This is a genomic window from Rothia endophytica (genome assembly GCF_928381505.1).
GTDB classification, from domain to species: domain Bacteria; phylum Actinomycetota; class Actinomycetes; order Actinomycetales; family Micrococcaceae; genus Rothia; species Rothia endophytica_A.
In genome coordinates this window covers 172566-286572 of the sequence record NZ_CAKMSJ010000001.1, presented here as the reverse complement: position 1 = coordinate 286572, position 114007 = coordinate 172566, and the positions used below count along the sequence as shown (strand labels likewise).

At 57.6% G+C, this 114007-nt stretch carries 113 protein-coding genes (2 of these 113 only partly in view); 76 read left to right on the top strand and 37 right to left on the bottom strand.

Annotation, left to right across the window (positions count from 1 at the left end):
• The 28 genes from rpmC to L6990_RS01180 all read left to right on the top strand — a co-directional run.
• Positions 1-190 carry the 3' portion of a 50S ribosomal protein L29 gene (rpmC, locus tag L6990_RS01315; RefSeq protein WP_272879252.1) on the top strand. It extends 44 nt beyond the left edge of the window, so 190 of the gene's 234 nt are visible here — the last part of the coding sequence; the start codon falls outside the window, past its left edge; it ends in the stop codon at positions 188-190.
• 5 nt (positions 191-195) lie between these two features.
• The gene (rpsQ, locus tag L6990_RS01310) at positions 196-468 is read left to right on the top strand and encodes a 30S ribosomal protein S17 (RefSeq protein ID WP_237202271.1); all 273 of its coding nucleotides are present in this window, start codon (positions 196-198) and stop codon (positions 466-468) included.
• Positions 469-912: 444 nt separating this feature from the next.
• Positions 913-1284 (top strand): 50S ribosomal protein L14, encoded by a 372-nt coding sequence (gene rplN / locus L6990_RS01305; protein ID WP_237202270.1) that lies wholly within the window; start codon positions 913-915, stop codon positions 1282-1284.
• A gap of 3 nt (positions 1285-1287) precedes the next feature.
• Positions 1288-1623, top strand: a complete 336-nt coding sequence (gene rplX, locus L6990_RS01300) for a 50S ribosomal protein L24 (RefSeq protein ID WP_237202269.1) — start codon at positions 1288-1290, stop codon at positions 1621-1623.
• Positions 1623-2183: a 50S ribosomal protein L5 gene (gene rplE, locus L6990_RS01295; RefSeq protein WP_237202268.1), complete on the top strand. Its 561-nt coding sequence runs from the start codon at positions 1623-1625 to the stop codon at positions 2181-2183. Before rplX ends, rplE begins: the two co-directional genes overlap by 1 nt.
• Positions 2184-2251: 68 nt before the next feature.
• Entirely contained in the window at positions 2252-2650 is a 399-nt protein-coding gene (rpsH, locus tag L6990_RS01290) for a 30S ribosomal protein S8 (RefSeq protein ID WP_237202267.1), read from the top strand.
• A 25-nt stretch (positions 2651-2675) separates the two neighbouring features.
• Positions 2676-3212 carry a 50S ribosomal protein L6 gene (gene rplF / locus L6990_RS01285; RefSeq protein WP_237202266.1) on the top strand — a complete coding sequence of 179 codons (537 nt, stop codon included), beginning with the start codon at positions 2676-2678 and terminating at the stop codon, positions 3210-3212.
• 2 nt (positions 3213-3214) lie between these two features.
• A complete protein-coding gene (rplR, locus tag L6990_RS01280; protein ID WP_237202265.1) occupies positions 3215-3574 on the top strand; it encodes a 50S ribosomal protein L18 in 360 nt (119 codons plus the stop codon).
• Positions 3574-4266 carry a 30S ribosomal protein S5 gene (gene rpsE, locus L6990_RS01275; RefSeq protein ID WP_272879251.1) on the top strand — a complete coding sequence of 231 codons (693 nt, stop codon included), beginning with the start codon at positions 3574-3576 and terminating at the stop codon, positions 4264-4266. The genes rplR and rpsE overlap by 1 nt, the downstream gene beginning before the upstream one ends.
• Positions 4266-4475: a 50S ribosomal protein L30 gene (gene rpmD, locus L6990_RS01270; RefSeq protein WP_237202264.1), complete on the top strand. Its 210-nt coding sequence runs from the start codon at positions 4266-4268 to the stop codon at positions 4473-4475. Before rpsE ends, rpmD begins: the two co-directional genes overlap by 1 nt.
• A gap of 2 nt (positions 4476-4477) precedes the next feature.
• Positions 4478-4936: a 50S ribosomal protein L15 gene (gene rplO, locus L6990_RS01265; protein WP_237202263.1), complete on the top strand. Its 459-nt coding sequence runs from the start codon at positions 4478-4480 to the stop codon at positions 4934-4936.
• Positions 4937-5201: 265 nt separating this feature from the next.
• Entirely contained in the window at positions 5202-6512 is a 1311-nt protein-coding gene (secY, locus tag L6990_RS01260) for a preprotein translocase subunit SecY (protein ID WP_237202262.1), read from the top strand.
• Positions 6509-7072, top strand: coding sequence for an adenylate kinase (locus L6990_RS01255; protein ID WP_237202261.1), 564 nt, complete (start codon positions 6509-6511; stop codon positions 7070-7072). The genes secY and L6990_RS01255 overlap by 4 nt, the downstream gene beginning before the upstream one ends.
• 108 nt (positions 7073-7180) lie before the next feature.
• Positions 7181-8014: a type I methionyl aminopeptidase gene (map, locus tag L6990_RS01250; protein WP_237202260.1), complete on the top strand. Its 834-nt coding sequence runs from the start codon at positions 7181-7183 to the stop codon at positions 8012-8014.
• Between the two features lie 54 nt (positions 8015-8068).
• Positions 8069-9253 carry a 23S rRNA (adenine(2503)-C(2))-methyltransferase RlmN gene (gene rlmN / locus L6990_RS01245; RefSeq protein ID WP_237202259.1) on the top strand — a complete coding sequence of 395 codons (1185 nt, stop codon included), beginning with the start codon at positions 8069-8071 and terminating at the stop codon, positions 9251-9253.
• Between the two features lie 211 nt (positions 9254-9464).
• Entirely contained in the window at positions 9465-9686 is a 222-nt protein-coding gene (infA, locus tag L6990_RS01240; RefSeq protein ID WP_083090737.1) for a translation initiation factor IF-1, read from the top strand.
• Between the two features lie 139 nt (positions 9687-9825).
• Positions 9826-9939, top strand: coding sequence for a 50S ribosomal protein L36 (gene rpmJ / locus L6990_RS01235; protein ID WP_004005257.1), 114 nt, complete (start codon positions 9826-9828; stop codon positions 9937-9939).
• A gap of 163 nt (positions 9940-10102) precedes the next feature.
• Positions 10103-10471: a 30S ribosomal protein S13 gene (gene rpsM / locus L6990_RS01230; protein ID WP_237202258.1), complete on the top strand. Its 369-nt coding sequence runs from the start codon at positions 10103-10105 to the stop codon at positions 10469-10471.
• A gap of 71 nt (positions 10472-10542) precedes the next feature.
• A complete protein-coding gene (gene rpsK / locus L6990_RS01225) occupies positions 10543-10947 on the top strand; it encodes a 30S ribosomal protein S11 (protein ID WP_237202257.1) in 405 nt (134 codons plus the stop codon).
• Between the two features lie 149 nt (positions 10948-11096).
• Positions 11097-12092, top strand: coding sequence for a DNA-directed RNA polymerase subunit alpha (locus L6990_RS01220; protein WP_237202256.1), 996 nt, complete (start codon positions 11097-11099; stop codon positions 12090-12092).
• Positions 12093-12191: 99 nt separating this feature from the next.
• The gene (rplQ, locus tag L6990_RS01215) at positions 12192-12890 is read left to right on the top strand and encodes a 50S ribosomal protein L17, sunset domain variant (protein ID WP_237202255.1); all 699 of its coding nucleotides are present in this window, start codon (positions 12192-12194) and stop codon (positions 12888-12890) included.
• A 135-nt stretch (positions 12891-13025) separates the two neighbouring features.
• A complete protein-coding gene (truA, locus tag L6990_RS01210; protein ID WP_237202254.1) occupies positions 13026-13982 on the top strand; it encodes a tRNA pseudouridine(38-40) synthase TruA in 957 nt (318 codons plus the stop codon).
• Between the two features lie 295 nt (positions 13983-14277).
• Positions 14278-14721, top strand: coding sequence for a 50S ribosomal protein L13 (rplM, locus tag L6990_RS01205; RefSeq protein ID WP_237202253.1), 444 nt, complete (start codon positions 14278-14280; stop codon positions 14719-14721).
• Between the two features lie 35 nt (positions 14722-14756).
• The gene (rpsI, locus tag L6990_RS01200) at positions 14757-15245 is read left to right on the top strand and encodes a 30S ribosomal protein S9 (protein ID WP_237202252.1); all 489 of its coding nucleotides are present in this window, start codon (positions 14757-14759) and stop codon (positions 15243-15245) included.
• A gap of 198 nt (positions 15246-15443) precedes the next feature.
• Entirely contained in the window at positions 15444-16520 is a 1077-nt protein-coding gene (gene ppk2 / locus L6990_RS01195) for a polyphosphate kinase 2 (protein WP_237202251.1), read from the top strand.
• Positions 16521-16545: 25 nt separating this feature from the next.
• On the top strand, positions 16546-17904 hold the full coding sequence (gene glmM / locus L6990_RS01190; RefSeq protein ID WP_237202250.1) for a phosphoglucosamine mutase: 1359 nt from the start codon (positions 16546-16548) through the stop codon (positions 17902-17904).
• 245 nt (positions 17905-18149) lie between these two features.
• Positions 18150-20138, top strand: a complete 1989-nt coding sequence (locus L6990_RS01185; protein ID WP_237202249.1) for a PTS mannitol transporter subunit IICBA — start codon at positions 18150-18152, stop codon at positions 20136-20138.
• Entirely contained in the window at positions 20138-21292 is a 1155-nt protein-coding gene (locus L6990_RS01180; protein ID WP_237202248.1) for a mannitol-1-phosphate 5-dehydrogenase, read from the top strand. Before L6990_RS01185 ends, L6990_RS01180 begins: the two co-directional genes overlap by 1 nt.
• 345 nt (positions 21293-21637) lie before the next feature.
• Here L6990_RS01180 and mscL read toward each other — a convergent pair whose 3' ends face one another.
• From mscL to coaA, 3 genes are all read right to left on the bottom strand, one after another.
• Positions 21638-22012 carry a large conductance mechanosensitive channel protein MscL gene (gene mscL, locus L6990_RS01175; RefSeq protein ID WP_237202247.1) on the bottom strand — a complete coding sequence of 125 codons (375 nt, stop codon included), beginning with the start codon at positions 22010-22012 and terminating at the stop codon, positions 21638-21640.
• 158 nt (positions 22013-22170) lie between these two features.
• Complete coding sequence (locus tag L6990_RS01170; protein ID WP_237202246.1) at positions 22171-22965, bottom strand: M15 family metallopeptidase; 795 nt, start codon at positions 22963-22965, stop codon at positions 22171-22173.
• Between the two features lies 1 nt (position 22966).
• Positions 22967-23923 (bottom strand): type I pantothenate kinase, encoded by a 957-nt coding sequence (gene coaA / locus L6990_RS01165; RefSeq protein WP_237202245.1) that lies wholly within the window; start codon positions 23921-23923, stop codon positions 22967-22969.
• Between the two features lie 185 nt (positions 23924-24108).
• On the opposite strand from coaA, the gene glmS reads away from it, so the two are divergent.
• The 3 genes from glmS to L6990_RS01150 all read left to right on the top strand — a co-directional run bounded on the left by glmS (position 24109) and on the right by L6990_RS01150 (position 27478).
• Positions 24109-25992, top strand: a complete 1884-nt coding sequence (gene glmS, locus L6990_RS01160; protein WP_237202244.1) for a glutamine--fructose-6-phosphate transaminase (isomerizing) — start codon at positions 24109-24111, stop codon at positions 25990-25992.
• A gap of 131 nt (positions 25993-26123) precedes the next feature.
• Entirely contained in the window at positions 26124-26561 is a 438-nt protein-coding gene (locus L6990_RS01155) for a holo-ACP synthase (RefSeq protein ID WP_237202243.1), read from the top strand.
• Positions 26558-27478: an ADP-dependent NAD(P)H-hydrate dehydratase gene (locus L6990_RS01150; RefSeq protein WP_237202242.1), complete on the top strand. Its 921-nt coding sequence runs from the start codon at positions 26558-26560 to the stop codon at positions 27476-27478. The genes L6990_RS01155 and L6990_RS01150 overlap by 4 nt, the downstream gene beginning before the upstream one ends.
• Positions 27479-27535: 57 nt before the next feature.
• Here the strand turns inward: L6990_RS01150 and L6990_RS01145 are convergent, their stop codons facing one another.
• From L6990_RS01145 to L6990_RS01135, 3 genes are all read right to left on the bottom strand, one after another.
• Positions 27536-29008 (bottom strand): sugar transferase, encoded by a 1473-nt coding sequence (locus L6990_RS01145; protein ID WP_237202241.1) that lies wholly within the window; start codon positions 29006-29008, stop codon positions 27536-27538.
• Between the two features lie 163 nt (positions 29009-29171).
• On the bottom strand, positions 29172-29954 hold the full coding sequence (locus L6990_RS01140; RefSeq protein ID WP_237202240.1) for a phosphatase: 783 nt from the start codon (positions 29952-29954) through the stop codon (positions 29172-29174).
• A gap of 28 nt (positions 29955-29982) precedes the next feature.
• On the bottom strand, positions 29983-31209 hold the full coding sequence (locus tag L6990_RS01135) for a glycosyltransferase (protein WP_237202239.1): 1227 nt from the start codon (positions 31207-31209) through the stop codon (positions 29983-29985).
• A gap of 22 nt (positions 31210-31231) precedes the next feature.
• Here L6990_RS01135 and L6990_RS01130 point away from each other — a divergent pair, with 22 nt between their 5' ends.
• From L6990_RS01130 to L6990_RS01095, 9 genes are all read left to right on the top strand, one after another.
• Positions 31232-31441 (top strand): hypothetical protein, encoded by a 210-nt coding sequence (locus tag L6990_RS01130; protein ID WP_237202238.1) that lies wholly within the window; start codon positions 31232-31234, stop codon positions 31439-31441.
• Between the two features lie 65 nt (positions 31442-31506).
• Positions 31507-32760, top strand: coding sequence for an alanine racemase (gene alr / locus L6990_RS01125; protein ID WP_237202237.1), 1254 nt, complete (start codon positions 31507-31509; stop codon positions 32758-32760).
• Positions 32761-32762: 2 nt separating this feature from the next.
• A complete protein-coding gene (gene tsaE, locus L6990_RS01120; RefSeq protein ID WP_237202236.1) occupies positions 32763-33380 on the top strand; it encodes a tRNA (adenosine(37)-N6)-threonylcarbamoyltransferase complex ATPase subunit type 1 TsaE in 618 nt (205 codons plus the stop codon).
• A gap of 9 nt (positions 33381-33389) precedes the next feature.
• Entirely contained in the window at positions 33390-34067 is a 678-nt protein-coding gene (gene tsaB, locus L6990_RS01115; protein ID WP_237202235.1) for a tRNA (adenosine(37)-N6)-threonylcarbamoyltransferase complex dimerization subunit type 1 TsaB, read from the top strand.
• On the top strand, positions 34067-34630 hold the full coding sequence (gene rimI / locus L6990_RS01110) for a ribosomal protein S18-alanine N-acetyltransferase (protein ID WP_237202234.1): 564 nt from the start codon (positions 34067-34069) through the stop codon (positions 34628-34630). The genes tsaB and rimI overlap by 1 nt, the downstream gene beginning before the upstream one ends.
• A complete protein-coding gene (gene tsaD, locus L6990_RS01105) occupies positions 34623-35732 on the top strand; it encodes a tRNA (adenosine(37)-N6)-threonylcarbamoyltransferase complex transferase subunit TsaD (RefSeq protein ID WP_237202233.1) in 1110 nt (369 codons plus the stop codon). Before rimI ends, tsaD begins: the two co-directional genes overlap by 8 nt.
• A gap of 206 nt (positions 35733-35938) precedes the next feature.
• Positions 35939-36721 (top strand): transposase family protein, encoded by a 783-nt coding sequence (locus L6990_RS11975; protein WP_369127817.1) that lies wholly within the window; start codon positions 35939-35941, stop codon positions 36719-36721.
• 274 nt (positions 36722-36995) lie between these two features.
• A complete protein-coding gene (locus L6990_RS01100) occupies positions 36996-37646 on the top strand; it encodes a hypothetical protein (RefSeq protein ID WP_237202232.1) in 651 nt (216 codons plus the stop codon).
• A complete protein-coding gene (locus L6990_RS01095) occupies positions 37646-37972 on the top strand; it encodes a hypothetical protein (RefSeq protein WP_237202231.1) in 327 nt (108 codons plus the stop codon). Before L6990_RS01100 ends, L6990_RS01095 begins: the two co-directional genes overlap by 1 nt.
• Before the next feature lie 171 nt (positions 37973-38143).
• Here the strand turns inward: L6990_RS01095 and L6990_RS01090 are convergent, their stop codons facing one another.
• The 3 genes from L6990_RS01090 to L6990_RS01080 all read right to left on the bottom strand — a co-directional run bounded on the left by L6990_RS01090 (position 38144) and on the right by L6990_RS01080 (position 41940).
• Entirely contained in the window at positions 38144-39286 is a 1143-nt protein-coding gene (locus tag L6990_RS01090) for a glutamate--cysteine ligase (protein ID WP_237202230.1), read from the bottom strand.
• Positions 39287-39408: 122 nt separating this feature from the next.
• Positions 39409-40710: a class I SAM-dependent methyltransferase gene (locus L6990_RS01085; protein WP_237202229.1), complete on the bottom strand. Its 1302-nt coding sequence runs from the start codon at positions 40708-40710 to the stop codon at positions 39409-39411.
• 24 nt (positions 40711-40734) lie between these two features.
• Complete coding sequence (locus L6990_RS01080) at positions 40735-41940, bottom strand: MFS transporter (RefSeq protein ID WP_237202228.1); 1206 nt, start codon at positions 41938-41940, stop codon at positions 40735-40737.
• Between the two features lie 242 nt (positions 41941-42182).
• Here L6990_RS01080 and groES point away from each other — a divergent pair, with 242 nt between their 5' ends.
• From groES to guaA, 8 genes are all read left to right on the top strand, one after another.
• A complete protein-coding gene (groES, locus tag L6990_RS01075; RefSeq protein ID WP_237202227.1) occupies positions 42183-42473 on the top strand; it encodes a co-chaperone GroES in 291 nt (96 codons plus the stop codon).
• Between the two features lie 54 nt (positions 42474-42527).
• Entirely contained in the window at positions 42528-44120 is a 1593-nt protein-coding gene (gene groL, locus L6990_RS01070) for a chaperonin GroEL (protein ID WP_237202226.1), read from the top strand.
• 109 nt (positions 44121-44229) lie between these two features.
• Positions 44230-46440 (top strand): acyltransferase family protein, encoded by a 2211-nt coding sequence (locus tag L6990_RS01065; RefSeq protein WP_237202225.1) that lies wholly within the window; start codon positions 44230-44232, stop codon positions 46438-46440.
• A gap of 59 nt (positions 46441-46499) precedes the next feature.
• Positions 46500-48017: an IMP dehydrogenase gene (gene guaB, locus L6990_RS01060; RefSeq protein ID WP_237202224.1), complete on the top strand. Its 1518-nt coding sequence runs from the start codon at positions 46500-46502 to the stop codon at positions 48015-48017.
• A gap of 60 nt (positions 48018-48077) precedes the next feature.
• Positions 48078-49205, top strand: coding sequence for a GuaB3 family IMP dehydrogenase-related protein (locus L6990_RS01055; protein ID WP_237202223.1), 1128 nt, complete (start codon positions 48078-48080; stop codon positions 49203-49205).
• A 101-nt stretch (positions 49206-49306) separates the two neighbouring features.
• Positions 49307-50257: an SURF1 family protein gene (locus L6990_RS01050; RefSeq protein WP_237202222.1), complete on the top strand. Its 951-nt coding sequence runs from the start codon at positions 49307-49309 to the stop codon at positions 50255-50257.
• A 55-nt stretch (positions 50258-50312) separates the two neighbouring features.
• Positions 50313-50864: a DUF3817 domain-containing protein gene (locus L6990_RS01045; protein WP_237202221.1), complete on the top strand. Its 552-nt coding sequence runs from the start codon at positions 50313-50315 to the stop codon at positions 50862-50864.
• Positions 50865-50938: 74 nt separating this feature from the next.
• Complete coding sequence (gene guaA / locus L6990_RS01040) at positions 50939-52531, top strand: glutamine-hydrolyzing GMP synthase (RefSeq protein ID WP_237202220.1); 1593 nt, start codon at positions 50939-50941, stop codon at positions 52529-52531.
• 225 nt (positions 52532-52756) lie between these two features.
• Here the strand turns inward: guaA and L6990_RS01035 are convergent, their stop codons facing one another.
• Entirely contained in the window at positions 52757-53236 is a 480-nt protein-coding gene (locus tag L6990_RS01035) for a hypothetical protein (RefSeq protein WP_237202219.1), read from the bottom strand.
• Positions 53237-54551: 1315 nt separating this feature from the next.
• Between L6990_RS01035 and L6990_RS01030 the strand changes: the two genes are divergently transcribed.
• Positions 54552-56045, top strand: a complete 1494-nt coding sequence (locus tag L6990_RS01030; RefSeq protein ID WP_237202218.1) for a GH25 family lysozyme — start codon at positions 54552-54554, stop codon at positions 56043-56045.
• 128 nt (positions 56046-56173) lie between these two features.
• Here the strand turns inward: L6990_RS01030 and L6990_RS01025 are convergent, their stop codons facing one another.
• Genes L6990_RS01025 through L6990_RS01015 form a run of 3 tightly spaced genes read right to left on the bottom strand, consistent with a single transcriptional unit; the run spans position 56174 to position 60506 of the window.
• Entirely contained in the window at positions 56174-57889 is a 1716-nt protein-coding gene (locus L6990_RS01025) for a glycoside hydrolase family 13 protein (RefSeq protein WP_237202217.1), read from the bottom strand.
• Positions 57889-59634, bottom strand: a complete 1746-nt coding sequence (locus L6990_RS01020; protein WP_237202216.1) for a glycoside hydrolase family 13 protein — start codon at positions 59632-59634, stop codon at positions 57889-57891. Before L6990_RS01020 ends, L6990_RS01025 begins: the two co-directional genes overlap by 1 nt.
• Positions 59635-59666: 32 nt before the next feature.
• A complete protein-coding gene (locus L6990_RS01015) occupies positions 59667-60506 on the bottom strand; it encodes an endonuclease/exonuclease/phosphatase family protein (protein ID WP_237202215.1) in 840 nt (279 codons plus the stop codon).
• A gap of 281 nt (positions 60507-60787) precedes the next feature.
• Between L6990_RS01015 and L6990_RS01010 the strand changes: the two genes are divergently transcribed.
• The 4 genes from L6990_RS01010 (at position 60788) to L6990_RS00995 (ending at position 67784) form a co-directional block, all read left to right on the top strand.
• On the top strand, positions 60788-62437 hold the full coding sequence (locus L6990_RS01010; RefSeq protein ID WP_237202214.1) for an alpha-glucoside-specific PTS transporter subunit IIBC: 1650 nt from the start codon (positions 60788-60790) through the stop codon (positions 62435-62437).
• Positions 62438-62540: 103 nt separating this feature from the next.
• A complete protein-coding gene (locus tag L6990_RS01005) occupies positions 62541-63296 on the top strand; it encodes a MurR/RpiR family transcriptional regulator (RefSeq protein WP_237202213.1) in 756 nt (251 codons plus the stop codon).
• A 4-nt stretch (positions 63297-63300) separates the two neighbouring features.
• On the top strand, positions 63301-63759 hold the full coding sequence (locus tag L6990_RS01000; RefSeq protein WP_237202212.1) for a cell shape determination protein CcmA: 459 nt from the start codon (positions 63301-63303) through the stop codon (positions 63757-63759).
• Positions 63760-63854: 95 nt separating this feature from the next.
• Positions 63855-67784, top strand: a complete 3930-nt coding sequence (locus L6990_RS00995) for a DEAD/DEAH box helicase (RefSeq protein WP_237202211.1) — start codon at positions 63855-63857, stop codon at positions 67782-67784.
• Positions 67785-68046: 262 nt separating this feature from the next.
• Here L6990_RS00995 and L6990_RS00990 read toward each other — a convergent pair whose 3' ends face one another.
• Both L6990_RS00990 and L6990_RS00985 read right to left on the bottom strand, forming a co-directional pair.
• Positions 68047-68229, bottom strand: coding sequence for an FmdB family zinc ribbon protein (locus L6990_RS00990; protein ID WP_237202210.1), 183 nt, complete (start codon positions 68227-68229; stop codon positions 68047-68049).
• A gap of 41 nt (positions 68230-68270) precedes the next feature.
• Entirely contained in the window at positions 68271-68912 is a 642-nt protein-coding gene (locus L6990_RS00985; RefSeq protein WP_272879250.1) for a 5-formyltetrahydrofolate cyclo-ligase, read from the bottom strand.
• Between the two features lie 106 nt (positions 68913-69018).
• Between L6990_RS00985 and galU the strand changes: the two genes are divergently transcribed.
• The 5 genes from galU to L6990_RS00960 all read left to right on the top strand — a co-directional run bounded on the left by galU (position 69019) and on the right by L6990_RS00960 (position 74368).
• Entirely contained in the window at positions 69019-69924 is a 906-nt protein-coding gene (gene galU / locus L6990_RS00980; protein ID WP_237202208.1) for a UTP--glucose-1-phosphate uridylyltransferase GalU, read from the top strand.
• Positions 69925-70072: 148 nt separating this feature from the next.
• Positions 70073-70942, top strand: a complete 870-nt coding sequence (locus tag L6990_RS00975; protein WP_237202207.1) for a hypothetical protein — start codon at positions 70073-70075, stop codon at positions 70940-70942.
• Between the two features lie 131 nt (positions 70943-71073).
• The gene (locus tag L6990_RS00970) at positions 71074-72678 is read left to right on the top strand and encodes a CYTH and CHAD domain-containing protein (protein WP_237202206.1); all 1605 of its coding nucleotides are present in this window, start codon (positions 71074-71076) and stop codon (positions 72676-72678) included.
• A 308-nt stretch (positions 72679-72986) separates the two neighbouring features.
• Complete coding sequence (locus L6990_RS00965; RefSeq protein WP_237202205.1) at positions 72987-73472, top strand: DedA family protein; 486 nt, start codon at positions 72987-72989, stop codon at positions 73470-73472.
• On the top strand, positions 73469-74368 hold the full coding sequence (locus L6990_RS00960) for a LysR substrate-binding domain-containing protein (protein WP_237202204.1): 900 nt from the start codon (positions 73469-73471) through the stop codon (positions 74366-74368). Before L6990_RS00965 ends, L6990_RS00960 begins: the two co-directional genes overlap by 4 nt.
• Before the next feature lie 184 nt (positions 74369-74552).
• Here the strand turns inward: L6990_RS00960 and L6990_RS00955 are convergent, their stop codons facing one another.
• Entirely contained in the window at positions 74553-75566 is a 1014-nt protein-coding gene (locus L6990_RS00955; RefSeq protein ID WP_237202203.1) for a mechanosensitive ion channel family protein, read from the bottom strand.
• A gap of 92 nt (positions 75567-75658) precedes the next feature.
• Between L6990_RS00955 and L6990_RS00950 the strand changes: the two genes are divergently transcribed.
• From L6990_RS00950 to L6990_RS00940, 3 genes are read left to right on the top strand one after another with little or no spacing between them, the layout of a single operon-like run.
• Complete coding sequence (locus L6990_RS00950; RefSeq protein WP_237202202.1) at positions 75659-76135, top strand: NUDIX hydrolase; 477 nt, start codon at positions 75659-75661, stop codon at positions 76133-76135.
• Positions 76136-76160: 25 nt separating this feature from the next.
• Positions 76161-77306 carry a glycine betaine ABC transporter substrate-binding protein gene (locus L6990_RS00945; protein ID WP_237202201.1) on the top strand — a complete coding sequence of 382 codons (1146 nt, stop codon included), beginning with the start codon at positions 76161-76163 and terminating at the stop codon, positions 77304-77306.
• Between the two features lie 10 nt (positions 77307-77316).
• Complete coding sequence (locus tag L6990_RS00940) at positions 77317-78534, top strand: pyridoxal phosphate-dependent aminotransferase (RefSeq protein WP_237202200.1); 1218 nt, start codon at positions 77317-77319, stop codon at positions 78532-78534.
• A gap of 171 nt (positions 78535-78705) precedes the next feature.
• Here the strand turns inward: L6990_RS00940 and L6990_RS00935 are convergent, their stop codons facing one another.
• On the bottom strand, positions 78706-78945 hold the full coding sequence (locus L6990_RS00935) for an exodeoxyribonuclease VII small subunit (protein WP_237202199.1): 240 nt from the start codon (positions 78943-78945) through the stop codon (positions 78706-78708).
• A 27-nt stretch (positions 78946-78972) separates the two neighbouring features.
• Positions 78973-80274, bottom strand: a complete 1302-nt coding sequence (gene xseA / locus L6990_RS00930) for an exodeoxyribonuclease VII large subunit (protein WP_237202198.1) — start codon at positions 80272-80274, stop codon at positions 78973-78975.
• Positions 80275-80401: 127 nt separating this feature from the next.
• On the opposite strand from xseA, the gene L6990_RS00925 reads away from it, so the two are divergent.
• Together L6990_RS00925 and L6990_RS00920 are read left to right on the top strand one after the other, a co-directional pair.
• Positions 80402-81616 carry a hypothetical protein gene (locus L6990_RS00925; RefSeq protein WP_237202197.1) on the top strand — a complete coding sequence of 405 codons (1215 nt, stop codon included), beginning with the start codon at positions 80402-80404 and terminating at the stop codon, positions 81614-81616.
• 20 nt (positions 81617-81636) lie between these two features.
• Positions 81637-82728: a 4-hydroxy-3-methylbut-2-enyl diphosphate reductase gene (locus L6990_RS00920; RefSeq protein ID WP_237202196.1), complete on the top strand. Its 1092-nt coding sequence runs from the start codon at positions 81637-81639 to the stop codon at positions 82726-82728.
• Positions 82729-82783: 55 nt separating this feature from the next.
• Here the strand turns inward: L6990_RS00920 and L6990_RS00915 are convergent, their stop codons facing one another.
• Entirely contained in the window at positions 82784-84151 is a 1368-nt protein-coding gene (locus L6990_RS00915) for a DNA recombination protein RmuC (RefSeq protein ID WP_237202195.1), read from the bottom strand.
• A 104-nt stretch (positions 84152-84255) separates the two neighbouring features.
• On the opposite strand from L6990_RS00915, the gene L6990_RS00910 reads away from it, so the two are divergent.
• Positions 84256-84582, top strand: a complete 327-nt coding sequence (locus L6990_RS00910; RefSeq protein ID WP_237202194.1) for a DMT family transporter — start codon at positions 84256-84258, stop codon at positions 84580-84582.
• 18 nt (positions 84583-84600) lie between these two features.
• On the opposite strand, the gene L6990_RS00905 is transcribed toward L6990_RS00910, so the two are convergent.
• From L6990_RS00905 to L6990_RS00890, 4 genes are read right to left on the bottom strand one after another with little or no spacing between them, the layout of a single operon-like run.
• The gene (locus L6990_RS00905) at positions 84601-85212 is read right to left on the bottom strand and encodes a response regulator transcription factor (protein WP_237202193.1); all 612 of its coding nucleotides are present in this window, start codon (positions 85210-85212) and stop codon (positions 84601-84603) included.
• Positions 85213-85215: 3 nt separating this feature from the next.
• A complete protein-coding gene (locus tag L6990_RS00900; protein ID WP_237202192.1) occupies positions 85216-86328 on the bottom strand; it encodes a sensor histidine kinase in 1113 nt (370 codons plus the stop codon).
• A gap of 42 nt (positions 86329-86370) precedes the next feature.
• Positions 86371-87135, bottom strand: a complete 765-nt coding sequence (locus L6990_RS00895; protein WP_237202191.1) for an ABC transporter permease — start codon at positions 87133-87135, stop codon at positions 86371-86373.
• A 2-nt stretch (positions 87136-87137) separates the two neighbouring features.
• Entirely contained in the window at positions 87138-88055 is a 918-nt protein-coding gene (locus L6990_RS00890; RefSeq protein WP_237202190.1) for an ABC transporter ATP-binding protein, read from the bottom strand.
• Between the two features lie 212 nt (positions 88056-88267).
• Between L6990_RS00890 and ychF the strand changes: the two genes are divergently transcribed.
• Genes ychF through L6990_RS00875 form a run of 3 tightly spaced genes read left to right on the top strand, consistent with a single transcriptional unit; the run spans position 88268 to position 90573 of the window.
• On the top strand, positions 88268-89371 hold the full coding sequence (gene ychF, locus L6990_RS00885) for a redox-regulated ATPase YchF (RefSeq protein ID WP_237202189.1): 1104 nt from the start codon (positions 88268-88270) through the stop codon (positions 89369-89371).
• Complete coding sequence (locus L6990_RS00880; RefSeq protein WP_237202188.1) at positions 89371-90189, top strand: hypothetical protein; 819 nt, start codon at positions 89371-89373, stop codon at positions 90187-90189. Before ychF ends, L6990_RS00880 begins: the two co-directional genes overlap by 1 nt.
• A 9-nt stretch (positions 90190-90198) precedes the next feature.
• Positions 90199-90573: a recombinase family protein gene (locus tag L6990_RS00875; RefSeq protein ID WP_237202187.1), complete on the top strand. Its 375-nt coding sequence runs from the start codon at positions 90199-90201 to the stop codon at positions 90571-90573.
• A gap of 12 nt (positions 90574-90585) precedes the next feature.
• On the opposite strand, the gene L6990_RS00865 is transcribed toward L6990_RS00875, so the two are convergent.
• The 6 genes from L6990_RS00865 to L6990_RS00840 form a co-directional block, all read right to left on the bottom strand.
• A complete protein-coding gene (locus tag L6990_RS00865) occupies positions 90586-91173 on the bottom strand; it encodes a recombinase family protein (RefSeq protein ID WP_440480467.1) in 588 nt (195 codons plus the stop codon).
• Between the two features lie 278 nt (positions 91174-91451).
• Positions 91452-91790, bottom strand: coding sequence for a hypothetical protein (locus tag L6990_RS00860; protein ID WP_237202186.1), 339 nt, complete (start codon positions 91788-91790; stop codon positions 91452-91454).
• A gap of 175 nt (positions 91791-91965) precedes the next feature.
• A complete protein-coding gene (locus L6990_RS00855) occupies positions 91966-92895 on the bottom strand; it encodes a hypothetical protein (protein WP_237202185.1) in 930 nt (309 codons plus the stop codon).
• A 105-nt stretch (positions 92896-93000) separates the two neighbouring features.
• Entirely contained in the window at positions 93001-96135 is a 3135-nt protein-coding gene (locus L6990_RS00850) for a type I restriction endonuclease subunit R (protein ID WP_237202184.1), read from the bottom strand.
• Complete coding sequence (locus L6990_RS00845) at positions 96135-97268, bottom strand: restriction endonuclease subunit S (RefSeq protein WP_237202183.1); 1134 nt, start codon at positions 97266-97268, stop codon at positions 96135-96137. The genes L6990_RS00850 and L6990_RS00845 overlap by 1 nt, the downstream gene beginning before the upstream one ends.
• The gene (locus L6990_RS00840) at positions 97265-98836 is read right to left on the bottom strand and encodes a type I restriction-modification system subunit M (RefSeq protein WP_237202182.1); all 1572 of its coding nucleotides are present in this window, start codon (positions 98834-98836) and stop codon (positions 97265-97267) included. Before L6990_RS00840 ends, L6990_RS00845 begins: the two co-directional genes overlap by 4 nt.
• A 281-nt stretch (positions 98837-99117) precedes the next feature.
• Here L6990_RS00840 and L6990_RS00835 point away from each other — a divergent pair, with 281 nt between their 5' ends.
• On the top strand, positions 99118-99663 hold the full coding sequence (locus L6990_RS00835; protein ID WP_237202181.1) for an antirestriction protein ArdA: 546 nt from the start codon (positions 99118-99120) through the stop codon (positions 99661-99663).
• 57 nt (positions 99664-99720) lie between these two features.
• On the opposite strand, the gene L6990_RS00830 is transcribed toward L6990_RS00835, so the two are convergent.
• Complete coding sequence (locus tag L6990_RS00830; protein WP_237202180.1) at positions 99721-99915, bottom strand: hypothetical protein; 195 nt, start codon at positions 99913-99915, stop codon at positions 99721-99723.
• 434 nt (positions 99916-100349) lie between these two features.
• Here L6990_RS00830 and L6990_RS00825 point away from each other — a divergent pair, with 434 nt between their 5' ends.
• Both L6990_RS00825 and L6990_RS00820 read left to right on the top strand, forming a co-directional pair.
• Positions 100350-100856 (top strand): GNAT family N-acetyltransferase, encoded by a 507-nt coding sequence (locus L6990_RS00825; RefSeq protein WP_237202179.1) that lies wholly within the window; start codon positions 100350-100352, stop codon positions 100854-100856.
• A 16-nt stretch (positions 100857-100872) separates the two neighbouring features.
• The gene (locus L6990_RS00820) at positions 100873-101634 is read left to right on the top strand and encodes a class I SAM-dependent methyltransferase (RefSeq protein WP_237202178.1); all 762 of its coding nucleotides are present in this window, start codon (positions 100873-100875) and stop codon (positions 101632-101634) included.
• Here L6990_RS00820 and L6990_RS00815 read toward each other — a convergent pair.
• From L6990_RS00815 to L6990_RS00790, 6 genes are all read right to left on the bottom strand, one after another.
• Positions 101571-102143: a plasmid mobilization protein gene (locus L6990_RS00815; protein ID WP_046649527.1), complete on the bottom strand. Its 573-nt coding sequence runs from the start codon at positions 102141-102143 to the stop codon at positions 101571-101573. The genes L6990_RS00820 and L6990_RS00815 overlap by 64 nt on opposite strands.
• Before the next feature lie 95 nt (positions 102144-102238).
• On the bottom strand, positions 102239-102562 hold the full coding sequence (locus tag L6990_RS00810) for a hypothetical protein (RefSeq protein ID WP_009374910.1): 324 nt from the start codon (positions 102560-102562) through the stop codon (positions 102239-102241).
• A 17-nt stretch (positions 102563-102579) separates the two neighbouring features.
• Entirely contained in the window at positions 102580-102885 is a 306-nt protein-coding gene (locus L6990_RS00805; protein WP_237202177.1) for a DCL family protein, read from the bottom strand.
• A gap of 10 nt (positions 102886-102895) precedes the next feature.
• The gene (locus L6990_RS00800) at positions 102896-105979 is read right to left on the bottom strand and encodes a DNA-directed DNA polymerase (RefSeq protein WP_237202176.1); all 3084 of its coding nucleotides are present in this window, start codon (positions 105977-105979) and stop codon (positions 102896-102898) included.
• Complete coding sequence (locus L6990_RS00795) at positions 105976-106281, bottom strand: helix-turn-helix domain-containing protein (RefSeq protein ID WP_009374917.1); 306 nt, start codon at positions 106279-106281, stop codon at positions 105976-105978. The genes L6990_RS00800 and L6990_RS00795 overlap by 4 nt, the downstream gene beginning before the upstream one ends.
• A gap of 392 nt (positions 106282-106673) precedes the next feature.
• Positions 106674-106886, bottom strand: a complete 213-nt coding sequence (locus tag L6990_RS00790) for a VOC family protein (protein WP_175294435.1) — start codon at positions 106884-106886, stop codon at positions 106674-106676.
• A 405-nt stretch (positions 106887-107291) separates the two neighbouring features.
• Between L6990_RS00790 and L6990_RS00785 the strand changes: the two genes are divergently transcribed.
• From L6990_RS00785 to L6990_RS00765, 5 genes are all read left to right on the top strand, one after another.
• Positions 107292-107543, top strand: coding sequence for a hypothetical protein (locus L6990_RS00785; RefSeq protein WP_237202175.1), 252 nt, complete (start codon positions 107292-107294; stop codon positions 107541-107543).
• On the top strand, positions 107540-108088 hold the full coding sequence (locus L6990_RS00780) for a hypothetical protein (protein ID WP_217497266.1): 549 nt from the start codon (positions 107540-107542) through the stop codon (positions 108086-108088). The genes L6990_RS00785 and L6990_RS00780 overlap by 4 nt, the downstream gene beginning before the upstream one ends.
• Positions 108089-108248: 160 nt before the next feature.
• On the top strand, positions 108249-109076 hold the full coding sequence (locus L6990_RS00775) for a TIGR02391 family protein (RefSeq protein ID WP_237202174.1): 828 nt from the start codon (positions 108249-108251) through the stop codon (positions 109074-109076).
• On the top strand, positions 109073-110185 hold the full coding sequence (locus tag L6990_RS00770; RefSeq protein ID WP_237202173.1) for a hypothetical protein: 1113 nt from the start codon (positions 109073-109075) through the stop codon (positions 110183-110185). Before L6990_RS00775 ends, L6990_RS00770 begins: the two co-directional genes overlap by 4 nt.
• Before the next feature lie 54 nt (positions 110186-110239).
• Positions 110240-110677, top strand: coding sequence for a hypothetical protein (locus L6990_RS00765; RefSeq protein WP_237202172.1), 438 nt, complete (start codon positions 110240-110242; stop codon positions 110675-110677).
• A 98-nt stretch (positions 110678-110775) separates the two neighbouring features.
• Here L6990_RS00765 and L6990_RS00760 read toward each other — a convergent pair whose 3' ends face one another.
• Positions 110776-112392 carry a PucR family transcriptional regulator gene (locus tag L6990_RS00760; RefSeq protein ID WP_237202171.1) on the bottom strand — a complete coding sequence of 539 codons (1617 nt, stop codon included), beginning with the start codon at positions 112390-112392 and terminating at the stop codon, positions 110776-110778.
• Positions 112393-112652: 260 nt separating this feature from the next.
• Here L6990_RS00760 and L6990_RS00755 point away from each other — a divergent pair, with 260 nt between their 5' ends.
• Positions 112653-114007: the 5' portion of a CoA-acylating methylmalonate-semialdehyde dehydrogenase gene (locus L6990_RS00755; RefSeq protein WP_237202170.1), read on the top strand. 136 nt of this gene lie beyond the right edge of the window; the window shows 1355 of its 1491 coding nt (coding positions 1-1355); it begins with the start codon at positions 112653-112655; its stop codon lies beyond the right edge, outside the window.

Below are 114007 nucleotides of genomic sequence, written 5' to 3'. Positions count from 1 at the left end.
GCTCTCCGACGAGAATCTGGTAGAGAAGCTGCGTGAGTCGAAGGAGGAACTGTTCAACCTCCGTTTCCAGGCAGCCACCGGTCAGCTTGAAAACCCCGGTCGAATCCGTTCGGTCAAGCGTGACATCGCACGTATCTACACTGTGCTTCGCGAACGCGAGCTCGGTATTCGTCCCGCAACCGAAGGTTAAATCACATGAGTGAAGTAAAGACTGAAGAGCGCGGCTACCGCAAGACTCGCCGCGGCTACGTTGTGTCCGACAAAATGGACAAGACTGTAGTCGTTGAGGTTGAGGATCGCGTGAAGCACGCACTGTACGGCAAGGTTATGCGCCGTAGCTCGAAGATCAAGGCACACGACGAGCAGAACACTGCTGGTATCGGTGACCTCGTTCTTCTGGCAGAGACTCGCCCGCTATCTGCTTCTAAGCACTGGCGCGTTGTAGAGATCATCGAGAAGGCTAAGTAAATCTTAGTCGTACGAGTTCTCACTCTGTAAGAGCTGAGATGGCCCCCACCTACTTTCGTAGGTGGGGGCCATCTGCGTCTGCTGCTGAGTTATTCTATGTGCAGTGTGATGGGGGAGTACAGCGTAAATCACGCTCTCCTTTCCTCTCTGGCCCCCTGTTCAGCCTAAAAATGCTGTGCTAAAGTTGAAGTTCTGTGTGGGTACACAAGCACCTGCACAACCACGGATTTTTCGTGCCACAACATAATGCCGCTTTTCAGCGGGGTTCGCCCGCTCATAAGGCGGGTCCAAATGTTCGGGGCATGACCAGATCCCAGGCGTGTCCGCCAACTCTTCCCCTGAATTTTAGGCTTAGAGACCGGCGCGTCAACATCCCGTACAAATGTTCCGCAAGGCTGGCTCACAAGATACGTGTGTCGGAACCGGCGAGACGACAGGAGAAATATGATTCAGCAGGAGTCACGACTCAAGGTTGCTGACAACACCGGTGCGAAGGAAATCCTGACCATCCGTGTTCTCGGCGGCTCAAAGCGTCGTTACGCAGGCATTGGCGACATCATCGTCGCAACCGTCAAGGATGCAATCCCCGGCGGTACCGTAAAGAAGGGCGACGTCGTAAAGGCTGTTGTCGTTCGCACCAAGAAGGAAGTTCGTCGTGCAGACGGCTCCTACATCAAGTTCGACGAGAATTCAGCAGTAATTCTCAAGAACACCGATGGTGACCCCCGTGGCACCCGTATCTTCGGACCTGTTGGCCGCGAATTGCGCGACAAGAAGTTCATGAAGATCATTTCACTTGCTCCGGAGGTGCTCTAACTCATGGCTAAGATCAAGTCTGGCGACCTAGTACAGGTCATTTCAGGTGCAGATAAGGGTAAGCAGGGCAAGGTTCTTAAGGTATTCCCTAAGACCCAGCGCGTGCTGGTTGAAGGCGTAAAAATCGTCACCAAGCACAATAAGGCTAACCCCATGACCGGCGAAGCCGGCGGCATCGAAAAGGTTGAAGCTTCGATCCACGTATCAAACGTTGCGATTGTTGATGCCGAGACCAAGAAGCCGACCCGCGTTGGTTACCGCCTCGAGACCGTAGAGCGCAATGGCAAGACCCGCACCAACCGCGTGCGCGTCGCCAAGAGCTCGGGTAAGGACATCTAATGACCGAAGCAAAGATTACCCCTCGTTTTAAGACTAAGTTCAACGACGTAGTCACCCCGGCACTGCAGGAGGAGTTCAACTACTCCAACACCATGCAGGCCCCGAAGATCGTTAAGGTCGTCGTGAACATGGGTGTCGGTGAAGCTGCCAAGGACGCGAAGCTCATGGATGGTGCTATCCGCGACCTCACCGCAATCACTGGTCAGAAGCCGCTAGTTACCCGCGCGAAGAAGTCCATCGCACAGTTCAAGCTGCGCGAAGGTATGCCCATCGGTGCACACGTCACCCTCCGTGGCGACCGCATGTGGGAATTCCTCGACCGCCTGGTCACCCTGGCACTTCCCCGTATCCGCGACTTCCGCGGCCTCTCGGACCGCCAGTTCGACGGCAACGGTAACTACACCTTCGGTCTCACCGAACAGTCAATGTTCCACGAAATCGACCAGGATTCCATCGACCGTGTTCGCGGTATGGACATCACCGTGGTTACCACCGCAAAGACCGACGAAGAAGGCCGTGCGCTGCTAAAGGCACTCGGTTTCCCCTTCAAGACTAAGTAACGACTACGTTGTAGGTCCGCACCCTATACAGGGTGAGGAAACCATAACGAGGAAGGGCTCAGCCCACCATGACTATGACAGATCCTGTCGCAGATATGCTGACCCGTTTGCGCAACGCAAACTCAGCTCATCACGACACCGTGTCAATGCCTTACTCAAAGCTCAAGGCTCGCATCGCCGAGATCCTCAAGGCTGAAGGCTACATCGCTGATTTCAAGGAAGAGGAAGCAAAGTTCGGTAAGACCCTCACCCTCGAACTGAAGTTCGGCCCCTCACGCGAACGCTCCATCGTAGGTGTTCGTCGTATTTCCAAGCCGGGTCTGCGTGTATACGCAAAGTCCACCAACCTGCCCCAGGTACACGGTGGCCTCGGTATCGCAATTCTGTCCACCTCTTCAGGTCTGCTCACTGACAAGCAGGCTTCGAAGAAGGGTGTGGGCGGCGAAGTCGTCGCTTACATCTGGTAGTCGGTAAGAAGAGAAAGGAAGAAGAATGTCACGTATTGGACGTCTCCCCATCTCGGTTCCTGCCGGCGTTGAGGTAAAGATTGATGGCAACCTTGTTGCTGTTAAGGGTGCAAAGGGCGAGCTGACCCATGAGGTTGCTGCTCCCATCACCGTTGCACTTGAAGACGGTGTTCTCACCGTTTCCCGCCCGAACGATGAGCGTGATTCACGCTCACTGCACGGCCTGACCCGAACCCTGATCCAGAACATGATCGTAGGTGTTACCGAAGGCTACTCGAAGAAGCTCGAAATCGTCGGTACCGGTTACCGTGTAATGGCGAAGGGCTCAGATCTCGAGTTCGCACTCGGCTACTCACACCCCATCAGCATCAAGGCACCCGAGGGTATCACCTTCGCTGTTGAGGGTAACAACAAGCTGACCGTTACCGGTATCAGCAAGCAGCAGGTTGGCCAGGTTGCAGCTAACATTCGCGGTCTGCGCAAGCCCGATCCCTACAAGGGTAAGGGTGTTCGCTACGAAGGCGAGCAGATCCGTCGCAAGGTCGGAAAGGCTGGTAAGTAACAATGGCTGTAAAGACTAAGTCAGCACAGCGCGCACGCCGTCACGCACGCGTTCGCAAGTACGTTTCAGGCACCGCTACACGCCCCCGCCTGTCCGTAACCCGTTCAGCTCGTCACATGTTCGTCCAGGTGATTGACGATGTTCAGGGCCACACCCTGGCATACGCCTCCACCATGGAAGCAGAACTCCGTGGCTCAGACATGGACAAGACCGCTAAGGCTAAGCGCGTTGGTGAGCTCGTAGCAGAGCGTGCCAAGGCTGCTGGCGTAGAAGCAGTTGTCTTCGACCGCGGTGGTAACAAGTACCACGGCCGTGTCGCAGCAGTTGCAGAAGGCGCACGCGAAGGGGGTCTTGCACTCTAATGAGCGAGCAGACTGTAAACGAAAAGGAAACTCAGGTGACTGAAGCTACCGCAGAAGCTACCGCTGAAACTTCCGAGAAGCGCGAAGAGCGCCGCAACGACCGTGGCGATCGCCGCGGCAACCGCGGTGAGCGCGGTGACCGTCGTGGTAACCGTGGTCGCGAAGAAGAGAAGGACAAGTTCATCGAGCGCGTTGTCACCATCAACCGCGTCTCCAAGGTCGTCAAGGGTGGTCGTCGCTTCAGCTTCACCGCACTCGTCGTTGTTGGTGACGGTAACGGTATGGTTGGCGTTGGCTACGGCAAGGCGAAGGAAGTTCCCGCAGCTATCTCTAAGGGCGTTGAAGAAGCAAAGAAGAACTTCTTCCGCGTTCCCCGTATTGAAGGCCGCACCATTCCTCACCGCGTTCAGGGTGAAGCAGCAGCAGGCGTAGTTATGCTCCGCCCCGCTACCGCTGGTACCGGTGTTATCGCCGGTGGTCCCGTTCGCGCAGTACTTGAGGCAGCAGGCATCCACGATGTTCTGTCCAAGTCACTGGGTTCATCAAACCAGATCAACATTGTTCACGCAGCAATTGAAGCACTTCGCCAGCTCGAAGAGCCCGCAGCTGTTGCAGCACGCCGTGGTCTGCCCCAGGATGAGGTTATCCCCGGCTACCTGCTGAACACCAAGTCTGAAAAGGCAGGTGCGTAATGACCGGTAAGCGTATTAAGCCCAGCGACGCACAGCTGGAAATCACCCAGATCAAGTCATACGTTGGTGAAAAGCAGAACATGCGTGACACCCTCCGTTCCTTGGGCCTCAAGCGCCCCGGTAACAAGGTTGTTCGCACTGCTGACGCTGTAACCTGCGGCATGATCAACACCGTTGCTCACCTGGTTCAGGTTGAGGAGGTCAAGTAAAGATGGCAGTAGAAAATAACGACGCTATCAAAATTCACGATCTGCGCCCCGCACCGGGTGCCCACAAGGCAAAGACCCGCGTTGGCCGCGGTGAAGGCTCAAAGGGTAAGACCGCAGGTCGCGGTACCAAGGGTACCAAGGCTCGTTACCAGGTTCGCGCCGGCTTCGAAGGTGGTCAGCTTCCGCTGCACATGCGCCTTCCCAAGCTCCGCGGCTTCAAGAACCCCTTCCGCACCGAGTACCAGGTTGTTAACCTGGACCGTATCGCGGAACTGTTCCCCGAGGGCGGCGACATCACCGTTGACGCTCTGGTAGCAGCAGGCGCAGTTCGCAAGAACGAACTGGTCAAGGTTCTTGGCACCGGCGAAATCTCAGCAGCTTACACCGTAACTGTTGACAAGGTTTCAGAGTCAGCTAAGGCTAAGATCGAGGCAGCTGGCGGTTCAGTAACCGTCAAGTAGTCTTGATGACCGATTGACTTCGGTAGGGGTGTCCCGCGCTTCGGCGAGGGGCACCCCTTTTTTTATTCTTGGCGCCCGGAGACTGTGGCTTACTCAATACTTAACTTAACGGTAAATGTGTCCTATGCACCGAGCGTAACTGCCCCGTTTCCGGCTAATTAGGAGATATAAGCGTTACACTTGAAAAGATTGTGTAACTGCAGGTGCTCTATAGGTCATCTTTGGAGTACACACTGGCAGACTAAAAATTTTTTCAGGAGGACATGTGCTTAGCGCTTTTGGGCGGGCTTTTACGATCCCCGACTTGCGTAACAAGCTGCTGTTTACCCTGGGCATTATTATCATTTACCGGGTGGGCGTTTTCATCCCTGCACCCGGTGTTTCCTACGGGAACGTGCAACAGTGTCTATCGAATATCACCGCTACCAGCGGCGTCTACGGTATGATCAACCTCTTCAGCGGTGGCGCTCTGTTGCAACTTTCGATTTTTGCCCTGGGCGTGATGCCGTACATTACCGCGAGCATCATTGTTCAGCTTCTACGCGTTGTAATTCCCAGGTTTCAGCAATTGCATGAGGAGGGGGCGCAGGGGCAGACTAAGCTGACCCAGTACACCCGCTACCTCACTATTGCCCTGGCTGTTCTCAACGCAACGACCATCGTTACACTGGCTCAGAACGGTACTTTGCTGCAGGGGTGCACCCTGCCCATTATTCCGGATGACGGTATTTTGAATATCTTGCTCATTATTGCGGCTCTGACCGCAGGTACCGGTGTTGTGATGTGGCTGGGCGAGCAGATCACTGAAAAGGGTGTGGGCAACGGTATGTCTCTGCTCATTTTCACCTCCATCGCAGCGTCCTTCCCCACAGCTTTCGGTTCTATTCTTCAGACCCAGGGCTGGGGTATCTTCGCTGCTGTGATGGGCGTGGGGCTTCTGGTTATTGTGGCTGTTGTCTTCGTTGAGCAGTCCCAGCGCCGCATCCCCGTGCAGTACGCTAAGCGCATGGTTGGCCGCCGCACCATCGGCGGTACCTCAACCTATATTCCGCTGAAGGTCAATATGGCTGGTGTTATCCCGCTGATCTTCGCCTCATCCATGCTGATGTTGCCAGGCTTGATTGCCCAGTTCAATACACCGTCTGACGGGCGTCAGCCTCCGGAATGGGTCAACTGGATTAACACCTACCTGGTCACGGGGGACCACCCCCTCTACATGATCATGTACTTCTTGATGATTCTTGGGTTCGCATACTTCTACGTTTCCATCACCTTCAATACAGAAGAGGTGGCCGGTAACATGAAGAAGTACGGCGGTTTCATCCCGGGCGTGCGCGCAGGTCGCCCCACCCAGGAATACCTCACCTATGTGCTGAACCGCATCACCCTGCCCGGTGCAACCTACCTAGCGGTCCTCGCTTTGATTCCGCTCATTGCACTGGTGCTCTTTGATGCTAACCAGAATTTCCCGCTCGGCGGTGCTTCACTGCTGATCGTTATCGGCGTCGGTCTTGATACCATCAAGCAGATTGACGCTCAACTCCAACAACGCAACTACGAAGGATTGCTCCGATGAATCGTTTGCTCATCATTGGCCCTCCCGGTGCAGGTAAAGGCACCCAGGCTGTAAAGATCGCTGAAAAGCTGAACATCCCTGCCATCTCAACCGGCGACATCTTCCGCAAGAACATCAAGGAAGAAACTGAGCTGGGCAAGGAAGCCAAGGGTTACATTGACGAGGGTAACCTGGTACCGGACTCGGTGACCAACCGTATGGTTCGTGCTCGCCTGGCAGAAGAAGACTGCGCCGATGGCTTCCTGCTGGACGGCTACCCCCGCAACGTAGCTCAGGTTTCTGAACTTGATGACATCCTGACCGATATGGGCCAGGAGATTGGCCAGGTTCTCTTGTTGGTTGCCGATAATGAAGAGCTGGTTGGTCGTCTTCTGGGCCGCGCCGCAGAACAGGGCCGCTCGGATGACAACGAAGAGGTTATCCGCCACCGCCTCAAGGTTTACGAGGAAGAAACTGCGCCGCTGGTAGCTATTTACACCGAGCGCGGGCTAGTCACCTCCATTGACGGTCTCGGCGAGATCGATGAGGTCACCACCCGTATCATGGATGCTCTGAAGTAAGGCCTCCTGCTAGTACCTGTGCCCCCGGTCATTGCGGGGGCACAGGTGTTTAAACCACAATGGAACAGCTTGGCTTTTGACCCGAGTAGAAAGAGAAGTGAGATAACTATGCGCCGTATCGAGTACAAAACCGACACCCAGCTAGCCCACATGGCACGAGCAGGCGTTATTACCTCCCGTGCCCTGGACGCCGCTGTAACCGCTGCCGCACCCGGCGTCAGCACCGCTGAACTCGACCGTGTGTTCCGGGGGGTGCTTGCAGAACACGGCGCGGGCTCGAACTTCTTGGGTTACTACGAATACCCAGCGACCGTTTGCACCTCAGTCAATGATGAGGTGGTGCATGGTATCCCTGGGGAGCGCACCCTGGCTGATGGAGACATGATTTCCATCGACGGTGGAGCGACCGTTCAGGACGCCCAGGGTAAAACCTGGCATGGTGACTCTGCGCGAACTGCCCTCATCGGCAACGTATCAGCAGCCCGCCGTGAGCTTTCAGAGATTACACGGGCCGCCCTCTGGCACGGTATCGCCGCTGCTGCTACCGCTAAAAAGGTGGGCGAAATCGGCTTTGCCATTGAAAACTTCGTACGCCAGGAAACCGGCGACAAATACGGCATCATTGAAGATTTCGTTGGCCACGGCATCGGTACCTCCATGCACATGGCACCTGATGTACTCAACTATGCTGCCCGCGACCTCGGTCCCCGCCTCAAAAAGGGGATGGCGCTAGCTATCGAACCCATGCTCACCACCGGCGGTATTGAAACCGTTACCCTGGAGGATGACTGGACCATCAAAACTGTAGATGGGGGAGACGCCTGCCAATGGGAACACTCCATCGCTATTCACTCCGAAGGTATCTGGGTGCTCACCGCAGAGGACGGTGGGGCTTCTGAACTCTCTAAACTCGGCGTCACCGTTAAGCCCATCCCCGCCTAAAGACTTTTCCATCACTGACCGGTACTCATTCGGTTGCACCTCACAGGACACTCCATGACTGATACTTCCACCAAAACCCCGGTTGAAATCTCAACCGCCCGGCCCGCACCAGGGCAGATCATTTTGCAGGCTCCCCGCCGCGGAAAGCCCCCACGCCACATCGCTGACTTCGACATGGCAGGGCGCCGAGAATTTTTGGCAGAGCTTGGTTACAAGCCTTTCCGCGCTGCACAGCTCTCCAAGCATTACTTTGAGCGTCTGGTCAACGATCCCGCGCAGATGACCGATCTACCAGCTGCAGAGCGTGAGCAGATGGTAGCTGACGCTATGCCTCAGCTGCTCACCACCGTCCGCACCCTTGAAGCTGATGGGGGAGACACCCTCAAGGTGGTTCACCGTCTCTTCGACGGCGCCTTGGTTGAATCTGTCATCATGCGCTATGAGAACCGCGTGACAATGTGTATCTCATCCCAGGCTGGCTGCGGTATGAACTGCCCCTTCTGCGCTACCGGCCAGCAGGGCCTGACCCGTAACCTGTCCACCGCTGAAATCGTGGAACAGGTTGTAGCCGGTGCGCGCTACCTCAAAGAGATGAAGGGTCTAGAGCAGGCCGCAGACGGAGCTGAAGACACCCGCCCCCTGCGCGTCTCTAACATCGTGTTTATGGGTATGGGCGAGGCACTCGCCAACTACAAGCAGACGATGGGTGCTGTACACCGTCTCATCGACTCCTCACCCGAAGGCTTGGGTATCAGCGCACGAGGCCTTACGATGTCCACCGTGGGCCTGGTTCCCGGCATCCGCAAGTTCGAGATGGAAAAGCTACCCATCACTCTTGCCCTCTCCCTCCATGCCCCGGACGATGAGCTGCGCGATGAGCTGATCCCCATCAACCAGCGCTGGAAGGTCGATGAGACCCTGGATGCTGCCTACGACTACTACCGCACCACAGGCCGCCGCATCTCCATTGAGTACGCTCTGATTCGCGACATCAATGACCAGGGCTGGCGAGCTGATCTGCTGGGCAAAAAACTTGCCTCACGTGGTCGTGGCTGGGTTCATGTTAACCCCATCCCCCTCAACCCCACTCCTGGCTCCAAATGGACCGCCTCCCGCAAGGGCGTCGAACAGAACTTCGTAGAACGTCTGCGCGCCCACGGCATCCCCGTCACTGTTCGCGATACCCGCGGCAGTGATATCGACGGTGCCTGTGGTCAGCTTGCTGCCAAGGAAGACTAAGCCACATAAGTGTGAGGTCAAGCAACTTTGCCTCAAAGCGTTAACATTTAATGTTTTTTCGCGTATATTTGTGTGTTGGTCGTCTGTGCCCAAAAGGCTTCTGCCTTAAAGCGCCCGGCCCCCGCACTTACACGGGATAACGGTTGCAACAGAAAAAACACTACAAACTGCCCGCAGTGAAAGCTGTGAGCACGAACGTAAAGCGGAGGATATGGCCAAGAAAGACGGCGTCATCGAGATTGAAGGTACCGTGGTCGAAGCACTGCCCAACGCATCATTCCGCGTTGAGCTAGACAACGGACACAAAGTACTTGCACACATCTCAGGCAAGATGCGTCAGCACTACATTCGAATCCTGCCTGAGGACCGAGTAGTAGTCGAGCTGAGCCCCTACGACCTCTCACGCGGTCGTATCGTCTACCGCTACAAATAAACACCAACCAAACACCACTAGCGCGTGGTGTTTGCGCCGTGTAAAAGGGGTAAACAGTTCTACCACCCGCATGCGGGACGCAGAACCTCTTACCCCGCCCGTCCAAAGCAATAGCTGAAAATCAACGCAAAGGAATGCGATGAAGGTCAAGCCGAGCGTTAAGCCGATCTGCGATAAGTGCAAAGTGATCCGCCGTCACGGTGTGGTCATGGTGATCTGCGAAAACCCGCGCCACAAGCAGCGTCAGGGCTAAACCCCTAGAACGCTGAACACCGCACCGAAAGGTGCGGAACTAACTGAAAAATGGCACCGCTCCTAGAACAACCTAGGATACCCTCGGGCACAGAGGCCGGGGACCGCAGAAAATTGCGGGCAGTGATGTCACAGACCTCTGCGAAAACAAGGAGAAGCCAACTATGGCACGTCTCGCTGGAGTCGATATTCCCCGCGAAAAGCGCGTGGAGATTGCTCTCACTTACATCTACGGCGTGGGTAAAACCCGTGCAAAAGAAGCTCTCGCTGCAACCGGTGTTGATCCCAACACCCGCGTCAAGGATCTTGACGATTCGCAGCTCGTAGCACTTCGTGACTTCATCGAAGGTAACTACAAGGTTGAAGGTGACCTTCGCCGCGAGGTTGCTGCAGATATCCGCCGCAAGGTTGAAATCGGTAGCTACCAGGGTCTGCGTCACCGCCGTGGCCTTCCCGTACACGGCCAGCGCACCAAGACCAACGCACGTACCCGCAAGGGTCCGAAGCGTACCGTCGCAGGTAAGAAGAAGTAAACAGTGTTGCCTCAGTCTTGCCCGTTCAGTAAGACCAACACTTCAACCAAAACTTTGTAGGAGAATCAAAAATGCCTCCCAAGACTCGCGCAGCGGCCCGCAAGACCGGCCGCCGCAAGGTATCTAAGAACATTGTCGCCGGTCAGGCGCACATCAAATCAACCTTTAACAACACCATCGTATCGATCACCGATCCTTCAGGTGCTGTTATCTCCTGGTCATCAGCAGGTGAAATGGGCTTCAAGGGTTCACGTAAGTCAACCCCCTACGCTGCTCAGATGGCTGCCGAAACCGCTGCAAAGCGCGCTCAGGAGCACGGTGTACGCAAGGTAGACGTATTCGTCAAGGGCCCCGGCCCCGGTCGCGAAACCGCTATCCGCTCACTGCAGGCTACCGGCCTCGAAGTTGGCTCAATTCAGGATGTCACCCCCGTTGCACACAACGGCTGCCGCCCCCCGAAGCGCCGCCACGTCTAAGCCGCTCGTCCACAGGACGCGTCCCGATTTATCGGGAGACCTCAAGCCACACGGTTTGAAGTCAATGAACAGACTGCTTCGTCTGCTTCCTCACACGTTTTTCCCAACCTGTGAGCTCATATAGCGGATGCTCACCGAAAGGAAACAAAGTGCTCATTGCACAGCGCCCCATCCTGCGTGAAGAATACGTATCGGAAAACCGTTCACGCTTCACCATCGAGCCCCTCGAGCCCGGCTTCGGCTACACCCTGGGCAACTCACTCCGTCGCACCCTTCTATCCTCCATCCCCGGCGCTGCTGTTACCAGCATCCGCATCGATGGTGTGCTGCACGAATTCAGCACCGTAGAAGGCGTCACCGAGGACGTCACCGAGATCATCTTGAATATCAAGAAGCTCTCAGTCTCCTCAGAGAATGACGAGCCCGTCATCGCTTACCTGCGCAAGCAGGGCGAAGGTGCACTTACCGCAGCCGATATTGAGGTGCCCGCAGGCGTAGAGATCCACAACCCGGATCTCCACATCGCAACCCTCAACAACCGCGCTAACTTCAACGCGGAACTGACCATCGAACGCGGCCGCGGCTACGTTTCGGCAGCTCAGAACAAGTCAGGCGATGCTGAGATCGGCCGTATCCCGGTTGACTCCATCTACTCACCCGTTCTGAAGGTCACCTTCCGTGTTAGCGCAACCCGTGTTGAGCAGCGCACCGACTTCGACTCCCTGACTTTGGACGTCGAAACTAAGGAAGCAATCGCTCCCCGCGACGCAGTAGCATCAGCAGGTAACACCCTGGTTGAGCTCTTCGGCCTAGCCCGTGAACTGAACACCGCAGCAGAAGGTATCGAAGTTGGCCCGTCACCCGCTGACGAGTCAATGGCAGCAGATCTCGCTCTGCCCATCGAAGACCTGGACATGACCGTCCGCTCCTACAACTGCCTCAAGCGCGAAGGCATCCACACCGTGGGTGAACTCGTGACCCGCAGCGAAGCAGACCTCATGGACATCCGCAACTTCGGTGCCAAGTCCATCGACGAAGTCAAGGCAAAGCTCACCGAGCTTGGTCTTTCCCTCAAGGATTCACCCGCGGGAATGGACCTGGCATCACGCCTGCAGGACGACGACAGCTACGGCAGCGACTACTAAGACACCGGCAGTCAACGCGTAAGCGTTACACCCGTCAAACATCTTTGGTTCCCGCACTACCTGGTACGGGTGCAGGAACGGCAAACAGGAGAATAAATTATGCCTACTCCCACTAAGGGTCCCCGCCTTGGCGGATCACCGACCCATGAGCGCATCATGCTGAACAACCTGTCTCAGCAGCTCTTCGAGCACAAGCGCATCACCACCACCCTGACCAAGGCAAAGCGCATGCGCCCCGTCGCTGAGCGTCTCATCACCTTCGCTAAGAAGGGTGACCTCAACGCACGTCGCCGCGTACTGCGCTCCATCGGCAACAAGACCGTGGTCCACGAGCTGTTCACCGTCATTGCACCCGCAATGGCAGAGCGCCCCGGTGGCTACACCCGCATCACCAAGATCGGTAACCGCAAGGGCGACAACGCTCCCATGGCAGTTATCGAACTCGTGATGGAGCCCATGGGCACCAAGGCAGCAGTAGCTGAAGCAACCGCAGTGACCGAAGCAGCAGCACCCGCCGCTGAAAAGGCAGCACCTGTTGCAGCAGCAGCACCCGTTGCAGCTGAAAAGGAAGCTACTTCAAGCGACCTTCCCGCAGGCGCAGCAGCAGCAACCGAGAACGGCGAAGCTCCCGAGGGCTTCGAGATCAAGGGTAACGCTGACTCCATGAAGTACCACGTACCCGGCTCACGCTGGTACGCGAACACTCAGGCTGAAATCTGGTTCGACACCAAGGAATCAGCTGAAGCTGCAGGTTACGCACCTGCAGGTGGTGCAGCAGCACAGACCATCTCCGAGTAATCTCCTAGAGACACACTCCGGTCGATAAAATGGTGGCTCTTCCCAGCTAGGGGAGGGCCACCATTTTTGCTTTAATTTTCTCCTGGCGCGCTTAGGGTAAAGTTATTTGCGAAAATGACCCTACCTAGGAGCACTGTGAACCACCATCCCTTGGGAGCTGCAGCAACGGAGTCTTTACCGGCTGAATTCCAGTCGACCAGGCGGGTCCGTATCGACTTTGCCTATGACGGCACTCCCTTTGCAGGCTGGGCCAAACAGCCTGGGCTGGTCACCGTTCAAAGTGTTCTTGAAGAAGCCCTGGCTCTCATCTTCCGCCAGCCCATCTACACCACGGTTGCCGGACGCACGGACGCCGGGGTGCACGCCCTGCACCAGGTGGTGCACTTTGATGTCCCCACTGACCTCTGGGAGAAGCTACCCGGCCGCAGTGATGATGCCCCGGCTCGCGCCCTGCGTCGTAAACTGCGCGGAGCCCTATCCCGTGCACTGGCTGACGCTGAAGCGCAACTGGGGCTACCGTCTCGCCTGCAGGGGCTACTGCAGAAAGCTATTACTGTCAGTGCATGCGCTGAGGTTCCCTCTAGTTTTGACGCCCGTTTCTCTGCTCTAGAACGCTCCTACCGCTACCTACTTGAGGACAACCAAGAAGAAAAGGGCTCTAATCCTCTCTACCGGGGTTTAACCTGGCAGATTAATAAAGAACTTGATCTGGCACTCATGAACAGTGCTGCCCAAGAGCTGCTGGGCCTGCACGACTTCCTGTCTTTCTGCAAGCCCCGTGAAGGATCTACCACTATCCGGGAGCTAAGAGAACTCAGCTTTGAGCGGCAAGAAGACGGGCTAATCGAGGCAACCATTAGAGCAGATGCCTTCTGCCATAATATGGTGCGAACTCTCATTGCCTCTCTGGTGATGGTGGGGGAGGGAAGCAAGGATCTCCCCTGGCTTTTGAGCCGGATCCAAAACCCTGTGCGTGATTCCCAGGTACGGCTAGCCGCACCTCGCGGGCTCGCCCTTAATCACATCACCTACCCCGTTGCGTCGGGTTACTCTGCTCAGGCAGACCGGGCGCGCAATAAGAGAGAGCTCTAAAACTACACCCTTGTCATTATTAAGGGTGAGCTACCTCAAAGAGGGCAGTTTTAAGGCTTCTGCGCCTAGATTAAGTGCCGGCTTTTCTGTATAGTTTCATACGTTGTGCGTACACCGCCCTCATTTCGTACCCTGTTCTTCGGTCTAGTTGCAGGACATAACGGGGAACAAGAGGTCTGAGGAATGGTCGTGCAGTTGCGTTTGGCCCTCACCCAAGCCCTGCCACTAACGCACAGATAGTCAAATAGGCGCGACACCCAACTAGCGCCCTACCGAAACGAGAAAAGGCGAAATTTTGCGCACTTACACTCCGAAGTCAGGCGATAACAACCGCCAGTGGCACATCATTGATGCCTCCGACGTTGTTCTCGGCCGTCTTGCAAGCCAGACCGCAATCCTGCTGCGCGGCAAGCACAAGCCCACTTTTGCACCCCACGTTGACATGGGTGACTCAGTCATCATCATCAACGCAGAAAAGGTTGCACTGACCGGTGCGAAGCTTGAACAGAAGCGCGCATACCGTCACTCAGGCTACCCCGGTGGTCTGAAGTCAGTAAACTACGCCGAACTGTTGGAAACCAACCCCGTTCGCGCCGTAGAAAAGGCTGTTAAGGGCATGCTGCCCAAGAACAAGCTGGCTGCACAGCAGCTCAAGAACCTCAAGGTTTACACCGGTTCTGAGCACCCCCACTCAGCTCAGCAGCCCAAGACCTACGAATTCAACCAGGTTGCCCAGTAATTCGGGCCTACGAAAGAACTATTAAAGGAGACATCGTGGCTCAGAACGAAGAGTACACCACCGAAGAAGAGCTGACTAGCTACACTTCAGAATCATCAGAAACCGTAGCTGAGAAGGCTCCCCGCCCCGCACTGACCGTTGGCGGTCAGGCTGTAGGTCGCCGCAAGGAAGCTGTTGCTCGCGTTCGCCTGGTACCCGGTACCGGCAAGTGGACCGTAAACGGTCGCGAACTCGATAACTACTTCCCCAACAAGCTGCACCAGCAGGAAGTTAACGATCCCTTCAAGCTCCTCGAGCTCGAAGGTGCATACGACGTATTCGCACGCATTTCCGGTGGTGGCCCCTCCGGTCAGGCAGGCGCACTGCGTCTGGGCGTTGCTCGTGCACTGAACGAGATCGACCTCGAGAACAACCGCCCCGCCCTCAAGAAGGCTGGCTTCCTTACCCGTGACGCACGCGTCATCGAACGTAAGAAGGCAGGCCTCAAGAAGGCACGCAAGGCTTCACAGTTCTCAAAGCGCTAAAGCCTTTCGCTGCTCACGCAGCGACAACAGCCTACAGGCAGCGTCCTACCCTTTACGGGTGGGGCGCTGCCTCGTTTTAAGGCTAGATAGTCAACTCTCAGGCTTGGGGGTAAAGGTCTAAGTGCGCGTAATAGTGGGGGCAGGGTGATGTAAGCCATAGAATGGTGGTGCAAGGTACTGATGAGAGAAAGGGTGCCCATGGCATCTTCGAATACCACCCGCGCTACCACCCGTAAGAGCGCACAGGGCAAAGACGCCCCCGCTGAGACTGAGAGCAAGGACGCTCAGACAGCCCAGACACCAGCTGAGGATCCCAAAAAGCAGGCTGTGAAAGCCGCTTTGGCTAAGGAAACCCGCCGTGTTTCTGTGGTGGAAGACTACAGCGCTGAACTTGATGAGATTGAATCGCTGAGCAAAAAACTCAATGGCTCCTCTAAATCCAAGTCGGATGCCTGGAAGGCAGGTTACCCTTACGACGAAAAACTGGGGCGCAAGGAATACGAGAAAGAGAAGCGAGCTCTGCAGATTGAGCTTCTCAAACTGCAGCTGTGGGCCAAGGAGACAGGGCAGAAGATTCTCATTATCTTTGAGGGCCGGGATGCCGCTGGTAAGGGCGGTGCCATCAAGCGTTTCATGGAGCACCTCAACCCGCGCGGCGCCCGCGTCGTTGCGCTAGAGAAACCAACCGATATTGAGCAGACACAGTGGTACTTCCAGCGCTACATCCAGCACCTGCCTTCCGGCGGTGAAATCGTGCTCATGGACCGTTCCTGGTACAACCGTGCAGGTGTTGAGCGCGTCATGGGCTACTGCACTTCCCAGCAGTACTACGAGTTCATGCGAGAAGTGCCTGAGCTAGAGCGCATGCTGGTGAACTCCGGGGTCAAGCTCATAAAATTCTGGTTCTCGGTGACCCGTGCGGAGCAGCTTGCTCGCTTCAATGCCCGCCGCACAGACGCTGTGCGCCAGTGGAAGCTGTCACCCACTGACCTGGCGTCGCTGGATAAATGGGATGACTACACCGCAGCCAAAGAGGCAATGTTCTTCTATACCGATACCGGGGACGCACCCTGGACGGTTGTAAAGTCTAATGACAAGAAGCGTGCCCGCCTCGAGGCTATGCGTCATGTGCTCAACCAGTTCGATTACCCCAATAAGGATACGGCGCTGGTAGGTGCCACTGACTCACTGATTGTGGGCTCTGGCTCGGACGTCTTAGACGACGATGTGCCAGAAAACCCAGAGGGTTTTCCCATACTAAGAGAAGAAAACTAGGTTAAGCGGCGTAGAATAATCTGTGATGTCACAAAGATTATTCGGAACCGACGGTGTTCGCGGCCTCGCTAACGATTTGATTACTCCAGCTCTTGCAATGGAGCTGGCGCAAGCCGCGTCTATCGTCCTTGGGTTCAATACGGTTGAAAATGGAACTCGCCCCAAGGCAGTCATCGCGCATGACTCCCGTATCTCGGGTGAGTTTATCGGTGCGGCAATGACCGCAGGCTTTGCATCCTCTGGCGTTGATGTTCTCGACGCCGGATTGGTGCCTACGCCTGCGGCTGCCTACCTTGTTGCTAGCACAGGCGCAGACTTTGGCGTCATGATCTCAGCGTCTCACAACGCCGCTGAAGATAACGGCATCAAGTTTCTTGCTAGGGGAGGCAAGAAGCTCGATGACGCGCTGGAGGATGCTATTGAAGAGCTCTATAGCAGCAAGGACTTCCGTTTCCCGACTCACGGTGCTGTAGGGCGTATTCGGCCCCTGACTGACGGCGAAGACCGTTACGTCACCCACCTGCTCTCAACCATCCCTGATCACCGCCGCCTCAACGGTCTTAAGGTTGTTCTTGACTGTGCCCACGGTGCTGCCTCGGGTGTTTCCCCTGATGCCTTCCATGCCCTCGGCGCTAAGGTGCGTGTGATTGGCGCAGAGCCAGATGGCACTAACATCAACGACGGCGTTGGCTCAACCCACCCCGAGAAGCTACAGGAAGCTGTGGTCGAGTGGGGAGCTGACCTAGGTATCGCCCATGATGGTGATGCTGACCGTTGCATGGCCGTTGACGAACAGGGCAACCTGGTGGACGGCGACCAGATTATGTCTATTCTGGCCCTTGCCATGAAGGATGCCGGTAAGCTCAAGGACGATACCCTAGTGGCTACCGTCATGAGCTCACTGGGTCTTGAAATCTTCCTCAAGGAAAACGGCATTAAACTGGAACGTGCTTCGGTTGGAGACCGCTACGTGCTGGAATCCATGAACGCCAACGGCTTTAACCTGGGTGGTGAACAGTCCGGTCACGTGATTATGAGCGACTACGCCACTACCGGTGACGGTGTGCTGACCGGCCTGCATATTGCAGCTGAGCTAGTGCGCACCGGCCTGCCGCTATCTGAGTTGGCCAACCGCATGCAGGCAACACCCCAGCGCCTCATCAACGTCAAGGGCGTAGACCGTGCCGGTGTGCAGGGTAATGAGACTCTGCAGCAGGCTATTCGCGATGCTGAAGCTGAGCTGGGAGATACCGGCCGGGTGCTCCTGCGTCCTTCCGGTACCGAGCCGCTGGTTCGCGTGATGGTAGAAGCCCAGACGCAGGACATCGCAGATGCAACTGCTGAATCACTGGCTGCCGTCGTCGCCAAGGAACTAGCTATCTAGCCCCTAGATTCATCGTTCAAAGCGCTCATTCTCTTGACGAGAGTGAGCGCTTTTTGTATAACCTATCTAAACCTGTCTAACAGGTGTGAAAAAATAGCAGAAAAACTCATGATTAAAAGGAAGTACCGGGGAGTACAATAGGTGTATTCCACTCTGAGCATTATTTTTTCTTTGTTGATACAGAGTGTCTTATAGATTTATTCATCTCACTCGCACCTCGCGAAAATACACACAGAGAAGGGCTTATGTCCGAAAAGCAACCTGCCAGCGTTCGCGTGCGCGTCCAGAAGTTTGGCACCTTCCTCTCCAGCATGATTATGCCCAATATTGGTGCACTCATTGCCTGGGGTCTGATTACCGCGCTCTTCATCCCCAAGGGCCTCGTCCCCAAATACTTCCCTTCACTCACCGGATTCAGTGAATATGTGGCAACCATGGTTGGTCCCATGGTGACCTACCTCCTGCCCATCCTGATTGCTTACACCGGCGGTAAGCTCATCTACGAACACCGCGGTGGTGTTGTAGGTGCAACCGCAACCATGGGTGTCATCATGGGTACCAGCGCTGAAATCTTCATCGGTGAAGAGGGCGGCTCACCCATGTTCCTCGGCGCTATGATTATGGGCCCCCTGGCAGCATGGTGCATGAAGAAACTTGATGGCATCTGGGACGGCAAGATTAAGCCCGGCTTTGAAATGCTGGTCAATAACTTCTCCGCCGGTATCTTTGCCGGTATTGCAGCTATTGCTTCGATGTTCCTGCTGACTCCCGTCATGAAGGCTATCTCAGCCGGCGCTGGTGCTGCTGTGGAGTGGCTGGTTAACACCGGCCTGCTGCCGCTGACCGCGCTGCTGATTGAGCCCGCTAAGGTTCTCTTCCTGAACAACGCCATCAACCACGGCATCATCACTCCGCTTGGCACCCAGCAGTCACTGGAAATGGGCAAGTCCATCCTCTACCTGCTGGAAGCAAACCCCGGCCCCGGTCTGGGCATCCTGCTGGCCTACATGTTCTTCGGCCGCGGTGCTGCTAAGGCATCGGCTCCCGGCGCAGCGCTGATCCACTTCTTCGGTGGTATCCACGAAATCTACTTCCCCTACGTTCTGATGAAGCCCCAGCTGATTGCTGCCGCTATTGCTGGCGGTATGGCTGGTACCTTTACCTTCCTGACCCTCGACGTAGGTCTGACCTCAGCTTCTGCTCCTGGATCAATCATCGCCATCACCGCAGTTGCTGCGCCCGGTGACCTTTTCAAGGTTTACGCAGGCGTTCTGGCCGCTACCCTGGTCTCCTTCCTGGTAGCTACTCTGATTCTTCGCTTCTCCAAGAAGGGTGAAGACGATATTGAAGCTGCTGCTCAGAAGATGCAGGATATGAAGGGCAAGAAGTCCTCAGTTGCTGGTGCTTTCGCTACTTCAGCTGCTGATCCCAACAAGGAAATCCGCAGCATCGTTTTTGCTTGCGACGCCGGTATGGGTTCATCCGCTATGGGCGCTTCAGTTCTGCGTAACAAGATCAAGGACGCAGGTTACGGCGACAAGGTCACCGTCACCAACTCCGCAATCAACGCTCTGCAGGACAAGTACGACCTGCTCGTTTCTCACCAGGATCTGGCAGATCGTGCTGCTACCCCCACCCCCAGCGCAATCCACGTAGCTGTCGATAACTTCATGGGTTCACCCCGTTACGACGAAATCGTTGAGATGATTCGCAAGCAGCAGGAAGGTACCACCGCAGCTCCTGCTGAGGCCGCCCCTGTAGCTGCCCCCGCTGCTGCAGCCGCTACCGAAGCACCCGCTGGTGAGCAGGTTCTGACCGCCGATACTATCGTCCTGGGCGCCAGCGCCGCTGACCGCGCAGCTGCAATCGATCAGGCAGGTGACCTGCTGGTCTCCACCGGTAAGGTCGATGCTTCATACGTAGCAGCTATGCACGAGCGTGAAGCTTCTGTCTCTACCTTCATGGGTAACGGCCTGGCCATCCCTCACGGCACCAATGAAGCTAAGGACGCCATCCACTCATCGGCTATGTCTTTCATTCGCTTCGATGAGCCCATCGACTGGAACGGTAAGCCCGTCAACTTCGTGATCGGTATAGCTGGCGCCGGTGGCACCCACCTGGAACTGCTCCAGAAGATCGCTAAGACCTTCTCCAACAAGGCATCTGTTGCCCAGCTTGAAGAAGCAAAGACTGCCCAGGAAATCCTGGACATCTTCGGAAAGGTCAATAGCTAATGAAAAAAGCTGTACATTTCGGTGCCGGTAATATCGGCCGTGGCTTTGTGGGCGTCATCCTCAATGAAGCCGGCTACGAGCTGGTCTTCTCAGACGTTGCAGCTCCTCTCATTGACGCGCTCAACACCGAGGAAAGCTACACCGTGCATGAGGTAGGTGCTGACCCTAAGGACATCACCATCACCAACTTCCGCGGTATCAACTCAGCAGAGAACCCCGAAGCACTCGCTGAGGAAATCGCTACTGCTGATGTTGTAACCACCGCCGTTGGCCCCACCGTGCTCAAGTTCGTTGCGGTTAACATCGCTCAGGGTCTGCAGAAGCGTGCTGAGCTGGGAACCCCCGGCAAGGTTGCAGTCATGGCGTGTGAAAACGCTATCAACGCAACCGACGGCCTGGCTGAAGAAGTGCGTAAGCACTACGCTGCAGCCGATGAGCAGGCAATCTTCGCGAACACCGCTGTTGACCGCATCGTCCCCAACCAGGCTCCCGGACAGGGGCTGGATGTCACCGTGGAGAACTACTACGAATGGGCTGTTGAAACCGGCCCCTTCGGCGATGACGTTCCCGCTATCAACGGTGCAACCTGGGTTGAGGACCTTGCTCCTTACATCACCCGCAAGCTCTTCACCGTCAACACCGGGCATGCCACCCTAGCCTACTTTGGCGCTCAGGCTGGCATCTCAAAGATCTCTGATGCGCTCGCTAACGATCAGATCCGTGCCAAGGTTGAGGCAACTCTTGCTGAAACCAAGGACCTGATCGTTCGCAAGTTTGGTTTTGAGCCCGAGGTGCAGCAGGCCTACATTGAAAAGATTCTGACCCGCTTTGCCAACAAGGATCTGCCGGACACCACTGACCGTGTTGGCCGTTCACCCCTGCGCAAGATTTCACGCAACGAACGCTTCATTGGCCCGGCAGCTGATCTGGCTGAGCTAGGACGCCCCGTGGACGCCCTACTGGCAACCGTTGCGGCCCTGCTGGAATTCGATGTAGCTGAGGATCCTGAGGCAGTTAGCCTGCAGCAGACCCTGGCTGAGCTCAAGGCAGGGGAGTCCGACCTGGACACCGTGACCGCCCAGCTCACCGGCCTGGAAGCTAAGCACCCGCTCTACGCTGGCGTCCGCGAGGTTATCGCGGATCGTGTAGCCTAAGAGAAACGCATAGGGGCCTTAGTCCCTTAGCGCACCAAGAAGCGGTGCCCCGCCTCCCTTAGGGGAGACGGGGCACCGCTTTTTGATAACACCATTGGTATGACTTTTGACTAGGGTGACGTGGCTGAGCCAGTTACTGGGTTACTTACAGAAGCGAGGCATCGAGGGGTATTCAAAAGGATAGAGCGGATGGCCGCATACTGCGTCCATCTGTGCTTTTGATGCCTGATGAATAAACCCTCTCGTTGCTGATAACTCAGAGCTACTGAACTGGATTCTTAAAGCAAAAAGTGCCCCGTTCCGAAAAGGAACGGGGCACAGCTCAGTTAGATGTACTGAAAGTCTTTACTTGGCAGCGATTGCGTCGCGGATTTCCTTGAGCAGGGCGACCTGGGGATCTTCCTCTTCCTCTTCGAGTTCCAGCTTTGCAGCGCGCTTTTCGTTGAACTTGTTGATGGGCATGACGATGCAGAAGTAGAGTGCAGCTGCAACGATCAGGAAGTTAACAACGGCGGTCAGGAAGACGCCGATTTTGACATCGCCGAATGCGAGCCATTGGTCGAATGAAACATCGCCACCGGTAACGAGGGCAATTGCGGGCATCATCACTGACTCTACGAGAGCAGTGACAACGGCGGTGAAAGCGGTACCAATGATCAGACCGACTGCGAGGTCGATGACGTTACCGCGGGTAATAAAATCTTTAAATCCAGTAAGCATGGTTTCAAGAATAGCGTGGGTCAAACAAGTAAGAAACTAAAAGCAGGTAAAAATTTCCGCGAAAACCAGTGGGTTTACTCACAAGGTGATGTGCGCCCCTCGATATATGCATAAATTGTATGTTTTTCCTTGCCAGGCTGAGAGAAGCTAGCCTAACCCTAGGGGGCGACGCCCCAAAAATCCTCCAGCGTAGGGGCACCTGACCTGTGGAAGACCGCTGCCTCTTCGCGTCCTACGTAGCGAAAATGCCAGGATTCGTACCAGTAGCCCGTAGTTTCATGCTGCCACCAGGGGTAGCGCAGCACAAAGCCATACTCGTGGGCGTGGGCAGCTGCCCAGCGGGCGGCATCGGTGTCTTTGAAGCAGACCTGTAAGTCGCATGCTCCTCCGGTGCCGATATCAAGGGCAAGACCGGTCTGGTGCTCTGAATAGCCGGGGCGGGCAGAAGCTACATCGGCCTGCTCCTGTCCGTAGGTAGCCACCCAGGAGTTGTAGGTACCCACCTGGGTCTCATAGGACCTGTAACCGCTCAGGGTAGTGATGCCTATTCCTTCAGCTGAGGCCGCAGCAAACATTTCCTCGGCGGCTTGAGCCGCTTCTTGGCGAAGGTATACCCCACCGAAGGGTACGAGATCAACCGGGGCGTAGGTTTCGGGGGAGAGGGGGTGAGTCTTGTTAACCAGCGCCGTCAGAGAATCGGGCGAGGTGAGGTCTGGGGAGCGTGAGGTGCTAGGCGACGGCGCGGCTTTGCTGGGGGCTGCTTCGGCCTCTGCAGTAGGAGTTGCCTCTGCGGTGGGCGTCTCTTTTGCAGGGGTACTAGCGCTAGGAGTATTGGCTACTGAAGAAGTCTTAGCCGGGGTTGGAGAACCGCTGTGGGTACTACAGCCGCAGAGCAAGACCAATGTGCCCACCAGGGGGTAAATGCCTGCTTTTCTTATGGTTAAGCCCATCATTTTAGTTCTTTCTCAGCAAGACACGGCGAATCTTGTGGTCGTGAGACTTGCTCAAAATCAGCTTGGCGCGCCCACGTGTGGGGAGCACGTTCTGGCGGAGGTTTGGTTCGTTAATGGATTTCCAGATGCTGGTTGCCAGTTCTATAGCAGCATCTTCAGAGAGATCAGCGTAGCGCCGGAAGTAAGAATCTGGATTGGTAAAGGCTGATTGCTGCAACTTGAGAAAGCGCTCTACATACCACCGCTCTATATCGTCGGTCCTGGCGTCCACATAGATAGAGAAATCAAAGAAATCAGCCAGACTCAGCGCTGATGAGCTGTTTTCGCTCAGTTTAGCGGGGGCAAGAACATTCAGGCCCTCGACAATGAGAACATCAGGTGCTGTTACCGCGATGCTCTCATTCGGCAGGATGTCGTAGTAGAGGTGAGAGTATTTGGGAGCGGTCACCAGAGGAGCCCCGGACTTCACTTCAGCGACAAAACGTAGGAGCGCGCGTCGGTTATACGACTCGGGGAAACCTTTGCGGCCCATGAGCCCCCGTCGCTCTAGCTCAGCGTTGGGGTAGAGAAAACCGTCTGTGGTGATGAGCTGGACGTTAGGGGTAGAGGGCCAACGCCGCAGAAGTTCCTGCAACACCCTGGCTGTGGTGGACTTACCAACCGCCACGGAACCCGCCACGCCGATAATAAAGGGGACCTTACGCTCCGATGTCCCCAAAAAGTCGTTCGTCATATCGTTGACGCCAGCAGCAGCATTTACATAGAGATTCAACAACCGCGAAATGGGCAGGTAAACCTGAGACACTTCTTCAAGATCAATACGCTCGCCCAGACCGCGCAGCTGCGTCAGCTCATCTTCAGTGAGCGGTACTGAGATTTCGCTGGCAAGCCGCGACCAGGTATCCCGGTCAAGCTCGGTGAAAGGGGAATGCTTTGAAGCAAGTGCAGAGGTGCTCATTTAGCCAAGTCTAAAACCCTCTGAACGTCAGCTGAAAACCTCTCCCCAAGGAAACCGATTATGACGCGCAATTTAGGGGACAAATAGCCGTTCGGCAGGCCTGTCCGCCCCTAACAATCAATGTGTCGCACTCGTCATTCGCATAATCTGTTCCCAAATGAAACGTGCACGGTAGTATGAGCTTTATGTGTGGAATCGTAGGATATGTAAGTCTCGGCCAGGCCGCAGACGGTAAGAAATTTGACCACTCCGCTTATGATGTGGTCCTCGAAGGTTTGCGCCGCCAGGAATACCGCGGCTATGACTCAGCCGGTGTTGCCGTAATTGGTGATGAAGGAATTGAGTTCCGTAAGAAGTCGGGCAAACTGGTCAACCTGGAAGCTGAAGTTGCAGCTAACCCCATGACCGAATCAACTATCGGCATCGGCCATACCCGTTGGGCAACCCACGGTGGCCCCACCGATAACAATGCTCACCCCCACGTTGTAGACAACGGCCGCCTGGCAGTTGTGCACAACGGTATTATCGAAAACTTCGCTGAGCTTCGCGCCGAACTGCTGGAAGAGGGAGTCACCTTCCTTTCACAGACCGACACCGAAATCGCAGCCAACCTGATTGCCAGCATCTACAACAAGCTGGAATCAAAGGACCTCACCGAAGCAATCCGCCTGGCCTCAAACCGCCTCGAAGGTGCTTTCACCATCCTGGCGATTCACACCGACCACCCCGACCGCGTTGTAGCTACCCGCCGCAACTCACCGCTGGTTATCGGTCTGGGCGAGAACGAGAACTTCCTGGGCTCAGACGTCTCAGGTTTCATCGACTACACCAAAAAAGCAGTCGAAATGGGCCAGGACCAGATCGTTACCATCACCGGTACCGACTACTCCATCATTGACTTCGAAGGCTTCCCTGCCCACGGCAAAGAATTCACCATCGAATGGGATACCGCAGCTGTTGAAAAGGGCGGCTTCGACTCTTTCATGGAGAAGGAAATCCACGAGCAGCCCGCAGCTGTGCGTGACACCCTGCTAGGCCGTCTGGACGAAAAGGGTAACCTGACCCTCGACGAGCTGAAGATTGACGACAGCGTCCTACGCTCCATCAACAAAATCATCGTGGTTGCCTGTGGCACCGCGGCTTACGCCGGTCACGTAGCTCGCTACGCTATCGAGCACTGGTGCCGCATCCCCACCGAGGTAGAGCTGGCTCACGAGTTCCGCTACCGCGACCCCATCGTGGACGAAAAGACCCTGGTTGTGGCTCTGTCACAGTCCGGCGAAACCATGGACACCCTCATGGCTGTGCGTCACGCACAGGAGCAGGGCGCCAAGGTTGTCTCCATCTGTAACACCAACGGTTCAACCCTGCCCCGTGAAGCTGACGCAGCTCTCTACACCCACGCAGGCCCCGAAATTGCTGTTGCTTCCACCAAGGCCTTCCTCTCACAGATTGCTGCTGCCTACCTGCTGGGTCTCTACCTGGCACAGCTGCGCGGCAACATGTACAAGGACGAAGTACGCGGCATTCTCGAAGAACTGCAGCAGATGCCCGAAAAGATTCAGGCAGTTATCGACGGCGAGCAGCAGGTCAAGGATCTTGGCACCTCGATGAAGGATGCTAAGTCTGTGCTCTTCCTGGGCCGTCACGTGGGCTTCCCCGTAGCTCTTGAGGGCGCTCTCAAGCTCAAGGAAATCGCCTACCTGCACGCTGAAGGCTTCGCTGCTGGCGAGCTCAAGCACGGCCCCATCGCACTGGTTGAAGAGGGCCAGCCCATCTTCGTTATCGTGCCTTCACCCAACGGCCGCGACTCCCTGCACGCCAAGGTTGTTTCCAACATCCAGGAAGTGCGCGCTCGCGGTGCTGTCACCATCGTTATCGCTGAAGAGGGCGACACTGCCGTTGAGGAGCATGCAGATCACATCATCCGCATTCCCGCCTCACCGTCACTGCTGCAGCCCCTGCTAGCTACCGTGCCCCTGCAGATCTTCTCATGCGCTGTTGCACACGCTAAGGGCTACGACGTTGACCAGCCTCGTAACCTGGCCAAGTCTGTGACCGTTGAGTAATCTATCGGTCTAACGACTGCTCTAAGGCGCCCCTACCTCTGGTAGGGGCGCCTTTGCTCTACCCCTCATTTCTTGATGTAGCCGGTTCGCTAAACTGGGGAGTAAGAAGATACGGCTAGAGGGGGCACTGCATGATTATTGGTACCGGCGTTGACGTGGTTAACATGAAAAGATTTGCAGAGATCATCGAGCGCACCCCGGGCTTTATCGATCGGGTGTTTGTTGAACATGAGCGCGGTAAGCCCCTACGGTCCTTGGCCGCACGTTTTGCCGCTAAAGAGGCAGCCGCCAAAGCCCTGCGAGCACCTGCTGGCTTGGTCTGGCAGCACTGCTGGATTGAAAATGATACGGACGGAGCTCCCCACCTGGTAGCTACGGGCACGGTGGCTCAGCGGGCAGCGGATCTGGGTATTAATCGCTGGCACCTTACTCTCACCCATGATGAACCGGTGGCTATCGCATCTGTCGTGGCAGAACACCTGACCGATGATGAACTACTCACCCTCATGAGGTTAGATCCAGCCGGCCGCGGTCTGCTATCTGCTCACCCTAGGGGGACTGCCCGATGAGCCTTGAAATAAGCCCTACCGTAAGAGCATTCGATGCTGGTCAGTTACCCGCTCTGCTTAAGGTGCCGGGCGAAAAGTCCCATAAGTACACACGTGGAGTGCTGGGAATGCTGACCGGTAGTGAGGACTACCCCGGGGCGGCGCTCATGAGTGTGCGGGCTGCTGTCAATGCCGGAGTTGGCATGGTGAGGTTTGCTGGAAGCAGCCAGCTCAACTTTCTGATGAATTTGTCGGTTCCTGAGGCAGTTTGCTCTACCGGTGACCCGCTAGAGTTGCGCGTCGATGCCTGGGCGTTGGGAAGCGGTGTCAGCCAGGGCTCACGGCTTGAACACATCGGGGCCGTGCTGAGCACCGAGGCGGCAGCGGTGGCAGACGCCGGCGCGGTAGCCCTTGTTGCCCAGCTGGTAGCAGGCGGTAGGCGTCTGATGCAGCAGCATATCCTTACCCCGCACGTTGGTGAACTTGCAGATTTCTTCACGTGGCTCTCGGCACTTGCGCCGAATCTGTTGGAGGGAGATGCCCCTGAACGCGCTGAGATAGAAGCAGATCCAGCATTCTGGGCTAGCCGAGCAGCATCCTTGAGCGGTGCAACGGTTCTGCTCAAGGGTGGAGTGACGCATGTAGCAACGAGCGATGGGCAGCTGGTGCTGACGGTCGAAGGCAACAGCCCCTGGTTGGCAACGGCCGGTAGCGGCGACACCCTCACCGGTGTGCTGGGTGCCCTGTTAGCGCAACATCAGGCCCACCACCCCCAACCCAGCGCTCCCTTAATCTACGCTCAGCTGGCGGCTGCAGCCGTGACCGTACACGGTCTTGCAGCTGACCTGGTGCATACGCCCGGTGCCCGCGGCCCTCTACCACCGACCGAGGTAGCCCAACGGTTACCCGCAGCATTGGCGCAACTACTGAGCGAGTAGGTACCGTAAAAGAAACCCACCCGGCTAGGAGCCGGGTGGGTTTGATGCTGTTAGGGGCTAGTAGGCGCCGTCCTTAGCGAAAACTGCGCGTACGGTGCGGAAGAGGATCACCAGATCGCCAATCACCGACCAGTTCTCAACATAGTAGAGATCCAGACGAATTGACTCTTCCCAGGACAGGTTGGAGCGGCCTGATACCTGCCAGAGACCGGTAATGCCGGGCTTAACCAGCAGACGGCGGTAGGCGTCTTCCTCGTACTGGGCAACCTCTGATGGCAACGGGGGGCGGGGCCCTACCAGGGACATATCCCCGATGAAAACATTCCAGAGCTGGGGCAATTCATCGATCGAGTACTTGCGGATGAACTTACCAATTTTGGTAATGCGGGGGTCATCAGCCATTTTGAAGAGAACCCCGTTGCCCTCGTTCTGCGCCATGAGCTCTTTTTTGAGCTCCTCAGCGTTAGTCACCATAGAGCGGAACTTAATCATGTGGAAGGAAGCGCCGCGGTAGCCAACCCTCTCCTGCAAGAAGAAGATGGGCCCGCCGTCCTTCTTGACCAAAAGAGCAACAACCAGCAGGAGGGGGGAGAGAAGGATAAGCCCCAGAGTGGAAGCTACGAGGTCGATGGAGCGTTTTACAACTGCCTGGAAACCCTCAATACGCGGAGTATGCACGTGAATCAGGGGGATTCCGCCCAGAGGCTGGGTGCGAATGCGGGGACCGGCAATATCGGTCATTGCCGGTGCCATAATGAGGGCCACGTGAGCTGCTGCAAGAACCCAACCTAAACGGCGTAGTTCTTGAGGGTTGAGACCGTGGCCGGTAGAAACTGCCACCGCGTGAATATTGTTATCGCGTACCACCTCAATAATGTCCGCTGCGTCGGGTGAGTAACCCAGAGTGGGGATTTCACCGTCTCCCAGGGCTGTACCTTCGGGTGAACGCGGTAAGTAGGCAGCTACAGGTGAAAGGCCGGAGGTTTGCCCCTCCAGCAGAGTCTTGTAGAGGTGATTGCCAGAATCATAGTCACCGATAATCAGCACACGGGATAGAGCTCGCCCGCGGTTTCTCCAGCTCACCAACCAGCGGCGTACAGACCACCGTGCGCTGAGCAAGAGAAGAATGCCGATGGGGTAGGCAAGAATAACGTAGCCTCGGGCAAACTCAATCTTGGTCAGATAGGAGAAAATTGCGATGAGGCAGAAAAAATATGAGGTGGACTTGATAACCAGTCGGTACTCATCATTACCCTGACCCAGGTAGCGGATGTTGCGAGAACCCGAGATGGAAAGAGCGGCGAACCACAGCAAACCGAAAATAATTCCGGTGTCAATGTAACCCATGGGTAGCTCAGTGCGGCCCATGACCTCTGAGTCCTCAAAGCCAAAGCTAACCAGGTGTGCTAGCGCGAAAGCTATAGTGATGGTGAGTGCATCAACGATGTAGAGAGCGGCCCTAATTTTTGGGTGCCATGGGCGGCGATTGCGAGTCTCCCCCCACCGCTCCTCAATGATGTCCTGATTCACGTGGTGTGTTCCCCCAGTATGAGTGATAAATATGCCTCAGGCAGGGTGCGAAAACTGCACAGTGGCACGTAGATGAATTAACTGTTAATTCTACTGCCTACCGAAGAGTAGGGGGTGCCTGATAAGGGTGGCTCTTTGCACACTCGCTAGGGCAATGAAACCGCTAGGTGGTGGGGCAGAGGCCCGCTTCACTCAGAATAAAATCAATAACTGGCCGGTAAAGATGAGGAGTTACGTTGTCGTCCATAGGAACAGCTACCAGAATCTGCCCCTGCTCTGCTGAAACGAAGAGGCCAGGATCATTACAGTCAGCGATGCCGATGGTGGCGTAACCAGCTGACGCGGCGAAACCAGCCAACCCGTGATCAGCGACGACTAGCCCCGGAGCGTCCTGCCGTTCCTCTAACTGAGCCAGGGCCAGCTGCATGGGGCCGGGAAAGTGGGTGTGCTGTAGGTTGCCGTACTGCTCGAACATGACGACGTCAAAGATCTGGCGGATATCGCCATCTAGGAACAGGTCACCTTCGTCAATGGTGAGGACGCGGGCTCCGGCTGCTCGGGCTGCACGCGCCATCTCAGCGTAGATGGGGAAGAGACCTGCGGGGTGACCGGTTGCGAAGAGGATGCTGTGGCCAGCTGCTACAGCCTGACCAAAAATATGCGCGTACTCAGTCAGAGCTTCCACACACTTCTCTGCACTGATGGTGTCCTGCCCCTCTAGGAAGGCCGGGTCTGCGCTAGTTCCTACGCGTCGAGCCATGAGCTCAAAGATTTCTTCGTAGCTCCAATCGCGGGTGAGTTTCACCCCGAACTCCAGGTGCTCGTTGCCCTCCACAAAGCCGTACATGTGGGCGATGTTGTTCTCGCGGGCTGTGGCTACCTGCCCGGTGATTTTGGAAGAGTTGAGGTAGTCAATGAATTCTTGGCGGCTCATAGAAAAAGTCATAGGTTTCCTTAGCGTGATTTATGGGGTTCTAAATACTGTAGGTACTGTGAAGCAGCTGGCTATAGAGCTCAAAGAGACGGTCGGCGGTATCGTCCCAGCGCAGGTGAGCTGCGCGTGCGGAGCCGGCTGCGCCCAGGCGCCGGCGTTCATCCGGTGCTCCCACCAGCTTTTCAATCGCTGATGCCCAAGCCTCCGGGGTGCGGGGTTCTACCAGGTACCCTGTCACACCGTCCTGCACGGCGGTCAGTAGGCCATCTGCCTTGGTGGCCAGCACGGGTGTGCCGCAGGCCTGAGCTTCAAGAGCTACCAGGCCAAAGGTTTCTGAGGAGGACGGGCAGGCGACGATATCAGCGGCACGGAAGGAGGCGGCAAGTTCCCGGGGCTTCTGGGAGGGGAGGAGCCTGACACGGTGAGCGAGACCCAGTAGCTGAGCTCGTTCGAGAAGCTGTTCCTCATAGTCGGTGTGGGACTGCCCAATGATATCGAGGGTCACCTCTAGGTCCTGGGGGAGAAGGGCCAGCGCCTCAACGAGAATATGGGGGCCTTTCAGCGGCTGCGGACGTCCGGCGAAAACCAGGTGAGCTGCGGTGGCAGAACCTGCGTTGGCGGCTGTCTCACCTGCTCGAGGTGTAAAAATGCCTATCTCTACACCCGGTGAGATTACCTTCAGCCGCTCAGAATCAGCCGCGTAGAAGTCCCGCATTTGCTGAGCTTCAAAGTCCGTATTCACTACCAGGGCAGACACGGTATCAATCAGGCGCTGCTCACCCTCCAGACGCACCTGCGGTTCCGGTTTCTCGCCGGGAGCCAACCGGGCATTTTTAGCTACAGCGGTAGTGTGCATGGTCTGAACCAGAGGGACATCGGGCGCATACTCTAGAGCTGCTAGCCCTGAAAGCCAGTAATGGGCGTGAACGATATCGGGCTGCCGCACAGCACTCTCCCGAATCGCCTGAGCAAAAGCAGGAACAAACTTCGGTAAATCCTCTTTCGAAGCACAGGCAGCCTCCGGCAGGTAGAGCGAGTGAACAATCGCCCGGTCAGAAACCCGCTCCGTTGTACGCGCCCCGTTACAGGCGGTATCCAGTGTAAAAACCTCCACCGATAGCTGTGGATAGCGCTTAAGTAAAGCCCGCAGAGAACGGTCGATATAGACATTCATGCCCCCAGCATCCCCTGTGCCCGGCTGCGCCAAAGGAGAGGTGTGCATAGAAATCAGATGAAGGTGCACGCTTGCCAGAGATAGGTCTACCACGCTTCACTACTTTACAGCCGATATGAGCCTGGCGGCACCAATTTCCCAAGGGGCTGAAGCCGCGCGCGTAGGGTGTAGTTTCAGCCAGCTGACCCTCTTGCAGTCTCGCGCTGGGCGCTCGCCTGCAATTCACGCCAGCCCCGACCAGCTGGCCGAAACTACACCCTATGCGCGCCAGGTCTACCTCCAAACCTCCCCTACTTTCACCCGTGATGTACTGGCAGCCATATGACCAAGCGCGTCAAAGTGGACTACCCTAAAAAGAGAAGAATTCATTAAACGAAGGCAGGAAGAGCAATGAGTCTTACCAGCGGCTACCGCCAGCAGGGTTTCGTGCCCCTGGATGCCCCCGGCGATTTTGAGCGCCTTGCCCTCATTGACTTGGACGCCCTTGAGCACAACGTCACCCGTATTCGTTCCCTGATCGGGAAGCGGGAACTGGTTGCTGTGGTGAAGGCAGATGCCTACGGGCACGGTGCAGTTGATGTGGCCCGCTCTGCTCTAGCTGCGGGCGCGGATGCGCTGGGAGTGGTGCACGTACGGGAGGCGGCTGCCCTGCGCGATGCTGGTATTGATGCCCCTATCATTGCCTGGTTGCACACCCCCCGCACTGATTTTGAGCTTGCCTTGGGGCTGAACCTGCAGCTGGGTGTTTCTAGCGTCTGGGAACTAGAGAAAATTGCGGTTGCTGCCCAGGCTGTTACCCCTTCCCAGCCGGTGCTCCTGCATCTTAAGGTAGACACCGGGCTTGGCCGTAACGGCATCATGCCTGCTGATCTTGAAGAGCTGGCTGGGCGCGCCCGTGACTACGAGGTGCAGGGGCTGGTGAAAGTGCGCGGGCTCTTTACCCACCTGGCGGTAGCCGATGAACCGCAACGCCCTGAAACTGCTAGCCAGTCACAAGAGTTTGACCGTGCTCTGGCGATTGTACAGAACGCCGGGCTGACCCCTCATGTGCTGCACTTAGCTAATACCCCGGCAACCTTTACCGCTGCTGACCTTCAGCAAGAGGATGCGCTTCTGAGAGACGCCGTGCGCGTGGGGCTGGGTCTCTACGGCCTTTCACCGCTGCCTGGCGTGACCCCTGAAGAACTGGGCATCAAACCCGTGATGCACCTGCAAACCTTCATCAGCTCGGTTAAAGAAGTACCCGCTGGCCAGGGCGTTTCATACGGGCTTCACTACGTAACTGACCAGCCAACCACCCTAGCCCTGGTGCCCATGGGCTACGCAGACGGCGTGCCCCGGGTAGCTACCGGCGGGCCGGTGCGCATCTACCCGGCGGGCGCAGAGCCCAGCACCTACCGCGAGGTAGGGCGCATCGCCATGGACCAGATGGTCATTGATCTGGGGGCACCCGGCCTGTCTGACCCGGCCCTGGGCTACCTGGGGGCTCCCGCCGTCCTTTTCGGAGCAGGGCTGAACCCGCCGGTGACCGACTGGGCGCAGGCTGCTGGCACCATCAACTATGAAATCGTTACCCGTATCTCACCGCGCGTACCCCGCGTCTCGGCGGGCGGTAGCTGGCGAAATGACACCGCGGAAAGGTAGCCATGCCAACTTCTGAAGCAGTCTTTGACCTAGAAATTACCGGCCCCAGCCACACCGCCGCCGTGGCCCATGCGCTCGCGCCTCTGCTAGATGCTGGGGACGTGCTTATTCTGACCGGGGAACTGGGTGCAGGCAAGACCACCTTCACCCGTTCACTGGGGGAGGGGTTAGGAGTACGCGAGGGCGTCATCTCTCCCACCTTCGTGCTCTCCCGCGTGCACCCCAACCTGGCCGATGGCCCGCGCCCCGGTGGGCCTGACCTGGTACATGTAGACGCCTATCGGCTGGCATCGGGTGAAGAACTGGACGATCTGGACTTGGAGTACTCCCTGGACCGCTCAGTTACCGTCATTGAATGGGGCAGAGACAAGGCTGAACACCTCGCAGAATCCCTGCTGGACCTGGAGTTCACCCGTATCACCGGTGCCGACCTAGCCGAGACCGACCCCTACCAGCTCTACGCCAGTGGCAGTGAAACTGACGAGGACGAGGACGAAGAATCCCCCGAACCGCGCCGCCTGCGCGTCATAGCCCGCGGCCCCCGCTGGCTTAGCCAGAGCCCCAGCGCTTTCGACCGGCTACAACAGGCTCTCACCCATGCCGCCCCGACCACGGAGTAAACTAACACAGTGCTTTTTCTTGCCCTAGACTCATCTGCCACCGCCTCTGTCGCCCTAGGACGTATCGAAGGGGATCAGCTCACCCTGCTCGCACACCGCGCCACCGAGGACACCCGCTCCCATGCCGAGGTCATGTCGCCCTTCGTTGCCGAAGTACTGGCCGAGGCCGGCGTCAGCGGCGGTGACCTTGACGCCGTGCTGACCGGCACCGGGCCCGGCCCCTTTACCGGCCTGCGCGCAGGTATCGTGACCGCCCGTGCGCTCGCCGTCACCTGGGACCTTCCTCTCTACGGCATGATGAGCCTGACCGCACTGGCCGAGGCCGCCCACTCTGCTGCCAGGGACGCCGGCCAGCAGCGTTTTCTGGTCGCTAGCGATGCCCGCCGCAGGGAAGTCTACTCGGCTGTTTACGAGCTCACCGAAACCGGCTACTCACTGGTGCAGGGTCCCACCGTTGGCCCGGCCGCCGAAGCTCCTGCTCTGCCCGCCTACGGTTTTGGAACCTCTCTCTATCCCCAGGACCTCGATGCCCAGCCCGGCTTCGAGAGCATGCAACCCGGCGCCAGCCACCTGCTACGCGCAGCTGCCCGCCTGGGAGCAGACGCACTGAGCGCCGATACCTCGGCTCTTTACCTGCGCGAGTCAGACGCCAAGGTGCCAGCCGTCCGCAAAAAGTCAGGTAGCTAATGCTCCAGGCAGATCTACCCGACGGGCTGCCCTGCGTCCGTGCCCGCGAAATGACCCTTATGGACGTGCCGACCGTACATACTCTGGAAAGCCAGCTCTTCCCGGCTGATGCCTGGCCGCTCGATATGTTCCTGGCAGAAATAGTGCATCCCACCAGGGGCTATATTGTGCTGGAAACCGTGCCGGAAGGGAGCAGCGAGACTGAAATTATTGGCTACGCCGGGGTGATGAGTATCGCCGAGACAGCCGATGTGCAGACCATTGCCATCGCCCCACACCACGAGGGTAAGGGCTACGGGCGAGCACTGCTGGATTTTCTTACCCGCGAAGCTAGAGCCCGCGGTGCTGAACAGATACTGCTAGAAGTACGCGCTGATAACCCCCGCGCCCAAGACCTCTACCAGCGCAACGGCTACCAGCAAATTCACCTGCGCCGCGGCTATTACAACGACGGCGTAGACGCTATCATCATGCGTAAAGAGCTACCGGCTCCCGCTGCCACCGCTGACGCCACGAGCAAGACCACAGACCCCACGACCGAAAGCGAAGCCCACCATGACTAAGGCAAACACCGAACCCCTGGTACTGGGCATCGAATCCTCCTGCGACGAAACTGGCATCGGCATCGTGCGCGGATCCACCCTGCTCACCAACACCGTCGCCAGTTCCATGGAAGAACATGTGCGCTTTGGCGGGGTTATCCCCGAAATTGCCTCCCGCGCCCATCTGGACGCTTTTATACCAGCCCTTAAACAGGCTTTGGACGAGGCTGGGGTAACCCTGGATGAGGTAGATGCTATCGCTGTTACTGCAGGGCCTGGCCTTGCCGGTGCTCTTATGGTCGGTGTGTCAGCTGCTAAGGCGCTAGCTGTAGCTACCGGCAAGCCCCTTTACGGCATCAACCACCTGGTTGCCCATGTAGGCGTGGGTCTGCTGGATGACTGCGGCATCGAAGGGCACAGCGCCGACTTCTTAGACGGTCTACCCCGCGAGGGTCTTGGCGCCCTGCTGGTCTCTGGCGGACACACCGAAATCCTGGCCGTGCGCGACATTACCGGCGATGTAGAACTCCTCGGCGCTACCCTGGACGACGCCGCCGGCGAAGCCTACGACAAGGTCGCCCGCCTACTCGGCCTGCCCTACCCCGGTGGCCCCGCCATCGACAAAGCCGCCCGAGAGGGCGACGGCAGCGTCTTTGCCTTCCCCCGCGGGCTCTCCACCCGCAAATTCATGGGCGCCGCCGAGGAACCCGGCCCCCACCGCTATGATTTCTCCTTCTCAGGCCTCAAAACCGCCGTGGCTCGCGTGGTTGAAGGCTTCGAAGCCCGCGGCGAAGAAGTACCCGTGGCAGACGTCGCCGCGTCCTTCCAAGAAGCCGTCGTCGATGTCATCACCAAAAAAGCCATGCTGGCCTGCACCGAACGCGGTATCAAAACCCTCCTGCTAGGCGGCGGCGTGGCAGCTAACTCCCGTCTGCGCGAGCTTACCGCCCAGCGCTGCGCCGAACACGGCATCAAACTGGTTATTCCTCAACTTAGTCTTTGCACGGATAACGGAGCCATGGTGGCGGCTTTGGGGGCTCGCTTAGTTGTCGAAGGGCGTAAACCTAGTGGCAGTGACTTCACCGCTGACTCATCTCTGCCGGTCACCACCATCTCGGTCTAAGGGTAGTAAGTCTGTTTAGATAGGGCGCGGAGGAAGGCGCCCTCAATGCCAGCTCCGAATACTTTATAAACTTAGTTGATAAAAATTGAGGCTTATTCATAAGGGGGTCCACACCCCAACCCCCACCAAGAGACAACGGCCCCACCAGACAGTAAACATGAGGATAAATCGCCAAAAATATTCTCAAACCACACCAGGAAGAACCGTTGCACCACCAGCCTACAACCGGCCTCACCGCCACACAATTCGCCATACTCATCACAGCCCTCAACACCCACCTCACCTGGATCAAACCAGCCGAGAAACCCCGCAGACTCACCCTGACCCAAGCCATAAAAATCACCCTCATCAGCTACCGACACAACCTCACCCAAGAAGCCCTCGCCCACCTCTTCGACGTCTCACAACCCACCATCTCACGAACCATCAGCACCATCGAAAGAGCCTTAGAGAAAGTCCTTACCCCTCTGACCCGACCTCTGAAAGAGAGCCTGAAAGCACCTCATCCCCACCTGGAACTGGCGTGTCCCTTGGGTAAAATAAACTTCTCAGGTAAGCACAAACGAGCAGGCTTCAACCACCAAGTCATCTGCACCCTCGACGGCAAACTCCTGGCCATCACCGACCCGCTACCGGGTGCCAGACATGATGCCCATACCTTCAAAGCTCACGGGTTAGATCAACTGCTAGATGTTTCGACTCTGGCTGATAAGGGTTATGTTGGCTTGAACCTAGCTACCCCTACCAAACGCAGGCCGGGGCAGCGGCTTAGTTGGGAGCAGAAGACGAATAATCGGGTGCTCAATCGGTTGCGGTCGGTGGTGGAGCGGGGGGGGGGGGGGGGGGGGGGGGGGGGGGGGGGGGCCTCAGGTGAAAAGCTGGCGGGTTCTGCATACTGGGTTCAGGCGGCCGTTGAGCTCGTATGGGCAGGTGTTTTCGGTGGTGCGGGGGGTTGCTGTTTTTGGTGGCTGGTGGGACCTTATGAATAACCCTCATTATTTGGGTGGTGCCCTGTGGTAGCTTGTCATGCTCTCATAGCTAATCTACTCGTAATTTTTAGAGGCTTATGTATAAGAGATAAGCCAAATTTCACCGTACGAGCTGCTAAGTATAAGCCTCACTTGTACCATCATTGAGGTTGACCTTTGGCGCTTTAGCGATTGATATTTTTAGAAATTAAGGTTGACTGTAAGCTCACTTTGTGTTCAGCTTTATATACAAGAGACTACCTCACAAAAAAATTAATCGGGAAAGGTAAGAGCAATGAGGCTCAGGAAATTACTTGCAAGTTCAGTTGTCGCAGCATTGAGCGTTTCAGTAATCGGAGGTACTTTTCAGTCAGCAAGGGCGGAATTTGTTAGCCCAGACTCCAATGTAGACCAACTTACAGCTGTCTATGTAGCTCCAGATGGCTCTGAGACAACTTATACACCTGGTAACAGTATGGGCGTAGAGGAAATGCTATCGCGGAATTCCGCTGCTCAGGGTTTTGTGGGGCCAATTTGGGCAGCATGTGGTGTAAAAGATCCACACGACAAGCTAGTCCATCAATATGATGCAGGAGCCCCACCTATGGGGGCGGAATTCCTAAGGAAGCCTAACTTGAAATGCGGCAATGAAAAATACGGTTACCGCCATATCAAACTGGAACATATGGATGACTGGGGAAACATCGCTACCCGCGTTGGGGGGAACTGGAGGGATTTCGCTAGCTTCGCTATTCAGTCATCTTTGGAGGCTCCTGCTAAAGCTTGTCTTGGTGGCAACAATGAAATTATATATCTCGGTGTCATAGAGCTTAGAAATTCTAACGGCCTAGTGGGGGAAAGATACTACCCGAGGGTTCCGGTAGGCCAAAGCACTAATAATATTATCACTGCCTTTCCTCAAAAAGATTTAGCAGGTTGTCCTTAATGACTTTAAATGTTCCAAACAATATCGATTCGGTAGTTCTCATGCTCAACGATTTAGGATCTGATAAAGTAGAAAAGGATGCCTCAAGTTTTGTTGTTCACCCGAACGAGTCGAGAGGTATTTCGTGGACGATAATGGAATCTATAGAGTCCTTAAAATCCCATGCTGAAAGCTTAGAAGATACTGCCGTAGTTTTGGGTCTTGGAGGGCGTTATTCACCTGGAGTTGCTCTAATGACAATACATCTTCAGGAAAAGATTGCGACCGCTCCTACCGAATGCTCACGGATAATTAAGATATCCGATGGCCGCTTTCAGGTATTCTAAACTCTCGATTTTCCATTTGATATAACTTAGGAAAGGCGCCAATTTAAATTGGCGCCTTTTCGATGTTTCTAAAAACCAACCTTTTTGGTTTGATATGTACTGGGTTTAGTTCCTATCGTTTCTTGCAATGGCTTGGAGACCAGCCACAGATAAAATGGCCCCAAGCATCTTCTAGAGTTCCCGCGCCTGCGCCACCAGGTCATCGACCACGGCTCGCAAATCGCCCTGGTGTTCGGCCGCCACCCGGCGCTGACGCTGATAGCCCGCACCCTCACGACAAATCCGTTCAACATCAGCTAATTCTGCGCTAGAGCCCAGGTCACGAGCTATGGGCTCCAACTTATCCAGCAGACCCAGCACGTCCTCGGTAACCAAGCGTTCCTCGTTGCGATTATTCATGATGATGATGGCTTCAGTGCCATAGCGCGCGGCCCGCCACTTATTCTCCTGAGCATGCCAGGTGTGCAACGGTTCTACACGCCCACCGGCGTCCAATTGGCGGCTAAACCACTCCACCAGGCACTGCGTGAAAGCTGTCAGCGCTGCAATATCGCGCACCGAGGCAAGCCCGTCATAGGCACGCATCTCAACCGTCCCGTATCCTGGCACCGGGCGGACGTCCCAGCGGTTTTCGCTGGGCTCGTCAATGACACCGGTTGCCAACAAATCATCCAGGTAGGATTCGTAGTCTTCCCAGGTCTCAAAGATAAAGGGCAGCCCACTGGTAGGCAGCTGCTGGAAGAGCTGGGCACGGTGGGACGCGAACCCGGTGTCCTCACTTTCCCAGAAGGGGGAAGACGCTGAAAGTGCCAATAAATGAGGGTAAAAGTTGGTAAGCCCGTTCAGCACCGGCAATGCCTTATCGCGCGAATCTACGCCGGTGTGTACGTGCACTCCGTAAATGATCTGTCGTTTACCCCAGAACTGGGAGCGATCCAGCACCCGCTGGTAACGGTCTTTATCAGCGACCGGCTGCTCAAGAGCCCGTGAGAAGGGGTGGGTTCCCGCGGAGAAAAAAACTAACCCAAGGCTGTCGGTGACCTCTTTGAGAGCGGACGCCGCCTGGCGCAGCTGGTCGGAGGCTTCGGCAGGGGTGCGGCAGATACCGGTCACCAGCTCGACGGTGTTATCCAGGAATTCCCCGGTGATATGGGGCTGAGTTTTGCCCGGCACCAGAAGTTGGGGGTGGTGCTCCTTGAGCGCAGCTAGCACCTCAGGCGCGCGCGATGATAGTTCGCGGGTGACCGGGTCAACGAGAGCGATTTCCCATTCCACGCCAATAGTGGACTGCTCTGAGACATTAAAGGGCATCATGGGCGGCTCCGGGGGCTAGTCAGTAGGCTGTTTCTAGTCTAGGGGCTGGGGTAGGGCGGTGCCGAATTCTGCGTCATAAAGACGAAAAACGGTAAGGACTGGTACAAGGGGTACCGGCAGTCTTATCGCTGCATCGGGTCAGCGTGAATAGCCAGCCGCCGAGATTCAGCCCCGCTACCCAGACGTGTCAAAATTAGGGTGGCAGGGACCGCCGCCGCTCCCTTTTTCTTCTTGACCCCGGCCAGGAGCTTGGCACGCAACTGCTCAGGTACAATGTCCACCCCGCGTTTTTTCACGGTCAGGGTAGTAATGCCCTGCTCCTTGACCCACCTCTTGAGCGCCTTATCCTGCAGGGAAAGCACCTGCTGAACCTTGTAGATCTGCGCAAGGGTGGTCTCAGCGGGGGCATCCAAGGTCAGGTAGGCAATCTTTTCATCCAGTAGCTGGGCACCCAGCTGATGAGCAAGATCTGAGACCAGGTGGGAACGCACCACCGCGCCGTCTGGCTCAGCTATGTAATTGCTGAGTTCTCCCACAATGGGTTCATGTTCGTGGGTTCCGGTGAGATCGGGGGAATCAAGAGCTGAGGTAATCTCGCCCAGCAACTCCGGCTCTAAGGGGTTAGACGAGAGGACGCTGGCCGCACGTCGCACACCTGGGCGGGCAAGAGCGTTGAACCAGAGCACCACCTCTACCACCGAACCTCCGTGGGAGACCCATTCAGCTTCGCAGTCTTCGGGAATATGCTCGTGGGGCAGGCCCGGTCCCATTTTGACGCCCATGGGAATACCGGTAGCCGCCAGCTTCTCTACAAAGGACAGGGGAGGGGAGAAAGCTTCAGAATCAAAGAGCCGCCTGGACGTGGTGGCGCCGCTCTCCACCTCGCGGCGGGCTGGGTCTAGCCAGAGTGCCTCTACCGGTTGCCCCAAAACCGTGTTCAGGTTTTCTAACTGCACTTCTTCTACATTGCCCACCAGCACCTTGGTGGTCTCAAAACCCTGCAGATTATGGGCGGTGAAAGCCGCCGTGGCCGGGTCAAGCTCCACCGCTGTCACCGCAAGACCGGCGGCGGCAAAGGCCAAAGAGTCAGCCCCGATTCCGCAACCCAAATCGGCTACCGAGCTAATGCCAGCGTCCACAAACCTTTGGGCATGACGAGCCCCCACGGCAGCCCGGGTTGCCTGCTCATAACCGGCTTCGGTCAGCAGCATCTTTGCGGCGCGCTCCCCAAACTTGCTGGAAGCCTGAGTGCGTAGCTTTGCCTGGGTGAGCACCGTCGATGTCTCCTCTGGGCTCAGCCCCTTGGACCGTAGCGCGCTCGCTGCGGCAAGGGCAGTATCAGCTGTGTAGGGGGTGAATTCGCGGACGGCGGCGAGCAGCTCTTCGCTGAAAGGGTGGGCCGGTGCGGGGGTAAAGCTAGTCATTGTTTCTTATTGTAGTGGTGCTAGCTAACTCCGCCGGGAACCGGTAGGTAGCTTCGTGATCGGCTGGGTGGCAAGAGCCCAAACGGCCCCGAAGACGGTCAGAGATCCCACCAAGATAAAGGTTGCCGGTAGGGCGAATGCCGTGAGCACAGCCGAGATACCCAAGGGGCCACCCACAACAGCCACCTGGGAGAACATGGACCAGATACTCAAGAACTTCGCCCTACCGGTGTCGGGGCTAAGGTCAGCACCGATGGTCATATTGATACCGGAGCCCAGGCCGTTGCCCACGCTCATGCAGATGAGGGCAAGGATGAAACCCCAGCTACCGTCCCAGAAGGGCACCAGCAGGAAGCCTCCGCCAAAGAATACGAGGCACAGACTCAGGATAAAGGAGCGCCCTACCCGGTCTTTCAGGTAACCGCCGGGGAACATGAGCACCATTTCCAGAGCAGAGCCAAGCGCTATAGCTAAGGAAATTTGGGCTTCGCTCCAGCCCAGGTGCAGACCCCAGAGAGCTACCAGAATGGGCTGGCTAACCCGGGCAACCGAGAGAAGGCTGACTCCAATGCCGGCAATGAAAACGGTGTTCCAAGCAACCGATAGTTGGCTTGTTTCGGTGGCTGCCCTGTTTTCTCTTGCCTGGGCAGTCGCCCGATCGAAGGTTGAATTAAAGCGGGGGATTCGCAGCAGTACCGTTGCGGCTAAAACCAGGACGATGGAGAAAGCAAAAACGGTCCAGATAGGAAGCCAAATGAGCATAAGGGAACCGACCAGTGGCCCGGCGAGAAAACCTGCTCGCTGCGCCCCGCCCAAGGACGTCATTGCCTTGCCTCGGTCTTTAGTTGCAACGGTTTCAGCCACCACAGCTTGGCGTGCCAGCCCCCAGGCAACCTGGGCAGGCACGCGCAACAGATGCCCGGCGATGTAGAGGGCAATAGACCAGCCTGACGGTACTGCCAAAGCCAGAATAGTCAGTCCCAGAGCGGCGGCTGCATTCAGGGTAGCCAGAGTCATGGCTCTCTTGTCGCCCACCCTGTCAATGGCTGCACCTACCGGTACCGTGCAGGCAAGTGCCGCAACGCCTGAGGCTGCCATAAGGAGAGCAGCTGCCGCAGGGGATATCCCTGTTTCGATAGCCGCAAGAATGATGAGCGGGGTGATAGCTCCCAGGGCTGCGGCAAAGAGGAAGGAGGGTACCAGTACCGGCCAAAATAGCAGTTTAATCACGGTATCCCTCCTGGTTTATGACCCGTCTCACCTTTGCAACCTCTCTATTCTAGACCCGGTACGGTGCGCTCACCGCGAAACCTGCTGGCTCGGTTGCTCCGTGAGCAGAGACGTTCTAAAGTTTTAGTTAGCACTTGACCGTTTAGAGTGCTAAATCTGTAGTCGGTGGCACCGCGACGACACCGCAAGCAGCTTTGGCGCAGGTCAACCCCTAACGTTTACGCCCTAGAAGGAGCAAGAACATGGCTACCATCAAGCCGCTTGAAGACCGTATTGTTGTGCAGATCGTAGAAGCTGAGCAGACCACCGCATCCGGTCTCGTGATCCCCGATACCGCCAAGGAAAAGCCCCAGGAAGCTAAGGTTATCGCTGTTGGCCCCGGCCGCGTCGATGACAAGGGCAACCGCATCCCCGTTGACGTAGCAGAAGGTGATGTTGTCATCTTCTCCAAGTACGGCGGCACTGAAGTTAAGTACGGCGGCGTCGAGTACCTCATCCTTTCAGCACGCGACGTGCTGGCTGTAGTCTCCTAAGACCCTTTATCTTTTCAACCACCCTAGATAAAGACCAAAGGAGATAGAGGATTCATGGCAAAACAGCTTGAATTCAATGATGATGCCCGCAAGCACCTGCAGGCTGGCGTTGATAAGCTCGCGAACGCGGTCAAGGTAACCCTTGGCCCCCGCGGTCGCAACGTTGTGCTCGATAAGCAGTGGGGTGCGCCCATCATCACCAACGACGGCGTCTCAATTGCTCGCGAAATTGAGCTTGAGAACCCCTACGAAAACCTGGGCGCCCAGCTGGCAAAAGAAGTTGCCACCAAGACCAACGATGTTGCCGGTGACGGCACCACCACCGCAACCGTCCTAGCTCAGGCACTGGTTGCTGAAGGCCTGCGCAACGTTACTTCCGGTGCCGCACCCGGTGAGGTCAAGCGCGGTATTGAGGCAGCAACGAAGTTAGTTTCTGAGCGTCTGCTAGAGAACGCTCGCGGTGTTGAGGGCGAAGAAGTTGCCCACGTGGCAGCAATTTCAGCCCAGTCACCCCAGATCGGTGAACTGCTCTCAGAAGCATTCAAGAAGGTTGGCCAGGACGGCGTCATCACCATCGAAGACGGCTCCACCACCGAGATTGAACTCGAAGTGACCGAGGGTATGCAGTTCGACAAGGGCTACCTCTCACCCTCCTTCGTCACTGACCCCGAGCGTGCCGAGGCCGTGCTGGAAAACAGCGTTATTCTGCTTTACCAGGGCAAGATCTCAACCGTTGCTGAAATTATGCCCGTGCTTGAGAAGGTTGTTCAGGCTAAGAAGCCGCTGACCATCATTGCTGAGGACGTAGACGGTGAAGCTCTGTCCACCCTGGTGGTCAACAAGCTCCGCGGCAACCTGGACGTTGTCGCTCTCAAGGCACCCGGCTTTGGCGACCGCCGCAAGGCGATTCTGCAGGACCTCGCAGTTCTCACCCAGGGCACCGTTATTACCGGTGAACTGGGCATCACCCTTGACGGTGTCACCATGGACCAGCTCGGTGGCGCTCGCCGCGTCACCGTCACCAAGAACACCACCACCATCGTCGAAGGTGCCGGGACCTCTGAAGAGGTTGCTGAGCGCGTTGACCAGCTACGCCGCGAAATTGAGCGTGTGGATTCCGAATGGGACCGCGAAAAGCTTAAGGAACGCCTGGCAAAACTGTCCGGCGGCGTCGGTGTCATCAAGGTGGGCGCTGCAACCGAGGTTGAGGCCAAGGAGCGCAAGCACCGCATTGAGGACGCAGTCTCCTCCACCCGTGCTGCTCTCGAAGAGGGCATCGTAGCCGGTGGCGGTACCGCCCTGGTGCACGCCCTGGCTGCACTGGATGGCTTTGACGCTGGCTCCCGCGACGCCCAGGTCGGTGTGGACATCGTCCGCCGCGCCCTGGTTCAGCCCCTGCGCTGGATCGCTGAGAACGCCGGTGAGGACGGCTACGTAGTGACCTCTAAGGTCGCTGAGCTGCCCATTGGTCATGGCTTCAACGCGGCAACCGGGGTCTACGAAGACCTCATTGCCCGCGGCGTCATTGACCCGGTCAAGGTGACCCGGTCAGCTCTGGAGAACGCGGCGTCCATCGCTGCCCTGGTGCTGACCACCGAAACCCTCGTGGTCGAAAAGCCTACTGAGGAAGAAGAAGACGACAAGTAGCCTCTTCTTTTTCAGAGAAAACTGCCCGCTATGGTCTTAGCCACCGTAGCGGGCAGTTTTGTGTTTTATAGAGCCGATGTATGGGCGTGAGCGGTAAACTAAAATCTTTATGGACTGCGCCAGCGGCACCTCAGCGCCCCAGCTGAGGCGCTCTGCTGGCCAAAGAGCAGGGAGGGAGTCTGCCTTCACCGGGCACGCTGTGATGAACCACCACACCAGCACGGATCAGAGCCGCCGCATCTATTCGGGCGAGCGCTCCTGGCGTCCTGAAATTCAGGGTCTACGCGCACTGGCCTTGCTGCTCGTTGCCGCCTACCACTTCTGGTTTGGTCGAGTATCGGGCGGTGTGGATGTCTTTCTCTTTGTCTCTGCTTTCCTGCTGACCGGTTCTTTTGCTCGCCGTATTGAAAGCGGAACTTTTGCTGCCGGTGGTCTTTTGCCAGGGCTGAGGGCTGTTTTTGCCCAGTGGGTGCACACCTTCAAACGACTGCTGCCCCTAGCTGCCATTACCGTTGCCCTCACCCTGCTGGGCACCTATTTCTTTATTCCTGCTGAGCGCTGGCTGAGCATCCTTGATGAGGCGGGCACCGTGGTGCTCTATCAGCAGAACTGGTGGTCCATTGATAACGCGGTGGACTACTACGCCACTGATAGCTCCCAGGCATCTCCGCTACGTCATTTCTGGTCCCTCTCGGTGCAGGGGCAGATTTACCTGCTCTGGCCGCTGATCTTTCTGCTGGCTGCACTTCTGATTCGCGCGCTGAAGGGTAGGGGAGTGTGCGCCGTCCTCATCAGTGTTTTCACGCTGATTTTTGCGGTATCGCTGACCTACTCCATCCGTGAGACTGAATCCAGCCAGGTCACTGCTTACTTTGATACCTGGGCCAGGCTCTGGGAGTTTGCGCTGGGCTCTCTGGTGGCCCTAGTACTGCCCCTGCTGAAGCTGCCCCGTGCCCTACGTGCTGTGATGGGCTGGGCGGGCATCATTGCCATTATTGCCTGCGGCTTTGTTTTGGACGTTAACGGCAGCTTCCCCGGGTACGTGGCGCTCTGGCCCACCCTGGCCGCCGCCTGTGTCATTGCTGCGGGAGATACCGGCACTAGGTTTGGCCCAGAAAAACTGCTGACCGCCAAGCCCCTGCTGGCGCTAGGGGGCTTCTCTTATGCCCTTTACCTGGTGCACTGGCCCATCCTCGTCTTCTACCTCTCCTATACCAAGCAGGAAAAGGCGGGTTTTATTGCCGGCATGGTCTTGCTCGTTCTCTCTATGGCGCTTGCCTGGCTGCTGACCCGCCTCGTTGAAAACCCTCTGCGCACCTGGAAACTGACCAACCGCTCAACCTTCACCGGGCTAGCTATGGTGGGAGCCTGCCTGCTCGTCGGGCTTATGCCCGCCCATGCCTGGACGTCCTCAATTCACCGCCAGGCGGTGCAGGCTGAGGCTAACCGCGCTATCAATAACGTGGGTGCTGCCGTGCTTGATTCAGACTATGAGTACGAGGGGAACGAGGCTGCCCCCGTCATCCCCATTCGAGCGGTGCTGGACGCTGACTGGGCTGAGTTGGGCTATTCCTGCGCTCAGATAAGACCCGAGATGCCGGTACCAGAAGAACTGGCGGGTAACTGCACTGTGCCGGTAGCCAATGAAAGCCCCACCCGCACGGTAATGGTGGCGGGCAATTCGCACATGCAGATGTGGCTCACCGCCCTGCGCCCACTAGCTGAGAGCCAGGGCTGGGAGTTGATTGCCAATATTAGGCCCGGCTGCTTTTTGACTGAAGAAGATAATGCCTCCTTTGCTAGCGGCGCTAACTGCGATGAGTGGGCGCAGGCGTCCTGGGATTTTCTTGATGCTCAAAACCCTGACACTGTCTTTGTGCACGGCACCCGCTCGCTTGCCGATGAACCCGATGTGCTTTTCACCGGGCTAGAGCCGCACATCGCACAGCTGACCGAGCAGGGAACCAGCGTTATCGGTGTGCGGGATACGCCGCGAATGTCACAGATGCACAAGGACTGCATGGATTCTTTTGGTAGCGCCGATGATTGCATTATGGGCCCGGGCCAGGACGTTCTAGATGACCCCCAACTTTTCTTCCAAGAAGCCTACCCCGGTTTTGCGGCGGTCAACCTGTCAGATTTAGTCTGCCCAGATAATGCCTGCCCACCGGCTATCGGCAATGTCTACACCTACTTCGATTATGACCACATCACCGCAACCTACATCGAGACCCTGGGTGACTATTTTGACCAGCGAGTGCTGGACGCCGTAGACCGGGCAGATTCTGCACTGGCGCCCCCGCTCGCGCAAGACGGCTAACCCGACTAAGATTGACAGCAGTGCGCCTCACCCACCCTTTGAAAGGTAACGGAACTTTCATGACCACTCCCACCGCCCTGAGTGAAGACCCCTTCGGCTTTACCGGTCTTACCTACGATGACGTTTTGCTTCTACCCGGCAACACCGATGTCATCCCTTCAGATGCCGATACCACTACCCGTCTGACCAAGCGTATTTCGATTGCGTCGCCCATTATCTCAGCAGCTATGGACACCGTGACCGAGTCAGCCATGGCGATCGCTATGGCACGTCTGGGCGGTATGGGCGTCATCCACCGCAACCTTTCCATTCAGGATCAGGCCGACCACGTGGACCGCGTTAAGCGCAGCGAATCGGGCATGATTACCAACCCCGTGACCGTTAACCCCGATGCCACGCTGGCAGAACTGGACGAACTCTGCGGTCACTTCAAGGTTTCCGGCCTGCCCGTAGTGGACGAGTCCGGTGTGCTGATGGGTATCATCACCAACCGCGACACCCGCTACCTGCCCGAGTCCACCTTTGAGACCACCCTGGTCCGCGAGATCATGACCAAGATGCCCCTGATTACCGGGCACGAGGGCATGAGCAAGGACGAGGCTTTTGCCTTGCTGGCAGATAACAAGATTGAAAAACTGCCCCTCATTGACGAGGCAGGCAAACTCACCGGTCTGATTACCATCAAAGACTTCACCAAGACCGAGCAGTACCCCCGCGCCACCAAGGACGACGAGGGCCGTCTGCGCGTGGGCGCCGCCATTGGCTTCTTTGGTGATGGTTACGAGCGAGCTATGAGCCTGGTTGAAGCCGGTGTGGACGCTCTCTTCGTGGATACCGCCAACGGCCACTCCCAGGGTGTGCTCGATATGATTTCCCGCTTGAAGAAGGACCCCGCCGCAGCGCACGTTGATGTTGTGGGTGGCCAGGCTGCAACCCGCGCCGGTGCCCAGGCCATCATCGATGCCGGCGCCGATGCCGTCAAGGTAGGCGTTGGCCCCGGTTCTATCTGCACCACCCGCATTATCGCCGGCGTGGGCGTCCCCCAGATCACCGCAATCAACGAGTCAGCTAAGGCAGCCATCCCTGCAGGTGTTCCCCTGATTGCTGACGGCGGCATGCAGCACTCCGGCGAAATCGGCAAGGCGCTGGTAGCTGGTGCGGACGCCGTCATGCTGGGCTCCCTGCTCGCCGGTACCGCCGAATCGCCCGGCGACCTGATTTTTGTGAACGGCAAGCAGTTCAAGGCTTACCGCGGCATGGGTTCCCTGGGCGCTATGCAGTCCCGCGGTGGTAAGAAGTCTTTCTCTAAGGACCGTTACTTCCAGGCAGATGTATCGTCTGAAGAGAAGCTCATTCCTGAAGGTATCGAGGGCCAGGTTCCCTTCCGCGGCCCCATTTCCTCTGTGCTTCACCAGCTTGAAGGCGGCCTGCGCCAGACCATGTTCTACGTGGGCGCTAACACCGTTGAAGAGCTCAAGAACCAGGGCAAGTTCGTGCGCATCACCAGCGCAGGCCTCAAAGAATCGCACCCCCACGACATCACCATGACCGTCGAGGCACCCAACTACCGCCGCTAAAGACCCGGCACACTAGCTGATATTGACCGAGCAGGCTCACAGCTCGGGGATAAGGAAACCATGACTGATCTTCAAATCGGTATGTCCAAGCGCGCTCGCCGCACCTACTCTCTCGATGAGATTGCCCTGGTGCCAGCCCGCCGCACCCGCGACGCCAACGACGTTAATATCAGCTGGCAGATTGACGCCTTCAAGTTCGATACCCCCATCATCGGCGCCCCCATGGATTCTGTCATGTCGCCGGCGACCGCTATTGCCCTGGGCAAACTGGGCGGTTTGGGCGTGCTCAACCTGGAGGGTCTCTGGACCCGCTACGAGGACCCCCAGCCCTATTTCGACGAGATTACTGCCCTGTCGGGGGACGACGCTCCAGCAGCTACCCGCCGCATGCAGGAAATCTACGCCGAGTCCATCAAGGCTGAGCTGATTACTGCCCGACTGGCTGAGATCCGTGAATCCGGTGTTATCGTTGCAGGTTCCCTGACCCCTCAGAACACTCAGGAATTCTACGAGACCGTCGTCAAGGCAGGCGTTGATCTCTTTGTCATCCGCGGCACCACCGTTTCAGCCCAGCACGTTTCTGAAAACCGCGAGCCCCTTGACCTCAAGAAGTTCATTTACGAGCTGGATGTTCCCGTCATCGTAGGCGGCGTCACCGGCTACACCCCTGCCATGCACCTGATGCGCACCGGCGCTGCCGGCGTCCTGGTCGGTTTCGGTGGTGGCGCCACGCTGACCACCCGCCGTGGCCTGGGCATCCAGGCTGCCATGGCAACCTCTATCTCTGATGTTGCCGCAGCCCGCTCAGATTATCTGGATGAATCCGGCGGCCGCTACGTACACGTGATCGCTGATGGTTCTCTGGGCCGCTCCGGCGATATGATCAAGGCGCTCGCCATGGGCGCGGACGCCGTGATGGTAGGTGCACCCCTGGCCCGTGCTGAAGAAGCGCCGGGTAAGGGCTGGTACTGGGGCAACGAGGCACACTCGGTGGACTTCCCCCGCGGTGTGCGTACCCAGCTGGGAACCGTAGGGTCTCTTGAAGAGGTGCTCTACGGCCCCAGCGCTCATGCTGACGGTACCGCCAATATCGTAGGTGCGCTGCGCCGCGCTCTGGCAACCTGTGGTTACACTGACCTTAAATCCTTCCAGCGCATCGACGTCAACGTCACCCCCTACGTCCGCTAACCTCTCAAGCTTTGCCCCGCACCTCACCGAAAGGGTGATGGTGTGGGGCTTACGGCTTGGAGCTTTCAACGTTGTACCCCTACTTCTAAGGCTGAGATTTCTTGCTGAAACTAGCATTCACCCCTCGCTGGATAGGCGGCCTGCTGGCCGTCCTAGCTCTGGTGACTGGCTTTGTGCTGCTCAGCTCCTGGCAGCTGGGGGCTTCTACCCAGGGGCAGGTTACTGCTGACCCTGCTAAAGATGTAGTGCGGCCTTACTCCCAGATTCTTGAACCGGGTGGCTATCTGGATGCTAGCGAGGTCGATACCGTGGTAGAGGCGACCGGCAGTTATGTCTCGGGATCTTCTTACCTCGTTGAAAATAAGCTCAACGATGGGGCCCAGGGGTTCTGGGTTATCTCCCTCTTCGAACCCACCGATACTGAGACAGTGAGCACAAGTTTCGGGGATTCACCTCGAGGCATCGCTGTGGCACGTGCCTGGACGTCGGTAGCTGAGCTTCCGTTGGAGCCCGAGGGCGAAATCACCATCGCCGGTAGGATAGTGGGCAATGACCCACCTATCAATAGCAACCTGATTGCAACGGAAGCTGCCGAGGAGCTGAAAGTTATCGGTTCAGCTAATTCTTCTTACCTCACCAACCTCTGGAACGCCCCGCTCTTCAATGGGATACTGGCCCTAGACTCTGAGAGCCTGGGTACCACTCCACTGACCGAGCAGGGCACCATTGAACCCACGGCAACCCTGCTGGAGCAGGGGGAGAACCTACTCCCCATCAACGCCCAGCAAGTTACCGATGAGACGGTTGACTGGCTCAATATTTTCTATGCGGTGGAGTGGATAGTTTTTGCTGGCTTCGCGCTCTATCTCTGGTGGCGTCTGCTCAAGGATGCCGTTGAGAAGCATAAGGACCCGGCTCTCTACTTCGAGTACGAGGGGGAGTACTGGGTCGATGAAGCGACCGGTAAACCCTACTATTACGACCCCGCCGATGATGCCTACTACTTCTTCGACGAAGTGGCCCCACCAGCGTCCGCCCAGGGGAAGCCCTAGGCTGGCGTCCCACCCTCATCTTTTCTTCAACCCTCGACCAACCCGAAAGCTGACCATGAGCGAAAATTCCCGCCCTGTTCCCACCCACCGCGCTGACGGTAAAAAAGTGACCCTGGCTGACGGTGCTGTGACCGAAGGGACCAAAGGTGGTTTCACCGTACGTAAAAAGTTCGGTGGCACCGAGACCCAGATCCGCGGCACCCTGACCTTCTACAAGTGGTGCGCCTGGATTTCCGGTACCTTCTTGCTGTTGCTCGTTGCCGAGATGATTAGCCGCTACGTCTTTGGCTATGACTTGGTCGCGGGTGGCACTGATGCCCAAACCGGTGAAACCGTAGCCCTGGGCTGGCTGAACCTTGAGACCGGTAACCTCCACGGCGGGCTCAACATCTCCACCTGGATTCTGATCATTCACGGTTGGTTCTACGTCATCTACCTCATCTCCTGCTTCCGTCTCTGGTTGCTCATGCGCTGGGCACTGCCTCAGATGATTGTGATGGCACTCGGCGGCGTCGTCCCCTTCCTCTCCTTCATCGTGGAGCGTCGTATCTATCGCGAGACTCTAGAACTGCTGGCTGCTAACCCTCAGGCCACCAAGCGCTACTAGGCGCCGGTGCCCAGCGGTCTTATCTGACATAGAATAAATACAAACACTCACCAATCAACCGAAAAGGTATATGCGTGACTACTCATAACCCCCTTGAGGAGCTAGAACAGCGCCCGGTACTGGTCGTCGACTACGGCGCCCAGTATGCGCAGCTCATTGCTCGCCGGGTGCGCGAAGCCGGAGTTTACTCCGAACTGGTGCCCCACACCCTGTCCACCGAGAAAATGCTGGCTAAGAACCCTGCAGCTATCATCCTCTCGGGTGGCCCTTCTTCGGTCTATGAAGAAGGCACTCCCAAGGGCGACCCGGCCCTCTTTGAAGCCGGGATCCCCGTTTTCGGTATCTGCTACGGCTTCCAGGTCATGGCACAGACCCTGGGCGGCACCGTCGCTAAGACCGGCCTGCGTGAGTACGGTGCCACCGATGCTGTGCTCTGCGCTGAGGATTCTTCCTTCCTGACCGGCACCCCTGCCACCCAGAATGTCTGGATGTCCCACGGCGACTCCGTATCTGAGGCTCCCGAAGGTTTCCGCGTGCTCGCTCAGACTCCCGGTGCTGCTGTTGCGGCTTTCGTGGACGAAGAACGCAAGTTCGGTGGCGTGCAGTGGCACCCCGAGGTTAAGCACTCTGACTATGGTCAGGTAGCTCTTGAGAACTTCCTCTTCAATGTTGCTGGCCTGGAAAAGACCTGGTCTACCGCCAACATCATCGAAGAGCAGGTCGCTCGAATCCGCGAGCAGGTGGGCGAAGACCGCGTCATCTGTGCGCTGTCAGGCGGCGTTGACTCCTCCGTAGCTGCCGCACTGGTCCACAAGGCTGTGGGCGACCAGCTGACCTGTTTCTTCATTGACCACGGTTTGCTCCGTGCCGGCGAACGTGAACAGGTTGAAGAAGACTACGCCACCACCATGGGCATCAAGGTTGTCACCATCGACGAGTCTGAGCGCTTCTTGGGCGCACTGGCCGGTATTACCGAGCCTGAAGCCAAGCGTAAGGCTATTGGCCGTGAATTCATCCGCTCCTTCGAAGCTGCCCAGCGTAAGCTCATTGAAGAAGCCGGTAATGACGGCGCTGACATCAAGTTCCTGGTGCAGGGCACCCTTTACCCTGACGTCGTTGAATCCGGTGGCGGCGAAGGTGCGGCAAACATCAAGTCCCACCACAACGTGGGCGGCTTGCCCGAGGACATGCAGTTTGAGCTGGTTGAGCCCTTGCGCACCCTCTTCAAGGACGAGGTGCGCGAGATTGGCCGCCAGCTAGGCGTTCCCGAGAAGATCGTTGCTCGTCAGCCTTTCCCCGGCCCCGGCCTGGGCATCCGCGTCATTGGCGAGGTCAGCAAGCACAACCTGGATATCCTGCGTGCTGCTGACGCTATTGCCCGTGAAGAGCTGACCAAGGCTGACATGGACGATAAGATCTGGCAGTGCCCCGTTGTACTGCTGGCGGACGTCCGCTCTGTGGGTGTTCAGGGTGATGGCCGTACCTACGGTCACCCGATTGTGCTGCGCCCGGTCTCTTCTGAGGATGCGATGACTGCTGACTGGTCACGCTTGCCGTATGATTTGTTGGCTAAGATTTCTAACCGGATTACCAACGAGGTTGCTGAGGTTAACCGAGTGGTTCTCGATGTAACTTCGAAGCCCCCGGGAACGATTGAGTGGGAATAAACCAAATTTTCCGAGCGAGCGAGGAAATAAAAATTTGGTTTATTCCGAGGCCATAGCGTAGCGGGCCTCGGGGGAGGGGGCGAGCTTGCTCGCTCCTTTCTTTTATTCCGCAAGCGTGCGAGCGGTTATATCGGCATAGATCGCATGTCTGCAATACTCATGACCGCAGCAGAGGCTAAGCGAAAGGCCGCCCTATCAACCGGTAGGGCGGCCTTTATCGGTTTTTTAGAAGCCGTAGGCCTTCATCAGGGCATCTGAGAAGGTCACCTGGTAGGGGAGTGCACGTAGTTTTACCTCATCGATATCAATACCGCGTTGAGTTGCTGCTTCAACGTACTCTTCCCAGGGGAAATCAACCTGGTGGGGAACGTCTGCTTTCACAATAGTGAGGAGTTCTTGGATAGCTTTGTCTGCCGTTTGGTGCCATTTCCCTGGGGTATTCGGGTTGCCGTGCCAGAAGGAGGTTAGCCCCCGGTCCATGTCGAGCTTGATGAGTGAACCGTCTTGGAGTTTGAGGTATTGGGCAATACTTACACTGAGGGTAGGGCTGGTGTTTTCAACCGGCGGGGTGTCGAGGTCGCACATGATGATGAGTGCTATTACCGGTAAATCTTGAACGAAGAGTGGTTTTCTGGTGAGTTCAGACCGCTCTGCGCCCTCAGACAATAGCGGACGGTAGCGGGGTGGAAAATCTGGCTTACTCATGCTGGCGAACAGGCGAGGTTTTTTGCTGGGCCGTAGTCTTTGCCTAGCGGGTCGGCGAAATTAGTTAAATCAGTGTCTACTGTTCCTCGCCATGCCACAGAGTTTGAATTTCTACAGGCCTTGTGAGGAGTTGCCCAACGACCTGTCCCGGACCCAGGCTTTACATCTTTAACGGTAGCGGATGTTTGCGTTATCCAGACACACCCGTATAACCCACTACAGAGAAGAGCCTGTAAATCAACAGTGACAGTTGCGGTAGATGGACATTTTCCTCCGTCAATAATCCAATAGCCGTGTACGGAGGCTTCCCCTCTAGTTATATGTGGATAATCAGCTATTCCATGCCAATCACAACCCCACCATGACCATAAGGGACTAACCGCATGCTTCTGTAGCGTAGGAGACTGATATGCGAGACCGGATTGAGATTCCTCTAAAGACGAAGGGGCAAAATCATAAATTTCTTTAGCTTCTTCTACGGAAACATACTCGGCATTAGGATCGCTGAGTACTTCTGCTGATGTAGCAGTTGCTGGAGTGCCTGTTTGGGGTGCGGCTACAGAAGCTGTAGGGACTAAAAATAGCTGTGATGAGTGGGCTATAGCTAGGAGGTAGACTGCAAGTTTTAAGATTTTCATACTATGTCCAATCTGATGATATGAGGTTTCCATAGGCCTCGAAACCTAGGACATAAGGAGGCCGAGTAAATCGGGGTGCCTGAGTCAGATTTTAGAACCCTCCTAACTAATCGGACCTGGTATAAATTGTGCGGTGGGAGCTAACGAACCGAACGGGGGGAACCGTAGTAGGTATCCCCTCATGCCACTTGGTTTACATGTGGTGTGGTTAACATCATAAAATATCTTGTAAATTTTTGGTAGGAGCTCTAAATTTTTATAAGTGAAAGGTTTTCAGAGGTAAGCATGGACTATGGAGCATGTTCCCCGGATCTTGGTGCAACTCCTGCGGATTTTGTGTCAATTTGTAAGTCCAGCTCAAGCTTTCTAAGAACCATCAGAAGAATAAGGTAGGCCGCCAGACGGCGTTCTGGGTGCGCCGGTAGCCCGCTGGCTCGGGGCTGGCGTGAATTACGGGCGATCGCCCCGCGCTAGACCGTAAGAGGGTCAGCTGGCGCCCAACAGATCTGTCATTATAAGTCAGGGCCGTCACACTCATTGGGTGTGACGGCCCTTTTTTGTGAATTTTTTTGATGAGCTAGTGACAAATAAACCTGCGTGCGGTTAGGTTTAACGGGTTGTGTCGTCCCCCTTTTGATGGACACAGCGTTCTTTCCCCCACTGTAAGGCTGTTTTTCATGCTTGTACTATCTCTTTTGAGGCGTGGAGTGCGCCCATTTATTGCCCTGTTGACTCTAGCGTCGGCGTCCTATCTTGTTCCCGCTCATGCCGTGCCTGCTGAACTTTCAGATGTAGGTATGGGGCCGCGTTCAGTGCAGCAGAAAGAAGTGCCGTTGCCGGTAACCGGCGGTGATAACCCCGGGGCTCAGATGGGTCAGGCGTTCAAGAATGCGGAGCAGGAAGGGGTGGCCATGACACAAAATGGCTTGGGAAACGCAGTTCAGAATAATCTGCAGCCAGCCCCCGGGGTGCTGGGTATGGATGTCTCAGGCTGGCAGCCCAACGTTAACTGGGTTAACGAGTACGCTAAGGGTGCGCGTTTTGCCTACGTTAAGGCGAGCGAGGGTAGCTACTACACCTCTGATGATTTTTCGTCCCAGTATCTTGGTGCCGATAGGGTGGGGATGCTGCGCGGTGCCTACCACTTCGCCATTCCGTCTCTAACCGGTGGTGCTGAGCAGGCGCGGTTCTTTGTTGCCAACGGTGGTGGGTGGAGCCCGGATGGGCGGACGCTACCTGGCTTGCTGGATATCGAATATAACCCCTACCCGCAGCTAGGGGATATGTGCTTCAATATGTCGCCGGCGCAGATGAACGCGTGGATCACTGATTTTACGGAGACTTACCGAAATCTCACCGGCCGTTACCCGGCTATCTATACCACTACTCACTGGTGGCGAAACTGCACGGGTAATACAGATGCCTTCAATTTCGTGCCCTTGCATTTGGCAAGCTATTCCCACCAGCCTGGAGCTATGCCTAACGGCTGGGCGAAACAGGATATCTGGCAGTATTCTGATGCTGGCCCTTTTGCCGGAGATTCCAATATTTTCAGTGGCACGATGAGTGACTTACGGGGGTTTGCGACCAATGCTAACTACCGCCCCGTGGGGAGCACCAGGCCCCTGGAGGCAGGCAAAGATTTCGTTGATGTGCCACCGCATCATGTCTTTTACGGTGAAGTGAACTGGCTGTCTTCTAACGGTATTTCTAGGGGCTGGGAAGACGGCACATACCGCCCGATGACCTCGATCACACGCGAAGCCATGGCTGCCTTCATGTATCGCATGGCTGGTGAACCTAACTACTCTCCACCTGCTAGGTCCCGTTTTTCTGATGTGCCTGTGAACCACCATTTCTATAAGGAGATTAGTTGGCTAGCTGATCAGGGGATTACGAGAGGCTGGGATGACGGCACTTTCCGCCCTGATGAGTCTATTAGTCGTGAGGCCATGGCGGCTTTCTTCTACCGTTTAGCGGGTGAGCCTGCCGTAGCAGGAGCTGCACCCTTCGTGGACGTTGATCGCGGCGCTGCTTTTCATAAGGAGATTAGCTGGCTGGCATCAACGGGTATTACCCGTGGCTGGAGCGATGGTACCTTCCGCCCGCAGGAGCCTGTCAGCCGTGAGGCCATGGCGGCCTTCATGTACCGGTTTACTTACAGGCCTTAGGAAAAGTCTAACGACGATGGCTGTCCTCCCGCCGCAGTGCTTCTATCAGCAGACACAAGAAAACCCCTGCCGCTCTTTGATGGAGAAGATCAACAGGGGTTTTCTTAGCTGCAGAGTGCAGGACGCTACTAGTTGGCTAGGCGGTAGACCTTAGCTTCGTAGGGGCGCAGGGTGGTGCCGGCATCATCTGCGTAGTTAGAGATGACCTTAGAAAGACCCTCTCCGAGCCCGAAGTCGCGGGTTAGCTCCTGATCGGTAAAGTTGGCAATCACCAGAAGCTTCTCACCCTCGCCAGTACGCTCGTAGGCGTAAACCTGGGCATCATCTTCACCCAGGGGGACAAAACCGCCATAGACCATGAGATCTTGCAGTTCACCGCGGCGCAAAGCAATCAGCTGACGGTAGAAGTTCCACAGCGAGTCCTCACGGCTTACCGCCTCCGCAGCGTTAATCTCGGTGAAGTTGGGGTTCCCTCCAATCCAGGGAGTGCCCGTGGTGAAGCCACCGTGGGCAGAGTCGTCCCACTGTACCGGCGTCCTGGCGTTATCACGGCCCTTGGCATAGATCAGCTCCATAGCCTGCTCGTGGGTCAGGGTGCCGTACTGGCGCACCATACCCTCGTACATGTTGAGTGAATCGAGGTCCTTGTAGTCCTCGATAGCCTCAAACTGCACGTTGGTCATGCCGAACTCTTCACCCTGGTAGATGTAGGGGGTGCCCTGCATAAAGTGAAGCACCGTTGCTAGCATCTTGCCCGAACGTTCCCGGTATTCCGGTGAATCATTGCCGAAGCGGCTGATGGTGCGGGGCTGGTCGTGGTTATTCCAGTAGAGAGAGCCCCAGGCCTTACCTGCTAGCTTGGTCTGCCACTCATTGAGAATGGTTTTGAGTTCCACCAGGTCAACGGGCTTCCGGGACCACTTACCCATGCCTGCATCGGGGTCAGAATCCACCGCCATGTGCTCAAAGTGGAAGATCATGTGTAGCTCATCTGACGTGAAACCAGAGAACTGGATGGCTTCCTCCGGGGGAGTAGCGCTCATTTCGCCCACGGTCATCACATCGTACTTAGCGAAGGTCTGAGCGTTGAGCTCGTGCATCCACTCGTGCACCCGGGTACCGTTTTCGATAACGAAAGGAATCGAAGAGGTCTGCTTGCCGGGCACTACAGCGGGGTCATCGGGCAACCCTTCAGGCTTGGAGATGATGTTGATGGCATCCAGGCGGAAACCGTCCACACCCTTATCCAGCCAGAAGGTGACGATATCGAAGATTTCCTGACGAACCTTGGGGTTCTCCCAGTTGAGGTCCGGCTGCTTCTTGCTGAACATGTGCAGGTACCACTGGTCGGTATGCTCGTCATACGCCCAGGCAGGGCCGCTGAACTCAGAAACCCAGTTATTGGGGGGTAGGGGGTTTCCCGCCTCATCATGACCTGAAGAATCACGCCAGATGTAGTAGTCGCGGTATTCATTATCGCGGCTGGCACGGGACGCCTCGAACCAGGCGTGCTCATCTGAGGAATGGTTGACCACTAGGTCCATCAGAATCTTAATTCCCAGGCAGTGGGCGGTTTCCAGCATGGTATCGAAATCAGCCATGGTGCCGAACTCTGGCATAATCGCCCGGTAGTCCGAGATGTCATAGCCCATATCGTCATTGGGCGAAGCAAAGACCGGAGACAGCCAAATAACGTTAATGCCCAGCTCTGCTAGGTAGGGAAGCTTCTCGGTAATACCGGGGATATCGCCCAGACCGTCGCCGTCGGAGTCCTTAAAGGAGCGAGGCCAAATCTGGTAGACCACCGCTTCCTTCCACCACTGCTTACCTGAATGATCTGCCATTAGTTTTCTTCCTTCTGAGTGTAGAGGTAGACCTTTGCCTCGTAGGGGCGCAGGGTTTCACCTTCGTCATCAGTGTAGTTGCTGGTCAACAGAGTGCGCTCGCCGGCAGGCTGTTCGTAGGAGCGCTCGATCTGCTGGTCAGTGAAGTTAGCAATGACGAGCAAGGTCTGGCCTTCGCTGCTGCCGGTACCCTCACGCAGGTAGGCGTAGACCTGCTCATCTTCAGCGTCCAACAGACGGTAGGTTCCATTGACCATCACAGGGTTTGCGTGGCGCAGCTTGATGAGCTCCTGGTAGTGGTAGAAGACCGAATCTTCATCTGCCAGCGCTTCTTCAGCGTTGATCTCTGTGTAGCGGGGGTTGAGCTTGAGCCAGGGTTCATCTGCGGTGAAACCGGCGTTCTTTTCTGCGCTCCACTGCACGGGAGTGCGAGCATTGTCGCGGCCTGACGCGGAAATGTAGCGCAGCATGTCCTCATGCGACACAGCACCTGATCCCACTAGCTTGGCGTAGGAGTCGTGAATTTCGATGTCGTTGTAGTCTTTGATGTCATCAAAGAAAACGTTGGTCATGCCCAGCTCTTCACCCTGGTAGATGTAGGGGGTGCCCTGCATGAAGTGCAGCACGGTTCCTAGCATCTTGGCGGAGCGAACGCGGTGCTCGGGGGCGTCGTTGCCAAAGCGGGAGACAGCGCGGGGCTGATCGTGGTTGTTCCAGTACAGTGCATTCCACGCCTTGCCTGCCAGATCGTCCTGCCACTTGGAGAGAATACGCTTAAGGTCCACCAGCTTGAAGCGGGTGTCATTCCACTTGCCCAGCTTGGCATCCGGGTTGGCATCCACACCCATATGTTCGAACTGGAAGAGGGTTTGCAGTTCACCGCGGTCAAAGCCGGTGTAGAGCAGGCCGTCTGCGGTGGTGACATGCGGGGTTTCGCCCACGGTGATGACGGGGTAGTGAGCCAGCACCTTCTCGTACATTTCGTGCAGGAACTCGTGGACGCGAGGGCCGTTGGCTGCCATCCCCAGGGAGTCGGTCTTGGCGCCAGCTGCTACAGCAGGGTCATCGGGGTAGGCAGGGTCTTTAGAGATCAGGTTGATGACGTCCATGCGGAAGCCATCGACACCCTTGTCCAGCCAGAAGCGCATGAGTGCGTAGACTTCTTCGCGCAGGGCAGGGTTTTCCCAGTTGAGGTCAGGCTGCTTGACGGAGAAGAGATGTAGATAGAACTGCTCGGTGACCGGCTCCCATTCCCAGACGGAGGGAGAGAATGCTGCCACCCAGTTGTTTGGCGGTATGGGGGAGCCGTCCTCGGCGAAACCGGCGGCGTCCTTCCAAATGTAGTAGTCACGGTACTTGTTATCACGGCTGGTTTTTGCCTGCTGGAACCACTCGTGCTCGTCAGAAGAGTGATTGACCACCAGATCCATCATGATTTTGATGCCGGCTTCATGGGCGGTTTCTAGCAAAGTATCGAAGTCTGCCATGGTGCCGAATTCGTCCATGATGTCTCGGTAGTCCGAGATGTCATAGCCGTTATCGTCGTTGGGTGACTTGTAGATGGGAGAGAGCCAGATGACGTCCACACCCAGGTTAGCCAGGTAGGGGATTTTTTCGGTGATGCCGGGCAGGTCGCCGATGCCGTCGCCGTTGCTGTCGTTGAAGCTCCGGGGGTAGATCTGGTAGACCACAGGCTCCTGCCACCATTGGGTTTCCGCTGTGGGCTGGTCTAGTTGTTCTGTCACGGTGAACTCCTAATTGGGGTTGAAGTGAGGCGTTAGAGGTCGATTTTGAGGTAGAGACCGGAATGGTCAGAGATTGCAGCTGCAGGGTCGTTATCGGGGAAGATAACGCTGTGCTCAGCTACCGGTAGGTTGGTTGAGCTAAAGACGAAGTCAATGCGTTGCTGAGCGGCGACCAGAGCGTCCCAGCCAGCGATAGGTTTGTGAACGGTTGCCTCGCCGGTTACGGTCTGAGCAGTGGTAAAGGTGTCCACCCACCCCATCGATGTCATGAGGTCATAACCTTCGCCGCGTACCTCTGCGGGGCTGTTGAAGTCCCCTGCCAGGAGGGCGGGGGCGCTACCTGCTAGCTGACGTATTTGCGCATCAAGCTGCTTGAATTCATTCTCGAAGTAGTGCACTCCTTCTCGCTGCCACCAGGACATGTGGGTGGATGCCACCCAGGCGCCCTGGTGCTCATCGCCCAACTGAACAGCGAGCGCCACGCGGCGCGGCACGTCGGTGTACCCGTAGGACGGCGCGAGGTTGAGCATCTCGATACGGGCGACAGGAGACTTGGTAAGGATTGCGACCCCTTCGTCGTAGCGGTCAAACCCGATGTGGGCTTCAGCCCAGCCCCAGTAGTAGCCGTGGCCGGTGAGCTCAGTAATGAACTGATTGAGTATAAGGGCGAAGTTGTCCTGCCGTATCGGCCGTTCGTTGCCGCCGAGGAAACGCTCGGGTTCTTCAGCAAGTGGGGAGTGCCTAAACTGGTTGACTTCTTGTAAAGCAACGACATCTACAGATTCAGAGACGATGAAGTGGGCTAGCTCGTAAATCTTGGGAATCTGGTGAATCTCTAGCCAGCTGTGCACGTTTAGCGTCAGCAGTTTCATGAATGGGCTCACCTTAAAGTCGGAGTAAGAGGTTAAGTTGTCTACCATCCTATAAACAGGTGTTACCTTGCCGTAAGCAAAGAATATGTGAAGGGGAGGGGAACTTTTACCCGCTGCTGTAAAAGGTTCCAATCTCTGAAATTAATACCAATTGTGGGTTGTGGCTCTCAAAATATGTCAAACGCTGGTTATATTAGGTCTTGAGTTATTACACGGGCGCTAGCTACACACCCTCGCAAGAGTTCAGACGCGGCGCCTCAACACGAAAGGGATCTCTACCGATGATGGAGAAGATTCAGAGGTTCGGCTCGGCGATGCTCGCCCCCGTCCTCATCTTTGCTTTCGCCGGTCTTGCCGTTGGTATCGCGATCATCTGCAAGAACGAGCAACTCCTGGGCAGCATCGCTGCTGAGGGTACTGGCTGGTACAACTTCTGGTCAGTTTGGGAATCAGGCGCATGGACCGTCTTTAACCAGATGGAACTGCTCTTCGTTCTGGGTTTGCCCATTGCTCTGGCTAAGACCGCTCAGGCACGTGCAGTGCTCGAAGCTGGTATGGTCTACCTGACCTTCAACTACTTCGTTGGTAGCATCCTCAGCATCTGGGGTTCAAACTTCGGTGTGAACTTCGACGTTGACCTTTCAGAAGGCGCTGCCGGCACCGGTCTGAAGATGATTGCAGGCATCAAGACCCTCGACACTGGTATCTTCGGCGCCATCATCATCTCAGCAATCGTTGTATGGCTCCACAACCGCTACTTCGGTACCAAGCTGCCCGACTTCCTGGGCATCTTCCAGGGCACCCAGTTTGTCTACGCCCTCGGCTTCTTCCTGATGATGCCCGTCGCTCTTCTCTTCTGCCTGGTATGGCCTCCCATCCAGACCGGTATTGAGTCCATGCAGGGCTTCTTCATCAGCTCCGGCGTCTTCGGCGTATGGCTCTACACTTTCCTCGAGCGCATCCTGATCCCCACCGGTCTGCACCACTTCATCTACACCCCCTTCGTCTTTGGTCCCGCTGTGGTTCCGGATGGCATCACCAAGTACTGGGTTGCTAACCTGGACACCTTTGCAGCTAGCCAGACCCCCGTTAAGGAACTCTTCCCCGGTGGTGGCTTCGCTCTGCACGGTAACTCAAAGGTCTTCGGTCCCATCGGTATCGCAGCTGCTTTCTACACCACCGCACGCAAGGAAAAGCGCAAGGAAACCCTTGCCCTGCTGATTCCCGTCTGCCTCACCGCAATCCTGATTGGTATCACCGAGCCCCTGGAATTCACCTTCCTCTTCCTGGCACCCCCGCTGTTCGCAGTTCATGCAGTTCTGGCAGCTACCATGGCAGCTACCATGTACGGCTTCGGCGTTGTTGGTAACATGGGCGGCGGTCTGATTGACTTCCTCTTCCAGAACTGGATCCCCATGTGGCCCAACCACTCCGGTATGGTTCTCACCCAGATCGCTATCGGTTTCTGCTTTACCCTGATCTACTTCGTGGTCTTCCGCTTCCTGATCCTCAAGTTCAACTTCAACACCCCCGGTCGTGAAGTTGAAGGTGAAGAGACCAAGCTTTACACCAAGGCTGAATACAAGGAAGCCAAGAAGGCTGGCACCCTGAACAAGGACGGCTCAGTAGTAGCAGCTTCAGCCGCGGCACCCGCTGCAGCTACCGCAACCTATGACGACCCCTACACCCAGCGTGCGACTGAGTTCCTGGCCCACCTCGGTGGCGCTGAGAACATCACCAGCGTGAACAACTGTGCAACTCGTTTGCGAGTGTCAGTTGCTGACCCCGCACTGGTCGGCACCGAGGCTGACTTCAAGTCCTCCGGTGCTCTAGGCCTGGTCAACAAGGGCAAGGCTCTGCAGGTCATCGTTGGTATGGACGTCCCCCAGGTTCGTGACAAGTTCGAAGAACTGGTCAACGAGGGCAAGTAAACCCACTCTGGCACTAGCTAGATAGCTGAACGCCAAAAGGGCTCCTGAGCTTCAACACATGTACGCTAGAGATAGCAAGCGAGTGGGAAGGCAGGAGCCCTTTGTGGATTTACAAGAATTAGTCAACACGCATCACAACCGGCTGAGTGAAACCGAACGCGAGATACTTGCGTTCATGCTCAATAACGAGCAGTTTGTTGCTGACTCAACGATTAGCGCACTGGCTCATAAAACTTTCACTTCAACGTCCAGCATCATTCGCTTGACTAAAAAACTGGGCTTTAGCGGTTTTGCAGAGTTAAAGTTCTTTGTCAAGAGTTCTTTGAGCTCAACCTATGAACCTAACGCAGATTTCCTTGAAAGCGGGCGCGAGGACATCCTTAAGACCTATGAGGGTCTGCAGGGCGCAGACTTTGACGCGGTCTCCCGAATGTTGCACCAAGCCCGCACCATATACTGCTACGGCACCGGCTTCGCCCAGCGTAATGCTATCTCTGAGTTTTCTAAATCAATGCTGTCCTGCGGAAAATTCACCCACGTGATTCCCGCCAGTAGTGAATTTAGAGGTAGCACCGGTGCCATCACCCCCGATGACCTCATGATTATTGTGTCCCTATCCGGTGAAACCGCAAGTGCTCTTGATACAGTCAAAACCCTGACAGCACGCAAAATCCCCATGATTGCCATTACGGCACCCGGAGTCAACACCATCTCCTCGGCGGCAGATATCTCACTGCATTATGAAGCCACCCCCACCGTGACCAAGTTTCAGCGAGACCCCTTCCATTCATTTGTGGCGCTTTCCGTGCTCCTTGATTACACGGTCCGCCAGTACATTCAGTTTCTCGAAAGCAATTAACCCGATGAACGCTATTCTCTATGCCCTGCGCGATCTGGACAAGATGCGCACCTTCCTGTTCTGGTATTGGCTCATTAGCCCCTTTGTCTTCTTCTTCTATCAGTATTCTGCGTCCTCTATCAGTGGTGCAGGTTTGCAGGAGATGCTGAATCAGCCAGAAATTGCACTGTCCTTCTTGGGGGCATGTATGTCGTTGATTATGGCGGGTCTGCTCAAGGGCGCTGAAAGTGAAAATGAGGTCACCGAAAAAACCTTCGGTATCTTCGCTGTCGCCCAGCAACTCTTGGTGGGCAACATCCTTGGTTTCTTGCTCAGCTTCTTCTATGCGAGGGTGCTCTGGGACGCCGGGGGAGAACCTTTCGCGCCGCGTCTGCGCTGGGTGCTACTGGGCGGTATGGCACTGATTGGTTTGCTCAGCCTTCTCACGGTGGTTGGAAATATCAACATGTTCCTCAACCGTTAAGCAGCCCCGGTTGCGCGGCCCGGTTATTGAGCGGGTCACCTAGCAACTATCATGGTAAACAAAGCAGAAGACCCGTTGAAAGCTAGAGAATTTCAGTGAACGAGCCGCAGGCACCATCCACCACCCCAGCTGACCAGGCAACCCAGCAGAGTTCACCCTGGTCTCACGGTCCGGTTGCAGCCGAACAGCCCCAAGAGGCTGCTCCTCACCCTCTAGATTACCCGCACAGTTCGGAAGGCGACGCCGAGGTGCGCGCCGGGCTTGATGCGTGGGCTGAGCAGATGGAAATCTACACTGGCCCAGATGCCATGCTGGACTTCAACGAGGTTGACTACGTTCATATTGACCTCACAGATGCCAACTCATCCGGTGTAGCCCAGATGTTCATGGGGCGCAAAACCCGCCTCTCCACCATTCTGCGGGATAAAGAAAAACGCGAAGCTGGAATGGTAGCTGCCCGGGCGTTGCGCACCAAAATTTTTGAGCTCAGTGTTGAGCACGGCCTAGATGCCGGGTATTTTGTGGCCGGGACAGCGTCCTGGCTCTCCCACGATGTGCGTGAAGATGGCATGGTGTCCGAAAAACGTTTCATCGCCCCCATTCTCATGGCGCCTCTGTCAATCACTCCGCACCCCAACGGTGATGACTTTGAGGTAAAACTAACCGGCGCGGCTCAGCTCAACCCGGCTATGGTACGCCAGATCAAAAAAGAATACAGTGTTGACCTGGGCACCATGGATGTAGCTCAACTGGCTAACTCCATGCGAAAGCTTGATCCTGAGCCGGTCATCGAACGGATGCGTATCAGCACCGCTGGAGTGCCGGGTATGACGATCCGATCTAACTACTTCATTTCTACCTTTGCTGACCTTAAAGAAAGCACGGGCGAGCTACCTGCAACCGCGCATACCGATCTGGTGAGAGAGGTAGCGAGGCTCAAGCTGAACCCTCTCGAAAAACCTTTTGTTGCGCCCATTCAGAACACGCGTGAACCCGTCGATACGCGTGATTTGAGCAGCGACCTGCTCATTTTCGATGCGGACTCAGCCCAGCAGGAGGTCATTGACCTGGCATACCTGGGGCACTCTTTCACCGTAACCTGCGCACCGGGCACAGATCAGTTGCGCACCGCTATCAACGTGGCAGCTTCGTTGATGAATGAGGGTAAATCGGTGCTGATGGTGGGCGAAAAGCGCTCGACCCTGGCTGATGTGAGGGAGCTAGTTGAGCAAGCTGGGCTTGATGACCTCTGCTTTGATGTGCTCTCTGAAAAGGACGCCGAAGCCAACCGCAACGAGTTTATTCAGGCGGTTATCCGCAACGAAAACAGTGCCGTGCCCAACCTCAGCAAAACCTTCACAGAGCTAGAAGAAACCCGGGCCAAACTCAGGGGTCACACCCAGTCTCTGCGGTTTACCGAGTCCCGCTGGGGCTGCTCTGTCTACGAGACACTGCAAACCCTGGCCGCGCTCACCGCCCAGCACCCGGCTCCTTCAACCCACGTCCGTTTGGACCGCTCCACCATGGACGCCCTGACCCAGCGCACCGCCACGGCACAGAAGCTACAGCGTCTTGCGGGGCTGGGCGGTTTTGACCCTTCAACTCGCGCATCAGCCTGGCACCGTGCCAAGCTGGTGAACACCGATGAGACCGCTGCCGCCCATGAGCTCGCTCAGAACCTGAGCGAATCTCTAGCGAGCCTGCGCGCTAAAATGCGTTTGATGGCCGATGAAGCGGGCATCAAAGAGGGCGCCACCATGGAGCAATGGCATGCCCAGCTCGACCTCTTTGAACGCATCTCAGATACCCTGACCCGTTTCAGCCCCGATATTTTTGACCGCCCCGTCACCGACCTCATCGCAGCAACAGCCACCGGCTCCTGGCGGCGTGAACACGGCGTTGATATGTCGAGTATGCAACGTTCCCGCCTGCGTAAGGTTGCCAAAGAATATATCCTCCCCGGCGTGAGTATCGGAGATGTTCACGAGCAACTGTTTGTGGTTCAGAGCCAGCGCGAGGAATGGATGCGCTGGGTCACCGACCAGCGAGTGCCCACCGTCCCCGACAACCTGGGGGAGCTTCAGACCGCCTACCTACGCCTTCAGGAAGAATTTGTCGGGCTAGCGATCGTTCTTGAAGATTCGCCTCAGGGCACGGACTTCGGCAACACCGAGCTTAGCGTTTTAGAGAACCGGCTTGCGGCTCTCATCAATGAAGAGAAACTATTACACACCCTGCCTGAACGGGTTGACCTTCTCACAGAGCTTCAAGACGCAGGGCTCACCGAGCTGCTCAGAGACTTCTATGAGCGTCAAGTCCCAGAAGATGCGCTGGCTGCCGAACTCGAATTAGCTTGGTGGCAGACAGCCCTTGAAATGATGCTTCAGTCGCACGAGATTGAGATTCTCGATGGCGCGACTCTACGAGAGCTCGAAACGACCTTCCGCCGCGCCGACTATTCCTTCGTCTCATCTGGTAGCGCCAGGCTACACTCCAACCTGGCTGAGCTATGGAAGCAGCGTATTGAGAGCGACGAACACGGCGCAGCCTACCTGCGCAGTCAACTACGCGGTCACCGGTTCGAGCTGATGCAACTGCTGGAACAAGCCGGATCTATGGCGACCAGCCTGTTACCTCTCTGGCTGACCAGCCCCTTCGCGCTGTCTCGCAGCGTCCCCACCACGATGCGGTTTGACGCAGTGATTCTCTTGGACGCTGAATCAACCCCTTTGGCCGCTAACCTGCCCGCTCTCACTCGCGCTGAACAGGTGATAGCGCTCGGCGACCCGCACAGCGGTTTCCCCACTCCCTTCATGGTCTCAGCGGTGACCCGCAACCTGCCAGCACCCAAGCAACAGAGCATGGTGAGCACCTTTGATGCGCTCTCACAAACCCTGCCCTCTCGCTCGCTGGCAATGGTTAACAGGGCCCTTGACCCTGCTCTCTTCACCTACCTCAATGAGCATTTCTATGAAGATAAGCTCATCAGCTACCCCTGGGGCGAAGATATTACCGAGGGCGCCCAAGCCCTCACCGTTGAGGTAGTGAAGACCGAGGGTAAAATCTCGGATAACGCCAACCTCGATTCACCCAGCCCAGAAGTCCAACGAGCTGCAGAGCTGGTGATTGAGCACGCCTACCGCACCCCTCAGCAAAGCCTGGCGGTAGTGACAGCTACACCGCGCCATGCCCAACGGATTGCTGCAGCGGTGCGGGACCTACTGGTTCAGTACCCCCAGTTCGCGAGCTTTTTTGCTCCCGGAGAAGAACCTTTCAGAGTCGTGGATCTCACCCGAGCTGCCGACATAGAACGCGACGTCATTATTTTTGCTCTCGGTGCTGGCAAGACTTCCCGCGGAGCATCCCACCACTTTGGTGCCCTCTCAGAACGCGGCGGGCGTCAAAAATTTGTGCTCGCCCTGACCAGAGCTAGGCACCTTACCCGCATGCTGACTTGCCTAACCCCCGAAGACCTGGACCCCCAGCGCCTGGAGCAGGGAGCCTTCGATATCTACCGCCTGTTGCTGGCCTACCGTAAAGACAGGGACGCAAAGGCAGAGCAAGCAATCACCGCACCCATCACCGATAAACTGCCGGTCAACGAATTCTTGCGACACGATGACCTCGATGCCATCGACATGGGGGACTGGCTACTGAGCGACCTCGTGCGCAGGCTGGGTGCCCAGGGCGTTACACTCCACGAAGTGGACAATGATGTGATGTCCTTAGTGCTGACCGGCGATGACGAGTCCTTGATCGCTGGAGCGGTTGCCAGCCCCCGCGCTCGCAAGCAGCAGCAGAACGGTGAGGTGACTCCGCGCCGGGTTCCCCTGGCCGTCATCTCAGATGGTACTGATGCCTATGCAAAGATGAGCGTCCGCGAACGAACCCGACTACTGCCCGAGCTACTTGCTCGCACCGGCTGGAACCATATGACCGGTTGGACCATTGAGGTCTTTACCGACCCAGAGGCAGTGGTTAAGCGTATGAGCCGCTACGTGGGTGTAGAACACGAGGGCAAATAGATGGTTACGCCGGATCATACAGAAGCTGGCAGCGACAGCTATTCAGCTACACCCCGCCGCAGGCGCGGTAATCGGCGTGCCACCGGTGGTTCACCCTTCACCGGTGCGGAGCCCAAATTGGCTGGTTTAGACCCCACTAACGCTCAGGGTGGGGAGGGCGACTCGAGGGATAAGCGAGATGCCTGGCTTAAAGAGCAACGCCCCCCGCACTACCAGAACCGGGTCTGAAACTGGTATGCGAGGGGCGCAGGGTCTCTAGCCCCTATTTTCCCTTGTCGTTGGCGTAGAACCCTGAGCCCTTAAAGACAACACCCACCTGGCCGAACTTCTTGCGAAGCGTCTCCTGCTTACATTCGGGGCAGGTGCGAAGGGCGTCCTCGGTGAAGGACTGATGCTGTTCAAAAACGTGGTCACAGCTTTTGCATTGATAAACGTAAACGGGCACGGGTGCTCCTTGCGATGGTGGTGTCTGTGTCAATCAAAGAGTTATTCTACCGGCTCGCTGGAGCCAGCTTTTCCTAAGCAGTAAACCCCGCTTTCAGTGAGGACGTAGCTTAGGCGGGCGTCCCAATGATCGGCTGGAACCTTGGTGAGGATTTCGCGTTCAAAGGCTACGCCCACCGTGGAGCGGCTACGGGTGCTGTTCCCCAGCTCTTCTAGGAGACGGTCGTAGTAGCCCCCGCCTTGACCCAGGCGCCTACCGGTCACGTCATAGGCAAGAGCAGGGACGAGGCGTAAGTCTGCTTCAAGAAAAGCGGAGGAGGTCAGCTCCTCGCCCAGGGGCTCTTCTATACCCAAAGCATTAGTAGACATAGCTGCACCCGGCGTCCACCGCACCCACGATAGCTGGTGATGTGGAAGGACTCTGGGGACCAGAATGGTGTGGCCACGGGCGACAAGTTTCCCCAGAGCTTTTTTGATGGGGGGTTCTGAACCCAATGGCAAGAAGGCAGCTACGGTGAGGTGAGCAGAGGAAGAGCCCACCTCAGCCTCTATTGCTCTAATGAACCCCTGAGCTGTTTGTTGCGATGCAGGGAACCGTTGGCGCATTTTTCGTATATGGAATCTCAACAGGTGCTTATCGTGCGCAGTCTTTCCTGAGAGATTTGTAGTTTGTATGGGGGACATCGCGGGAGCTCAACCTTCCTATTTCGTAGACACTTCAGCCAGAAATCTTCATACTGTGCTCGCCCCCACGGGCTATTAGGCACCATTGTTAGGTATTCTGAACGTTATGACTGAACAAAAATCACTCACCGTGACCAAAGCAGTAATTCCTGCTGCTGGTCTCGGCACTCGCTTTCTGCCCGCAACCAAGGCTACTCCTAAAGAGATGCTACCTGTGGTTGATCGTCCCGCTATCCAGTATGTTGTAGAGGAAGCTGTTCGTGCCGGCCTCGACGATGTCTTGATGATTACTGGCCGCAACAAGCGTGCTCTTGAAGATCACTTCGACCGCGTACCCGGTCTTGAGCAGCAGCTCTCAGATCAAGGGAAGGACGCACTGCTGAAGAGCGTCGAGGATTCAAACGATTTGGGCGAAATTCATTACGTTCGACAGGGTGACCCCAAGGGGCTGGGCCATGCTGTTCTGCGCGGTAAGGTGCATGTGGGTAACGAGCCTTTCGCTGTACTGCTGGGCGATGACCTGATCGATGAGAAGGAAGACCTCCTTTCCACTATGGTGGCTGTGCAGCAGAAGACCGGTGGGTCTGTCGTAGCACTGATGGAGGTCCCCGAGGATCAGATTTCAGCGTACGGTTGCGCAGCGGTTGAAGAAGTTGCTGGTGAAGACGGTTTCGTTAAGGTGACCGGTCTTGTAGAGAAGCCTGCTCGTGAAGAGGCTCCTTCAAACCTGGCAATTATCGGGCGCTATGTCCTCTCACCCAAGGTATTCGAAGTACTGGAAAAGACCGAGCCTGGCCGCGGTGACGAGATTCAGCTGACCGATGCTCTGCAGACCCTAGCTCAGGGGCAGGGCGAAGGCGAAGGTGTCTACGGTGTTGTCTTCAAGGGACGCCGTTTTGATACCGGCGATAAGCTCTCTTATCTGAAGGCTAACGTGATTCTGGCTGCTGAAAACGATGACCTCGGCGAAGATCTGCGCCAGTGGATCAAGGAATTTGCTGCTGAAATCTAAGCTTCACTTAAGCGAATAGACGATGGTGCTCCCCGCTCTCTAAAGAGAGTGAGGCGCACCATTTCTGTATCCGGTACATAAAATATTCCCCGTCACTTCTGCGGTACAATAAGGCAGATAGATTTTCAGCTAATGAGAGGGGCAAACTGTGGCACTTTTGAGTACTTCGGGCGTTATTGTCACTCTTTGCATTCTCTTAGGGCTATATATCGTCACAGGACGTAACTCTAGGGCGAAATCTAGAGCTCCGTTCGGTGCAGAAATCTATGCTGAAGACGTTCTAGAAGACGCCGTTCTGGAGGCAATTGAGCATCAGGACACAGACGGTAGCCTCCAGCCCTCGGCGGATTCTGCACCTGCACCCTCAGCCCTTAGCGCTTCCTCGCCCCGAGTTTCGGTGGGCAAACGTGGCCGCCTGGCTATATTTGGCGGGGCTGTTTTCTTGCTTTTAGGCGCCGTAATAACGGCTCTCGTGGCAGCTTTTGGCGCGGTCAATTGGTGGCTTCCTGTATTTTTCCTGGCGTTTTCGGCGCTCATGCTGGGGCTTCTACGTTTTTGGGCTGTGCAAGATCGTAATAGGTCACGTAGCCTATCTGCTCTTTACCGTTCTGAAAGCCATGTTGCGTATGGTCCAAAGCCCAGCCGCGATGTTTCAGCGGAACTTAAGCATGCCCCGCAGGTCACTGAACGGAGCAGGCAAGCTCTCCCGGTTAACCACGCTGTAAAAGCTCTGCGGGCAGCGCGCACTCAGCATGTACCCCGCAGGGCTCCCATTGAGCCTCTACCCCTAACAGCTTCGGGTGAGGCGCCCGCCCGCCTGCGTCTGGACGATGAACTGCCCAATAGCGGTTGGCGCCCCGTAGAAGTGCCGCGACCCACCTATTTGGACGCCCCTGTGGTCCACACGGTGACTCCTGAGCCACTGCAGCGCGACACAGCACCGAAGAGCCGTAGCAAGACTCTGGCTCAAGCAGCTAGCTTTGACCTCGACGATGTATTACGCCGACGTCGAGCCTAAAACAATTCATTTTTCGCTCAGCGCCCACTCTCTTGGAAGAGAGCCGGGGCGCTGAGTACTCTTAAGGCGTATCATGCTTGCTTCCTGGCGTGATGAACATGTCTACCTCCCACTGCGAAGGGTTATATCCTATGGTGTCCCACCATCTTGAGATTGAGCGTAAATACGAGATGCCAGACGCTGGAGCTCCTATGCCTCAGCTGAGCTGGTCCATGAAGGAATTGGTGGGAGCCCCAACTGTCAGCGAACATCTGGATGCCACCTATTTCGATACCGAAACGCAGAGTCTGGGGCGCCATAAAATAGCTGTTCGCCGCCGTACCGGGGGGTATGACCAGGGATGGCACATTAAGTTCGACGCAGCGGGTGGGCGCCATGAAGTGGGCTTTGACCCCACGGATGATGCACTAGATGTGCCCGATAGGGTGACTGATTTTGTTCGGGCTGCCATTCTCGATGAGACCCTTGTGCCCAGGGTTTCTTTGACGACCGACCGTCAACGTACCGTTTTGTCTCTTGCAGGCACCGGCGATGTCGCTGAGATTTGTGAAGATAGCGTGAGAGCGGTGGACTATTCCACGGGAATACAAAGAACCTGGTGCGAGTGGGAAGTTGAGCTGCTGCCGGCAGCTGAAGAGAATGAAGAGCTGGCTCAAAAGGTTTTCTCAGAGGTGGAAACAGTGCTAACTGCTGCCGGTGCAGTACCTTCGCAGTCGAGTGCAAAAATTGCTCGGGCTCTGGGGCAGGACGCTGATTTTGAACGCAGGCTCAAGGGCGATAAGGGCGGCTCGCAGCCCTCTACGCAAGCTCCACGGGAAAAACGTAAGGGACGCGCGGGCACCACGGTCACCCTGCCCAGTTCTGCGCAGGTGCTCACCACCATCCTGACCAACCAAAGCCTAGCACTGGTACAAGCTGACCTTCTGCTGAAAGCCGGTGTGCAGGACGCAACCCACCGCGGCCGTATCGCTGCCAGGCAGCTACGCAGCACCATTAAGTACATGGTGCGCCCCTACGCTAAAAGCCCAGAGGTGGATGAGCACCTAGCTGAGCTTACCCGCGAACTGAAGTATTATGCTGAGGTGTTCGAGACCAACCGCAATGGGGAGCTGCTGGCTGACATGCTGGCTGAGCGGGGGAACCCTGCTGCCGGGGATCTCTCTCATCTGACTGGCCGCGCCCAAGAACAGATGCAGGTGGGGACTCAAGAAGCTCTCACTTACAGCGCTTCAGCTCGCCGACTAGCGGTGCAGAGAGAACTAGGGGCACTGATCGCTGATGTGACGATGAGCGCTGATCTGCCCCTTAACAGCGAAAACTATCTCAATAAAGTAGCTAAGCGCCTGCGTAAGGGCATTCTGAAAACCTATGAAGCGCACCCTGGGGGAGAAGCCGGGGTGGAGGCCGACGAGTCCTGGCACGATATCCGCAAGATGGTTAAGGCAGCTCGCTACACCTTAGATTCCTGTCAGGTCGCTGGCTTACCCCTGACTGAGGACCAGTCCAACATGCTGAGTATGACCAAAGAGCTGCAGAGTCACCTAGGCCGTCTCACCGATGAAATGACCTTTACCGCTTGGCTTTCTGGCGGCGCACCGCAGGCCCCGGAGAGCGAGAAGCCTTCCTATCTCTACCTGCAGGGCTACAGCGATGGGCAGGCAGACCTGGTGAGGGGCGAACTGCAAGAGAAAGTTCCAGCTGCGATGAAGGAACTGAAACAGCTCAAATTGAAGTAGCTAGCTAGCCTGGAGGCGTCATAAAGAGTAAGGCGGAGGTACCTGAGGTACCTCCGCCTTGCATCACACACAGGAAGAAGAAAAATCTTCGACACCTTCTAGCTACGTTGCTTCCCACAAGCTCAGCAACTATTTGGTAATAAAAATATAACCTAATTAAGTGCTCTTTGGCTAGCTTTACGAGATATTAATTTTGGTTTGCCTGATTTAAGAGTAAGGATTACCTAATTATGGGTGGGTGAAGCTCTTGAGGTGTCCTGTCTAACGTCTTGCCCTAGAGCCGCCCGCAAGCCGGTAAACTTGAGCAAATGAGAGAATGGCTAGACACCCTGCACTGGAGCGCCGCTATTGGCTTCTTCTGGGCCGTTGGCGTCATTCGCACATCCATCATCTATTCGCTGGGGAGACTAGCTGCCGCAGGCGGACGTCATTCTCAGAAAATCGCACGCCTGATGCGCCACCCCGCCTATGTGCAAGCTAGAAGTTTTGTGAACCGCTGGGGCGTGCTTGCCGTCCCAGCCTGTTTTGTGACCGTAGGCTTTCAAACCGCCGTCATCATCACGACCGGCTTCACCCAGATGCCCCTCCTCCGCTGGATACCTGCCATGCTTCTCGGCACGCTCATCTGGGGCATCATCTATGGAACGGTCGGTATGGCAGTAGTGTGGGCATGGCTTGAAAATCCTATCATCGCCCTGGCCCTCATCGCCCTCCTGGGCGCAATCATCGTCTTCTATCGCCTCAACCAGCGGAAGCAAACTGCTGAAGCTCTCAAGAAAGTGGAAAAGCTGTGACTCTGAGCGAAGCTATCCTCAACCATCCGCACCTCCTCATTGACGAGGAAACTGCCCGCTACGAGCGCGTGGGCAAAGTCCCGGGCATCTGCATCGGTTTCGTGCCGGGAATTATGCCCGGTAAATGGTTCAATCGCTGGCAGCAACGCTACAGCGCGATAGCCCCTCTCACCGAGGTTGCGCTGGCAGAAGCCCGCGGCTTAGATGCTCTAGACGCCTTCGCCGACATGGTTATCCTGCGCGCCGAAGATGAGCCAGAGGCCCGCGACAAGAAAAAGTACCACGCCATCGAGCTCTACCGCGAGCAGCTGGTCGTACTTATGCCCAAGGAACACCTACTCACCGTTCTGGAGGAAGTGCCTCTTGCCGAGCTCGCCGAAGAATACCTACTGCAAGCTCCCGATGAGGTGCCTGAGTGGGCAGAAATCTCAGCAGATTACCGCGCTAACAACCCCCGCGAGCTACCCGAAATGCGCAACCGCAAGGACGCCGTTGAGCTTGTAGCAGCCGGCGTCGGACTAATGATCGCGCCCCTCTCAGTAGCCCGCTTCTACCACCGCAAAGACCTCACCCACCGCCCCCTCCAAGGCGCTGAAGAACGCCCCGTACTCCTCTGCTGGAAACGCCAACTCCGTGAAGACGACCGCGAAGCAATCCTGCAAGACTTCGTAGGCATCACCCGCGGACGTACCGCAGCCTCCAACCGCGGCAGCGACAGCAAAGAAGTAGCCCTGGAAAAACAGCGCCGCCAAAAAGAAGAAGCCAAACAAAAACGCCAAGCCGCCAACAAACGCCGCGAACTAGAAGACCGCAAAAAACGCAACGCCCGCAAAAACGGCAACATTCGCCAATACCAGGCTCAAAAAGGCGGGGCGGCAGGCCGCAATAAAAAGTAAGAAACAGGCATTGAAATGGCTTACACGTCGGCTTAGCTTCACACCTCCAGACCCCTCAAGCTCAAACAGTTCCTCGCTTCGCTTCGGAAAACTCGCAGTCGGGGTCGAAGGTGCTCCGCTCAAGCTACGACTTTTGAGCCATTTCCAAGCCCGCACGGGAGCCCGGAACCAGTCAGCAACTCAACTACTGTTGACTGTCTGCGGGAATAGTTTTCTTGGGAGGTGCTGACTGTTCTTCGGTCAGAATCACGGACTGGTTGGTGTGCGGCATACGGATGCCGCGGGCGTCCATCGCCTTCTTAAGCTCCTCACGCAGCTTGCGCCCCACCGAGAACTGGGCAGCAGGAGCAGTCTTGACCAGCAGGCGCAGCGTCACCGATTCGCCGGTAATGGTCTGCACGCCCAGGTACTCGGGCTTACCGGTCACATTGCCCTTAATACCGGGCTTCTGCAGGGCCTCAGAGGTAGCGTCCACCAGGAAATCTGCCATCTCGTCAATATCAGCGTCATAGGGGATGGGTAAGTCCACCACGGTGCGTGCCCAGCCCTGGGACGAGTTACCCACCCTCAGAATCTCACCGTTGCGCACATGCCAGAGGGTGCCTTCCAAGTCGCGCACCTGGGTGGTCCGCAGACCCACGGCCTCTACCTCACCAGAGGCTTCGCCCAAGTCCACCCAGTCCCCGATACCCAGCTGATCCTCAGCGACAATGAAGATGCCGGACAAGAAATCCTTGACCAAAGACTGAGCACCAAACGACAGGGCCACGCCCACTACGCCCGCTGAGGCAATCACCGGGGCAATGTTGAAGCCCAGTTCGGCGATAATCATGACAATCATAACCGTCCAAATCATGATAGAAGCCACTGACCTCAGCACGGACCCAACGGTCTGTGCGCGCTGGGACTGGCGGGCACTAGACAGCGCGGTGTCGGTCTTCCACCTGCTGCCCCGCCTCTTTTTGGGGGAGGCCTCTACCACCCGTGACTGTGTGCCCCGGGTAATCGAACTGGTGACCTTACGGATGACCAGCCGCACCATGGCATGCAAAATCAGCCCAATCAACACAATCATGATGATGCGCAAAGGAGCACCCAACCAGAAATCAAAGCTGGCTAGACGCAACAGAAAATCACTTGCGCTCTGGGCGCCCTCACTCAAGGAAAGGGTAACCAAGGAAATCAGTGAAATACTCATGACTCACGAGCTTAGTGCCTGAAACTGAAAAGATCGGCAAAAGAGAAAAGCCCCGGAAGCTACACTGGATGAGAAGGAAAGGAGCCCGCCCTATGCCACTTGTCATGGATACTAGACCTGCAGCCTACGCCGTGGTGATCCGCGACGGATGCCTCCTACTGTCCCGGTGGGTTCCTCACATTCCCGGTATGAAACCGGGCTGGACGCTACCCGGTGGCGGCATGGATCCTGGCGAACAACCCTCAGACACAGCCGTACGCGAGGTTTTTGAAGAAACTGGCTACACCATTGAACTGAAGCAACTACTGGGAGTGCACGCCGGTTACTTCGAGCCGGAAAACGGCTCAACCCGCCCTTTCTGTGCCCTGCGCACCGTTTACCGAGCTGAGGTCACAGGGGGCGAGTTAACCTACGAGGTGGACGGATCCACCGACCTAGCTGCCTGGGTGCCGCTCGCTGAACTTGATCAGCACTTCTGCTACAGCGCCGTAGAAGAAGCCGCAAAGATGCTGGGCTTCGACACCCTGGAATCGATGGCAGCCCACTACCGTTCAACCCACCAGCCGTAGAGACCTAGAGAAGAGAAGGCCACCCATGACAACCGCTTTTTTCACCGCTCCCCGCCGCACATCTCTAGCAGCGACGCTGGCGCTCACCTGCCTCGCACTAACGAGTTGCGTCTCTGGCCCTTCCGAACAAAGTGCTGAACATACCGCGACCCCCACCAGCGCCACCAGCGCCACCATCCGCATCGGAACCGGTATCACCCCAGAAACCCGCCACGCCGCCCACCTCTACGCTGCTGCCCTTGAACGGGCTGGCTACAGTGTCGAAGTAACAGAAACAGGTGCGACCCGCGAAGAGCTCTTCGAGTCCATGGGAATTGATACCGACTCACTTGCTACCGCCGACCCCAGCGCCACCGAACCAGCAGAGGGCCGCATTCACCTTACCCCTGATCTCTCCGGTGACCTGCTGCTCCACCTCACTGATGACGGCAAAATCAGCCCCACCGAACTCGAAGAGAACAGACAAAACGCCCGCATCACCCCCAGCGAATTACCGACTAGCGCCAGCCCCCAACCAACAGACACTCCGGCTGGCCCCACCCCCTCCGCCTCACCTAGCCCCACCGCGCCACCCCTCAACGTCCGCGGGCTTAGCAGCAGTGACATCATCAGCTACGTGCAAAAATCATTGCCCGAAACGGTTAAGACGCTCGATTCATCAGCTGCCACCAACCGCTACGGGTACGCCATTACCTCAGCGACCGCCCAAAAATACGGCATCAGAAATATGGAGGATCTAGGAGAGCACTGCAAGGAGCTAGCCTTTACCGTGGCCCCCACCTTCACCACTAACCCCGCCGGTGCCGCGTCCTTGGACACCTACTACGGCTGCACACCCGGTAAAACCATAGAAAACGATGATAGGAGCTCACGCACCTGGCAACTCATCACTGCCCAAGCTCAGGTCGCCTACCTCTACAGCACCAGCTCAGACATTAAGCGCAACAATCTCACCCTGCTCGATGACCCCCAGGGCACCCAACTTGCTCAAAACATCATCCCCCTCACCCGAGCTGGGGAAATACCCGAAGACGCCCAAAACATCATCAACGGTGTCTCCTCCCAACTCGATACCCCCTCACTAGAACGCCTCGAAACTCTCACCACCGGTGAAAACCCCATTTCAGAAACAGACGCCGCGAATTTCTGGCTCGAGAGCGTAAAGGAGTAATCTGGGGCGTATGGAGTTCAAGCAATCAAAAAAACTGGCAAACGTTCTGTACGATATTCGCGGTCCCATCCTCGAAGAGGCCCAGCGCATGGAAGCGCGCGGCCACCGCATCCTCAAACTCAATATCGGCAACCCAGCCCCCTTTGGCTTTGAAGCTCCCGAAACCATCATGATGGACATCATCGAGCACCTGCCCGAAACCCAGGGCTACTCAGACTCCCGCGGGCTCTACTCAGCACGCACCGCCATCGTTCAGTACTACCAGAACGAAGGCATCATGAACATCACCACCGATGATGTCTACCTGGGCAACGGCGTCTCAGAACTCATCCCCATGACTCTGCAAGCCATGCTCGACCACGGCGACGAAATCCTCGTGCCCTCACCGGACTACCCCCTATGGACCGCTTCAACCCAGCTGGCAGGCGGCACCCCCGTGCACTACCACTGCGATGAAGAGAACAACTGGTACCCGGACATCGAAGACATCAAGTCCAAAATCACCCCCAAGACCCGCGGCATCGTTGTCATCAACCCCAACAACCCCACCGGCGCCGTCTACTCCCGCGAAATCCTGCAACAAATCGTAGACCTGGCAAAGGAACACCAGCTGGTCATCTTCGCCGATGAAATCTACGAAAAAATCACCTACGATGGCGCTGAAATGGTGCACATTTCATCACTCGCAGGTGACGACGTCCTCTGCCTCACCTTCTCCGGGCTCTCCAAGGCCTACCGTGTAGCAGGCTACCGAGCAGGCTGGGTCGCCATCTCCGGCCCCAAACTGGCCGCCGCCCCCTATATCGAAGGCATCAACCTCCTCGCCAACATGCGCCTCTGTGCCAACGTGCCCGCCCAACACGCCGTGCAAACAGCGCTCGGTGGCTACCAGTCCATCAATGACCTCATCCTGCCCGGCGGCCGCCTCAAAGAGCAGCGCGACCTCTCCTACAAGATGCTCAACGACATGGACGGCATCACCGTCAACCAGGCAGAAGGCGCCCTCTACCTCTTTCCCAAGATCGACACCGACAAGTTCAACATCACCAGTGATGAGAAATTCATGCTCGATCTGCTACGCGAACAGAAAATCCTGCTCTCGCACGGCACCGCCTTTAACTGGGACAAACCCGACCACTTCCGCCTGGTCTTCCTACCCGACACCCGCACCCTCAAGGACGCCCTGGAACGCCTGGGCAACTTCCTCAGCGACTACAAGCAGCAGTAAGGGAAGCGCGACAGAGGGGGAGGCGGCAACAGACGTACTCGTAGCCAGCTGACCCTCTCGAGGCTCGCGCGGGGCGCTCGCCTCGATTAACGCCAGCCCCGACCAGCCGGCTACGAGTACGCCTGCTACCCACCCCCCCGTCAACTGGCGCCACACCCCAACCAAACGTAGCTACTGGGTGGCGTCCTTGCGGGCGGCATCCAGCTTCGCCTGGGCACCATCCAGCCAAGCCTCGCACCGTTGGGCTAGCTGTTCCCCACGCTCCCACAGGGCGATGCTCTCTTCCAGGTTGGTGGCACCAGATTCCATGCGACTCACCGTCTGTAACAGTTCTTCGCGTGCCTGCTCGTAGGTCAGCTGGTCAACGGGGGTGGCGTTGAGGGTGGTGGTGAATTCGATATCTTTGCTCATAATCTTCTTCTCTCGTTCTGGGAAATGTTAGTGGTTGGTGGGGTGAATGTGGGTGACGGTTGCATCCAAAGAGCCGGTTGCCGCGCGCACATTCACGGTATCGCCGGGGGAAAGCAGAGTAGCGTCCCGCACTAATTGCCCGGCTTCGGTTTGCATGAGCACGTAACCGCGCTCAAGGGTCTGCTGGGGTGAAAGAGCCGTGACGCGAGCACGCAGCTGGGCTACCTCGTCGCGAGAACGCACCACCCGCTGGCTCACCGCAGCCCGGGCACGGGTACGCAGCCTCTCTAGATCTTCAGCCCTTGCCAGCAGAGCAGAGGCAGGGTCAGCCAGTACCGGGCGGCTGCGGAGCTGGGCTAACCCAAAGCGCTCGCGTTCCACCCACTGGGTGACTGACCGCTCTAACTGGGCACGGATTTGGGTGAACATGAGGCGCTCCTCAGCAACATCGGGCACGATGCGCTTGCCGGCATCCGTTGGGGTGGATGCACGCAGGTCAGCCACATGGTCCATAAGTGGTGAGTCAGCCTCGTGCCCGATCGCTGAGACCACCGGGGTCTGTGCAGCAGCTACAGCCCGCACCATTACCTCTTCCGAGAAGGGCAGAAGATCTTCAAAAGAACCACCGCCGCGAGCAATCACAATGACATCGACCTCAGGGTGGGCATCCAGCTCAGCTAAGGCAGCGGTGACCTGCGAGACCGCATTGACACCCTGAACCGCGACCTCACGAATCTCAAACTGGACGGCGGGCCAGCGCAAACTGGTGTTGCGCACAACGTCCTTGAGAGCGTCCGAATCTCTACCGGTAATCAAACCGATACGGTGGGGGAGCAGGGGCAGCTGCTTTTTGCGGCGGGCATCGAAGAGCCCCTCAGACTGAAGCTTGGCACGCAACTGCTCGATGCGCTCCAGCATAGACCCAACACCTACCGGCTTGATGTTGGAACCCTGCATCGACAGTCGCCCGGTTTTCACCCAGTAGTTGGGCTTGAGCTGTAGCACCACTCGGGAGCCGCGATCAATCTGACCGGCTACCTTAGCCATCTCAGAACCCCACACGGTGACCGAGACAGAAACTTCCTGATCAACATCGCGCAGGGTCACATAAGAAACCCGCCCGCGGTTGTTAAGCTCGATGACCTGCCCCTCCACCCAGGTGGGTACACAGCGGGCGATATAGTCGTGCATTTTGTTGGACAGCAGATGCAGCGGCCAGGGGTTTTCAGGGCTGGTCTGCCCAGCCGTGGGGGCCAACTGTCTCGGTTGCTGGGGCTGCTCCTGCAAAGCCTGAAGCTGCGCCAGAGTGGGTTCAGCAAATTCGTTCATGCTTCTATTTCTAGCACCCCTGGCTGACATTTTAGGTGCCCCTAGAGCCTGCCGTGGTAAAAAGTGCCGGTAAGTTCACGTCGGCACCCTAAGGCAAAACCCAGCTGAAGACGCTAGTATGCTCAGCATGGGCACAGAGAACCGGGGCGCAGACCCCACGCAGAAACTCCCAGATTACGGGGACGGGAGCTGGACTAACCCCCAGGTCGCTGCCGATAACAGGCGCTACCTGGAGCAGCAAGAGGCGCAGCAGGCAGCACTCTACCCTGCGCAGCCCTACCAGTCGCAGCCTGTTAGCCCTTATCAGCACAATCAACCTGCGCCCGGGGGCAGCTACCGGGATCCCGGCTACCAGCCTGCGCAACGACGCCCCGCCCCGGCGTCCTACCGTGCTCTGCCTGCCCGTAAGCCGGTACTGAGCCTGACCCGCCGCTTTATCTGCATTCTGCTCATGCCCCTGGCACTACTGGTGGGGCTTACCTCAGCTCTGGCTTACTGGGCTGACACCACCCTGGTAGAAACCCAAAACTTCACTGAACTGACCAGCTCCCTGGCAACTGACCCCGATTTTCAGCAATCGCTGAGTAGCTCGGTGACCGACGATGTTATGAGTTCCGACGCCATCGCCACCTATCTGGGCGACGGCAACAGCACCGCTTGGTACGGGGACGTGCAGAACTGGCTCTACGATCGCACCCACACCATTGTCAGCGATGCAACCACCGGGGCCATCACCTCAGAGAACTTTCAAACCCTCTGGCTAGAGGTCATCAATGACACTCACTCCTATAACTTCTCAGGTGAAAGCCGCCCAGCGGTGCTGGACCTTTCAGCAATTTACGATCAGGCCGGTGATTCAGTGAACAATTCGCTGGGGTTCACCATCGATACCAGCACCCTTCCCGGACGCACCGTTCCACTAGATAACGGGCAGGGGAGCTACCCCATCAATAGTGCTATCAACACCCTCATTAGGTTTTCTGATTCTTGGCAGCTCCTGCTCGCAGCAGCAGCGGTGATAGCAGCACTCAGCTTTCTGCTCTGGCCCGGTAACCGCTTTGCACACCTGGCTTTTGCAGCCCTCTCGGCAGCGGCGATGCTCTGGCTGGCAGGTCTTGTGGGGGGCGGGCTTTCCCTCACCTCGGGCATTAGCCTGCCCGCCAGTCCCACCGCAGTACTCTTCCTGCAAAGTATTGCTGAGAAACTCACGGCATCCTACGAAGACCTGCATTACCGCCTGGCCGGCTACGCCCTCATTGCGACCCTAGCCCTCACCCTGTTGGCTATTCTCTCAGCGATACTGCGCGCCACTGCGAGAGCCACCACAGCACACACCCGCTAAGACCACGTAGGATAGAAAGCATGTCCACAGCAGAGAAGACCATTGAACTCGGCCTGCCCACCGTACCCCGTGCGCGCAAGCCCCGCGAAGTAATTGAAGCCGCCGCACCCACCGACACCAAAAAAGTACTGCTGGCAGCCCCCCGCGGCTACTGCGCCGGTGTTGACCGCGCCGTCATCGCCGTTGAAAAAGCCCTGGACCACTACGGTGCCCCGGTCTATGTGCGCAAGCAAATTGTGCACAACCGCCACGTGGTAGAAACCCTCGAAGCCCAGGGAGCTATCTTTGTGGACGAGGTAGATGAAGTCCCCGAAGGATCGGTCACCGTCTTCTCAGCCCACGGCGTCTCACCGGCTGTTATCGCCGAGTCAGAAGACCGCCAGCTCAACACCATCGATGCCACCTGCCCGCTGGTCTCCAAGGTGCACCGTGAGGCCGTGCGCTTTGCCAAGCAGGACTACGACATCCTTCTCATCGGTCACGAAGGCCACGAAGAGGTTGAGGGCACCGCGGGTGAGGCCCCCGATCACGTTCAGATCGTCAACTCACCCGATGAAGTGGACAAGGTGACCGTACGCGACCCTGAAAAGGTTGTCTGGATTTCACAGACCACCCTGTCCGTGGATGAAACCCTGGAGACCGTTGCCCGTCTCAAGGAACGTTTCCCCACTCTGCAGGACCCGCCCAGCGATGATATCTGCTACGCCACCTCCAACCGCCAGGGTGCTATCAAGGAAATCGCACCCCAGGCTGACCTGGTGATTGTGGTTGGCTCAACCAACTCGTCCAACTCGGTACGCCTCATGGAAGTCGCCCTGGAATACGGTGCTAAGGCCTCCTACCTGGTGGACTACGCCAACGAGGTTGATGAAACCTGGTTTGAGGGCGTCACCACCGTGGGCGTTACCTCTGGTGCGTCGGTGCCCGAGGTTCTGGTGCAGGACGTGCTGCGTCTGCTGGCTGACTACGGTTACGAGGATGTCCAGCCGGTTGAAACCGCTAAGGAAGACATTCTCTTCTCCCTGCCCAAGGAACTGCGCTCAGCCCTTAAGAATGACACCGGCGCCCCCGCCATGCGCCTGGGCGGGCGAGGCGAAAAGCCCAACCGCTAAAGTCTGAACATCAAAAGTGACCCTTCAACCGTGAATAGTTGAAGGGTCACTTTTTTTATCGGCTCCAGTCGGCGTCCTCATCCGGTTCAGGCTCTGCTGCGGTCAGAAAGTCATCGAGCCAGGAGTCATAGGGCTCAGGGGCAGGTGTACCGAGAGCAGGGGCACTGGGGGTAGGCTCGGGGCTAGCCACCGGGGTCTCTGCCACGGGAAGGTCAGAGTCAGACCCACTTTCTGCTGTCGTACCCGACTCAGAGGCAGTACCCAAAAACTCTGGGGAGGTCAGTGGCTTCACCGCTGACTCGTTGGGGGAGGGGAAGAGGCTGTCCTGCACCGGTGCCTTGTTAAGCTCCGCAATTTTGCGGGCTGTCACAAAGACACGGGTTTCCAGAGAGCCGACCAGACCATTGTAGGAATCCACGGCGCGGGTCAGTGAGCGCCCCATAGCCCCCAGATGGGTGCCAGCGGTGCCCAGCCGCTCATAGAGCTGCTGAGAGAGCACGAAGAGCTCCCGGGCGTTATCGGTCAGAGACTCCTGGCGCCACGAGAAGGCTATAGCCTTGAGAGCTGCCAACAAGGAAACCGGCGCCACCAGGGCAATATTTTTAGTTGCGGCGTAATCCAGCAGCTGCCCGTCGTGGGCTAGCGCCGCAGCCAGGGCAGACTCGGCAGGAACGAAACAGAGCACTAGCTCAGGTGCAGCATCGAAGGCAGCCCAATATTGTTTGGAGGCCAGCGCGTCCACGTGTGCTCGTACCGCTTTGGCGTGCCGGTCTAGGTCAGCCTTCTGGGCAGGGCCTTCAGACTCTTGAGCGTCCAGGTAGGCACCCAGCGGTGCTTTAGCATCCAGAATGACGGTCTTGCCCCCGGGTAGATTAATCACCATATCGGGGCGGACGCCGCGCACCGCCCCGTGGGCGTCTTCAAAGCTGGCGGTAGTTTGCTCACTGTAGCTGACGTGAGGTGCCATGCCGGCAGCCTCGACCACGCGTTTGAGCTGAGCTTCGCCCCAGGTACCCCGGGCACTGGTGGACCGCAGGGCGGTGGAGAGCGTTCCGGTCAGATCTCGCAGCTGGGCCTGGGTTCTGTTGGACTCCGCAATTGCCTGTGCCAGCCCGCCGTATTGGTTGGCGCGCTCTGATTCCATGGTGCGCACCGATCGCTCCATGGTGGCAAGCTGGGTTTTGAGCGGGGCAAGCGCTAGCAGAACATCGGCATCAGCCTCAGCCTTGGTTTCCAGGCTCTGCACTCGGGCGTTCAGGTGTTTTTCTGCCTGTAAGGACGCCGCTAGGTCAGCGGTCAGCTGGGCGTTCTTTTCTTTCAGGGCATCCGCGCTGCCTGTAGCAGCGCGGCCCCAGAGAAACCCAGCTAGGGCACCGAGCACTAGGGCAAGAAGAACTGCGAGAAGAACCGTTGATGTAGCCATGCCTCAACTTTACTCTGCACCGTCTGTGGTGGCTTTCGGAGTAGCGAAGCTGCACCCTAAACTTGGTCAACTGTATGTAACCCATCAGCCTTACACTGGTGACTATGGCCTATATTTTCCTGTCGATCGCCATTGCTTCTGAGATTGTGGCAACCTCCCTGCTCAAGTTCACTGAGGGGTTTACCCGTCTCTGGGCCACGCTAGGCTGCCTGGCGATGTACGGTGTCGCTTTCTTCATGCTTTCGCTAGCGGTACGGAATATCCCGGTGGGCGTGGCCTATGCTCTCTGGAGTGGGTTGGGCACCGCGGCCATTGTGGCGGTTGGGGCCGCCTTCCTGGGCGAACCCATTACCCTGGTCAAGGTTCTGGGCATCTCGCTGATCGTGGCTGGAGTGCTGGTGCTCAATCTGGGTGGCGCCTCGTCCCACTAGGACTCGGCCTTCACCTGTTTATAACCAGCCGTTTTCTTCAGCCCGATGGGCTGCATCGTAGCGGTTTTCGGCGTTCAGCTTGGCTATGGAACCGGAAAGATGGTTGCGCACTGTGCCTTGGGATAGATGCAGTTGTGCCGCCAGAGTTACGATTGACGCGCCGTCCTTAGCTGCCTGTAGAACCTGCTTCTCGCGGTCGGTGAGCGGGCTGGGGCCTACCGCGAAGCTCTCGGCTGCCAGCTGCGGGTCAACGACCCGTAGCCCCGCATGAATCTTGCGGATGGCTTCTGCCAGCTGGCTCGCCGGGGTATCTTTAACCACGAAACCGCTGGCACCTGCTTCAAGTGCCCTTGCCAGGTAGCCCGGTCTGCCAAAGGTGGTAACAATGAGGCTACGGCAGGGTAGATGCTGTTCCTTCAGCTGCTGAGCCACACTGATACCGTCCATGCCCGGCATATCAATATCGAGCAGGACGACGTCCGGCTGGGTTTGGCGGGCCAGGTCTAGCACTTGGTCCCCGCGGCCGCAGGAGCCTGCCACCTCAATATCTGCCTGCAGGGAAAGCAGTGCCCCTAGGGCGTCCCGGATCAGTTGCTGGTCATCGGCTAGCAGAATCTTGATGGGGCTCACGCGTCAGGCTCCTAGAGGTGAAGTATCTCCGTTCATCGTAACAAGCAGGCGGGTACCACCTCCGGTTTCAAGCAGCAGGTCACCACCAGAATCTTTGACCCTTTGCTCCAGACCGGTTAAGCCGTTGCCCTTGACCAGCTCATGATTCTGGGGCGTAATGCCGTCATCTAGGATCTCCAACCGGTCGGCTTCAACCTTGACCCAGCAGTTTTCTGCCGCTGAGTGGCGAATGACGTTGGTGACCCCTTCGCGCAGAGCCCAGCTAAACAGCACTGAGTTGGTACCGGTCACCTGGGCCTCCTGCTCGCTGGGAAGGTGAGCCTTAATTCCGGCCGTTCCAAGGGCACGAGCTGATGCGAGAATCTCACCGGCGAAGGTGGGCATTTTTAGGCGGGTGACGGTTGCCCGCACCTCGGCTAGGGCTGTGCGGGACAGTTCTGAAACTTCCTGCATTTCTCGCTGCGCTCTGGCGGGATCAGCTTCTACCAGGGCCGAAGCTAACTCTGCCTTGAGGTTAATAACTGTCAATGAGCGGCCCAAGATGTCGTGCACATCGCTGGCGATACGCTCGGCTTGCTCGGTACGCTGCTGCTGCTCACGGCGCAGGACGCGAGCATCCCCGCCGGCTGAGAGCGCCGCCATGACCAGCACGAAGAAAGCACCGGTAATAAACCCGTACCCACCCTGCTGGAAGATGCGTGGGTAGTACACCACCATGACAAGAGTGGATAAGACGGTGACGAAGGTGCCGACGGTGAGCCCGATACGCGGCGGGGTTTGAAAGGCCCACATGGCAACAATGTAGGTGAAGAAATAGAGCCACCAGGGCCCCACTGCGTAGGTGAGCGCCGCAGTCGGGATGAGCAGGAGCAGGCTCCATCGCAGCGTCCGGTGCCAGGTTTTCTTGCCCGGTAAAACCCAGGGGGCGCCGTAAGAGGCCAAATAGGTCAGGGCAAAAATAACCACAGCAACTAGGCCCAGCGTTTTTTCTGTGTTGCTCAGTTGATTGTTAGTCAGCAATTGTGTGATTGGAAAGAGCAGAAATACTAGCCAGATTCCGGCGAACCCGGCGGCCAGCCAGTCAAAGTGCCGGCCTATGGTGGGTTGTGTGCTCATAATATCTACTTCCTGCTGGCTGTGAGCCTCAAACTTGTTGGCCTAGCGGGCGAGTGACCGCTTGCGCAGTAGGATGCTGGCTCCGATAAAGATTATGCCCCAGGCCGCCACATTTATCAGTGCATAGTGCAACGGTTCGGTCACCATCCGCTGAACCGCGTCGGTGGTGATAGTGTCGCCGGCGGTAAAGGGGTAGCGGGCTAGCTGGGTTACCCCGTACATGGGGGTGAAGCGGGCGTAGTCCATCAGTGATAGCGGCAGGGGGCTAAAGGTGGTGCCAAAGAAGGCGAGGAATACGACCAACCCACTAGCAACTGATACAGCGCGGGCTGACTTCACCAGGCGTGCCACCGCTATACCGTAGAAGACAAAGATAGATGAGGCTGCAATGGCTATTAGGGCGCTGAGCAGCTGCTGGGCGGGCGGAATTTCTGCGGTGGTAAACAGCGCGATGATATTGACGACGATAACCGGAAGGGCAGTGGTGACGAGAGCGTTGAGCACCTTGCTAGCCAGCAGAGCACTGCGACTCATGGGGGTCAGTGCCAGCTGGCGGCCCCACCCGGACTCTATTTCGATAACCGCCGTGCCTGATGAGGATACCGAACCGGTGACAGCCCCGTAGACTGCCATGCCGATCATGACGTAGGCGGTAGCGTTGCCATCTCGGAAGGGGGCTGAACCGTAGTCCTGCATCACCCCAAAGAGCAGGTAGAACCCGGCAGGCATGATGATCAGGTAGAAGAGGGTGGAAATATTGAAGAGGGAGTGCTTGAGGTCGTAGAAGAGAAAGCTGAGGCTCTGCATGGTTAGATCTTTTCTCCGGTGGTGTGGGTGGTGAGCTGGGTGAAGGCTTCAGCAAGGCTGGGTGCAATGATTTCCAGATTGGTGACGCTGTGGTTCTGCAGCAGGTGCAGGGTGAAAGCCTCGGCGTTGTGGCAGTGCAGGGAGTGCGTCGTTTGGCTGACCGTGTAGTTGCTGACTCCCCAGTCACGGTCTTGCTCTTGAGTGAGATGCAGGGCTGGGGCATCCAGCGTGAAGCTGATGGCGCGGGTGCCAGCATGATCCCGAATGGACTGCGGGGTGCCGTCCATAATGAGCTGCCCGCCTGCCAGCACCACGATGCGCTGGGCGAACTCTTGGGCTTCTTCAAGGTAGTGGGTGGCAAAGAGAATGGTTTTGCCAGCCGTAGCCTGAGCCCGCATGGACCCCCAGAATTGTTCGCGGGCGTTAACGTCCATGCCGGCAGTCGGCTCGTCGAGGAAGAGCAGATCGGGGTTGCCCAGCAGAGCGATGGCGAACTTGACCTTCTGCTGCTGGCCGCCGGAGCATTTGCTGATTTTTCTGCGAGCAATGTGGCTGATACCAGCTGCTTCTAGTGCGGCATCTACATCGGGGCTGCCGGGGTAGGTCGCTGCCACCATGGCAACCTGGTCGCGGACTGAGAGGTCGGTGAGCAGGCCACCAGTTTGCAGGACGGCGCTTACCCGGCCGTCTGCCACAGCCTGGCTAGGGGAGGAGCCCCACAACTTGACTGTACCGCTGGTGGGCTCGGTCAGCCCCAGCAACATGTCGATGAGGGTGCTCTTGCCCGCCCCGTTCTCGCCCAGCAGGGCAACAATCTCACCGGTTTGCACCGAGAAACTGACATCTTTGACTGCCTCCACCGTGGCGGTGCGGGTGCGAAAGGTCTTGTTCACGCTGAGGATTTCAATTGCTGTGTTCATATCTCAAGTTTCCTGCCTGATAAGGGCATTGACTCAGGCTAAATGTCACGACCTGCCCCTGACATTTGTCACGGTCTGCACCCGAGTTAAACCAACGCGGGCTCTAAAGTACAAGCAAACTCACCCGCGCACGTCCTGCTAAAGAGACAGGCAAAGCGCCATGCCTAGTAAACTGGGCACTAAGAACACCCCAAACAAAGGTTTATTTTTCCGTGGCTCTAACAATTGGCATCGTGGGTCTGCCCAACGTCGGCAAGTCAACCCTCTTCAACGCACTGACCAAGAACAACATTCTGGCAGCCAACTACCCCTTCGCTACCATCGAACCCAACGTGGGCGTCGTCAGCCTGCCCGATGAACGCTTGGCTCGTCTGGCAGAGATTTTTGGCTCCGAGCGCATTCTGCCCGCAACCGTTTCCTTCGTTGATATCGCGGGCATCGTGCGCGGTGCATCCGAGGGTGAAGGTCTGGGCAACCAGTTCCTGGCAAACATCCGCGAGGCTCACGCTATCGCCCAGGTAGTGCGTGCTTTTGATGATCCGGACGTCATCCACGTGGACGGCAAGGTTGACCCCGCTTCTGACATGGAAACCATTAACACCGAGCTGGTGCTGGCTGACCTGCAGACCCTGGAAAACGCCATTCCCCGCCTGGAAAAGGCAGTGAAAATCAAGAAGGGCGATGCTACCCAGCTTGAGGAATACAAGAAGGCTCAGGCTGTCTTGGAGCAGGGTGACACTCTGATTTCCAAGGCAGAAGAGGCGAAAATCGATATGGCTCTGCTCAAGGAGCTGAACCTGCTGACCGCCAAGCCCTTCATCTTTGTTTTCAACGCGGACGATGGGGTGCTGGCTTCTGAAGAGAAGCAGCAGGCTCTGCGCGACATGGTTGCTCCCGCTGAGGCTGTGTTCCTGGATGCCAAGCTTGAGGCTGACATGGTGGAGCTGGACGAAGAAGAAGCACGCGAAATGCTGGAAATGAGCGGTCAGGAAGAGTCCGGTCTGGACAAGCTGGCTCGTGTGGGCTTCTCCACCCTGGGTCTGCAGACCTACCTGACCGCCGGCCCTAAGGAAACCCGCGCCTGGACCATCTCCAAGGGCGATACTGCACCCCAGGCTGCCGGTGTTATCCACACCGACTTCGAGCGCGGCTTTGTCAAGGCTGAGGTTGTTTCTTTTGAAGATTTGGACGCCACCGGATCCATGGCTGAGGCGAAGGCTAAGGGCAAGGTACGCATCGAAGGTAAGGATTACGTCATGCAGGACGGCGATGTGGTGGAGTTCCGCAGCGGTCTCGCCTCTGGCAAGAAGAAGTAGTGGATGTTAATTGGATATCCGCCGTTGCGGGGGCCGTTGCGGCCTTGTTCTCAGCGGTGGCCGTCATTGTCGCAATTTGGGTTGCAAGGCAAACGAACAAGCAGACTGAGGCGCTCGCGGCTGAACAGGCGCTGCGTGAGCACCGCGCTTACTTCGCAGAACGGAAGGCGGAGTTCAGGGAACAGTGCCGTTCTGTGCTGACGGCTGCGAACGCCATCGAGACTATGCTGAATCCCCGAGTGTCTGAACTGATTTCGGCACCGACGGGCGAAGTCGATACTGCATCCGCGCGTTCGCACCTAGCTCGGTTGTCCTCCGAGGTGAATCTGCTGACCACTTTCGCCGACTCTACGAGCGGAATCCCCGCTGGCGTAATGCCAACTGTTTCGGAACTACTGGAAGAAGCAGCGTGGATCTACTCCGACTCATTGCACTTGGCAATCCTTGTGATGCAGCCGGACGGGGATGATGATGTAGATCTCGGTGATTCGCAGAACGTCGTCGACGCCTTGCTGGATGGATCAGCGGTAAACCTCGAGCCCCGTCTAATGCCGGGTTACGATGCGATGGCTCCTAACGGGGAGGGCGTTGATTCTGACGCTGCGTGGTGGGCCGCTTACAGACGACGAGAGGCCCTCCTGCTAGATAGCGGGATTGTCAATGCTCAGCCATCTCCGTCCTCCCTCGCAGAGGTCGCTGCTAGGTCGCTAGGGTGGATCTCGATTCGCCGGTTCGCGGATCGCGCGAGTGACGTTCTCTCATCTTGGGGCGATGGCGACGTGGTCGAGTTCAGGACAGGACTAACGTCTAAGAAGTAAGATGGGAGGGTGAAGAACCACATCCCCGCGACGCCGCGTCGCACCGCAATCTACCTACGCATCAGCCTCGACCTTGAGATGGACGGCCTCGCCATCGAGCGTCAGCGCGAGGACTGCGAACGCCTCGCCCAGCGCGAGGGCTGGACCGTCGTCGAGACCTACGTCGATCAGTCGATCAGCGCCATGGACGCCACGAAGAAGCGCCCGGGCTACGACCGCATGGTCGCTGACTACGAGGCTGGCATGTTCGACGCGATCGTCTGCTGGGACCTCGACAGGCTCACCCGTCAGCCCCACCTAGCTCCGGCGTGCAGTCACCGCCGCACTCCGAACAGGTGCGGTAGCTCTCGTCTGGACCGTAGGACGCCCCCTCGGGCCCGATAGACAGCCTTCCCACTACGAAACCACCTCCGCATACCTTCCAGCCCCGCTGAGGGCCGTGTAGAGCGTCTGGCGGCTAATCCCTAGCTCGCGGGCCACTGCCGCCTTGGGAACGCCGCTATCGACCTTCTTGCGGGCTTCAGCGATCTGCTCCGCAGTCAGCCTCACGCCCTTGTCGTACTTGCCATCGACTTTCGCCAGTGCGATGCCTTCCATCTGGCGTTCCCGGATCACTGAGCGCTCCAACTGCGCGACGGCTCCCAAGATCGTCAGCATGAACTCACCCTGCGGCGTATCGGTGTTCAGCGCCGGATTATCCAAAAACTCCACCGCGACGCCGCGACCCTTCAACTCCTCGACCATTGCCAGCAGATCACGTGTTGACCTGGCGAGCCGATCCGGCGACGTCACCCGCAGGGTGTCGCCCTCCCGGACGTAGCGCAACATCTCCTGGAGCTGCACCCGATCGGTGTTCTTCCCGCTCAGCTTGTCCGCAAAGACACGGTCGCAGCCGTCCAGAGCCTTCATCTGCCGTCCGAGGTTCTGATCCGTCGCACTGACCCGCGCGTACCCGATCACCTGACCCTTACTCTGTCCACTCACCCGAAGACCTCCTTACGCTTGTGTCTAACAAGGTCTAACACTACCGGCTATTGGACACTTTTGGCCGACGGGCAGCGCGCCATCCCCACCTGTCCAGCAGGTAGGCCCTGATGGACATTGCGCGGGCGCCATCGACACAGTCGACGAGGCCCTCGTCGGCCCTTTCAGATCGTGGGCCTTCAAGGTTCGGGTTCTCACGCGCGAGTCGCCTGGTTCACGAGCGGCAACTTCGACAGCTCAGTGAGCGAACAGCCCGACGCAAGACGTTAAGCCGCCAGTCATCTCCGACGCATTGCTATCCGCTGGTAGGCTCTGCGCAGCCGCTTAAGACACATGCCGATCACGAGAAGGAAGTGCACCGCAGCTGCGACTGCCACGCCAGCCAGAATGGGCCCTGCTCGATCGTCACACATCCATGCGCCGGCGTCGCAGACGATCAAGAAAAGCGCCAGCCCTAGCCCCCAGAGAATCGCCCACAGGGTGTTTGCCATGCACTCATCCACGAGTGAGTAGTCGTCCTCAGTGAGCCTCTTGTCCGTGCCCAGAGTGACGCGGAGCTGGAACAGGAAGACGGCCATGGCGATGAGTAGGGCCGCCACAATCGAGATGCCCGACACAGCAGCACCGACCTCGGCCATCTTGGCCCCGAGTAACCAGATGGCCACGCCCGCACCCAGAGGAAGGACCGCTTGCCAGACGATCGCCCACCAGTCGGGACGACCCGTGCGGTTGTTATAGAGCGTGCGGAAGTGATCGGCGGGCACGCTCCACAGAGAAGCTTTGCCCATCTCATCACACTCCTTGCTGTGGTGGCCTGCTCCAGGCTGCGTCCCACTTGCCATCGGTCCGTGCCAGCAGGTCGCGCACCTTCTCTGCGCACGTCTCCACCAGTTTGTCGACGTCGAGAGAATCCTCGTTGGAGTCGTTGAGCACCTCGCGGATCGCAGGTGCCCCCTCCGAGCCGAGTTGGAACTTCTTGGTCCGGCCGTCTCTCACCATTGTTACGAAGACGTCGTGATCCTCAGGCAGCTCTTCGACTGAAACCACCTCGGCCACTACACTCTTGCGATGCAGTTCTCCAAGGAGCTTGCCCGGAAAGAATCCACGCCGTTCCGGCCGTGCGATGTGAGACACCCGACCCACCTTGACCTTCAGACCATCAGCGACGTCCGCGCTCTTGCCAGTGACGCGCACCTCGACCTCTGTGACTTTTGCTGCTTCTCGCCATGCCTCACCCTCAGTGACGGCAGCGGTTTCCATAGTGATCTGATTGGTGTACTGGCTGAAGTGGGACTTGAACAGGCGTAGTATCCGGCCTCCCGCCGAGCCGCGTGACGACTCTTCGGAGAGGAAGTAAGCGCTCTCGCCTTCGGCAGGCACGAACAGCATCGCACGATTCTGCCCGGTAGGTGCCTGATGGTGCTCGATCTCGCCGACCGGCTTACCGGTATCGGTGTCGACAACTTCCCCTGGTTCTCCATACGCGCCCACCCGCAATTCGAGCAGGATCACCCGGGGCGCGTAACGCGTCAGCTCCGCAACGCTCACCCAAGTCTGCCGCTTCTCATCATGCGTGTCGGCTGCACTTAAACTCTTCGCCCACGTCTCGAAGATGTCCACTAAGTCTTCACCATTGAGGTCGGCAGGCGCGAAGCTAGCGGGATTCCGCTTGAACTTCTGATGGAAGGTCAGCTCCGATACGGTTAGGGCGCGACGGCCCATGGATTCCTCCTCGATGAGGCAAACAAGAGAACAGTGCAAAGCACGAACAGAGCACCATTACCGGTCAAATGGCCCAGCTTAACCTTGATCGACATTAGCGCACACCTATCTAGACACCTCGCCGGCAAAAACCTCTGCCTGCTTCAGCACGAGCTCAACGGCTTGCTCCTCGGCATCCGGCGGATAGTCATAGCGGGCCAGAATCCTGCGCACCTTCGAGCGCATCGCTGCCAGGACCGACTCCTTGAGGTTCCAATCGATCGTCGCCGACTGCTGCACAGACTTCACGAGATCCCGCGCGATGGCCTTCAGTGTCTCGTCACCGAGCTCCAGCACGGCTGCGTCGTTCTGGATGACCGCGTCGTAGAACGCCACCTCGTCCTCGCGAAGGCCCAGCTGCTCGAAGCGGTTCTGGTCGTCGCGGACCTGCTTCGCGAGCTTCACGAGCTCAGCGATAATCTCAGCAGTCGACAGAGACCTGTTCGTGTAGCGCTTCACGGCCTCGTCAAGCATCTCCGAGAACTTCCGCCCCTGCACGATGTTCTTGCGCTGCACCGTACGGATCTGGTCGTTGAGGATCTTGCGGAGGAGCCCCATCTGCAGGTTCGGCTTCTCCTTGCCTGCGAGTGAGTCCAGGAACTCGTCGCTCAGGATCGAGATCTCAGGTGTCTCGACGCCCGCGAGCTTGTACACGTCGACGACGTCCTCGGCGGCGACCGCCTCGTTGAGCAGCTGCCCGAGAGCGGTGTTGATCTCCACCGCGCCGGAGCCGCCCTTGCCGGAGTCTGGGTTCAGGATCTTCAGGATCGCCGCGCGCACGTCCGTGAGCAACCGCACATCATCACGGATCGCCGCAGCTTCATCGCGTGCGCCTGCGAGAGCGAATGCCTTCGCCAGCGCGAGCACCTCGTCGTTGAACCGCTTCGTGCGGTCAGGGTCCGCCATCACGAAGTCGAGCACCTTCGCGTACTCTGCGAGCCGCTGCGACGACGACAGCGCTGGCGATGCGTCATACGCGACGCCGTGCAGGATCCCGCGCACGACGTCGTGCTTCTCCAGCATCGCGCTGACGATCTCCTCGATCGGCACGCCCGCCTGGTCGCGGTCCGACGGTGAGTACTCCTGCAAGGCCTCCTGAAGGTTGGTGAACAGCCCGATGTAGTCGACGATCAGCCCGCCGGGCTTGTCGCGGAACGTGCGGTTCACGCGTGCGATAGCCTGCATGAGCCCAGCGCCCTGCATCGTCTTGTCGACGTACATCGTGTGCATCGACGGCGCATCGAAGCCGGTGAGCCACATGTCGCGCACGATCACGAGCTCCAGCGGATCATCAGCGTTCTTCGCCCGCAGCTTCAGATCCTTGCGAACGTCTTTCGAATGGATGTGCGGCTGGAACTCCGCCGGGTCAGCAGCAGACCCGGTCATGACTACCTTGATCTTGCCCTTCTCGGGGTCGTCGGAGTGCCACTCGGGCCTGAGCGCCACGATCTTCTCGTAGAGGCGCACGGCGATGCGGCGGCTCATGGCGACGATCATGCCCTTGCCGAGCATCGCCTCGCGGCGCTTCTCCCAGTGGTCAACGATGTCCTGCGCCACACGATCGAGCCGGGACTCCGAGCCGACGATCGCCTCCAGCCGCGACCAGCGCGACTTCGCAGCCGTCGCGGTGTCTTCCTCCACAGTCTCGGTGATCTCGTCGGCGAGCTCGTCCAGCGCTGCGAGATCAGCGTCCGAAAGCTCGACGCGGGCCAGCCGAGACTCGTAGAAGATTCTCACGGTTGCGCCATCTTCTACTGCACGTGTGAGGTCGTACACGTCGATGTAGTCGCCAAATACAGCACGGGTAGATTTGTCGTTTGATTCGATCGGAGTCCCTGTGAAACCGAGGTACGTGGCACCGGGCAACGCATCGCGCATGTGCTTTGCGAGGCCTGCCTTCAGTCTTCCCTGGTTATCGAGTGTCTCTCCAAAGCCGTACTGGCTGCGGTGTGCCTCGTCAGCGATCACAATCACGTTCCTGCGGTCCGTGAGCACTGGGTTCGTGTCGCCGTCCTCGCCAGGGGCGAACTTCTGCAGCGTCGTGAAAACGATGCCACCAGAGGCTCGTCTGAGCTTGTCACGTAGGTCAGACCGGGTTGTTGCCTGCACAGGCGTCTCTGGCAGAATCCGCGCGGGTGCGAACGTTTCCCCAAACAGCTGGTCATCGAGATCGTTGCGGTCGGTGATGAACACCAAGGTCGGGTTCGCCATGCGCGGGTCCCGCATGATCTTCGCCGCGTAGAACACCATCTCGAAGCTCTTGCCCGAGCCCTGCGTGTGCCAGACCACTCCGCCACGACGGTCACCGTCGGGGCGCGAAGCAACAACGGTCGACTCCACGGCGGCATTCACAGCCCAGTACTGGTGGTACTTCGCCACGCGCTTCACGAGCGTGCGCGTCGGCTGACCGGTGCTCTTGTCGGTCACGGTCTCGTCGCTGAACACGACGAAGTTCTTCAGGATGTCCAGGAAGCGCACGGGCTCGAAGACGCCCTTGATGAGCACCTCAAGCGCGGGGCGGTCGGTCACGACCTCGCGGCCCTCGATGGTCTTCCACGGGGCGTAGTGCTCGAACGCGCCGGAGTAGCTGCTCATCGCGGCCGACATGCCGTCAGAGATCACCGTCACAGCGTTCGGCACGAACACGGAGGGGATGTCATGCCGGTACGTCTGCACCTGGTTCCACGCTGACTTGAGGGTCGCGTTCTCCGCCGCGGGGTTCTTCAGCTCCAGCAGCGAGACAGGCAGGCCGTTCAGCATCACGAGCACATCGGGACGACGGTTCTTGCCGTTCTCCACGATCGTGAACTGGTTGATCGCGACCCAGTCGTTGTTCGAGGGGTCGTCGAAGTCGACGAGCTGGAGTCGCGTCGTGCGAAGCGTGCCCTCGGCGTCGCGATGCTCGACCGGCACGCCCTCGACGATCAGCTTGTGCACGCGAGCGTTCTCGTCGATCGCGCTCTGCGACTCGGCGCGCCGCAGCGTCTTGACCGCTTCGGTGATCAGCGCAGGGATCGCGCCGGGGTTGATCCGGCGCATCGCTTCCCGCAGCCGGCCCCAGAGGATCACGTCCTCGTAGGACTCGCGCTCCGAGGCGGGCTCGCCGGGTGCGAGGTCGGGGCCGTGCACGACTGTGTAGTCGAGCTCGTCGAAGTATTCCAGCGCGGCCTGCTCGACGACATTCTCATTGAAGGATGTCATTAGGCGACCTCCACGTCTGCGGCGCGGATGCACCCGGAGAGGAGCTCGGGAAGGAGTGAATCGCGCAACGTAGAAAGTTGTTGGCTTTCCTCTTGCAGGTGCAGCATCTCGGCCATAAATTCTGCAGGAACGAGCATTTCTTGCTCATTCAAGGATGGAACCGCAACCTTGATCTTGGAGAGCCTTCCTTTCGATACGTTTGTATAAACCGAACCGCCCCCACCAGCTGCAAGAAGCTCTGGTTTCAGGGATCGAAACAGATAGTAAGCAAATCCTGTATTGATCACGGACAAATTTGGGATTAGCGTGTTGATCTGTTGGTTAGTCACAGACTCGGTTCCGATGATCCCGCACTCCCCGACGGTGGCGATACAAGATATAGCGATTGATCCAGCTGGAACCACAGCACCTTTCACAAGCTCCGCGCCAGCGTTCGAAAGCGTGCGTGCTGACTGTTGAACGATGTGGTGAGCTGATAGCTCAGAAATAGTCACAAATGGGATTGAGCCCCCAAAATTACCTTTGTCTTTTGTGCTTGGAGTCTTTCCTGTCACAAGAGTGCCGAGACTCTCCAATGCGCGTAATTGGCCAATATCAGCATGCGCGAGGTAGTTGCCGACTCTGGTTGACATGATCCTGTCCAGAATGTCAATGGCCCGCCGGTTCGACTCGATCTTGTCGTCGAGTGCGCCGAGCGTCGCCGCGATACCACGCCAGTATTCACGTGGAGGAACACTCACAGCCTTACTCTTCAACGGGCCAGCAGTTATCTGTGGTTGAGCTGATCCAGAAACCACGTCGTTGAAATCCGTATTCAACGCCAAGTAGTAGATGAATGAGTTCTCTTCGTCGGTTCCCGCATCCAGCGCCATGGCATTGTTATTGACCCATACCGGTTCGAGTGGGTACTGAATAAGCCCACAGTTCGAGCCACGACAGGTCACCAGAGGGACTCGTCTTTGATAAGAAGCCTTCGGCACATAACCGAGTACCCCATTCGCTCCGACTGTCGGAACTGGGGTGTCCTCAGATCTCGAAGAAGCTAGATCGGATTTGGCTACATACTTACCCTGCTTGACAGTTACCAGGTCACCCCAGGTGGTTTGGATCGGTTCAAAAGCCAGCTGTCTCATAGCGTCGACAGCCCACTCAAACGGCGCCGAACCTCGTCCTCAATCTCGCGCCCACGCTCAAACTCAGCAAAGAGCTCGCTCGTCAGGCGCTCGATCTTCTCGTCGATCGGCTCGTCGTCTACCTCGGCCTCTTCAGCACCGACATAGCGACCGGGTGTGAGCACGAAGTCGTGCTTCTCGATCTCGTCGATCGTTGCGGATTTCGCGAAGCCGGGGACGTCCTCGTACTCTCCGTCGTGGTTACGCCACTCATGGTACGTGTCTGCGATCTTCGCGATGTGCTCGTCCGACAGCACGCGGAGGCGGCGAGTCTCCATGTCGCCGAGCTTGCGGGCGTCGATGAACAGCACTTCGCCAGCTCGGGCGCGGTGACCGTTGCCGTCGCGCCCTTTGGACACGAACCAGAGCGACACCGGGATACCGGTGTTAAAGAACAGTTTGTCGGGCATCGCCACGATGCAGTCCACAAGGCCCGCCTCGACGAGCCTCTGGCGGATCTCACCCTCGCCGCCGCTCTTCGAGGACAGCGATCCGTTGGCCAGCACAAAGCCGGCAGTTCCGTGCGGCGCGAGATGGTGCAGGAAGTGCTGCACCCAGGCGAAGTTCGCGTTGCCCTGCGGAGGGGTGCCGTACTTCCAGCGGGGGTCGTCCGCGAGCTTCGCGTCCCACCAGTCGGAGACGTTGAACGGCGGGTTCGCGATGACGAAGTCCGCGCGCAGGTCGGGGTGCAGGTCTTCGGTGAACGAGTCCGCCGAGTGCGTGCCCATGTCCGCCTCGATGCCGCGCAGCGCGAGGTTCATCTTCGCGAGCTTCCACGTCGCGTCGGTGAACTCCTGGCCGTACACGGAGATATCCGTGGGCTTGCCGCCGTGGGCCTTCACGAACTTCGCGGACTGGGCGAACATGCCGCCGGACCCTGCCGCGGGGTCATACACGCGGCCCTTGTAGGGCTCCAGCATCTCTACCAGCGTCTTGACGACCGAGCGCGGCGTGTAGAACGCGCCGGCGTCCTTGCCGGTCTCCTTGCCCGCGAACTGGCCCAGGAAGTACTCGTACACGCGACCGAGCACGTCGTCTGCGCCGTGGTCGTCGGTCGCGGTGAAGCCGATCGAGCCGATTAGGTCGACGAGCTCGCCGAGGCGCTTCTTATCGAGGCCGTCGCGGCCGTAGTTGCGCGGCAGCACGCCCTTGAGCGTCGGGTTCTCCTTCTCGATGAGGTCCATCGCGGTGTCGATGGTCTCGCCGATCTCGGGCTGCTTCGCCGAATCCTGGATCGCGCCCCAGCGCGCCGCGGCAGGCACCCAGAAGACGTTCTGGCTCGCGTACTCGTCGCGGTCCTCCAGGAAGCCGTCGATGCGCTCGGGCTTGATGCCCTCTGCCGCGAGCTCATCCTTGAGCTGCGTGCGGCGCTCCTCGAAGCGGTCGGAGACGTACTTCAGGAACACCAGGCCGAGCACGACGTGCTTGTACTCGCTCGGCTCCTGGTTGCCGCGGAGCTTGTCCGCTGCGTCCCACAGGGTCTGCTCAAGCGTGCGCTGTGGCTTTGTCGACGTCGTCTTGCGTGCCATGTTTTGTTGTCTCCTTCGCGCTGGAGAGCGCTGCCGGATGAAGTATCAGGTGTTAGCAGCAATCCTACCGAAGGACCTCTGATATCACAGGTGCGGCGCGCTTACACTGAGCCACAAATTCGCAGCCAGCGAAGTCGTTCTTACACAACTGGGCCCGACTATCGCCGGGCCGGGACCGCTCCTGAGAGCAGTGCCCGGCGCGCCTTCTGTGCGCCACATTCACTAGAGCCCGGCTGCCGGTGCGCCGGTGCTGCTCTCCCTGATCGAAGGGAGCACCCACCATGGCGACCACTGCCATATCCACCACACCCAGAGCCTGGATCGGCTGCCTTGCCTGCTACAACGCAGGCAGACTCGTCGGCGATTGGTTCGATGCCGTCACCGCTGACGAAGTAACAACCTACGACGTTCACGGCGCTCACTCACGTGCAGACTCCCATGACGAGCTGTGGGTCATGGACCACGAGAACATCCCCGTCAAGGGCGAGATGAGCCCCGCCGATGCGGCCGCCTGGGGTAGAGCCATCGCCGAGGCCGATGAGCACCTCAGACCGGCATTGCTCGCGTGGGTGGAGTCCGGCGACTATGTGGCCGAGGGCAACTCAGACCTGCCGTGCGTCCCTGACTTCGTGGAGCGCTACTGCGGCGAGTGGGAGAGCTTCGAGGATTACGCCCGCGAACTGGCCGACGAGACCGGCCTGCTGGACGAGATCCCCGAGGCGATCGCCAACTACTTCGACTGGGACTCGTGGACCCGTGACCTGGCGTTCGACTACGCGACCCACGACAACCCCGAGGACGGCGTGTTCGTCTTCCGCGTGATGTGAACAGCAACAGACCCCGTAGCCAACACGGCTACGGGGTCTTGTCTTTTGCGCTGCCAACTAGCCCAGCGAAGGGCCAACGTTCTCAGCTTGCGCCTCTGGTGCACGGGGCGACCTCCGGGGCTTCCGAACAACTGCTTGCTCTGCCATCTCGAAGTTGCCAGCGGCCACTTCTGCGCGCATCCTCTTGGCCTTGATCTGGTTGTGCTCCCACACCTCGGCTGCCGCGTCCAGCTTGTCCCGCCTCAGTTCCAAGAAGTGCAGCACCTCGGGGTCGATCTGCTCTCCGTACCTGTACAGGAACTTGCGCCCAACACCATTCGGAACCTCGCTGCCCGGGAATTCGCCGGTGGCCTCCAATGCAGCCACTGCCTGCTCGTCGAACGCCGCTACAGTCTCGATGAACTGCTGCGCGCTGTGCTGTGTTGTGTAATCCGCTGTCGAACCGAACAGATGCGGCGCGCGTTCAGCCTGAGTGGTACCGGCTACGGAGTACAGTCAAGTTTCTCGTCAATTCCTGACATTAGTTCTGTGAGGAACTTGGTGGATTTCCGCCTCAACGTCTAAGCTGCTGATGTTTTGAATTTTTGGGCAGGGTTCGTTCCATTTGTACAGCACTAGTACACCCCCATGGAACGAACGCTGGCCAAGGCTGCATCTAGCTCGTAAGCATTTGAGACAATTCCTTTATGGCCACAGTTAATTTTCCTAGCAAGGGCGCAAAGCTCTCTTTTAGCCCCATGACCAGGGATCTTGCCCGACTCATCGCCGATACCTGGGAGTACCCGCCACCCTACGACTTCTACGATGCTGCTGCTGACCCAGAAGACTACGAAGAGTTTGTGAACCCAGAGCAGTGGCCTCAGAAGTTCTGGCAGGCTCGTTGTGAAGAAGACTTAATTGGGTTTTTTACTGCCTCACCTACAGAGGATCGTGAGACCTATGAAATTAGTCTTGGTCTTAGTCCTGATCTGACAGGTGGCGGCCTGGGACTGAAGTTTGTGCTGGCTGGGTTAGAGACTCTGGCCGCTGAATGCTCACCTTCCCGTATTGTTCTTAGCGTCGCAGCTTTCAACGAGAGAGCTATAAAGGTTTACGAAAGGGCAGGCTTTAGAGCCATTCGCACTTACTCCCAACCCACCAATGGCAGCGTCTACGAATTTGTTGAAATGGAACTATTAGTCAGTCGTTTCTGATTACAGTGTAAACATCATGAAACAAAACCCTTATGAGCAGGCACTGATGGCTGCCATCTACGATGAAGACAATCCCGATGGGCCTGACCACGACTTCTACCGTGCCCTCGCTCAAGAGCTCAACGCCAAAACCATCGTGGATTTGGGATGCGGCACAGGGATCCTAACCGTCACGCTTGCTGGTGCTGGGCGAAAGGTCACGGGCATCGACCCTGCCTCGGCCATGCTGGACGTAGCCAGGGCACGAGAAGGCGGGAACAGCGTCCAGTGGGTGCAGGGCTACTCCTCCCAGATAAAGCCAAACTCTGCAGACCTAGTCCTCATGACCGGCAATGTCGCCATGCACATTCTCGGGCAAGCCTGGAAGCAAACACTGAGCGATATTGCCCAAGGCCTCAACCTCGGGGGAGTGCTCGCCTTTGAAACCCGCAACCCAGATGCCAGAGCCTGGGAAAAGTGGAACAAGACCGGTAGGAAACGCATGACCTCTGCCGGTGTGCTTCATGAAACGACGACCGTGAGCAGCGGCGTGCGCCTCGGCACACGCGATGAACTCCGACGGGGTCGTCCCGCCATTGACCATGGACATCGCATACGCGGCTGCACGTGTCGATCCGACCTTGAGGAGCTCCTTTCGCACCTCAGGGTCACGCCCGTAGAGGATGTACCCAACAGCTCCTGCAGCGTTGGTCGAGGGGCGGACGTTCACGGTGCTCATACCCGTGTCCGATCGCCGAGCGAGGCACGCACCTCGTCCACCGCAACCATCACCAGGTGAAGGAGACTGTCATCGACGGCAGCACCCTTGCGGAGCGCCTGGTTCAGGTTCACACCAACTCGACGCAGCTGCTCTACTGCCGGAGCAAGAGACGTGGCCGCCGCCTCCTCCACTCCCGCGTTGTTCTCCAGCTGATCGACCTTCGAGGACCTCGAGTCCAGCGCGTCGAGCATGACGGCGCGAGCCCATGCGCTCGGCTTGACGCTGAGCACGTGGGCGCGGCGGCGGATCGCATCGCGATCAGCCACCGTCAGCCGGACGTCGAGAGAGACCTCCCGACGACGGCTGTTCCGAGGCTCCACCGGAGCCTCGGCCGGCCCTGCCCTCTGCGCAGTACCACGACCGGTGTTCACCTGGGAGTCGTGGTGCTGCTCCGCGGGCAGGGCCGGGTCTTCCGCACACCCCTCCGCACGAGCCCGACCAGCGCTGCTTGGGGAGTCGGGCTCGTTCTCCGGGGCGTACGGAAGACGGCCAGCAGGGTTTTCGTCGGACATTTCGCTGGCGCTCATGTCCTCCAAGAACCGCTGGCCCTCGTCCTCGGTCGCTGCGCTCCCTGCGGGCGAGGGGGCCCCGGGACGCTGACGCAAGTCCCGGATCGGAGTCGTCAGCCGTTCCACGGTGCCGCCTCCTCATGTTCGGGATCGACGGACTGCGAGGCAGTTCCGTCGTTCACCGATCCCGAAGACGATGCCGCCTTCTTCGCACGCCTCGACCTCTTCGCCTTCTCTGCCTCCAAGGCACCGGCCGCCTCCTCGGAGAGCCGGTCGTAGAGGTCGGGGCTCTGGTCGCGCAGCAGATCGATGACCTTCTCGTCGATGCGGCGCTGCTCGGCAGCGGCGGCACGCTTGAGCTTGGTGATGCGCTCGGACGCACGGCGGCGCTCCTGCTCGATCAGCTCGTCGAGATTGGTCGTGGTCTTGTTGCTCATGGTCAGTTCCTTTCGGTTCAGTGACCTTCCGGTCGCAAGTTGTTGATGCACTTCTTGATCGACCAGTTGTCGATCGACCCGTCCTCCCGAAAGACGAGAAAGTTCCTCGTGCCCCACTCAGGGATGAGGGCGACGGTGATCCAGCAGACGCCAGCGCCGTGCTTGCGGTCGGCCTCTGGATGGTGGGCGAGGAGGTCACGGGCGAACGACTCATCGGAACCGCGCAGGACCTCCCCGAGCCCAGCTCGGTTCAGCACGGCACTGGCGTGGTTGGCGACTTTCTGCTTGGTGGCGAAGGCAAGTCCTCCGATGCTGTAGCTCATCGTCACCACCTCACGAAGCGCCAGCAGAAGCCGACTCGTCAAAGGGGTCGATCGCCTGCATCCACTTGACGTAGGGGCGGATCGCCTCCAGATCGATGTCGATCTGGCGCTCGGCCTTCGACCGGGCGTGCGACCAGAACCGCTCCTTCACGCGAGGCAGCCCGAATGCCTCGAACGCATCGAGCCTGTCTGCCAGAGGCCGTCCCGGATGGAGCCACGGGATGTCGATGATCTCCTGGCGGAAGGCGATCACGATGCCTTTGGCGATGTGCTCCAGCTGCGCTGCATGGGCGATCGAACCGTCCTCATCGAGCAGAGCGTCGAGCCGCGCAAAGTAGTCCTCCCACTGCTCGACAGTCCGCCGAACGGGGGAGCGAATCCACACGGGTTCGCCGAGGCCGTCGTCCCACTCCTTGAGGCCCTGGTCGACCGAACGCCCCAACGTGGCCTGCTCGGGAGAATCCCAGGGCACGGTGTGCACATGGGCGACCTCATGCTGGACGCCGTCGATGTCGATGACGTCGACCGACATCCCATCGGGGACGGGGCGGCGCTTTCGGTCGAACTCGATGGTCTGCTCCTTGTGGACCACGCGCGGCGCGAAGTCCAGCCGCTTGTCGATGCGGGTCAGTTCCTGCACCGAGGGAAAGACCTTCATCGTCACCGGGAGTGCGCCCTCACGACTCGCCATGAGCTCGTACATGAGGTCGCGGTCGGCCTGGCTGTCCTGCTCGATGCCCTCTGGAAGCTTGTAGCCACCGTGTGCCAGGACGCCGGCAGGCTGTCGGCTGAAGTTCGCCCGGGTAGTGATGTTGAGCAGGTCGGTCTGCTGGTGCTTGCGCTCCCACATCCTCTGCGAACCGGTCAGCGCGAGCCGGGACTCACGCCAGATCGGACCGAGCCCGAAAAGGTCGAGGCTGTCGACCACGTCCAGATCGGCATCCGTGATGAATCCGTCCGTAGTGCAGGACGGCGTGCTGTAGCCCAGGTTGTGAAGCTGGTTCAGCGTCGCAAGCAGAACCGCGCGCACGAGGCCGGTAGTCATGCACGCGTGCCAGGGTGAGGTGATCGCGGACCCGCCGACCGCATCACGTTCCTGCGCCCAGGCATCCCAGCCCCGCTGGCCCATAACTCCCTGCGCCAGCTTGCCGTAGGGAGAGTTCGCCATCAGCTTCAGGACGTTCTGCTCGAACGACTTCGCACCGAACTCCGCCTTGGCCCGCGCACGGTCATCGAGGAGCTGCTTGTACGCACCCCGGAGAAGCCGAGAGGGCTCACCATGCTCATCGGTGAGGACCCGTCCGAAGTGACCGATCTGACAGGTCACAGTCGCGCCAAGCGTGAGGGCGAGCCAGACCTCGGGACCGGTTGCCCAGACCCCACGAGCACCACCGCTTGTGAGCGGATAGACCATCGACCCCTCGACCGGAACCGGCAACGAAGGGAACGCGACCGTGCTCGGGAACTCGAAGCTCACGAACCCGAGGAACGGCGTGAGTGGGCTCTTGAAGTCGGACAGCGTGAGGTCGGCGTTGTTCACCGTCTTCAGAATCACGCCATCGGGATGCTGGTAGTCGACATCCCAAATCGTCGAGCTGGACGTGGGGTAGCAGGACTGAAGATCGAAGTCACTGGTCACGCGCGCGAACAGCCCAAGCTCGGCAGACATGTTGTACCCGCCTCGAAAGCTCATCGCCGCAGCATGGATCCACGTCGCCGCAGCACCGTCGATCGGCTCCAGCGCCCGGACGTGGTAGAAGTCGAGCTGCTGCTCGTCTACACCGGCAGCACCCTCGCGGGTCTTCGTCACCTTGTGGAGTCCGCCGAAGACGGAATTGAAGTCGCGGCCCTCGCCCAGCTCGTCCTGGATGAGGCCTTTCACCGCCTTCGCCGCAGCAGTGGGCAAGGTCAACGGGACAGCACGGTGATCGCCGTATAGCTGGCTCACGTATTCCAGAGCGATCACGGCATCATTCGCCGCGTAGTCGAGGAACTCCGTAGGATGCACGTCGAAGTACTCGTCCATCCGGGTGATCCAGTCACCAGGAACATCCAGCTTCGGCGCCCCGATCGCCGCACCGAGTGCCTTGAGCGGCTCAGCACCGCTCTGCGCCATCGTGTCGCGGATCGAGACTTCCACCGGCAGCTTCCACCGCCAGTTCTCGCCGGAAAGCACCATGCGGGCGGGCTTGTTCGACACCATGCCCGCGCTGGCCGAGATCACCGTGCGGAGGATGTCCGGGGCGCGACCGTCCAGCCACCGGGCACGTCGACCGTCCCAACCCGCACGATCCGACAGCGTCTTCGACCGACCGGGATACGCCTGGTTCCAGACGTTGATCGCCTTCCGGCGGTCGACGAAAGTAGTCAGGTCGGCGTGCTGGTAGTGCGCGACCAAGGTGATCGGCAACGCCCTGGGCGTCCCCTCGGGACTGTGCTTGAACCACACCGAGGGGTGGGACTTGCCGTCGTCACCGATGGCAGACTGCGCTGAGACGCCCTTGTCAGTCCACCCAACTGCGAGCCTGTGCTCATGAAGACCCAGGCTCATGATCGCGATCTCAAGGCTCTTCTCGAAGGACAGCCGCGCCGTACGAGAGCCGCGCGGCCCCCTGTAGCTCCGGGGGATGACCACGCAGAGCCGGAGCTGGGAATCATCGAGAGGGTCAATCGCGGCGAACTGGTAGGACACAATCTTCCGCACCATGTGCTCGTCCTCGCCGACCCATACACGGTCGGCATCCATCAGATCGACAGTCACGAACTCGGTGTCGAAGCCGATGACGATGGAATCCTGATCCGTGGACATCGCGGCCACCGAGGGGTACTGCCCGAAGCCGGCAGCGCCGCGCGCTCCGCGTGCTATTGAACGAGTCAGGACCTCGAACTCGGCCGGGTGCTTCCGCGACGTCGCCGAGTCCGCCACCACTGTCCGAGACCAGCCCGCCGCATCGACCGGGTCGCGAGCATCGGCGGCGGCGGCGTCATGGGGCTGCTCCCCATACGGCGGTGCCGCCATTGCCGTTCTACCAGGGGTTTCAGTGGTGCCGTGCGTGAAGAAGAGGTCTTTCGTGCACGCGAGCCCGGCGCTCATGCCGCACCGCCGAAGATCGCGCTGAGGCGACGGACCTGGGCGTCGCTCAGCGGGGGAGCGGAGCTGGCGAGACGTTCTGCGGCGGCCTCGACCTCCTCGAAGGTGGGCTGTCGCTTTGGGACCGCGAGGGCATTAAGGTCAGACCGCAGAACCTTGATGCGGCCTCCAACCTTGACCGCAGGAAGCTTGCCCTGGGCGATGTATCGCCGAAGGGTCTGATACGCGCCGAAGCCAAGTTCGACGGCATCGGTGAGGTTGAGGTAGTGGGTGAGGTCGGACGAGGGAGGCGGGGAGTACCCCATGACAACTCCAGACAGCTTGAACTGTCCGGAGACGGGGGAATAGTTGTCCGGCTACTTTCCCGGTCGCCGTGCGCGATGCTCCACTGGGCCCTGAGGGACCTCCGTGCCTTACGGGAGAAGTCACTCCCTGCCGGGTCGTCTGTATCTCAATCTCGACGTGGTTCCCGGCGCTACCCGGTGCTGACTATGCGCTGCTCACCACAGCCCACGTGGGGTGATCCCTCCTCGAGCACCTTGCGGTCGCGGTGATCAAGAACTTGAAGCGATCCTACCTGGCCTGTCAAGCGCGCGCAAGTTTGAGCGCTCGTGACGATAGTTCTGTCCATAACGTGGTCGAGTTCCGCTTTAATGTGTGAGGTGAGCAGCCTACAAACAGGGTCGTCGCTTCGTCGTCAGCGCATGAATCCGCTCCACCCCGCGGCATCGATGACGCAGAAGCGGTTACCCTCCGTATCCTCCATGATCACGTAACCTGCATCGGCGGTCCTGCCATCCCAAGGCACCTCACATGCACCGAGACGGGACAGACGTGCGATCTCCGCAGTTTGATCCGCGGCATAGAGGTCGAGATGTATGCGCGGCGGGAGAATCCGCTCGCTCGGCATCACGTCGAGCGATACGTTGGGCCCGGAGCACGGTCGGTCTATGGAAGCCGAGGTCCGCGATATTCCCACGAATGCCGCGCGACGGCCACATATCGGGATAGGGCTGCTGACAGGGACGCGCCGGTCGCGTGACCAGATTCTGAGCCTCGTATCCGCGGAAGACTCGAGTGAAACTGCTCCCCGGTCCTTAGCGAGCAACGCGGTGCTGTGTTGGCTCCTGGACTTGTTCTGCTGACCTACTTTTTACACCTGACTGAGCGTGCTTATGCAGTCGAGGGCTATTCGGTTTCAGAAGCCGGTGGAGTTCCACTTCAACGTAGAAGCTGGCTTGAGGGCCACACTCTCGGCGTAATAGGCCGTCAACTAGTCGTTGACAATCTATGCGGGTCAACCTATGGTTGACACATGTCAGAGATCAAGAAAAATCCGCCCTCTTACTCGTGGGGCATCGCGCTCCTGTTCCTCCCGAGCGTCATCGGGCTCCTCCTGGTGTTCGATCTTCTTCCTGGTGTGTGGTGGCTGCAGGTCGCGGTGGTCGTCATCATCGTCGGATGTGTCGGCGTGGGTTCGTACCTCGCATGGTGGGGGAAGCGCCCCCAGGTGGCCCGCGGCGAATGGACACCTTCGGAGACCCTCCCGGAAGACGAGCCACGGTGAACAACGTCTCCGAGAGGCTGCAAGATGTCATGGCGGCACTTGTTCCGGTGTCGGAGCCCCGGGAGCCGGAGGATTTCATCGCCGCGATTGCGGTGGCTCACGCGATCGAGGAGCAGTCACGCGAACTCCTCCAGTCGAGCGTGCTCGCCGCACGCGAGTCGGGAGCGACGTGGGTCGATATTGGCAAGTCTCTGGGGATCTCCAAGCAGGCTGCGCAAAAGCGGTTCGCCGCCCCAGTGAAGCTTTCGGCGCGAAGCCTTGATCCGGGTGAGCGCCTGATCGGGCCCGTGGGCATCTTTGATGCGATTGACGAGCTCAATCTCGCCGGGCGATACGGCTGGCATAGTGTCGGATTCGGCGTGGCGCACCACCATGTCGTGCACTCGGACAAGCAGTGGGAGCATCGTCTGGTTCTCGGAACACGGAAGGCCTCGGCACTGATGGATGACGGATGGGTGGTAGTGGGCCGCTCGTTCCCCTACGTCCTCCTCAAGCGCGATACCGGTGTGTCGGCGGTGACGGAGCCGACTCTGAACAGCGGCTGAGTGCGCCGATCTGTCCGCCCCGGAACATCAAGCCAGACGATATTCAGCTACGGAATGCGGTAGTGTTCCGTTTCAACGTTTAAAGTCTAGAGATAAGAAGTGGGAAGTCAGCGGATGTCTCGCGGGGTCTTACTCATCAACCTGTGGGTGGTGAGATAGTGTGGCGCAGTTAGAGCCCATGTGGTCTTATCCGTTACTAAAGGCTATCGCCGAAGTTCTTGCCGACACCTCCGACGGGTTAACTGGTCGCGAGATTGGCGATTTACTCGTTTACTTGAGGATGGAGGACCCGAATCCAACTGCGACCAAGTGTGACCGTCTAACCGAAGCTTTCGTTGCTCGTCAGAAAAAGGACCTAAGCTCGAAACGCATAATTACTTTTATCGTCACGGCAATGGAGCCGGTACGGTATCGCAGGCAGCCGGAGCTCTTCACTCTTCGACAAGATAGGCTCAACGAACACCTTGCATTTGTCGGGATGCGAGTCAATGATGAGGGCAGGGTCGCTAAGGGTCCAATTGCCCAGACGTTAGATGAGGCATCTCGCATCGCATCATCGATTCGCGATGAACTTCACCGCCGTAAATGCCATTCTGAGGTACTCCGATACTGTTCGCTAGAGGTGCTAAAGAAGTCGCACTTCCATGCCTGTTTTGAGGCAACCAAGAGCATCTTTGATCGAATCCGGGACCTAAGCGGTGCTTCGGGCGACGGAGCTGCGCTTGTCGATACTGCTTTGGCGCTCGGCCAGTCGGGTATACCGATGCTCGCAATCAACTTTCTGCGGACGCAAACTGATAAGGATGAACAGACCGGGTTCGCTAATCTCATAAAAGGCTTGAACGGCCTTTACCGGAATCCGATGGCGCATGACCCGAGGATAAACCGCAGGATTACTGATGAGGAGTTGCTCGAAGTATTGACAATGGTCTCGATGATCCATCGAAGACTCGATTGCGTGTCGAGGTCCAGCGGAGGTTCGTCGTGAAAGATGAAAACGACTGCGAGGTCGAGCCTGATGACGGCGACGTATCAAAATCCGAGGGAGTAACTCGGGAGCCTGCAGAGCTGGCCACGAGCGACCAGAAGAAACAAACTGTCGGCTTCCAGATACCAGCGGAGTTCTCACGGTCTCTACAAACAAGTATGGGCAATAGCCTTTCTAGTGCCCTCGTGCCCCTGCAGGATCAAATCCAATCGACGATACCCGACTACAGTGCCATGATCTACGAGGTTCTTGCGCCGATCAATGAGCCTTTTCGGGAGCAGATTGCGCCAATTATCGCTAGTATCCCTACTTTCCCGATGCCACTGTTTGACTTGCCAGCGCTACATACCCCGGTTATCAGCCCCGTAACTCAGGAGATACTCAAGCGAATCTCCGAGCATCAGACAGGCATATTGGAAGGGCTGAGGAGGTCTCTAGGGTCACTCTTCGACTCGCAGGCATCCCACGGCCTGAACCGTGCCCTTCTGCCTCCCAACCTCAAAGAACATGTGGGCGAGATTCATGTGAACCAGGTCCGCGAGCTCGTCGAGAAGGAAGGTATCCCTCTCTATCTCGTGCCTCGTGGACGGACGGCTCTTCGACTGTTGCGAGCGAAGGACAGCGCAGGGCGACGCCAGGTGCTCGGTGAATGTTACGAGTCAATTATCGAGGACTGTGCTGTGGTGTTGGAAGGGGCAGACCACCAGGTGGTCGGCGATGAGCTTACCTTTGCCCTCGACGGACTCGGCGCGATGCGGGCTGGGCATTTTCGTTCTGCTCAGGCTATGTTCACGGTTACGCTGGACACGCTTATCTACCGTTATTACCCCGACAGGGAAATACGTAGCGCCATCACGAATCGTAAGAGAGGCGATGATATCCCAGGTGAAATCGATAATATGAGGGTACACGAAGCGTTCGTGTGGCTACCGATTTGGAACGCGCACGAGGCGTTCTGGAAGGACAAAGGTGACAAGGTGCCGCACTACTACTCGCGCCACGCCAGTGTCCATGCTGTCTCCCCTCGCCAATTCAACAAGCGTAACTGCATCCAGGTTCTCATGCTGATAACGAGCCTCATCGGTTATATCGACCAGGTGAACGCATAAGTCAGATAGGGCTACTCCTCCCAGATAAAGCCAAACTCTGCAGACCTAGTCCTCATGACCGGCAATGTCGCCATGCACATTCTCGGGCAAGCCTGGAAGCAAACACTGAGCGACATTGCCCAAGGCCTCAAACCCGGGGGAGTGCTCGCCTTTGAAACCCGTAACCCAGATGCCAGAGCCTGGGAAAAGTGGAATGAGACCGGTAGGAAGCGCATGACCTCTGCTGGTGTGCTCCACGAAACGACGACCGTGAGTGAGCCGGATAGTAACGGCGTAGTAACCATGGTGGAGGTCAATAGATGTGAAGATACGGGCGATGTTTTAGAACTTGAATCTCACCTGCAATTCCGCTCGCTTGAAGTGATCAGGCAAGACCTAGAGAATGCGGGTCTCTATATCGACAAGGTGTATAGCTCTTGGAGTCGGGATGGGTTTGTGGGTGGCGCAAACCAGCCTCTCATGATTGTGCTTGCCCGGGGTGCAGCCAGCTAGGTTAGTCTGCTCGAGACTCCCTACACGAGGGGCGCCGTTGTTTCCACCGGCGCAGAACTAATACACACCCCATGGGACGAACCCTGCCCAAACTGTGGCTAGGCTCCGTAGTAGCTGCGCACCGCAAGACTGAGCCCAAAGAAATCCTCGCCCTTGTTGAGATCAACCGCTAAAAGCCTCTCGATGGTTGCAATCCGGGAATAGAGGGCTGTGCGCGAAAGGTGAAGCTTCTGGGCCGCTGCTGACCGGGACGTGGGGTGTTCGAGCAGGGTACTCAGCGTCACCATAAGATCAGAATCGTTGCGAGCATCATGCAGCAGCACAGGCTGCAGGGTGGTTTCGCCAAACTCCTGCACCCTCACGTCCTGATGTAAGTAGTTCACTAGACCATCGAACTGGTTTCGGTCAGCCCGTCGCAAAGCAACCCCGGTCTCAGGAATCTGAGCGTTCAGAGCGCTCATTCTGTGCAGGGCAGAACTTAAGTCAACGGGCCCCCTAGGGCCGGTAGCCACCAGAAATTCGATAGCTGTTCCAAGCCCTGCCAGAGCTTGCCTCGCAGCTTCTGCCAGCTCAGTAGCCTCCCACTTTTGGGAGTTTGCTGAAATAATGCAAACCACTCGGTGACTATTATTTTCGTGGTGAGCTACCATCACTTCAACATCTGGACTAATCGATAACAGGACGTTACGAACGGATGTTAGCGATAGTCGTTCGGCGGATCGAAGCTCAGAGGCTAACAGGGCCCGCCCATCGGTATGAAAACCGTTGGACTCCAACACAACTTTTTGGCCCTCAACGGTTGTAAAGCGGTTTTTCAGCACCCGTTTTAGCCCTATACGTTCCCGTAAGTCAGTCCACGCATGAGGGTTTGAAGCGCCTAGCCTTTCGATGGTGAGCGCCATTGCCGCGTGCCTCATCGTGTGCAAGGTTAAGGTATCGTCCAAAGCTGCACCGCGCACAAACAACCTGCCCCAGTGAATACCCTGCCCTTGAATATCTATAAAACTCCAGCTCACCTGAGAATTTTCAGGGTCTTGAACGGTAACAGGGTTAGCAATAAGACCGGCTGCGCTGTGATCAGATGCCCAGCGTCGTGATTTACCCTCCCACCCTTGCAGCAACTGCGAGGGCAACTCATGGCCTTCAGCGTATAGAATGACGCGGTGGGCCAGGTCCTCAAGGACCACTGGCAGGGCAAGCTCACGGGACGTATGTAGAATCAGTTGCTCGGCCTGAGCCCTGTTATACATGAGACTCCAGAAAGATTCATTAATACGTTGCAGTTGCTCAACCTGCTGAAACTGGCGCGAAAGAACCGCAGAGTGCACTGCCTCGGTGACCTCTAAGAAACGAACCTCACCCGCGGTAACAATCAGAGGTAACCCCCGCTCTGCACAGTGCTCAAGAATATCTTGCGGTAATTCATCGAGTACAACACCTATTTCGATGAGCAGGGCGGCCGCTCCTGCGTCCACCCATTTATCAATGGTTCTGTAGCGTTCTGGGGCGGTTTTTCCTAGGCTAGCTCCGGTGGTGAGCAAAAGTTCACCGCCGTCGATCAGTTCACCCCCGCGAGGGGTGTCAACCACGTGGACCCACCGTATTGGCTGATCGAGATGGCTTGCTTCGCTTAATAGTCTGGTACCCGCAGCTACTAGTACCGGCAGAGCCAGTATGTCTTTGAGAGTGATTGCTTCAGCTGAGCTGAGGGTCATAGGCTGCGTCCTTAGGTATCTGAGCGTTTACATCATGGGGGAACTAGTTCAGTTATCAAAAAAGGTGTACATGTTGAAATTTTATGTATGCAACCTCTGAAGGACGCGCATGACTCGGCATAGTGAGCGTTGACAGTTTGTTTAATTTCGGGGCGAAAACTGAACAACTTAGCTCTAGTTGCGGTACAGGTGAAATGAAACGATGGAAACTAGCCCCACTGGCTAACCGTCAACTGAACCAGATACCCAAGGAAAAAGGTATGACCACGCTCACCAGAATTCCTCACATCATCGGAGGCAAAGAAGCTTCCGGCAGCGACCGTTTTGGCCCCGTTTTCAATCCCGCAACGGGCGAGCAAACTGGCGAAGTCGCGCTCGCCGATGCCAGCACTGTAGAAAGAGCGGTGTCCACCGCCGAAGCAGCCCTCCCCGGATGGAGGGCTACAGGGCTAGCCAAGCGTACAGCTATTTTCTTCAAGCTCCGTGAAATCATAACTTCGCGTCAGGAAGAATTGGCAGAAGTAATTTCTTTGGAGCACGGTAAGGTGCCTTCGGACGCAGCGGGTGAAATCGCGCGCGGTCTTGAGAACGTCGAATTTTGTGCGGGCCTCTTGCACCACATGAAGGGCGAGTTCTTAGAGCAGGCGGCAAGCGGTATTAACGTGCATCAAACACGCCAGCCGGTTGGAGTGGTTGCCTGTATTACCCCCTTTAATTTCCCTGCAATGGTGCCTCTGTGGATGGTGACCGCTGCAATTGCTGCTGGTAACACCGTGATTTTGAAACCGTCAGAACGCGACCCTTCATCTGCTAACTGGATTGTTAAGGCTTTCCACGAGGCCGGTCTGCCTGATGGGGTGCTCAATGTAGTGCACGGTGACAAGGACACTGTTGAAGCTATTATCGATGCCCCCGCAGTTAAGGCTGTTAGCTTCGTTGGATCAACCCCTATTGCTCAATCGATCTACCAACGTGCCACGTCCCAGGGAAAGCGCTGCCAGGCGCTGGGCGGCGCTAAAAACCATATGGTGGTTATGCCTGATGCTGATCTTGATGCGGCAGCGGACGCCGCTATCTCGGCTGGATTTGGCTCGGCGGGTGAGCGCTGCATGGCAATTTCTGTGGTCGTTCCTGTGGGTGATATCGCTGATGAGCTGGTGCAGAAAATCCAGGATCGTATTGGCGAACTAAAGGTTGGGCCAGGCACCAACCCTGAGAATGAGATGGGCCCTGTGATTACCGCCCAAGCCAAGGAACGTATCGAAGGGCTCATCGCTGGAGCTAATGATTCGGGTGCCACGGTGCTGGTTGATGGCCGTGAGGCTGACCTACCGGCGGAGGGCTACTTTGTTGGGCCTACCCTCATAGATCATGTGAAGCCGGGGATGCCGGTTTATGATGAAGAAATTTTTGGCCCTGTGCTGGTCGTTTCGCGTACCGATTCGTTTGATGAGGCGGTCAGTCTGATCAACTCTAACCGGTACGCTAACGGTACCGCTGTCTTCACTCGTGATGGCCGTACCGCCAGAGAATTTGAGTTCAACATTGAGGTTGGCATGGTCGGCATTAACGTCCCCATCCCTGTACCTATCGGGGCCTTCTCCTTTGGTGGGTG

Coding starts and splice junctions, on each gene's coding strand:
- L6990_RS00805 (WP_237202177.1), bottom strand. CDS start 102,885: ATGAGCTACAGCATCGGAGGACTTGCCTTCGCCACCAAGCAGAAAGTC.
- L6990_RS00835 (WP_237202181.1), top strand. CDS start 99,118: ATGGCGACCACTGCCATATCCACCACACCCAGAGCCTGGATCGGCTGC.
- galU (WP_237202208.1), top strand. CDS start 69,019: ATGACTGAACAAAAATCACTCACCGTGACCAAAGCAGTAATTCCTGCT.
- infA (WP_083090737.1), top strand. CDS start 9,465: ATGGCCAAGAAAGACGGCGTCATCGAGATTGAAGGTACCGTGGTCGAA.
- alr (WP_237202237.1), top strand. CDS start 31,507: ATGAGTCTTACCAGCGGCTACCGCCAGCAGGGTTTCGTGCCCCTGGAT.
- L6990_RS00825 (WP_237202179.1), top strand. CDS start 100,350: ATGGCCACAGTTAATTTTCCTAGCAAGGGCGCAAAGCTCTCTTTTAGC.
- glmM (WP_237202250.1), top strand. CDS start 16,546: ATGTCACAAAGATTATTCGGAACCGACGGTGTTCGCGGCCTCGCTAAC.
- L6990_RS01100 (WP_237202232.1), top strand. CDS start 36,996: ATGAGGCTCAGGAAATTACTTGCAAGTTCAGTTGTCGCAGCATTGAGC.
- L6990_RS00845 (WP_237202183.1), bottom strand. CDS start 97,268: ATGAGACAGCTGGCTTTTGAACCGATCCAAACCACCTGGGGTGACCTG.
- rpsE (WP_272879251.1), top strand. CDS start 3,574: ATGAGCGAGCAGACTGTAAACGAAAAGGAAACTCAGGTGACTGAAGCT.
- L6990_RS00970 (WP_237202206.1), top strand. CDS start 71,074: ATGGTGTCCCACCATCTTGAGATTGAGCGTAAATACGAGATGCCAGAC.
- ppk2 (WP_237202251.1), top strand. CDS start 15,444: ATGGCATCTTCGAATACCACCCGCGCTACCACCCGTAAGAGCGCACAG.
- map (WP_237202260.1), top strand. CDS start 7,181: ATGCGCCGTATCGAGTACAAAACCGACACCCAGCTAGCCCACATGGCA.
- L6990_RS01140 (WP_237202240.1), bottom strand. CDS start 29,954: ATGACTTTTTCTATGAGCCGCCAAGAATTCATTGACTACCTCAACTCT.
- xseA (WP_237202198.1), bottom strand. CDS start 80,274: ATGAACGAATTTGCTGAACCCACTCTGGCGCAGCTTCAGGCTTTGCAG.
- L6990_RS00920 (WP_237202196.1), top strand. CDS start 81,637: ATGTCCACAGCAGAGAAGACCATTGAACTCGGCCTGCCCACCGTACCC.
- rplF (WP_237202266.1), top strand. CDS start 2,676: ATGTCACGTATTGGACGTCTCCCCATCTCGGTTCCTGCCGGCGTTGAG.
- L6990_RS01030 (WP_237202218.1), top strand. CDS start 54,552: ATGCTTGTACTATCTCTTTTGAGGCGTGGAGTGCGCCCATTTATTGCC.
- rimI (WP_237202234.1), top strand. CDS start 34,067: ATGCTCCAGGCAGATCTACCCGACGGGCTGCCCTGCGTCCGTGCCCGC.
- rlmN (WP_237202259.1), top strand. CDS start 8,069: ATGACTGATACTTCCACCAAAACCCCGGTTGAAATCTCAACCGCCCGG.
- rpmJ (WP_004005257.1), top strand. CDS start 9,826: ATGAAGGTCAAGCCGAGCGTTAAGCCGATCTGCGATAAGTGCAAAGTG.
- rpsM (WP_237202258.1), top strand. CDS start 10,103: ATGGCACGTCTCGCTGGAGTCGATATTCCCCGCGAAAAGCGCGTGGAG.
- L6990_RS00760 (WP_237202171.1), bottom strand. CDS start 112,392: ATGACCCTCAGCTCAGCTGAAGCAATCACTCTCAAAGACATACTGGCT.
- L6990_RS01185 (WP_237202249.1), top strand. CDS start 18,150: ATGTCCGAAAAGCAACCTGCCAGCGTTCGCGTGCGCGTCCAGAAGTTT.
- L6990_RS01150 (WP_237202242.1), top strand. CDS start 26,558: ATGAGCCTTGAAATAAGCCCTACCGTAAGAGCATTCGATGCTGGTCAG.
- L6990_RS00790 (WP_175294435.1), bottom strand. CDS start 106,886: ATGCCGAGCGAGCGGATTCTCCCGCCGCGCATACATCTCGACCTCTAT.
- L6990_RS00900 (WP_237202192.1), bottom strand. CDS start 86,328: ATGAGCACACAACCCACCATAGGCCGGCACTTTGACTGGCTGGCCGCC.
- L6990_RS00985 (WP_272879250.1), bottom strand. CDS start 68,912: ATGTCCCCCATACAAACTACAAATCTCTCAGGAAAGACTGCGCACGAT.
- L6990_RS01015 (WP_237202215.1), bottom strand. CDS start 60,506: ATGAAACTGCTGACGCTAAACGTGCACAGCTGGCTAGAGATTCACCAG.
- L6990_RS01155 (WP_237202243.1), top strand. CDS start 26,124: ATGATTATTGGTACCGGCGTTGACGTGGTTAACATGAAAAGATTTGCA.
- L6990_RS00800 (WP_237202176.1), bottom strand. CDS start 105,979: ATGAGCGCCGGGCTCGCGTGCACGAAAGACCTCTTCTTCACGCACGGC.
- coaA (WP_237202245.1), bottom strand. CDS start 23,923: ATGAGCACCTCTGCACTTGCTTCAAAGCATTCCCCTTTCACCGAGCTT.
- mscL (WP_237202247.1), bottom strand. CDS start 22,012: ATGCTTACTGGATTTAAAGATTTTATTACCCGCGGTAACGTCATCGAC.
- L6990_RS00915 (WP_237202195.1), bottom strand. CDS start 84,151: ATGGCTACATCAACGGTTCTTCTCGCAGTTCTTCTTGCCCTAGTGCTC.
- L6990_RS00795 (WP_009374917.1), bottom strand. CDS start 106,281: ATGGGGTACTCCCCGCCTCCCTCGTCCGACCTCACCCACTACCTCAAC.
- L6990_RS00940 (WP_237202200.1), top strand. CDS start 77,317: ATGGAGTTCAAGCAATCAAAAAAACTGGCAAACGTTCTGTACGATATT.
- L6990_RS00965 (WP_237202205.1), top strand. CDS start 72,987: ATGAGAGAATGGCTAGACACCCTGCACTGGAGCGCCGCTATTGGCTTC.
- L6990_RS00810 (WP_009374910.1), bottom strand. CDS start 102,562: ATGAGCAACAAGACCACGACCAATCTCGACGAGCTGATCGAGCAGGAG.
- guaB (WP_237202224.1), top strand. CDS start 46,500: ATGACCACTCCCACCGCCCTGAGTGAAGACCCCTTCGGCTTTACCGGT.
- L6990_RS00815 (WP_046649527.1), bottom strand. CDS start 102,143: ATGAGCGCCAGCGAAATGTCCGACGAAAACCCTGCTGGCCGTCTTCCG.
- L6990_RS01090 (WP_237202230.1), bottom strand. CDS start 39,286: ATGATGCCCTTTAATGTCTCAGAGCAGTCCACTATTGGCGTGGAATGG.
- L6990_RS00840 (WP_237202182.1), bottom strand. CDS start 98,836: ATGGCACGCAAGACGACGTCGACAAAGCCACAGCGCACGCTTGAGCAG.
- L6990_RS00765 (WP_237202172.1), top strand. CDS start 110,240: ATGACCGGCAATGTCGCCATGCACATTCTCGGGCAAGCCTGGAAGCAA.
- rpsH (WP_237202267.1), top strand. CDS start 2,252: ATGACTATGACAGATCCTGTCGCAGATATGCTGACCCGTTTGCGCAAC.
- L6990_RS00910 (WP_237202194.1), top strand. CDS start 84,256: ATGGCCTATATTTTCCTGTCGATCGCCATTGCTTCTGAGATTGTGGCA.
- L6990_RS01035 (WP_237202219.1), bottom strand. CDS start 53,236: ATGAGTAAGCCAGATTTTCCACCCCGCTACCGTCCGCTATTGTCTGAG.
- L6990_RS01025 (WP_237202217.1), bottom strand. CDS start 57,889: ATGGCAGATCATTCAGGTAAGCAGTGGTGGAAGGAAGCGGTGGTCTAC.
- L6990_RS01045 (WP_237202221.1), top strand. CDS start 50,313: ATGAGCGAAAATTCCCGCCCTGTTCCCACCCACCGCGCTGACGGTAAA.
- L6990_RS01255 (WP_237202261.1), top strand. CDS start 6,509: ATGAATCGTTTGCTCATCATTGGCCCTCCCGGTGCAGGTAAAGGCACC.
- L6990_RS00895 (WP_237202191.1), bottom strand. CDS start 87,135: ATGCAGAGCCTCAGCTTTCTCTTCTACGACCTCAAGCACTCCCTCTTC.
- rplE (WP_237202268.1), top strand. CDS start 1,623: ATGACCGAAGCAAAGATTACCCCTCGTTTTAAGACTAAGTTCAACGAC.
- rplN (WP_237202270.1), top strand. CDS start 913: ATGATTCAGCAGGAGTCACGACTCAAGGTTGCTGACAACACCGGTGCG.
- L6990_RS00955 (WP_237202203.1), bottom strand. CDS start 75,566: ATGAGTATTTCACTGATTTCCTTGGTTACCCTTTCCTTGAGTGAGGGC.
- L6990_RS00820 (WP_237202178.1), top strand. CDS start 100,873: ATGAAACAAAACCCTTATGAGCAGGCACTGATGGCTGCCATCTACGAT.
- L6990_RS01055 (WP_237202223.1), top strand. CDS start 48,078: ATGACTGATCTTCAAATCGGTATGTCCAAGCGCGCTCGCCGCACCTAC.
- rplR (WP_237202265.1), top strand. CDS start 3,215: ATGGCTGTAAAGACTAAGTCAGCACAGCGCGCACGCCGTCACGCACGC.
- L6990_RS01065 (WP_237202225.1), top strand. CDS start 44,230: ATGGACTGCGCCAGCGGCACCTCAGCGCCCCAGCTGAGGCGCTCTGCT.
- L6990_RS01000 (WP_237202212.1), top strand. CDS start 63,301: ATGAACGCTATTCTCTATGCCCTGCGCGATCTGGACAAGATGCGCACC.
- L6990_RS01085 (WP_237202229.1), bottom strand. CDS start 40,710: ATGACTAGCTTTACCCCCGCACCGGCCCACCCTTTCAGCGAAGAGCTG.
- L6990_RS00890 (WP_237202190.1), bottom strand. CDS start 88,055: ATGAACACAGCAATTGAAATCCTCAGCGTGAACAAGACCTTTCGCACC.
- rplQ (WP_237202255.1), top strand. CDS start 12,192: ATGCCTACTCCCACTAAGGGTCCCCGCCTTGGCGGATCACCGACCCAT.
- rpmD (WP_237202264.1), top strand. CDS start 4,266: ATGACCGGTAAGCGTATTAAGCCCAGCGACGCACAGCTGGAAATCACC.
- L6990_RS00935 (WP_237202199.1), bottom strand. CDS start 78,945: ATGAGCAAAGATATCGAATTCACCACCACCCTCAACGCCACCCCCGTT.
- rpsQ (WP_237202271.1), top strand. CDS start 196: ATGAGTGAAGTAAAGACTGAAGAGCGCGGCTACCGCAAGACTCGCCGC.
- L6990_RS00785 (WP_237202175.1), top strand. CDS start 107,292: ATGTCAGAGATCAAGAAAAATCCGCCCTCTTACTCGTGGGGCATCGCG.
- groL (WP_237202226.1), top strand. CDS start 42,528: ATGGCAAAACAGCTTGAATTCAATGATGATGCCCGCAAGCACCTGCAG.
- groES (WP_237202227.1), top strand. CDS start 42,183: ATGGCTACCATCAAGCCGCTTGAAGACCGTATTGTTGTGCAGATCGTA.
- L6990_RS01180 (WP_237202248.1), top strand. CDS start 20,138: ATGAAAAAAGCTGTACATTTCGGTGCCGGTAATATCGGCCGTGGCTTT.
- rpsK (WP_237202257.1), top strand. CDS start 10,543: ATGCCTCCCAAGACTCGCGCAGCGGCCCGCAAGACCGGCCGCCGCAAG.
- L6990_RS01130 (WP_237202238.1), top strand. CDS start 31,232: ATGAGCCTGGCGGCACCAATTTCCCAAGGGGCTGAAGCCGCGCGCGTA.
- rplO (WP_237202263.1), top strand. CDS start 4,478: ATGGCAGTAGAAAATAACGACGCTATCAAAATTCACGATCTGCGCCCC.
- L6990_RS00850 (WP_237202184.1), bottom strand. CDS start 96,135: ATGACATCCTTCAATGAGAATGTCGTCGAGCAGGCCGCGCTGGAATAC.
- L6990_RS00855 (WP_237202185.1), bottom strand. CDS start 92,895: ATGGGCCGTCGCGCCCTAACCGTATCGGAGCTGACCTTCCATCAGAAG.
- tsaD (WP_237202233.1), top strand. CDS start 34,623: ATGACTAAGGCAAACACCGAACCCCTGGTACTGGGCATCGAATCCTCC.
- rplX (WP_237202269.1), top strand. CDS start 1,288: ATGGCTAAGATCAAGTCTGGCGACCTAGTACAGGTCATTTCAGGTGCA.
- L6990_RS01170 (WP_237202246.1), bottom strand. CDS start 22,965: ATGATGGGCTTAACCATAAGAAAAGCAGGCATTTACCCCCTGGTGGGC.
- L6990_RS01095 (WP_237202231.1), top strand. CDS start 37,646: ATGACTTTAAATGTTCCAAACAATATCGATTCGGTAGTTCTCATGCTC.
- glmS (WP_237202244.1), top strand. CDS start 24,109: ATGTGTGGAATCGTAGGATATGTAAGTCTCGGCCAGGCCGCAGACGGT.
- L6990_RS00925 (WP_237202197.1), top strand. CDS start 80,402: ATGGGCACAGAGAACCGGGGCGCAGACCCCACGCAGAAACTCCCAGAT.
- L6990_RS01010 (WP_237202214.1), top strand. CDS start 60,788: ATGATGGAGAAGATTCAGAGGTTCGGCTCGGCGATGCTCGCCCCCGTC.
- tsaE (WP_237202236.1), top strand. CDS start 32,763: ATGCCAACTTCTGAAGCAGTCTTTGACCTAGAAATTACCGGCCCCAGC.
- L6990_RS00945 (WP_237202201.1), top strand. CDS start 76,161: ATGACAACCGCTTTTTTCACCGCTCCCCGCCGCACATCTCTAGCAGCG.
- L6990_RS00950 (WP_237202202.1), top strand. CDS start 75,659: ATGCCACTTGTCATGGATACTAGACCTGCAGCCTACGCCGTGGTGATC.